At 53.5% G+C, this 115,343-nt stretch carries 102 protein-coding genes and 3 pseudogenes (1 of these 105 running past the window's edge); 69 read left to right on the plus strand and 36 right to left on the minus strand.

Going from position 1 to position 115,343, the window contains the following annotated elements; translation table 11 throughout:
• Positions 1-33 precede the first annotated feature (33 nt).
• From FDX11_RS19235 to FDX11_RS19250, 4 genes are all read left to right on the plus strand, one after another.
• On the plus strand, positions 34-1,200 hold the full coding sequence (locus FDX11_RS19235) for an iron-containing alcohol dehydrogenase (RefSeq protein WP_137398390.1): 1,167 nt from the start codon (positions 34-36) through the stop codon (positions 1,198-1,200).
• 352 nt (positions 1,201-1,552) lie between these two features.
• Complete coding sequence (locus FDX11_RS19240) at positions 1,553-2,620, plus strand: HlyD family secretion protein (RefSeq protein ID WP_137398391.1); 1,068 nt, start codon at positions 1,553-1,555, stop codon at positions 2,618-2,620.
• On the plus strand, positions 2,617-5,364 hold the full coding sequence (gene rbbA / locus FDX11_RS19245) for a ribosome-associated ATPase/putative transporter RbbA (RefSeq protein ID WP_137349082.1): 2,748 nt from the start codon (positions 2,617-2,619) through the stop codon (positions 5,362-5,364). The genes FDX11_RS19240 and rbbA overlap by 4 nt, the downstream gene beginning before the upstream one ends.
• Positions 5,364-6,488, plus strand: a complete 1,125-nt coding sequence (locus tag FDX11_RS19250; protein ID WP_137398392.1) for an ABC transporter permease — start codon at positions 5,364-5,366, stop codon at positions 6,486-6,488. Before rbbA ends, FDX11_RS19250 begins: the two co-directional genes overlap by 1 nt.
• A gap of 97 nt (positions 6,489-6,585) precedes the next feature.
• Here FDX11_RS19250 and nikR read toward each other — a convergent pair whose 3' ends face one another.
• Both nikR and FDX11_RS19260 read right to left on the minus strand, forming a co-directional pair.
• A complete protein-coding gene (gene nikR, locus FDX11_RS19255; RefSeq protein ID WP_006687486.1) occupies positions 6,586-6,987 on the minus strand; it encodes a nickel-responsive transcriptional regulator NikR in 402 nt (133 codons plus the stop codon).
• A 91-nt stretch (positions 6,988-7,078) separates the two neighbouring features.
• Positions 7,079-7,939 carry a LysR family transcriptional regulator gene (locus tag FDX11_RS19260; protein WP_137398393.1) on the minus strand — a complete coding sequence of 287 codons (861 nt, stop codon included), beginning with the start codon at positions 7,937-7,939 and terminating at the stop codon, positions 7,079-7,081.
• Positions 7,940-8,038: 99 nt separating this feature from the next.
• Here FDX11_RS19260 and FDX11_RS19265 point away from each other — a divergent pair, with 99 nt between their 5' ends.
• Entirely contained in the window at positions 8,039-8,545 is a 507-nt protein-coding gene (locus FDX11_RS19265; RefSeq protein WP_042311811.1) for a phenolic acid decarboxylase, read from the plus strand.
• Here the strand turns inward: FDX11_RS19265 and acpT are convergent.
• Positions 8,537-9,127 (minus strand): 4'-phosphopantetheinyl transferase AcpT, encoded by a 591-nt coding sequence (acpT, locus tag FDX11_RS19270; RefSeq protein ID WP_137398394.1) that lies wholly within the window; start codon positions 9,125-9,127, stop codon positions 8,537-8,539. The genes FDX11_RS19265 and acpT overlap by 9 nt on opposite strands.
• 62 nt (positions 9,128-9,189) lie before the next feature.
• On the minus strand, positions 9,190-10,239 hold the full coding sequence (locus FDX11_RS19275) for an AI-2E family transporter (RefSeq protein ID WP_032940622.1): 1,050 nt from the start codon (positions 10,237-10,239) through the stop codon (positions 9,190-9,192).
• A gap of 133 nt (positions 10,240-10,372) precedes the next feature.
• On the opposite strand from FDX11_RS19275, the gene FDX11_RS19280 reads away from it, so the two are divergent.
• On the plus strand, positions 10,373-11,590 hold the full coding sequence (locus FDX11_RS19280; protein ID WP_137398395.1) for an MFS transporter: 1,218 nt from the start codon (positions 10,373-10,375) through the stop codon (positions 11,588-11,590).
• 3 nt (positions 11,591-11,593) lie between these two features.
• On the opposite strand, the gene FDX11_RS19285 is transcribed toward FDX11_RS19280, so the two are convergent.
• Positions 11,594-12,151: a DcrB family lipoprotein gene (locus tag FDX11_RS19285; RefSeq protein ID WP_016154847.1), complete on the minus strand. Its 558-nt coding sequence runs from the start codon at positions 12,149-12,151 to the stop codon at positions 11,594-11,596.
• Between the two features lie 72 nt (positions 12,152-12,223).
• Complete coding sequence (locus FDX11_RS19290; RefSeq protein ID WP_061380975.1) at positions 12,224-12,889, minus strand: 7-cyano-7-deazaguanine/7-aminomethyl-7-deazaguanine transporter; 666 nt, start codon at positions 12,887-12,889, stop codon at positions 12,224-12,226.
• Positions 12,890-13,057: 168 nt separating this feature from the next.
• On the opposite strand from FDX11_RS19290, the gene tusA reads away from it, so the two are divergent.
• A complete protein-coding gene (gene tusA, locus FDX11_RS19295) occupies positions 13,058-13,303 on the plus strand; it encodes a sulfurtransferase TusA (RefSeq protein ID WP_003827551.1) in 246 nt (81 codons plus the stop codon).
• 43 nt (positions 13,304-13,346) lie between these two features.
• On the opposite strand, the gene zntA is transcribed toward tusA, so the two are convergent.
• Positions 13,347-15,545, minus strand: a complete 2,199-nt coding sequence (zntA, locus tag FDX11_RS19300) for a Zn(II)/Cd(II)/Pb(II) translocating P-type ATPase ZntA (protein ID WP_137398396.1) — start codon at positions 15,543-15,545, stop codon at positions 13,347-13,349.
• A 75-nt stretch (positions 15,546-15,620) separates the two neighbouring features.
• On the minus strand, positions 15,621-16,247 hold the full coding sequence (locus FDX11_RS19305; protein ID WP_038635015.1) for a lysoplasmalogenase: 627 nt from the start codon (positions 16,245-16,247) through the stop codon (positions 15,621-15,623).
• A gap of 141 nt (positions 16,248-16,388) precedes the next feature.
• Here FDX11_RS19305 and FDX11_RS19310 point away from each other — a divergent pair, with 141 nt between their 5' ends.
• The 4 genes and pseudogenes from FDX11_RS19310 (at position 16,389) to FDX11_RS19325 (ending at position 18,867) form a co-directional block, all read left to right on the plus strand.
• Positions 16,389-16,748 (plus strand): DUF2500 domain-containing protein, encoded by a 360-nt coding sequence (locus tag FDX11_RS19310; RefSeq protein ID WP_061380977.1) that lies wholly within the window; start codon positions 16,389-16,391, stop codon positions 16,746-16,748.
• A 240-nt stretch (positions 16,749-16,988) separates the two neighbouring features.
• Positions 16,989-17,468: pseudogene (locus tag FDX11_RS19315) on the plus strand (Hcp family type VI secretion system effector).
• Between the two features lie 9 nt (positions 17,469-17,477).
• Positions 17,478-18,356, plus strand: a complete 879-nt coding sequence (locus FDX11_RS19320) for a hypothetical protein (RefSeq protein ID WP_137398397.1) — start codon at positions 17,478-17,480, stop codon at positions 18,354-18,356.
• 1 nt (position 18,357) lies between these two features.
• Complete coding sequence (locus FDX11_RS19325; protein ID WP_137398398.1) at positions 18,358-18,867, plus strand: DUF1240 domain-containing protein; 510 nt, start codon at positions 18,358-18,360, stop codon at positions 18,865-18,867.
• A gap of 52 nt (positions 18,868-18,919) precedes the next feature.
• On the opposite strand, the gene FDX11_RS19330 is transcribed toward FDX11_RS19325, so the two are convergent.
• Together FDX11_RS19330 and rsmD are read right to left on the minus strand one after the other, a co-directional pair.
• Entirely contained in the window at positions 18,920-19,195 is a 276-nt protein-coding gene (locus FDX11_RS19330) for a DUF1145 family protein (RefSeq protein WP_042311836.1), read from the minus strand.
• Positions 19,185-19,781: a 16S rRNA (guanine(966)-N(2))-methyltransferase gene (gene rsmD / locus FDX11_RS19335; RefSeq protein WP_137398399.1), complete on the minus strand. Its 597-nt coding sequence runs from the start codon at positions 19,779-19,781 to the stop codon at positions 19,185-19,187. The genes FDX11_RS19330 and rsmD overlap by 11 nt, the downstream gene beginning before the upstream one ends.
• Positions 19,782-19,932: 151 nt before the next feature.
• Here rsmD and ftsY point away from each other — a divergent pair, with 151 nt between their 5' ends.
• The 5 genes from ftsY (at position 19,933) to livJ (ending at position 25,676) form a co-directional block, all read left to right on the plus strand.
• Positions 19,933-21,456: a signal recognition particle-docking protein FtsY gene (gene ftsY / locus FDX11_RS19340; RefSeq protein WP_137398400.1), complete on the plus strand. Its 1,524-nt coding sequence runs from the start codon at positions 19,933-19,935 to the stop codon at positions 21,454-21,456.
• A 2-nt stretch (positions 21,457-21,458) separates the two neighbouring features.
• Entirely contained in the window at positions 21,459-22,127 is a 669-nt protein-coding gene (gene ftsE / locus FDX11_RS19345; RefSeq protein WP_006687468.1) for a cell division ATP-binding protein FtsE, read from the plus strand.
• Positions 22,120-23,178, plus strand: a complete 1,059-nt coding sequence (ftsX, locus tag FDX11_RS19350) for a permease-like cell division protein FtsX (RefSeq protein WP_042311999.1) — start codon at positions 22,120-22,122, stop codon at positions 23,176-23,178. Before ftsE ends, ftsX begins: the two co-directional genes overlap by 8 nt.
• Before the next feature lie 269 nt (positions 23,179-23,447).
• Positions 23,448-24,302 (plus strand): RNA polymerase sigma factor RpoH, encoded by an 855-nt coding sequence (rpoH, locus tag FDX11_RS19355; RefSeq protein ID WP_038634997.1) that lies wholly within the window; start codon positions 23,448-23,450, stop codon positions 24,300-24,302.
• Positions 24,303-24,572: 270 nt separating this feature from the next.
• Positions 24,573-25,676 carry a branched chain amino acid ABC transporter substrate-binding protein LivJ gene (gene livJ, locus FDX11_RS19360; protein ID WP_170975619.1) on the plus strand — a complete coding sequence of 368 codons (1,104 nt, stop codon included), beginning with the start codon at positions 24,573-24,575 and terminating at the stop codon, positions 25,674-25,676.
• Between the two features lie 66 nt (positions 25,677-25,742).
• Here the strand turns inward: livJ and panM are convergent, their stop codons facing one another.
• Complete coding sequence (panM, locus tag FDX11_RS19365; protein ID WP_137398402.1) at positions 25,743-26,126, minus strand: aspartate 1-decarboxylase autocleavage activator PanM; 384 nt, start codon at positions 26,124-26,126, stop codon at positions 25,743-25,745.
• A gap of 423 nt (positions 26,127-26,549) precedes the next feature.
• Between panM and livK the strand changes: the two genes are divergently transcribed.
• The 12 genes from livK to ugpQ all read left to right on the plus strand — a co-directional run bounded on the left by livK (position 26,550) and on the right by ugpQ (position 37,541).
• Complete coding sequence (livK, locus tag FDX11_RS19370) at positions 26,550-27,659, plus strand: high-affinity branched-chain amino acid ABC transporter substrate-binding protein LivK (protein ID WP_038634989.1); 1,110 nt, start codon at positions 26,550-26,552, stop codon at positions 27,657-27,659.
• Positions 27,660-27,720: 61 nt separating this feature from the next.
• Complete coding sequence (gene livH, locus FDX11_RS19375) at positions 27,721-28,647, plus strand: high-affinity branched-chain amino acid ABC transporter permease LivH (RefSeq protein WP_003827575.1); 927 nt, start codon at positions 27,721-27,723, stop codon at positions 28,645-28,647.
• Positions 28,644-29,921 carry a branched chain amino acid ABC transporter permease LivM gene (gene livM / locus FDX11_RS19380; RefSeq protein ID WP_042311843.1) on the plus strand — a complete coding sequence of 426 codons (1,278 nt, stop codon included), beginning with the start codon at positions 28,644-28,646 and terminating at the stop codon, positions 29,919-29,921. Before livH ends, livM begins: the two co-directional genes overlap by 4 nt.
• Positions 29,918-30,685: a high-affinity branched-chain amino acid ABC transporter ATP-binding protein LivG gene (gene livG, locus FDX11_RS19385; RefSeq protein WP_003827578.1), complete on the plus strand. Its 768-nt coding sequence runs from the start codon at positions 29,918-29,920 to the stop codon at positions 30,683-30,685. The genes livM and livG overlap by 4 nt, the downstream gene beginning before the upstream one ends.
• Positions 30,686-30,702: 17 nt before the next feature.
• Positions 30,703-31,416 carry a high-affinity branched-chain amino acid ABC transporter ATP-binding protein LivF gene (gene livF, locus FDX11_RS19390; protein WP_087856271.1) on the plus strand — a complete coding sequence of 238 codons (714 nt, stop codon included), beginning with the start codon at positions 30,703-30,705 and terminating at the stop codon, positions 31,414-31,416.
• Positions 31,417-31,514: 98 nt separating this feature from the next.
• Positions 31,515-31,796 carry a hypothetical protein gene (locus FDX11_RS19395; RefSeq protein WP_042311846.1) on the plus strand — a complete coding sequence of 94 codons (282 nt, stop codon included), beginning with the start codon at positions 31,515-31,517 and terminating at the stop codon, positions 31,794-31,796.
• A 140-nt stretch (positions 31,797-31,936) separates the two neighbouring features.
• On the plus strand, positions 31,937-32,344 hold the full coding sequence (locus FDX11_RS19400) for a hypothetical protein (protein ID WP_042311848.1): 408 nt from the start codon (positions 31,937-31,939) through the stop codon (positions 32,342-32,344).
• A gap of 237 nt (positions 32,345-32,581) precedes the next feature.
• Complete coding sequence (gene ugpB / locus FDX11_RS19405) at positions 32,582-33,898, plus strand: sn-glycerol-3-phosphate ABC transporter substrate-binding protein UgpB (protein ID WP_016154831.1); 1,317 nt, start codon at positions 32,582-32,584, stop codon at positions 33,896-33,898.
• Positions 33,899-33,999: 101 nt separating this feature from the next.
• Complete coding sequence (gene ugpA / locus FDX11_RS19410; protein WP_038634974.1) at positions 34,000-34,887, plus strand: sn-glycerol-3-phosphate ABC transporter permease UgpA; 888 nt, start codon at positions 34,000-34,002, stop codon at positions 34,885-34,887.
• Entirely contained in the window at positions 34,884-35,729 is an 846-nt protein-coding gene (gene ugpE / locus FDX11_RS19415) for a sn-glycerol-3-phosphate ABC transporter permease UgpE (RefSeq protein ID WP_137398403.1), read from the plus strand. The genes ugpA and ugpE overlap by 4 nt, the downstream gene beginning before the upstream one ends.
• Before the next feature lies 1 nt (position 35,730).
• A complete protein-coding gene (locus tag FDX11_RS19420; protein WP_137398404.1) occupies positions 35,731-36,801 on the plus strand; it encodes a sn-glycerol-3-phosphate import ATP-binding protein UgpC in 1,071 nt (356 codons plus the stop codon).
• On the plus strand, positions 36,798-37,541 hold the full coding sequence (ugpQ, locus tag FDX11_RS19425; protein ID WP_137398405.1) for a glycerophosphodiester phosphodiesterase: 744 nt from the start codon (positions 36,798-36,800) through the stop codon (positions 37,539-37,541). Before FDX11_RS19420 ends, ugpQ begins: the two co-directional genes overlap by 4 nt.
• On the opposite strand, the gene FDX11_RS19430 is transcribed toward ugpQ, so the two are convergent.
• The gene (locus FDX11_RS19430) at positions 37,538-37,981 is read right to left on the minus strand and encodes a DUF2756 family protein (RefSeq protein ID WP_042311856.1); all 444 of its coding nucleotides are present in this window, start codon (positions 37,979-37,981) and stop codon (positions 37,538-37,540) included. The two genes, ugpQ and FDX11_RS19430, sit on opposite strands and share 4 nt — an antisense overlap.
• Positions 37,982-38,098: 117 nt before the next feature.
• Here FDX11_RS19430 and ggt point away from each other — a divergent pair, with 117 nt between their 5' ends.
• A complete protein-coding gene (gene ggt / locus FDX11_RS19435; protein WP_170975620.1) occupies positions 38,099-39,844 on the plus strand; it encodes a gamma-glutamyltransferase in 1,746 nt (581 codons plus the stop codon).
• A gap of 310 nt (positions 39,845-40,154) precedes the next feature.
• Here ggt and tssD read toward each other — a convergent pair.
• From tssD to yhhY, 3 genes and pseudogenes are all read right to left on the minus strand, one after another.
• Positions 40,155-41,293 (minus strand): annotated as a pseudogene (gene tssD / locus FDX11_RS19445) (type VI secretion system tube protein TssD).
• A 269-nt stretch (positions 41,294-41,562) separates the two neighbouring features.
• Positions 41,563-42,447: a hypothetical protein gene (locus FDX11_RS19450; RefSeq protein WP_042311863.1), complete on the minus strand. Its 885-nt coding sequence runs from the start codon at positions 42,445-42,447 to the stop codon at positions 41,563-41,565.
• A 46-nt stretch (positions 42,448-42,493) separates the two neighbouring features.
• Positions 42,494-42,982: an N-acetyltransferase gene (gene yhhY, locus FDX11_RS19455; RefSeq protein WP_006687445.1), complete on the minus strand. Its 489-nt coding sequence runs from the start codon at positions 42,980-42,982 to the stop codon at positions 42,494-42,496.
• A 468-nt stretch (positions 42,983-43,450) separates the two neighbouring features.
• Here yhhY and FDX11_RS19460 point away from each other — a divergent pair, with 468 nt between their 5' ends.
• The 5 genes from FDX11_RS19460 to gntU all read left to right on the plus strand — a co-directional run bounded on the left by FDX11_RS19460 (position 43,451) and on the right by gntU (position 48,444).
• Positions 43,451-44,488, plus strand: coding sequence for an oxidoreductase (locus FDX11_RS19460; protein ID WP_042311868.1), 1,038 nt, complete (start codon positions 43,451-43,453; stop codon positions 44,486-44,488).
• A 123-nt stretch (positions 44,489-44,611) separates the two neighbouring features.
• Positions 44,612-45,307, plus strand: a complete 696-nt coding sequence (gene yhhW, locus FDX11_RS19465; protein ID WP_005121602.1) for a quercetin 2,3-dioxygenase — start codon at positions 44,612-44,614, stop codon at positions 45,305-45,307.
• Between the two features lie 129 nt (positions 45,308-45,436).
• Entirely contained in the window at positions 45,437-46,432 is a 996-nt protein-coding gene (gene gntR, locus FDX11_RS19470) for a gluconate operon transcriptional repressor GntR (RefSeq protein WP_008786351.1), read from the plus strand.
• A gap of 141 nt (positions 46,433-46,573) precedes the next feature.
• Positions 46,574-47,104 carry a gluconokinase gene (gntK, locus tag FDX11_RS19475; RefSeq protein WP_003023475.1) on the plus strand — a complete coding sequence of 177 codons (531 nt, stop codon included), beginning with the start codon at positions 46,574-46,576 and terminating at the stop codon, positions 47,102-47,104.
• Positions 47,104-48,444, plus strand: coding sequence for a gluconate transporter (gntU, locus tag FDX11_RS19480; protein WP_032940610.1), 1,341 nt, complete (start codon positions 47,104-47,106; stop codon positions 48,442-48,444). Before gntK ends, gntU begins: the two co-directional genes overlap by 1 nt.
• Here the strand turns inward: gntU and FDX11_RS25780 are convergent.
• Positions 48,367-48,534 (minus strand): annotated as a pseudogene (locus tag FDX11_RS25780) (MarC family protein); the annotation flags it as partial. The gene gntU and the pseudogene FDX11_RS25780 overlap by 78 nt on opposite strands.
• Positions 48,535-48,542: 8 nt before the next feature.
• Positions 48,543-49,136 (minus strand): NAAT family transporter YhgN, encoded by a 594-nt coding sequence (yhgN, locus tag FDX11_RS19485; RefSeq protein ID WP_003023480.1) that lies wholly within the window; start codon positions 49,134-49,136, stop codon positions 48,543-48,545.
• A gap of 190 nt (positions 49,137-49,326) precedes the next feature.
• On the opposite strand from yhgN, the gene asd reads away from it, so the two are divergent.
• The 6 genes from asd (at position 49,327) to glgP (ending at position 60,076) form a co-directional block, all read left to right on the plus strand.
• The gene (gene asd / locus FDX11_RS19490; RefSeq protein WP_137398406.1) at positions 49,327-50,433 is read left to right on the plus strand and encodes an aspartate-semialdehyde dehydrogenase; all 1,107 of its coding nucleotides are present in this window, start codon (positions 49,327-49,329) and stop codon (positions 50,431-50,433) included.
• Between the two features lie 273 nt (positions 50,434-50,706).
• Positions 50,707-52,890, plus strand: coding sequence for a 1,4-alpha-glucan branching enzyme (gene glgB / locus FDX11_RS19495; protein ID WP_137398407.1), 2,184 nt, complete (start codon positions 50,707-50,709; stop codon positions 52,888-52,890).
• Positions 52,890-54,866, plus strand: coding sequence for a glycogen debranching protein GlgX (glgX, locus tag FDX11_RS19500; protein WP_042311875.1), 1,977 nt, complete (start codon positions 52,890-52,892; stop codon positions 54,864-54,866). Before glgB ends, glgX begins: the two co-directional genes overlap by 1 nt.
• Positions 54,867-54,880: 14 nt before the next feature.
• On the plus strand, positions 54,881-56,176 hold the full coding sequence (gene glgC / locus FDX11_RS19505; protein WP_042311877.1) for a glucose-1-phosphate adenylyltransferase: 1,296 nt from the start codon (positions 54,881-54,883) through the stop codon (positions 56,174-56,176).
• A complete protein-coding gene (gene glgA / locus FDX11_RS19510; protein WP_038634926.1) occupies positions 56,176-57,609 on the plus strand; it encodes a glycogen synthase GlgA in 1,434 nt (477 codons plus the stop codon). The genes glgC and glgA overlap by 1 nt, the downstream gene beginning before the upstream one ends.
• A 19-nt stretch (positions 57,610-57,628) precedes the next feature.
• Positions 57,629-60,076 (plus strand): glycogen phosphorylase, encoded by a 2,448-nt coding sequence (glgP, locus tag FDX11_RS19515; RefSeq protein ID WP_042311879.1) that lies wholly within the window; start codon positions 57,629-57,631, stop codon positions 60,074-60,076.
• 91 nt (positions 60,077-60,167) lie between these two features.
• Here glgP and glpD read toward each other — a convergent pair whose 3' ends face one another.
• Positions 60,168-61,676, minus strand: a complete 1,509-nt coding sequence (gene glpD, locus FDX11_RS19520; RefSeq protein WP_038634920.1) for a glycerol-3-phosphate dehydrogenase — start codon at positions 61,674-61,676, stop codon at positions 60,168-60,170.
• A 202-nt stretch (positions 61,677-61,878) separates the two neighbouring features.
• Between glpD and glpE the strand changes: the two genes are divergently transcribed.
• The 3 genes from glpE (at position 61,879) to FDX11_RS19535 (ending at position 63,918) form a co-directional block, all read left to right on the plus strand.
• Positions 61,879-62,205, plus strand: coding sequence for a thiosulfate sulfurtransferase GlpE (gene glpE, locus FDX11_RS19525; RefSeq protein WP_042311890.1), 327 nt, complete (start codon positions 61,879-61,881; stop codon positions 62,203-62,205).
• A 75-nt stretch (positions 62,206-62,280) separates the two neighbouring features.
• Complete coding sequence (glpG, locus tag FDX11_RS19530; RefSeq protein ID WP_042311892.1) at positions 62,281-63,114, plus strand: rhomboid family intramembrane serine protease GlpG; 834 nt, start codon at positions 62,281-62,283, stop codon at positions 63,112-63,114.
• A gap of 45 nt (positions 63,115-63,159) precedes the next feature.
• Positions 63,160-63,918: a DeoR/GlpR family transcriptional regulator gene (locus FDX11_RS19535; protein ID WP_003023499.1), complete on the plus strand. Its 759-nt coding sequence runs from the start codon at positions 63,160-63,162 to the stop codon at positions 63,916-63,918.
• Positions 63,919-63,955: 37 nt separating this feature from the next.
• Here FDX11_RS19535 and malT read toward each other — a convergent pair whose 3' ends face one another.
• Positions 63,956-66,661, minus strand: coding sequence for an HTH-type transcriptional regulator MalT (gene malT, locus FDX11_RS19540; protein WP_042311895.1), 2,706 nt, complete (start codon positions 66,659-66,661; stop codon positions 63,956-63,958).
• Positions 66,662-67,290: 629 nt separating this feature from the next.
• Here malT and malP point away from each other — a divergent pair.
• Together malP and malQ are read left to right on the plus strand one after the other, a co-directional pair.
• Entirely contained in the window at positions 67,291-69,684 is a 2,394-nt protein-coding gene (malP, locus tag FDX11_RS19545) for a maltodextrin phosphorylase (RefSeq protein ID WP_137350116.1), read from the plus strand.
• Positions 69,685-69,693: 9 nt separating this feature from the next.
• Complete coding sequence (gene malQ, locus FDX11_RS19550; protein ID WP_137365811.1) at positions 69,694-71,781, plus strand: 4-alpha-glucanotransferase; 2,088 nt, start codon at positions 69,694-69,696, stop codon at positions 71,779-71,781.
• A 46-nt stretch (positions 71,782-71,827) separates the two neighbouring features.
• Here the strand turns inward: malQ and gntT are convergent, their stop codons facing one another.
• The 3 genes from gntT to gntX all read right to left on the minus strand — a co-directional run bounded on the left by gntT (position 71,828) and on the right by gntX (position 74,830).
• Positions 71,828-73,144, minus strand: coding sequence for a gluconate transporter (gene gntT, locus FDX11_RS19555; protein ID WP_042311900.1), 1,317 nt, complete (start codon positions 73,142-73,144; stop codon positions 71,828-71,830).
• Between the two features lie 368 nt (positions 73,145-73,512).
• The gene (nfuA, locus tag FDX11_RS19560; RefSeq protein WP_003023509.1) at positions 73,513-74,088 is read right to left on the minus strand and encodes a Fe-S biogenesis protein NfuA; all 576 of its coding nucleotides are present in this window, start codon (positions 74,086-74,088) and stop codon (positions 73,513-73,515) included.
• A 58-nt stretch (positions 74,089-74,146) separates the two neighbouring features.
• Positions 74,147-74,830, minus strand: coding sequence for a DNA utilization protein GntX (gene gntX / locus FDX11_RS19565; RefSeq protein WP_042311904.1), 684 nt, complete (start codon positions 74,828-74,830; stop codon positions 74,147-74,149).
• 37 nt (positions 74,831-74,867) lie between these two features.
• On the opposite strand from gntX, the gene bioH reads away from it, so the two are divergent.
• Positions 74,868-75,638: a pimeloyl-ACP methyl ester esterase BioH gene (bioH, locus tag FDX11_RS19570; protein ID WP_042311907.1), complete on the plus strand. Its 771-nt coding sequence runs from the start codon at positions 74,868-74,870 to the stop codon at positions 75,636-75,638.
• 43 nt (positions 75,639-75,681) lie between these two features.
• Here the strand turns inward: bioH and FDX11_RS19575 are convergent, their stop codons facing one another.
• From FDX11_RS19575 to greB, 6 genes are all read right to left on the minus strand, one after another.
• Complete coding sequence (locus FDX11_RS19575; protein WP_042311910.1) at positions 75,682-76,620, minus strand: Rpn family recombination-promoting nuclease/putative transposase; 939 nt, start codon at positions 76,618-76,620, stop codon at positions 75,682-75,684.
• 194 nt (positions 76,621-76,814) lie between these two features.
• Entirely contained in the window at positions 76,815-77,051 is a 237-nt protein-coding gene (gene feoC / locus FDX11_RS19580; RefSeq protein ID WP_038634895.1) for a [Fe-S]-dependent transcriptional repressor FeoC, read from the minus strand.
• Positions 77,052-77,062: 11 nt separating this feature from the next.
• On the minus strand, positions 77,063-79,381 hold the full coding sequence (feoB, locus tag FDX11_RS19585; RefSeq protein WP_042311913.1) for a Fe(2+) transporter permease subunit FeoB: 2,319 nt from the start codon (positions 79,379-79,381) through the stop codon (positions 77,063-77,065).
• 18 nt (positions 79,382-79,399) lie between these two features.
• Positions 79,400-79,627, minus strand: coding sequence for a ferrous iron transporter A (gene feoA, locus FDX11_RS19590; protein ID WP_003023519.1), 228 nt, complete (start codon positions 79,625-79,627; stop codon positions 79,400-79,402).
• Between the two features lie 375 nt (positions 79,628-80,002).
• Positions 80,003-82,336, minus strand: coding sequence for a Tex family protein (locus FDX11_RS19595; protein WP_079225880.1), 2,334 nt, complete (start codon positions 82,334-82,336; stop codon positions 80,003-80,005).
• Between the two features lie 98 nt (positions 82,337-82,434).
• Positions 82,435-82,908, minus strand: coding sequence for a transcription elongation factor GreB (gene greB, locus FDX11_RS19600; protein ID WP_003023524.1), 474 nt, complete (start codon positions 82,906-82,908; stop codon positions 82,435-82,437).
• 225 nt (positions 82,909-83,133) lie between these two features.
• On the opposite strand from greB, the gene ompR reads away from it, so the two are divergent.
• Both ompR and envZ read left to right on the plus strand, forming a co-directional pair.
• Positions 83,134-83,853: a two-component system response regulator OmpR gene (ompR, locus tag FDX11_RS19605; protein ID WP_001157751.1), complete on the plus strand. Its 720-nt coding sequence runs from the start codon at positions 83,134-83,136 to the stop codon at positions 83,851-83,853.
• Complete coding sequence (gene envZ, locus FDX11_RS19610; protein ID WP_042311918.1) at positions 83,850-85,202, plus strand: two-component system sensor histidine kinase EnvZ; 1,353 nt, start codon at positions 83,850-83,852, stop codon at positions 85,200-85,202. Before ompR ends, envZ begins: the two co-directional genes overlap by 4 nt.
• Positions 85,203-85,277: 75 nt before the next feature.
• Here the strand turns inward: envZ and pckA are convergent, their stop codons facing one another.
• The 5 genes from pckA to igaA all read right to left on the minus strand — a co-directional run bounded on the left by pckA (position 85,278) and on the right by igaA (position 91,582).
• On the minus strand, positions 85,278-86,900 hold the full coding sequence (gene pckA / locus FDX11_RS19615) for a phosphoenolpyruvate carboxykinase (ATP) (protein WP_137350123.1): 1,623 nt from the start codon (positions 86,898-86,900) through the stop codon (positions 85,278-85,280).
• 500 nt (positions 86,901-87,400) lie between these two features.
• A complete protein-coding gene (hslO, locus tag FDX11_RS19620; RefSeq protein WP_016157640.1) occupies positions 87,401-88,279 on the minus strand; it encodes an Hsp33 family molecular chaperone HslO in 879 nt (292 codons plus the stop codon).
• Between the two features lie 24 nt (positions 88,280-88,303).
• Complete coding sequence (hslR, locus tag FDX11_RS19625) at positions 88,304-88,705, minus strand: ribosome-associated heat shock protein Hsp15 (RefSeq protein WP_003837900.1); 402 nt, start codon at positions 88,703-88,705, stop codon at positions 88,304-88,306.
• A gap of 10 nt (positions 88,706-88,715) precedes the next feature.
• Entirely contained in the window at positions 88,716-89,384 is a 669-nt protein-coding gene (yrfG, locus tag FDX11_RS19630) for a GMP/IMP nucleotidase (RefSeq protein ID WP_042311923.1), read from the minus strand.
• Between the two features lie 62 nt (positions 89,385-89,446).
• A complete protein-coding gene (gene igaA, locus FDX11_RS19635; protein WP_137398408.1) occupies positions 89,447-91,582 on the minus strand; it encodes an intracellular growth attenuator protein IgaA in 2,136 nt (711 codons plus the stop codon).
• Between the two features lie 322 nt (positions 91,583-91,904).
• On the opposite strand from igaA, the gene nudE reads away from it, so the two are divergent.
• Positions 91,905-92,465: an ADP compounds hydrolase NudE gene (gene nudE, locus FDX11_RS19640; RefSeq protein WP_038634868.1), complete on the plus strand. Its 561-nt coding sequence runs from the start codon at positions 91,905-91,907 to the stop codon at positions 92,463-92,465.
• Between the two features lie 56 nt (positions 92,466-92,521).
• Here nudE and mrcA read toward each other — a convergent pair whose 3' ends face one another.
• A complete protein-coding gene (gene mrcA / locus FDX11_RS19645) occupies positions 92,522-95,074 on the minus strand; it encodes a peptidoglycan glycosyltransferase/peptidoglycan DD-transpeptidase MrcA (RefSeq protein ID WP_042311928.1) in 2,553 nt (850 codons plus the stop codon).
• 120 nt (positions 95,075-95,194) lie between these two features.
• Between mrcA and FDX11_RS19650 the strand changes: the two genes are divergently transcribed.
• The 20 genes from FDX11_RS19650 (at position 95,195) to FDX11_RS19745 (ending at position 112,952) form a co-directional block, all read left to right on the plus strand.
• A complete protein-coding gene (locus tag FDX11_RS19650) occupies positions 95,195-95,974 on the plus strand; it encodes a type II secretion system protein GspL (protein WP_137398409.1) in 780 nt (259 codons plus the stop codon).
• Positions 95,974-96,513 carry a PilN domain-containing protein gene (locus FDX11_RS19655; RefSeq protein ID WP_137398410.1) on the plus strand — a complete coding sequence of 180 codons (540 nt, stop codon included), beginning with the start codon at positions 95,974-95,976 and terminating at the stop codon, positions 96,511-96,513. The genes FDX11_RS19650 and FDX11_RS19655 overlap by 1 nt, the downstream gene beginning before the upstream one ends.
• Positions 96,497-96,952, plus strand: coding sequence for a hypothetical protein (locus tag FDX11_RS19660; protein WP_137398411.1), 456 nt, complete (start codon positions 96,497-96,499; stop codon positions 96,950-96,952). Before FDX11_RS19655 ends, FDX11_RS19660 begins: the two co-directional genes overlap by 17 nt.
• Positions 96,942-97,355, plus strand: a complete 414-nt coding sequence (locus tag FDX11_RS19665; RefSeq protein ID WP_061381002.1) for a HofP DNA utilization family protein — start codon at positions 96,942-96,944, stop codon at positions 97,353-97,355. The genes FDX11_RS19660 and FDX11_RS19665 overlap by 11 nt, the downstream gene beginning before the upstream one ends.
• The gene (hofQ, locus tag FDX11_RS19670) at positions 97,270-98,505 is read left to right on the plus strand and encodes a DNA uptake porin HofQ (protein ID WP_170975621.1); all 1,236 of its coding nucleotides are present in this window, start codon (positions 97,270-97,272) and stop codon (positions 98,503-98,505) included. The genes FDX11_RS19665 and hofQ overlap by 86 nt, the downstream gene beginning before the upstream one ends.
• A 405-nt stretch (positions 98,506-98,910) precedes the next feature.
• Positions 98,911-99,432: a shikimate kinase AroK gene (gene aroK, locus FDX11_RS19675; protein ID WP_003023552.1), complete on the plus strand. Its 522-nt coding sequence runs from the start codon at positions 98,911-98,913 to the stop codon at positions 99,430-99,432.
• 57 nt (positions 99,433-99,489) lie between these two features.
• Positions 99,490-100,578: a 3-dehydroquinate synthase gene (aroB, locus tag FDX11_RS19680; RefSeq protein WP_061381003.1), complete on the plus strand. Its 1,089-nt coding sequence runs from the start codon at positions 99,490-99,492 to the stop codon at positions 100,576-100,578.
• 96 nt (positions 100,579-100,674) lie between these two features.
• Positions 100,675-101,970, plus strand: a complete 1,296-nt coding sequence (damX, locus tag FDX11_RS19685; RefSeq protein WP_042311943.1) for a cell division protein DamX — start codon at positions 100,675-100,677, stop codon at positions 101,968-101,970.
• 117 nt (positions 101,971-102,087) lie between these two features.
• Positions 102,088-102,924, plus strand: a complete 837-nt coding sequence (gene dam, locus FDX11_RS19690) for an adenine-specific DNA-methyltransferase (RefSeq protein WP_137361508.1) — start codon at positions 102,088-102,090, stop codon at positions 102,922-102,924.
• 17 nt (positions 102,925-102,941) lie between these two features.
• Positions 102,942-103,619 (plus strand): ribulose-phosphate 3-epimerase, encoded by a 678-nt coding sequence (rpe, locus tag FDX11_RS19695; RefSeq protein WP_003023561.1) that lies wholly within the window; start codon positions 102,942-102,944, stop codon positions 103,617-103,619.
• Positions 103,612-104,370, plus strand: coding sequence for a phosphoglycolate phosphatase (gene gph, locus FDX11_RS19700; protein WP_079225883.1), 759 nt, complete (start codon positions 103,612-103,614; stop codon positions 104,368-104,370). The genes rpe and gph overlap by 8 nt, the downstream gene beginning before the upstream one ends.
• Positions 104,363-105,367 (plus strand): tryptophan--tRNA ligase, encoded by a 1,005-nt coding sequence (gene trpS, locus FDX11_RS19705; RefSeq protein WP_042311949.1) that lies wholly within the window; start codon positions 104,363-104,365, stop codon positions 105,365-105,367. Before gph ends, trpS begins: the two co-directional genes overlap by 8 nt.
• A gap of 165 nt (positions 105,368-105,532) precedes the next feature.
• A complete protein-coding gene (yhfZ, locus tag FDX11_RS19710; protein ID WP_042311951.1) occupies positions 105,533-106,438 on the plus strand; it encodes a GntR family transcriptional regulator YhfZ in 906 nt (301 codons plus the stop codon).
• Positions 106,439-106,453: 15 nt separating this feature from the next.
• On the plus strand, positions 106,454-106,816 hold the full coding sequence (locus FDX11_RS19715; protein WP_061381007.1) for a hypothetical protein: 363 nt from the start codon (positions 106,454-106,456) through the stop codon (positions 106,814-106,816).
• An 83-nt stretch (positions 106,817-106,899) separates the two neighbouring features.
• Positions 106,900-108,063, plus strand: a complete 1,164-nt coding sequence (locus tag FDX11_RS19720) for a YhfX family PLP-dependent enzyme (RefSeq protein WP_137398413.1) — start codon at positions 106,900-106,902, stop codon at positions 108,061-108,063.
• The gene (locus FDX11_RS19725) at positions 108,063-109,289 is read left to right on the plus strand and encodes a phosphopentomutase (RefSeq protein WP_061381009.1); all 1,227 of its coding nucleotides are present in this window, start codon (positions 108,063-108,065) and stop codon (positions 109,287-109,289) included. Before FDX11_RS19720 ends, FDX11_RS19725 begins: the two co-directional genes overlap by 1 nt.
• A complete protein-coding gene (locus FDX11_RS19730; RefSeq protein WP_042311962.1) occupies positions 109,286-110,164 on the plus strand; it encodes a phosphotriesterase-related protein in 879 nt (292 codons plus the stop codon). The genes FDX11_RS19725 and FDX11_RS19730 overlap by 4 nt, the downstream gene beginning before the upstream one ends.
• A 10-nt stretch (positions 110,165-110,174) precedes the next feature.
• Positions 110,175-110,528 (plus strand): DUF2620 domain-containing protein, encoded by a 354-nt coding sequence (locus FDX11_RS19735; RefSeq protein ID WP_047408212.1) that lies wholly within the window; start codon positions 110,175-110,177, stop codon positions 110,526-110,528.
• 11 nt (positions 110,529-110,539) lie between these two features.
• The gene (locus tag FDX11_RS19740) at positions 110,540-111,844 is read left to right on the plus strand and encodes a YhfT family protein (protein ID WP_137398414.1); all 1,305 of its coding nucleotides are present in this window, start codon (positions 110,540-110,542) and stop codon (positions 111,842-111,844) included.
• A 13-nt stretch (positions 111,845-111,857) separates the two neighbouring features.
• Positions 111,858-112,952: an aminotransferase class I/II-fold pyridoxal phosphate-dependent enzyme gene (locus tag FDX11_RS19745; RefSeq protein ID WP_137398415.1), complete on the plus strand. Its 1,095-nt coding sequence runs from the start codon at positions 111,858-111,860 to the stop codon at positions 112,950-112,952.
• A gap of 68 nt (positions 112,953-113,020) precedes the next feature.
• Here the strand turns inward: FDX11_RS19745 and FDX11_RS19750 are convergent, their stop codons facing one another.
• Together FDX11_RS19750 and FDX11_RS19755 are read right to left on the minus strand one after the other, a co-directional pair.
• Positions 113,021-113,191, minus strand: coding sequence for a YhfL family protein (locus FDX11_RS19750; protein ID WP_042311973.1), 171 nt, complete (start codon positions 113,189-113,191; stop codon positions 113,021-113,023).
• Positions 113,192-113,389: 198 nt separating this feature from the next.
• Positions 113,390-115,343, minus strand: the final stretch of a protein-coding gene (locus FDX11_RS19755; RefSeq protein WP_137398416.1) for an autotransporter domain-containing protein. It continues 3,575 nt past the right edge of the window; only the last 1,954 of its 5,529 coding nucleotides appear in the window; its start codon lies off the right edge, out of view; its stop codon occupies positions 113,390-113,392.

A 115,343-nucleotide genomic window follows, 5' to 3' on the forward strand; every position in this document is an offset into this window, starting at 1 on the left:
AAGCTGTCCATTTTCACTGCAAGGAATACCTCAATGAACAAAGTCATGAAGGATTTTGCGTTTACCACGGTAGCGGAAATCATCGTCGAGTGGGCGGGGGCGTCACGGTTAGGAGAGATCCTTCAGCAACGGTTTAGCGCACGTCGTGTATTGCTGGTGACCGATCCCGGTCTGGTCAAGGCTGGGGTTTTGCCGCCGGTTCTGCACAGTCTGCGCAACGCAGGGTTTCAGGTGACGCTGTATGATCGGGTCCAACCCGATCCACACGAGCGCCTCGTTCGCGAAGCTTTACAGGTTGCACGCGATGGTAACTGCGAAATGGTTATTGGTCTGGGCGGCGGCTCCTCGCTCGATGTCGCAAAGCTGGTGGCTGTATTAATCAACTCTGAACAAGACCTGCCGGAGCTTTACGGCATCGACAAGGTCGCCGGGAAACGTCTACCGCTGGTTAACATTCCCACCACCGCCGGCACCGGGTCTGAAGTCACCAATATTGCAATTTTGACGACCAACGATGACAGCAAAATGGGCATTGTCTCCCCGCAACTGTATGGTGATTTGGTGCTGTTGGATGCACAACTGACCCTCGGACTTCCTCCTGTCCATACTGCCGCCGCCGGGATAGATGCGATGGTGCATGCGATTGAGGCCTATACCGGCAAGCATAAGAAAAACCCACTCTCGGACGCGCTGGCCCGCGAAGCGTTACGTTTAATCAGTCGCCATCTGGTGACCGCATGTCGTGACGGGCACAACCGTGAAGCGCGAGAAAATGTGCTGCTGGGCGCGATGCTGGCAGGACAGGCTTTCGCTAACTCTCCGGTGGCGGCGGTGCATGCGCTGGCTTATCCTTTGGGTGCCAGACACCATATCCCGCACGGCTTGTCGAATGCGCTAATGTTGGTTCCGGTGCTGCAGTTTAACGTGGCGGTAACGGCCCCACTTTATGCCGAGCTGGCTCCCGTCATTGGGGCGCAGGTGACAGGAAACGTGGATATCGATGCCCAGTCGTTTATTGCCGGGATGGTAAGCATTATTGCGGCAACCGGGGCGCCCAACAGGCTGCGTGACGTTGGTGTTCCCGCAGACGGTCTGGCGATATTGGCGCAGGATGCCATGCAGCAGACCCGCTTGCTGGGCAATAATCCCGTTACGCTTAATGAAGATGATGCGTTGCGGCTTTACCAGCAGGCTTATTAAACCCTGAACGTGTCCGGTGAGTGGATCACCAGACACGCTTTGTCGGCGGCGATATCCCCACTACAACCGAATAGACATATTGAATCCAGGTGTTAGTATTCAATAGACAGCAGTTATGAGTATGCGTGTTTCATTTCCGGCCAGGAACGCTGATGATGACAACATTACTACCCGATTTCACAGCATTTTCGTCATTCACTTCCTTCGCGGCGCGCGTTGCCTTAACGCCTGCTCGCTCAATGGCCATTGTTTTTCATTCCTTCTCATCCCGGATGGAATCTCCCGCTGAATAGCTGTTCAGTGGGCTTTGTGACACGCAACGTTTGATAACAGGGATTACGGCGGGTCGAATATGGATAAGTTTAAGCGTCATCTGATGTGGTGGGGAGCGGGTGTTCTTGTGGCGGTGGCCGCGATAGCCTGGTGGATGCTGCGCCCTGCGGGAATACCGGAGGGGTTTGCAGCCAGCAACGGCAGAATTGAAGCCACCGAAGTGGATATTGCCACTAAGATTGCCGGGCGTATTGATACCATCCTCGTTGCGGAAGGGCAGTTTGTCCGTCAGGGCGAGGTGCTGGCGAAAATGGATACCCGCGTGCTGCAGGAACAGCGGCTGGAGGCGATCGCGCAAATCAAAGAAGCCGAAAGTGCGGTGGCGGCGGCGCGAGCGTTGCTGGAACAGCGGCAAAGTGAAATGCGCGCCGCGCAGTCGGTGGTAAAACAGCGTGAGGCGGAACTGCAGTCGGTCTCTAAACGTCATGTGCGTTCCCGTTCGCTATCCCAGCGAGGGGCGGTGTCCGAGCAACAACTGGATGACGATCGGGCCGCGGCGGAAAGTGCACGTGCCGCGCTGGAGTCGGCAAAGGCGCAGGTCTCTGCGGCCAAAGCGGCAATTGAAGCCGCTCGTACCAGCATCATTCAGGCGCAGACCCGCGTAGAAGCCGCACAGGCTACCGAACGTCGCATTGCCGCTGATATTGATGACAGTGAGCTGAAAGCTCCGCGCGATGGTCGCGTACAGTATCGCGTAGCCGAACCGGGCGAAGTGCTTTCCGCGGGTGGGCGTGTGCTGAATATGGTCGATCTCAGCGATGTCTACATGACGTTCTTCTTACCTACCGAACAGGCTGGCTTACTGAAGATTGGCGGCGAAGCGCGACTGGTGCTGGACGCCGCGCCGGATCTGCGTATTCCGGCGACCATCAGCTTTGTGGCCAGCGTCGCGCAGTTCACGCCGAAAACGGTGGAAACCAGTGATGAACGGCTGAAGCTGATGTTCCGCGTCAAAGCGCGTATCCCGCCAGAGCTGTTGCAGCAGCACCTCGAGTACGTGAAAACCGGTCTGCCGGGCATGGCGTGGGTGCGTGTCGATGAAAATCGCGCCTGGCCTGAGGATCTGATGGTGAGGTTGCCGCAATGACGCATCTGGCGCTGGTTCCCGTTCCTCCCGTGGCGCACCTTGACGGCGTGAGTCAGCATTACGGGAAAACGGTCGCGCTGAACAATATCACGCTGGATATTCCCGCCCGTTGCATGGTGGGGTTGATTGGTCCGGATGGCGTTGGGAAATCGAGCTTGTTGTCGCTCATCTCCGGCGCGCGGGTCATTGAACACGGCAACGTGATGGTGCTGGGCGGCGATATGCACGACCCGCAGCACCGCCGGGATGTCTGCCCGCGCATTGCCTGGATGCCGCAGGGGCTGGGGAAAAACCTGTATCACACGCTATCGGTGTATGAGAACGTCGATTTCTTTGCCCGCCTGTTTGGTCATGATAAAGCGGAGCGCGAAGCGCGGATTACCGAGCTGCTGAATAGTACCGGCCTGGCGCCGTTTCGCGATCGTCCTGCCGGGAAACTCTCGGGGGGGATGAAACAAAAGCTGGGGTTGTGCTGCGCGTTGATCCACGACCCGGAGCTATTAATTCTCGATGAACCCACCACCGGGGTCGACCCCCTGTCCCGCGCTCAGTTCTGGGATCTGATTGACAGTATTCGCCAGCGCCAGACCAACATGAGCGTACTGGTTGCGACCGCCTACATGGAAGAAGCCGAGCGCTTCGACTGGCTGGTGGCGATGAACGCCGGGGAGGTGTTAGCCACTGGGAGCGCACAACAGCTACGTGAACAAACCGCCAGCGACACGCTGGAGCAGGCGTTTATCGCGCTGTTACCCGAAGCCCAGCGTCAGGCACACAAACCGGTGGTGATCCCGCCGTATCACGCTGAGCGGGAAGAGATTGCCATTGAGGCGAAAGATTTGACCATGCGCTTCGGCAAGTTCGTCGCCGTTGACCACGTTAACTTTCGCATTCCGCGCGGGGAAATCTTCGGTTTTCTCGGCTCCAATGGCTGCGGCAAATCTACCACCATGAAGATGCTCACCGGACTGCTGCCCGCAAGCGAAGGCGAGGCATGGCTGTTTGGGCAAGCGGTTGACCCGAAGAATATCGATACCCGCCGCCGGGTAGGCTATATGTCACAGGCGTTTTCGCTCTACAGCGAGCTGACCGTGCGGCAAAACCTCGAACTCCACGCGCGGCTGTTCCATATCCCCGAGGCAGAAATCCCTCAACGCGTACAAGAGATGAGCGAGCGCTTTAGCCTGGCCGATGTCGAAGACGCGTTGCCCGGCGCTCTGCCGTTGGGGATCCGTCAACGCCTGTCGCTGGCGGTGGCAGTGATTCATCGCCCGGAAATGCTCATCCTTGATGAGCCGACCTCCGGGGTCGATCCGGTGGCGAGGGACATGTTCTGGCAACTGATGGTTGATCTGTCGCGGCAGGATAAAGTGACCATTTTTATCTCCACCCACTTTATGAACGAAGCGGAGCGCTGCGATCGCATGTCGCTGATGCATGCCGGAAAAGTGCTGGCCAGCGGCACGCCGCAGGAACTGGTGAAGCAACGCGGTGCCGCCAGTCTGGAAGAGGCGTTTATCTCCTGGTTACAGGAAGCGGCTGGTCCGGCGCCGGAGACTACGCTTTCGCAAGCGGATACGCCGGTGGTGCATGAAAATAATCAGCCGCTACGCCAGGGCTTTAGCCTGCGGCGTTTGTTCAGCTACAGTCGGCGTGAAGCGTTGGAATTGCGGCGCGATCCGGTGCGCTCCACGCTGGCGCTGATGGGGACGGTGATCCTGATGCTGATTATGGGCTACGGCATCAGTATGGATGTGGAAAACCTGCGTTTTTCGGTGCTCGATCGTGACCAGACCGTCAGCAGCCAGGCGTGGACGTTGAATCTGGCAGGGTCGCGCTATTTTATCGAGCAGCCGCCGCTCACCAGTTATGACGAACTGGACAAACGGATGCGTTCGGGCGAGGTGGCAGTAGCCATTGAAATCCCGCCCAATTTTGGCCGCGATATCGCGCGTGGAACGCCGGTGAAGATTGGCGTCTGGGTTGATGGGGCGATGCCGAGCCGCGCAGAAACGGTCAGAGGCTATGTACAGGCGATGCACCAGACTTGGCTGCAGGATGTGATGGCCCGTCAGCCCAATGCCAGCGGGCAAAACGGGCTGATGACCATCGAGACGCGCTATCGTTACAACCCAGATGTGAAGAGCCTGCCGGCGATTGTTCCGGCGGTCATCCCGCTGCTGTTGATGATGATTCCTTCCATGCTCAGCGCACTCAGTGTGGTGCGCGAAAAAGAGCTGGGGTCGATTATCAACCTGTACGTTACGCCCACCACCCGCAGCGAGTTTTTGCTCGGCAAACAGCTGCCTTACATCGTGCTGGGAATGCTGAACTTCCTGCTGCTATGTGCGCTGTCGGTGTTTGTCTTCGGCGTCCCGCATAAGGGTAGCTTTTTAACACTGACGCTGGCCGCGCTGCTGTACGTCACCATTGCTACCGGACTGGGCTTGTTAATCTCTACGTTTATGAAAAGCCAGATCGCCGCCATTTTTGGTACGGCGATTATTACGCTGATCCCGGCGACACAGTTTTCCGGGATGATCGATCCGGTGGCCTCGTTGGAAGGGCCGGGACGCTGGATTGGTGAAATTTATCCGACCAGCCATTTTCTGACCATTGCGCGCGGGACGTTCTCTAAAGCGCTGGATCTGGCGGATCTTTGGCAGCTATTTATCCCGCTGGCAATCGCTATTCCGGTAGTGGTTGGTCTGAGCGTATTACTGCTGAAAAAACAGGAGGGGTGATGCGCCAATTACGCAATATTTATAACCTTGGCATCAAAGAGTTACGCAGTCTGCTGGGTGACAAAGCGATGCTGACGCTGATCGTTTTCGCCTTCACGATTTCGGTTTACTCCTCCGCAACTGTCCTGCCGGGGTCGCTACATCTGGCGCCGATTGCCATCGCGGATATGGACCAGTCGCAGTTGTCGAACCGGATTGTGAACAGCTTTTATCGCCCGTGGTTTTTGCCGCCGGAGATGATCACCGCCGATGAGATGGATGCCGGGCTGGATGCCGGTCGCTACACCTTCGCCGTGAACATTCCGCCTGATTTTCAGCGTGATGTGCTGGCCGGGCGACAGCCGGATATCCAGGTCAACGTCGATGCCACGCGGATGAGCCAGGCCTTCACCGGCAACAGCTATATCCAGAATATCATTAGTGGTGAAGTGAACAGTTTTGTGGCGCGTTACCGCGATAATAATGAGCCGCCGGTGGCGCTGGAAATGCGCATGCGCTTTAACCCCAATCTGGAGCCTGCCCGCTTTGGCGCGGTAATGGCAATTATCAATAACATTACCATGCTGGCGATTGTGCTTACCGGGTCGGCGCTGATCCGCGAGCGCGAACATGGGACCATTGAGCACCTGCTGGTGATGCCGGTGACACCGTTTGAGATAATGATGGCGAAAATCTGGTCGATGGGACTGGTGGTGCTGGTGGTTTCCGGTCTGTCGCTGATGCTGATGGTAAAAGGCGTACTCGGGGTGCCAATTGAAGGTTCCATTCCGCTGTTTATGCTGGGGGTGGCGCTGAGCCTGTTTGCCACCACCTCGATCGGCATTTTTATGGGTACGCTGGCGCGTTCCATGCCGCAACTGGGGCTGCTGATGATTCTGGTGCTGCTGCCGTTACAGATGCTCTCCGGCGGCTCCACACCGCGTGAAAGCATGCCGCAGGCGGTGCAGGACATTATGCTGACCATGCCGACCACCCACTTTGTCAGTCTCGCGCAGGCGATACTTTATCGCGGGGCCGGGTTTAACATCGTCTGGCCGCAGTTCCTGACGCTGCTGGCGATTGGCGGGGCGTTCTTCCTGATAGCGCTGCTGCGTTTTCGTAAGACGATCGGCACGATGGCGTAAACATTATTGCCGGATGGCGGCTGCGCCTTATCCGGCCTACAAACGAGAGCGGGTGTAGGCCGGGCAAGCGCAGCGCCCCCGGCAACGAAACAGGCAATCACTCTTCTTTCGGCAGGCACTGCAAATGACCGTGGCGTACGCCGCGCTGGGAAATGACGTCATCGGCAAAATGCTGCACATCGCCCATGTCGCCTTTCAGCACAGCGATTTCCAGGCAGTCGTCATGGTTGATATGCACATGTAATGTGGCGACCGATAAATCATGGTGGTGGTGCTGGGTGGAAACAATACGGCTCGCCAGGTCGCGTTTCTCATGCTCATAAACATATGAGAGTACTGCGAAGCCCTGGGTGCCGTGCTCCTGGGTGGTTTCTTGCGCCAGTGCGCCGCGCAGAATATCGCGGATCGCTTCGGAACGGTTGTTGTAGCCACGGCGCTGGCTCAGGCCGTCGAGCGTTTCCAGTAAATCGTCATCGAGGGTAATGGTGACTCGTTGCATCTGCAATTAACCTTTCATGTGGCGCGTTGGCGCACAGGGAATAAAGGGAATAGCGTATTTTGTAACATACGTCAGGCATCCGGGGAAAAGGTTAATGCTCCCGCAATAAACGCAGCAGGGTACTGACCTGTTCATCCAGCGGGGCGAGCGTATCTTTAACGATCAGATGCAGCGGCGTGGCGCGGCGAGCGCCATGGCTTAACGGCAGCGGACGTAAAAGCCCCTGGGCCAGTTGCGTCTGAATACGCTCCTCAGGCAGCCAGCCGTAACCGACCTGATACATGACAGCATCAATCGCGGCATCAATGGTAGAGAAGGTCCAGGCATCGCGCACCGGTTGCTGCGGGTTGTCGCGATCGGTAATGCGAATCAGTGGCCACGCGCGTAATGCGTCTTCATCCAGCGGTGCATCAAGAGTGCAGAGCGGGTGATCGCGATGGGCAACGGCCACGAAGTCAATGTTCATCAGCCATTCACCACGCCCGGTAACATCCTGACGCCGGGTCAGGACCATTACGTCCGCATCGGCATGCGCTGCCAGCCTGTCGTCTGCATTTTCCAGTACCTCGGTCAGCCGCACCTGCGTTTGCGGCCACGCCAGCTGAAACTGCTTGAGGATCGCGAACAGGCGTTTGCGTGGGAAGATACTATCCACCAGCAAATCCAGCCGTGTTCGCGTGCCGTTTTGCAACGTTGCTGCCCGGGTCTCCACCCATAAAAAGGCCTTCAGTAACGGTTTGACCTGAGCTAGCAACAACTCGCCCGCCGGGGTTAAAACCGCCCTGCGGCCTTCCGGCGTCAGCAGCGGCACGCCGAGTCGCTCCTGCAGTAGCGCCAGATTGTAGCTTACCGATGACTGGCTACGGTTGGTCTCTTCCGCGGCTTTCGCAAAGCTGCCCAGTTCCACCACTTTCTCCAGCAGGGCCCATTGTTCGAGGGTTGTTTTGTGCATAACTCATCTAAAAATTGAATGAATATGATGTAAACATAGCGTTATTCATCCAATTTTTGAAGCGTTAAGATCTTCGCATCAAGTAAGAGGAGAACGAATATGAGCGCTTTTGATAAACATGATTTGAGCGAATTTGTCGGCAAACATCTGGTCTATACCTACGATAATGGCTGGAATTACGAGATCTACGTAAAAAATGAGACCACGCTGGATTACCGCATTCACAGCGGTATTGTGGGTAATCGTTGGGTGAAAGATCAGCGGGCGTATATTGTGCGGGTAGGGGCGAGTGTTTATAAAATTTCCTGGACCGAACCGACCGGGACCGACGTCAGCCTGATCGTAAACCTGGGCGACAAACTCTTTCACGGCACCATCTTTTTCCCGCGCTGGGTGATTAACAATCCGGAAAAAACGGTGTGCTTCCAGAATGATCATATTCCGTTGATGATGTCGTATCGCGATGCGGGTCCGGCGTATCCAACCGAGGTGATTGATGAGTTCGCGACCATCACCTTCGTGCGTGACTGCGGGGCAAACAATGACGACGTGATTGCCTGCGCGGCGAGTGAGTTGCCGAAAAACTTCCCGGAAAATTTACGCTAAGGCTTCCAGACGCTGCACGGCGTCGGCGGTCAGGGTAAATGGCGTGGGGGTGCACACCGCCAGGCTCAGGGTATCGATCTGGCACTGGCTGACGGAGAGTGAGGAGGTCAGCGCGGTGCTATCGACGCTGACGATTTGCCAGGCGCTGCCGCCACGCTGTTTCACAATAGCTTCTTTACGCGTCCAGATACGCCAGAACGCCGCCAGCTGTTGCTCCGGGCGTTCGGCCTCTACTTCGGCATGTTCTCCGAGACTGAACACCGTGTTTGCCAGCGTCTGCCAGTTATCGCGCGGGCGCACGACTTCAATATCGCAGCCGACTTCCCCTTCGTCGCTGAGCAGCAGGACGATGTCATCGCCGCTATGGCTGAGATTGAACCACAGCGGCGTATCAGCGGGAAAAGCGGGTTTTCCTTGCTCGCCGTAGACAATGTCCGGCAATGGCGAAAGGGCATGGGAAAGCAGCACGCGGCCAGCCAGCCAGCGTGACCGGCGAGCACCTTGCGGCGCTTGCTCTTTCATCGCGGCAGGCAGTTCGCCAGCGCTTAAAACAGAAACTTTCCCAAGAACGATCTGATACATATCAGGACTAACCTTTAGTAATAATGGGGTTGTGTATCATTCTTCACGTGCCATTTGCAAGTTTATCCCGGTAATCGGCTTTTGGGTCTGCCTGGTCCCAGCAAAATTGCCAGTTTGCTGCCGCCTTTGGTGGTTTCCATCCAGATTTTACACACGCTGGTTAACGGCACGGAGAGTAACATGCCGACCGGGCCGAGCAGCCATCCCCATACCAACAGGGAGAGAAAGACGATCAGCGTCGATAATCCCAGGCGGTGCCCCATCATACGGGGTTCGAGAATATTACCAATCACCATATGCACGACCAGAAACAGCGCGCCAACCAGCACGCATTCGTAAATGCCGTTGAACAGCAGCGCCTGAATCATGGGTGGGACGGCGGAAATGACCGAGCCAATATTGGGCACGTAGTTTAGCAGGAATGCCAGCACGCCCCACATCAGAGCAAACTGAATCCCCATCAGCGCCAGCCCCAGCCAGACAATGGCGCCGGTCCATAAGCTGAGCAACGTTTTCAGCGCCAGATAGTGTGAAACGCCCTTCAGCGCCCGATGCAGTCCCGCAATATGAATCTGCGGATTGTTTAACGCGAAGCGCAGCTTATAGGGAACGTGGCGCACTTCAAACAGCATAAAGACGACCGTCATTACCAACAGGACGACGCTGGCCATGGCGCCGGAAAGACTCGTCATTAGCGTGGTCGTGAAGGTCATCAGTTTGTCGGAGTCCATCCGTTGCAGCATGCGCTCCGGGGACATATGCAGGTTCAGAAAGGGGACCATTTCTTGCAGATACAGAACTTTGCGCGTCAACTCCTTATTGTATTTTGGCAACATGGCCATGAACTCAGTGATCGACGATGCAAGCACGCCAACCAGCGCCGTAAGAACAATCAGCATTACTACTACCACTAACGTAATGGCTACCGGGCGACGCACCCCCCGGCGAATAAACCAGGTGACCAGCGGGTTCAATACGATGGCAAAAAAGAGCGCCAATAGCAGTTGCACAATGATATCCGCCGCGGCATGGATGCCCGCGAGGATCACCACCAAAGCGGCCAGTTTGAGCAAAATATGCATACCCGTTTTATCGGGCTGAGCGGTTGTCATGTTTTCTTCCTGTTTGCGTTTTTGCATTAAGTGTAGCGGTTGGCTTGCGTCTGTTATTCCTAAACTGGCTGCTGATTTATGGTCTGCAACATGGTAGAAATGAAACACTGTTGTGAAAATGTGGTGACCTTCCATGCCCGAACCCGTCGCTGAACCGACGCTAAGCGGTTTGCGCCTTAATCTGCGCATTGTCTCGGTGGTGATGTTTAACTTCGCCAGCTATCTGACCATCGGCCTGCCGCTCGCGGTATTGCCAGGCTATGTCCATGATGTGATGGGATTTAGCGCCTTCTGGGCAGGACTGGTCATCAGCCTGCAATATTTCGCCACGCTGCTGAGCCGCCCTCATGCCGGTCGCTATGCCGATCTGCTGGGGCCGAAAAAAATCGTGGTCTTCGGGCTGTGCGGCTGCTTTTTAAGTGGCCTGGGTTACCTGTTGGCAGGATCAACCCAAGGTTGGCCGCTGGTAAGTTTGTTGCTGTTATGCATCGGGCGGGTGATTCTGGGCATTGGGCAAAGCTTTGCCGGGACCGGCTCTACGCTATGGGGCGTGGGAGTGGTTGGCTCGATGCACATCGGACGGGTGATTTCGTGGAACGGCATCGTGACCTATGGCGCGATGGCGATAGGCGCTCCGCTGGGCGTTCTGTGTTATGCCTGGGGTGGCTTACAGGGGCTGGCGCTGACCGTGATGGGCGTGGCGCTGTTGGCAATACTGCTGGCGCTCCCCCGCCCGGCGGTGAAGGCCAGCAAAGGCAAACCGTTGCCGTTTCGCGCGGTACTTGGACGCGTCTGGTTGTACGGCATGGCGCTGGCGTTGGCCTCCGCCGGATTTGGCGTGATCGCCACCTTTATCACGCTGTTTTATGATGCAAAAGGTTGGGACGGCGCAGCTTTTTCGCTGACGCTTTTTAGCTGTACGTTTGTGGGTACTCGCTTGTTATTCCCAAATGGTATCAATCGGTTAGGTGGGCTCAATGTCGCGATGATCTGTTTTAGCGTCGAGATTGTTGGTCTGCTGCTGGTGGGCATGGCCTCCATGCCGTGGATGGCGAAAATCGGCGTTCTGCTGGCAGGTGCCGGGTTCTCGTTGGTCTTCCCGGCGCTGGGCGTGGTGGCGGTAAAAGCCGTCCCGCAGCAAAATCAGGGCGCCGCGCTGGCGACCTATACGGTGTTTATGGATTTATCGCTGGGCGTTACCGGGCCGCTGGCCGGGCTGGTAATGACGTGGGCGGGTGTACCGGTTATCTATCTGGCGGCAGCCGGGCTGGTGGCGGTGGCGTTACTGCTGACCTGGCGGCTAAAAAAACGGCCTCAGGTGGTGTCACCGGAGGCCGAGTCATCGTCTTAACCGTTACTGGATAACCAGCGTGTTAATGATGTTTTCTGCGGTCGTTTGCGCTTTTTGCTGATCGTCAGCAGGCAGCGTGATTTGCAGCGTCAGCAGTTGGTTGTCCACTTTACCCAGCACCACGGAAGAGTAAGCGGTCTGGCCTTTGGCCGAGATGATGCTGTCTAACTGTTGCAGCGTGTGGCCTTTCAGCTCAATAGATTTATTGGTGACGACCTGCAACTGCGGGTCGCGGCTACGCTGCTGATCTTCCAGGCGTTTTGCCAGCACCGCCAGATCTTCGTTGGTATTGTCGCCGACAATTACAATCACCGCTTTCTGGCCGGTTGCGTCAGAATACACGTGCATATTGTTCGCCTGGGTACCCAGCTTGCCGCTCTGATCGGTCATATCCGCTGGCAGGGAAAAACTGAGTTTGCCGTCCAGCAGGCTGACCGGTTGTCCGGTGGCGCTACTCTCTGCGGCAGCACCTTCTGCTGGCGCTTTTGTATCGCTATTATCACAGGCCGCAAGCCCCATAACCAGCAGGCCAATACCGACATATTTAACCAGATTGCGCATTGACTTCTTCCTTTCGATAAACGGCCATAACGGCTCATTCGACCATCTTATCACAACTCGGAAAATGAACCTTTAACTCGTCTGCAATGCAGATAATTCAGATTTATCTGCCAGCCTTTTCAGTAACATATTCAGCAGTACGCCGTACATCGGCAGGAAGAAAATAATGCTGATTAGTACTTTGAAGCAGTAGTCGACCAGCGCGATTTCCATCCAGTGCTCGGCCATAAAGGCATCCGGGCTACGCCAGAAAGCGATAAAGAAAAAGGCCAACGTATCGCTGATGTTGCCAAACAGCGTGGAAGCCGTCGGCGCCAGCCACCAGCGGCGGTTCTGACGCAGGCGGTTAAAGACATGCACATCCAGAATTTGTCCCAGCGCGTAAGCCATAAAGCTGGCTGCAGCGATACGGGCGACAAACAGGTTAAAGTGCAGCAGCGCGCTGAACCCCTGCCACGACCCCATATAGAACAGTGATGACACAACATAGGAGATCAGCAGCGCGGGGATCATCACCGCAAAGATGATACGTCGTGCCAACGGCGCGCCAAAAATACGCACGGTCAGGTCGGTCGCGAGGAAAATAAACGGAAAGCTAAAAGCGCCCCATGTGGTATGGAAACCAAAAATGGAGATCGGTAGCTGCACCAGATAGTTGCTGGAGGTGATCACCAGCAGATGAAATAGCGATAGCCAAAACAACGCTTTTACGCGCTGAGATTGTGTAAACGGAGTCATATTGTGACCTTTTTGTTGGATGGGGTGAGGGAACCCAATAAAAAACCGTCGCATGATACTGCTTTAAGAGCACATTGCAATGGTTGTTTTTCACGCAATCGTTAACCTGATTGGCTTACGCCACAACAGAGCGTAAAATAACGCCGTTTTTGCATGAATGAGACTACGATGAGCGATCTGTTTACCTCTCCCGACCATACGCTTGATGCCCAGGGACTACGCTGCCCGGAACCTGTAATGATGGTGCGTAAAACTGTGCGCGGTATGCAGGCGGGTGAAACGTTGCTGATTGTCGCCGACGATCCGGCGACAACCCGCGATATTCCCGGCTTCTGTACCTTTATGGAGCATGAACTGGTGGCCAAAGAGACCGACTCTCTGCCGTACCGCTATTTAGTGCGCAAAGGGCAGTAATCTTGTTATGCCGGATGGCGCTAACGCTTATCCGGCCTACAGGTTACCCTTTACGCAACAACCGCAGCGCGTTCGCGGTCACCAGCACCGTCGCCCCCGTATCAGCCAGCACCGCCAGCCACAGTCCGGTTATCCCGAGCAGCGTGGTGACGAGGAAAATCCCCTTCAAACCCAGCGCAATCGCAATGTTCTGGCGAATATTAGCGTGGGTGGCGCGCGCCAGTTGAATCATTTGCACCAGGCCACGCAGACGGTTGTGGGTCAGGGCGGCATCGGCGGTTTCCAGCGCGACGTCGGTCCCGCTACCCATGGCAATGCCGATGGTCGCCGCTTTCATTGCCGGAGCGTCGTTGATACCGTCGCCGACCATCGCCAGCGGCGACTGTTGGTTGAGATGGGTAACGGCCCGCACCTTATCTTCCGGCATTAATCCTGCTTTGAATTCCAGACCCAGCTCCCCGGCAATGGCTGCTGCCGCGCGTGGGTTATCGCCGGTCAGGATTACCCCTTTCACGCCGATCTGAGTGAGCTCGCTGATGGCCGTGCGGGCGTCATCGCGCAGCGTGTCCTGTAGAGCCAGTACGCCGAGAACGGTATCGTTACGCAGCACCAGCACCACCGTCTGGCCCGCGCTTTCCAGCTCGCTAATCTGTCCGGCAAAGGCATCGGCAGGCTGTTTGCCCGCAGCGCAAATCAGTACGCGCTCGCCGTTGACCAGCGCTTCAATTCCGGAGCCAACCAGCGCCCGTTGTTCTTTCGCTACAGGAATTGTCAGCTCACGCGTTTGCGCTTCCCGAACAATCGCCTGCGCCAGTGGGTGTGTTGCACCTTGCTCTACCGCCGCTGCCAGCGCCAGCAGTTCAGCCTCATCAATACCGCTTGCCGAATGAATCGCCGTCACGCGCGGTTTACCGATGGTCAGGGTGCCGGTTTTATCAAACGCCACCTGCGTGACTCTACCCAACTGTTCCAGTGCCGCACCGCCTTTAATGAGTGCTCCACGACGCGCCGCGGCGGCAAGACCAGAGGTAATCGCTGCGGGGGTTGAGATAACCAGCGCACACGGGCAGCCAATCAGCAACAGCGTCAGTCCTTTATAAATCCACTCCTGCCACGAGGCGGCAAACAGCAGCGGCGGGACGAGGGTAACCAGCAGCGCAACCGCCATAATAGCGGGGGTATAAATTCGGCTGAAACGGTCAATAAAGCGCTCAATGGGGGCGCGGCGTTCTTCCGCTTCTTCAATCAGCTTCAGAATGCGATCGATAGCGCTGGCGCCCGGCTCGGAAAGCACTTCCAGCGTAACCAGACGATCTACGCTGGTGGCGCCCGCCGGGACTTTCTCGCCGGTGGCGCGTTCAACCGGGATCGATTCGCCGGTCAGGGCGCTTTCATCAAAGCTGGCAAAGCCGGAGACCAACTTACCGTCGGCAGGTAAACGCCCACCGGCGGCAACTTCGATAATATCGCCAGGCTGGAGGGTATTGATAGCGACCTCTTCGCGCTCGCCGTTACGCAGGCGCGTGGCGGTTTCCGGCTTGAGTGCCATCAGTGCGCTGACCCCTTTACGGGCGCGGCTGGCGGCCCACCCTTCCAGACGCTCACCAATTAAAAACAGCAGTAGCACCATGGCGGCTTCCGCCGTCGCGCCGATAAACAGCGCGCCAATCGCGGCCACGCTCATCAACGTTTCAATGGCGAAGTAGCTGCCGGTTTTCATCAGACGTAGCGCCTGACGGGCAATGGGATACAGGCCCACCAGCGTGGTGGCGATAAACGCTATCTGACCGAAAGGATGATTGAACTGCTCAAGCCCCCAGCTAATCGCCATCATGATTATCAGCGAAATCAACGGCAGGTTCTCTCTAAAGCGTGATTCGGGGGCGGCTTCCGGTGCTTGTTCATCGCGCAGGGTATAACCTGCCTTTTGTACCGCGCTTTCAACTTGCTGACGGATATCAGAACCCGCATCGACGACCAGTTTTTCGGTGGCGAACAGCACCTGGACCTGGTTGACGCCGCTCACCTGGCGGACCGCATTTTCCACTTTCCGGGCGCAGGCGGCACAGTCCATTCCTGCCACTTTCCAGGAATAACGGGTGCCAATTACGCTTTCGGATACGGGTGATGGGGTTGAGCAACTTCCTTCACAGCAGCAGTCGTCCGTTTTTTGTGGGGCAGGTGCTGGCTTGAAAGAAGAGAATTGTGGGGCTTTTTTGCCAGGGGCATCGGGCGTCGACATGGCATCCTCCGGTTAATAATCATTTCGTATTAACCGAAGGATACACTCTGGAGTCGACTCCAGAGTCAAGCGATATTACAGATACAACGAACGAACAATCAGGAAATGTCCGGCGAAGTAGCAGGCGGCGGCAATGGCGTTATCGGCGCGGAAGCGGCGGCGATAATGGCTACCCAGCCAGACAAAATTGCCGATGAACAATAATGAGGCGCCGAGGAATGCCGACAGCGCGGGGCCAGTGGGGCGGAAGAACCACAGTTCGCCCGCCATCCAGACCATCATCAGCGTGATGCCGATAAAAGTACAGATGGCTAAACGCAGCTCTTCCAGTCGCGTCCAGATGATAGCGATCAGCAGCGCCCCCAACACCACCAATACCAATGGCAAAGGCCAGAAGAACGACAGCGTCATTTGGCTGGCGAAATAGATGGTATACAGCAGGTGTGAGAGGAAAAATGCCCCCACGGCGTAGAGCAGACGTTGGCGCGGCAACAGCGTCAGCGCATCGCCCAGCAGTGAGGCAAGCAGCCCTGCCAGCACCAGATAGCTGATGGCGTTAAACATTGGCGCCTGCCAGGCCAGCAGCGCCAGCAGGAGTAAAGTTAGGGGTTTAAAGACCCAGCGTTGCCAGGCGGGCCCACGATAGGAAGCATCCACGAACAACCATGCGGAAAGGCAGACAGCGATAAACGACCAAAGCATCTTAGTTCCTTGAATTCGTTATTTTTTCGTAAGCGGGGTGCTTACGGCTCTATTGTTCAGTGTAGAGGTCGACACTGCCAGATGACAACACCATAACAGGCAATGTATGCTTATTTCCGCATTTTCTGATGGGTTAATACTATGAGCAAGCCGCCACTTTTTTTCATTGTTATCATTGTCTTAATTGTTGTAGCTGCGTCGTTTCGCTTTGTCCAGCAGCGGCGTGAAAAAGCGGATAACGATGCAGCACCGCTGGTGCAAAAGCAGGTGGTAGTGAGTAATAAGCGGGAAAAACCACTTAACGATCGGCGATCACGTCAACAGGAAGTGAGCCCGGCAGGAACCAGCATGCGCTATGAAGCCAGCTTTAAGCCGCAAAGCGGTGGTCTGGAGCAGACGTTTCGCCTGGATGCCCAGCAGTACCATGCGCTAACTGTCGGAGACAAAGGCACGCTGAGTTATAAAGGTTCGCGTTTTGAGGATTTTAAGCCTGGGCAATAACGCCGAGCGGCACTGTGTTTATCTTGCCAGTGCCGATAATGAATTCAACTGAAATATATAACATCGTTAAAATATAGTTATTATTTATTCTTCTGTGCAAATATCGTTGGTATTATATTTTTTTTGTGTGTCTAAAATATCGATGGTATCACTATTCTGCTATCCGATTTTCACTACCCTATTATTTCAATGTTATCGCATACATATAAACATGTAATTTAAAATGGCTAAGGAATTTATATGGCGAATACAATGTGGTTGACCTTGCATGGGCAGGCGCAGGGATTGATTTCTGCTGGATGCGCATCGGTAAATTCGATTGGAAATAAATCACAAACTGCCCATCGCGATCAGATAATGGTAATGGCAGTTAATCATGGCATGAGCCGAGTATAAAATGTTAATCATCAATGTTTGACGTTTATAAAGCCAGTAGATAAATCCTCGCCATTATTAGGAAAAGCCATAACTGACAATGAAACATTAAACTGTGAATTTAGCTTCTATCGCACGAGTCCGGCGGGTTTAAATGAGTGTTATTACGCGATAAAACTTATTAATGCCAGAATATCCAGCATCCATTTACAGGTGCCTCATACCATTGATGACAGTGCGGGGCAGTCAGAGGAAATCATTGAGCTTTCGTATGAGTCAATTACCTGGGAGCACATTATGGCGGGAACCAGCGCATACAGCCTTTGGGATGAGCGAATTTATTAAGGGATAAGGATGGAAAGGTATTATGACTGGATAGGAAATCATCGTGAAGATATTCTTAGAGGAAATAACTGGCAACGTAATCAGCGCGTTGAGAACGAAATCAGAAAGCTGAAAAATAATCTGAATAGCAATACACAACACATTATGCTGCTCACGCCTGAAGAGGCGCAGGGCGTGATTGATGATTTGCTGAGTAATAAATCCGTCAGTTTTTCGACGAGTTATGCCGGTAATATCAAAGATACGGCTGATGCGACTAAAAAACTGTCGAAGCTTTTTTCTTATCAGCAGGCCGGAAAGATTGTCTTAACCTTAAAAGGCCTTGGGATTAAAGCCACGCAATATGCTTATCAGGGAAAGCTGTATGTGAAGATTACGGGCTACCCTTCTCTGCGGCGCATTCTTAACGGAACCCGTTACCGGATTAATCATCCTAAGGTACTTGAAGTGGGTATTGGCAGCGCCGGGTTTCGGGATGGCATTATGTCAGGCGCCAGGTTCTGCATCTGGTTTTCCGCATGCTGGCGGTTGATTGAGCTGGTGTTTAAATCCGAGCATGACGTCGCCGCACTACTGGGGAATGTGACGATGGATGTGGCGAAGGTGATTGTAAGTATTTTTGTCTCGCAATCAGTGGGTAGTGCTCTTGAGTTAGCTGTACCTCTATTGTTCTCTAGCGCCGCCGTTCCGGTTTGGGGAGAAATTGTCGGTGTCGTTGTATTAGGTTTTATTATTGCCCGGTCTCTGAATGAAGTGGACAAAAAATATGAGCTATCAGACAAACTGATAGCGTGTATTCGTGAGGGACTTAAAGAACGGCAAAGAATCGAAGAGTGGAACATCCAACGGCTGGGGTACAGAAGCTCCCTTTACGGCGGAAATTATTGACATGAAGCATAATATTAATCTGATGAATATTAAGAAGAGATGCAACTTATTTCTCTGTATATTTATTTTTGGGGGGGGGACTTGGGTGGAGTATATTGCCAGCGTACCGGATCTCACCGATCTAGTTGAATCCAGAAGCATCGTCTATTTTTTCTGGGGTTCATTTTGCATGTTTTTCATGATTCCGGTGACGGGCTGCTTTACTTTGGGCATTGCCTACTTGGCTTTTGCGAAAAGCATGAAGCCGCCAAAATTCTTCGACAGGACATTTACCATTGTTTTCCACGTCGCGGGGGTAGGATTTGTTATTGGTAATATCCTCTCTTTTATTGTCATTTTTTATCCGCTTGGAACTAACTATGTTTTATGCGAGCGTCCAGGCCCGACGTCTGGCACCTATTACACCCGGACCGAAGAGATTTGTGAGCAGGTGAAACACCTGCGGAAAACAAGAGCCAGTAAAGATATTCCAAAACTGAAAGATCAACTGGACAGTATATTACCACCGTGATGACGTTTTGCAGACCCGGCTCGCAACGCGCCGCCGGGAGAAAAGTTCACAGTTACTTCTTCAACTGGTCCTTAATCTTCTTCTGCCATACCAGCAGTTCAAAGACGCCGAACAGGAAAATGCGGATTTTCTCCCCGCTGGTCATCTGCGGGCCATCTTTTGGCATGGTGCTTTTCAGTAGCGCCAATTGCATGCCGTGCATCAGCACCATAAATATCAGTGCGACGTTAACGAAGATGTTAAGCGGGCGTGGAAAGGGTTGAAAAATATTCAGTAGTAAAAAGGCCCAGACGCACAGCATCAGCAGGCGTCCCAGATTAATTAGCATCGTGCTCTCCTTGTGCTTCACGTTGATACAGGCGATAGGCGACCTGTCCTGCCACTTTTTCACGGTATAGTGACCAGTTTACCGGAACCGGCGGCAGGCCGTTTTCGACTTCGCTTTCAACGTAAATATACGCTTCATCTGCCAGCCAGCCGTGGGTTTCCAGAAGAGTTAATGTTTCTTCCAGTAATCCTTTGCGAAACGGTGGGTCAACGAACACCACGTTATGCGGCGTACCGGGTTGGGCCAGAAAAGCCAGCGTATTGGTGTTGACGACACGGGCATGATTTGCCTTCAGCGTAGCAAGATTCTTTTGCAACTGCTGTGATACCGCGCGATCCATCTCCAGCAGCGTCGCATTTGCCGCATAGCGAGAGAGGGCTTCCAGCCCCAACGCGCCGCTACCGGCGAAGCAGTCCAGGCAATGTGAATCGACCATTACCGGGGCCAACCAGTTAAATAAGGTTTCGCGTACGCGGTCGGTGGTCGGGCGCAGGCCGGGACTGTCCGGAACCGGGAGTTTACGGCCACGCCATTGCCCGCCAATAATGCGGATCTGGCCGCTACCAGAGTGATTCGGTTTTTTCATTTCAATTATTGTTCAATCCGCTGCTGACGTGTCATTCCAGGCGGTGATGTGAGTTAAGTTAAGTGATAGACTATTTCATCATTTTTTTAGCTGCTATGTACATAGCGTTGACGCTGTGCCATGAAGCAACAGCGGGGGAGTGTAGTCGCAAATGGCGAAAGAGAAAAAACGTGGCTTTTTTTCCTGGCTGGGCTTTGGTCAAAAAGAGCAGGCACCGGAAAACGAGACAGAACTAAAAAACGAAGAACAACAACCGGTTGCTGAAGAAACTACCGTCGTTGACGAACAGCCGCGCGCCGAGGAAACCCGTAGCGAGGCACAAACACAAGCCTTTGCTGCTGAAGTTGTTGAAGTCACTGAACAGGTTGCGGAAATCGAAAAACTGCAGCCGGAAGAAGAACCTGTTGCTGAGCAACTGCAGCCGGAGGTTGAAGCGGTTGCTGAATCCACTGTTGAACCTGCAGTGGAAACCCCTGCGGCGGCGGTTATCGAACACGAAGAATTGCCGCTGCCGGAAGAGGTGAAAACCGCAGATGTTTCTGCCGAAGAGTGGCAGGCTGAAGCAGAAACTGTAGAAATCGTCGAGGCGGTTGAAGAAGAAGCCGAAAACGAACTGCAGCTGACCGATGAAGAGCTGGAAGCGCAGGCCCTGGCCGCTGAGGCGGCGGAAGAAGCCGTCATGGTGGTGCCGGTTGAAGAACCTGCCGTTGAAGAACCGGTAGAAGAGGCGGTCCAGGAGCAGGAAAAACCAACTAAAGAAGGTTTCTTTGCGCGTCTGAAACGCAGTCTGCTGAAAACAAAAGAAAACCTCGGTTCCGGATTTATCAGTCTGTTCCGCGGTAAAAAGATCGACGATGATCTGTTTGAAGAGCTGGAAGAGCAACTGCTGATCGCCGATGTGGGTGTAGAAACGACCCGCAAAATTATTGCGAATCTGACGGAAGGCGCCAGCCGCAAGCAGCTCAAAGATGCAGAAGCGCTGTATGGCCTGCTGAAAGATGAGATGGGCGAGATTCTGGCGAAGGTTGATGAGCCGCTAAACGTCGAGGGTAAAACGCCATTTGTTATCTTGATGGTTGGCGTCAACGGCGTGGGTAAAACAACTACCATTGGTAAGCTGGCGCGTCAGTTTGAGCAGCAGGGTAAAACGGTGATGCTGGCGGCGGGCGATACCTTCCGTGCGGCAGCGGTAGAGCAGTTGCAGGTCTGGGGTCAGCGTAACAATATCCCGGTGATTGCGCAGCATACCGGCGCGGATTCCGCCTCCGTTATCTTTGATGCTATTCAGGCCGCGAAGGCACGTAACGTAGACGTGCTGATCGCTGATACCGCAGGGCGTTTGCAGAACAAATCGCACCTGATGGAAGAACTGAAAAAAATCGTTCGCGTCATGAAGAAGCTCGACGAAGAGGCGCCGCACGAAGTTATGCTGACTATCGACGCCAGTACCGGGCAGAATGCGATAAGCCAGGCCAAACTGTTCCATGAAGCGGTGGGCTTAACCGGTATTACCCTGACCAAGCTGGACGGTACGGCGAAGGGGGGGGTCATCTTCTCGGTTGCCGATCAGTTTGGCATCCCTATCCGCTATATTGGTGTGGGCGAACGTATCGAGGATTTACGTCCGTTTAAAGCGGACGATTTTATTGAGGCACTTTTTGCCCGAGAGGATTAACAATGATTCGCTTTGAACATGTCAGCAAGGCCTATCTCGGTGGGAGACAAGCGCTGCAGGGAGTGACCTTCCATATGCAGCCTGGCGAGATGGCGTTTCTGACCGGCCACTCTGGTGCGGGTAAAAGTACCCTGCTGAAGCTGATCTGTGGAATTGAACGGCCCAGCGCCGGAAAAATCTATTTCAGCGGGCATGACATCAGCCGTTTGAAAAACCGTGAAGTGCCGTTTCTGCGTCGTCAGATTGGCATGATTTTTCAGGATCACCACCTGTTGATGGACAGAACCGTGTTTGACAACGTGGCAATTCCGCTGATCATCGCGGGCGCCAGCGGGGACGATATTCGTCGTCGCGTGTCAGCGGCACTGGATAAGGTCGGGCTGTTGGACAAAGCGAAAAACTTCCCGATTCAGCTCTCCGGCGGTGAACAACAGCGCGTGGGCATCGCCCGTGCGGTGGTGAATAAACCTGCGGTACTGCTGGCGGATGAACCGACGGGGAACCTGGATGACGCGCTGTCGGAAGGGATCCTTCGCCTGTTCGAAGAGTTTAACCGCGTCGGGGTCACGGTATTAATGGCCACGCACGATATTGGTCTGATCTCCCGTCGCTCCTACCGCCAGCTGGTCCTGAGTGATGGACACCTGCATGGAGGCCTGGCGCATGAATAGACGTGACGCTATCAATCAAATCAAACAGTTCGGTGGCCGACTGGATCGTTTTCGTAAATCAGGCGGCGCGCCGGGTGATGGCGGTCGTAATGCACCGAAGCGTGCGAAAGCCGCGCCAAAACCGAACTCACGTAAAACCAACGTTTTTAACGAGCAGGTGCGTTACGCGTTCCAGGGCGCGTTGCAGGACCTGAAAAGTAAGCCGCTGGCGACGTTCCTGACGGTGATGGTGATCGCCATCTCCCTGACGCTGCCAAGCGTGTGTTACATGGTTTATAAAAACGTAAACCAGGCGGCAAGCCAGTATTATCCCTCGCCACAAATCACCGTCTATCTGCAAAAAACGCTGGATGACGATGCCGCCGCGCGGGTGGTGGGTCAGTTGCAGGCCGAACAGGGCGTCGAGAAAGTAAATTATCTTTCCCGCGAAGATGCGTTGGGTGAATTCCGTAACTGGTCCGGTTTTGGCGGTGCGCTGGACATGCTGGAAGAGAACCCGCTTCCTGCCGTAGCGGTGGTGATCCCGAAACTGGACTTCCAGGGGACGGAGTCGCTGAACACCCTGCGCGACCGTATTGCACAAATCAACGGTATTGATGAAGTGCGGATGGACGACAGCTGGTTCGCTCGTCTGGCGGCGCTGACGGGACTCGTGGGGCGCGTATCCGCGATGATTGGCGTGCTGATGGTGGCGGCGGTCTTCCTCGTCATCGGTAACAGCGTGCGCCTGAGTATTTTTGCGCGTCGCGATACCATTAACGTGCAAAAGCTGATTGGCGCAACGGACGGATTTATCCTGCGTCCATTCCTTTACGGCGGCGCGCTGCTCGGTTTTTCCGGCGCATTTCTTTCACTGATTTTGTCAGAAATTTTGGTGATGCGTTTGTCGTCAGCGGTGACTGAAGTGGCGCAGGTTTTTGGAACAAAGTTTGATATCAATGGCTTATCATTCGACGAGTGCCTGTTATTGCTGCTGGTGTGCTCAATGATCGGCTGGGTGGCAGCCTGGCTTGCCACGGTTCAACATTTACGCCACTTTACCCCCGATTAAAAAATCTCTGGTATAATCTTTCCCTGCACTGAGTAGTTCGCTCTGCAGGGAAAGAGTCCCTGTTATCTCTTCCCGGCGTATTCATTGTGATGTCACATTTTGTGCGTAATTTATACACATTACGACATGGAACTTGTGGATAAAATCACTGTCTGATAAAAGATTGAATGATATTCTCGTTGCTCATAAGCTCTGGCATGGTTGTTGCTACTGGTTTTTGTTAATTAGTTTTTGCCAACGCGCCAGATGAAAAGATTGAGAGGATTTGAATGACCAAAGAAATGCAAAATTTAGCTTTAGCCCCTGTTGGTAACCTGGAATCTTACATCCGGGCTGCGAACGCGTGGCCGATGTTGTCGGCTGACGAGGAGCGGGCACTGGCTGAAAAGCTGCATTACCAGGGCGATCTGGAAGCAGCTAAAACGCTGATCCTGTCTCACCTGCGCTTTGTTGTTCATATTGCTCGTAACTACGCGGGCTATGGCCTGCCGCAGGCGGATCTGATTCAGGAAGGTAATATCGGCCTGATGAAAGCCGTGCGCCGTTTCAACCCGGAAGTGGGTGTGCGCCTGGTTTCTTTCGCTGTGCACTGGATCAAAGCTGAGATCCATGAATACGTTCTGCGTAACTGGCGTATCGTGAAAGTCGCGACCACTAAAGCACAGCGTAAGCTGTTCTTTAACCTGCGTAAAACCAAGCAGCGTCTGGGCTGGTTCAACCAGGACGAAGTTGAAATGGTGGCTCGTGAGTTGGGTGTTTCCAGCAAAGACGTGCGTGAAATGGAATCCCGTATGGCGGCGCAGGACATGACGTTTGACATGTCTTCGGACGACGAGTCTGACAGCCAGCCGATGGCGCCGGTTCTGTATCTGCAGGATAAATCCTCTAACTTTGCCGATGGCATTGAAGAAGATAACTGGGAAGATCAGGCCGCGAACAAACTGACTCACGCAATGGAAGGTCTGGACGAACGTAGCCAGGATATCATCCGCGCTCGTTGGCTGGACGAAGATAACAAGTCCACGTTGCAGGAACTGGCCGATCGCTACGGCGTTTCTGCTGAACGTGTTCGTCAGCTTGAAAAGAACGCCATGAAAAAACTGCGCGCCGCTATCGAAGCGTAAACTTCCAGTAAACCTGGAAATGCTGATAAACCCTGGATGAAAATCCGGGGTTTTTTGTTTTTATCTCTCCCTCTATCTCCTGACGTTTAGGCTTTTTGTCATCAAGTTGTTATCTGCATGTCAAATTTAGCTATTCCAAAATAATAAAAATCGGGTATGTTTTAGCAGAGTATGCTGCTAAAGCACGGGTGGCTATCCAATAATCGAAATAAAGTGCTGAACAACAACATCACAACATACGTAATAACCACAATAATGGGGATTGTCAGGATGAATATGAAGGGTAAAGCGTTATTGGCAGGATGTATCGCCCTGTCTTTGAGCAATATGGCGTTTGCTAAGGATATTAAAGTGGCCGTTGTCGGCGCAATGTCCGGTCCGGTAGCACAGTATGGCGATCAGGAGTTTACTGGCGCAGAGCAGGCGATTGCAGATATCAACGCCAAGGGCGGGGTGAAAGGTGACAAACTGGTCGTGGTGAAATACGACGATGCCTGTGACCCGAAACAAGCGGTAGCGGTCGCGAACAAAGTGGTCAACGACGGGATTAAATACGTTATCGGTCATCTGTGCTCATCTTCTACCCAGCCCGCGTCAGATATCTATGAAGATGAAGGCATTCTGATGATCACTCCGGCAGCAACGGCGCCGGAGCTGACCGCGCGTGGTTATAAGCTGGTGATGCGTACCACCGGCCTGGATTCCGATCAGGGGCCAACTGCCGCCAAATACATTCTGGAAAAAGTGAAGCCGCAGCGTATCGCCATCATTCACGATAAGCAGCAGTACGGTGAAGGTCTGGCGCGTGCGGTGCAGGACGGCCTGAAGAAAGGCAACGCCAACGTGGTGTTCTTTGACGGAATTACCGCCGGTGAAAAAGACTTCTCGACGCTGGTGGCGCGCCTGAAGAAAGAGAATATCGATTTCGTTTACTACGGTGGTTATCACCCGGAAATGGGGCAGATCCTGCGTCAGTCTCGTGCCGCAGGTCTGAAAACCCAGTTTATGGGACCGGAAGGGGTAGCGAACGTGTCGCTGTCTAACATCGCGGGTGAGTCTGCGGAAGGCTTACTGGTAACTAAGCCGAAGAACTACGATCAGGTGCCTGCAAACAAACCGATTGTGGATGCTATCAAGGCCAAGAAACAGGATCCAAGTGGCGCATTCGTGTGGACCACTTACGCCGCGCTGCAATCCTTGCAGGCCGGCCTGAACCAGTCTGACGAGCCGGCTGAAATTGCCAAATACCTGAAAGCAAACTCAGTAGAAACCGTAATGGGGCCGCTGTCCTGGGACGAGAAGGGCGATCTGAAAGGCTTCGAATTCGGTGTGTTTGACTGGCATGCTAATGGTACGGCGACCGACGCCAAGTAATTGAGTGCCGGGTGGCGGCTTCGCCTTACCCGGCCTACATACCTGGAAAATTGCGAGGTGGTTTTTTTATCTTTTCTCCCAGCCATCCGCCTGGGCTGTAAAGCCTAACGCCTGCATAAACGCGGCCATCACGCTGCGGTCTTCAACGCCTACATCTGCCATCCACCATGAACTCACAGATGGGTTTTCGCGGATCACCTCTTCGATCAAATACTGCCCGACGCCGCGACGACGGGTGATTTCACGTACGCGCAATGAATCCAGAGCGCCTTGGGTACCGCTCAGGGTGACACGTACAGCGCCTAACAGACGCTCGTTAAAACGCGCGGCGTAGATCCGGTGCGTTTCATCTACGCTTAACGATGAGGCGGAATATTCCGGCCAGATTTTGCCCAGATCAATCAGATTCTGGGCGCTAAAGTTGTTTAAACGAACGATGGTCAGCTTCATTAGCAGCATGTCCAAATCACAAAAGATGGAAGCAGTGTACCGAAATAATTCACCCGGATGCTTTCTCTTTTTTATGCGATTAACCAGGTTAATCGTTTTGCGACGACGGTAATGACAGTTTGAAACATTAGAGATTGAAAAACAGGCAGGATAATACCCTGGGATGCAGCATTTTATTCCGCTCTTTGTACCGTTATTTTATGCTGACAAACGTGCTTTTTTTTGTTTATCTATAGTGAAAAGCAGAATATTATCTTTTCTTAATCGACTGAAATATAGAGATTTTAGCCTGATTTTGCTTAAAAAACTGTGCTAAACCATTAATGAGATTGGTAAAAATAGTGCAGTTCAAAAAAAGCACAGTCTGCTTTTTAACCACATAAATACAAAATATTAATTACGTCACGAATGGGGATTCAGGTAATGAAACGGAATGCGAAAACAATCATCGCAGGGGTGATAGCACTGGCAATGTCGCATGCTGTCATGGCAGAAGATATTAAGGTTGCTGTTGTCGGGGCGATGTCGGGTCCGGTCGCACAGTGGGGTGATATGGAATTTAATGGCGCACGTCAGGCCATTAAAGATATCAATGCCAAAGGTGGGATCAAAGGCGACAAGCTGGTCGCCGTGGAATATGACGATGCTTGCGATCCAAAACAGGCTGTTGCCGTAGCAAACAAAATCGTCAACGACGGTATTCAGTATGTTATTGGCCACCTGTGCTCATCTTCGACTCAGCCAGCGTCAGACATCTATGAAGACGAAGGGATCCTGATGATTTCCCCGGGGGCAACCAACCCGGAACTGACTCAGCGCGGTTACGCACACATTATGCGTACTGCGGGTCTGGACTCCTCCCAAGGACCAACGGCCGCGAAATACATTCTGGAGAAGGTGAAGCCGCAGCGCATCGCCATCATCCATGATAAACAGCAATATGGTGAAGGTCTGGCGCGTTCGGTGCAGGACAGCCTGAAAGCGGGCAAAGCCAACATCGTCTTCTTTGATGGCATCACCGCCGGGGAAAAAGATTTCTCTGCGCTGATTGCCCGCCTGAAGAAAGAAAATATCGACTTCGTCTATTACGGCGGCTACTACCCGGAAATGGGGCAAATGCTGCGCCAGGCGCGCTCCGTTGGCCTGAAAACTCAGTTTATGGGGCCAGAGGGTGTGGGTAATGCCTCTCTGTCTAACATTGCTGGTGATGCCGCAGAAGGCATGCTGGTGACGATGCCAAAACGCTATGACCAGGATCCGGCGAATAAAGCGATTGTCGATGCGCTCAAAGCTGACAAGAAAGATCCAACCGGGCCGTACGTGTGGATCACTTATGCAGCCGTCCAGTCACTGGCGAGCGCAATGGATCGCAGCGGAAGCAAAGAGCCGCTGGATCTGGTGAAAGATCTGAAAGCACACGGGGCTGATACCGTGATTGGGCCGCTGAAATGGGACGAAAAAGGCGATTTGAAGGGATTTGAGTTTGGTGTCTTCCAGTGGCACGCCGACGGATCATCGACCGTCGCGAAGTAATACCTGAAGACGAGTTATCCCACCGCCCGTGCAAAACGGGCGGGTTAAGAAAGGTTACCTTATGTCCGAGCAGTTCCTCTATTTCTTGCAGCAGATGTTTAACGGCGTCACGCTGGGAAGCACCTACGCGCTGATCGCCATCGGTTATACGATGGTGTACGGCATTATTGGCATGATTAACTTCGCCCATGGCGAGGTGTATATGATCGGCAGCTATGTCTCCTTTATGATCATCGCTGCGCTAATGATGATGGGGATTGATTCCAGTTGGCTACTGGTCGCGGCGGGCTTCGTCGGCGCGATTGTGATTGCCAGCGCCTACGGCTGGAGTATTGAACGGGTGGCGTATCGGCCCGTGCGCAGCTCCAAGCGTTTGATCGCGCTAATTTCCGCTATCGGGATGTCCATCTTCCTGCAAAACTACGTCAGCCTGACGGAAGGTTCGCGCGACGTGGCGCTGCCCAGCCTGTTTAACGGCCAGTGGACTGTCGGCAGTAGTGATAACTTCTCTGCATCTATCACCACTATGCAGCTGGTTATCTGGATTGTAACCTTCCTCGCGATGCTGGCGCTGACGCTGTTTATCCGCTATTCGCGTATGGGACGCGCTTGCCGCGCCTGTGCGGAAGATCTGAAAATGGCCAGCCTGCTCGGCATTAACACCGACCGCGTGATTGCGCTGACCTTTGTGATCGGTGCGGCAATGGCGGCGGTTGCGGGCGTGCTGCTCGGTCAGTTCTATGGCGTAATTAACCCCTACATCGGCTTTATGGCCGGGATGAAAGCCTTTACCGCGGCGGTACTGGGCGGCATTGGCAGCATCCCTGGCGCGATGATCGGCGGCCTGATTCTGGGCGTTGCCGAAGCGCTTTCTTCTGCTTATCTGAGTACCGAATACAAAGACGTGGTGTCGTTCGCGCTGCTGATTCTGGTACTGCTGGTGATGCCGACCGGTATTCTGGGTCGTCCGGAGGTAGAGAAAGTATGAAACCGATGCATTTTGCAATGGCGCTGCTCTCTGCCGCCATGTTCTTCATTCTGGCGGGCGTCTTTATGGGCGTTCAGTTAGAACTGGATGGCACCAAACTGGTGGTGGATACCGCTGCGGATATCCGCTGGCAGTGGGTGTTCATCGGCACTGGCGTGGTGTTCCTTTTCCAGCTGTTGCGTCCGGCCTTCCAGAAGGGCCTGAAGAGTGTCTCCGGGCCGAAGTTTATTCTGCCGGCGATTGATGGCTCCACCGTTAAACAGAAGCTGTTCCTGGTGGCGCTGCTGGTGATTGCCGTGGTGTGGCCGTTTATGGTGTCGCGCGGAACGGTGGATATCGCCACGCTGACGATGATTTATATCATCCTCGGCCTCGGCTTAAACGTGGTGGTGGGGCTTTCCGGCCTGCTGGTGCTGGGCTACGGCGGCTTCTATGCCATCGGCGCTTACACCTTCGCACTGCTGAACCATTATTACGGCCTCGGCTTCTGGACCTGTCTGCCGCTGGCAGGGCTGGTTTCCGCTGCTGCGGGCTTCCTGCTGGGCTTCCCGGTACTGCGCCTGCGCGGTGATTATCTGGCGATTGTGACCTTAGGCTTCGGCGAAATCGTCCGTATCCTGCTGCTCAACAACACCGAAATCACCGGCGGCCCGAACGGTATTAGCCAGATCCCGAAACCCACCTTTTTCGGGCTTGAGTTCAGCCGCAGCGCGCGTGAAGGCGGCTGGGATACCTTCAGCAACTTCTTTAACGTGAAGTATGACCCGTCCGATCGCGTGATTTTCCTCTATCTGGTGGCGCTGCTGCTGGTGGTGTTCTCGCTGTTTGTCATCAACCGTCTGCTGCGCATGCCGCTGGGACGTGCGTGGGAAGCGCTGCGTGAAGATGAAATCGCCTGCCGTTCGCTGGGCTTAAATCCTACACGCATCAAGCTGACCGCCTTTACCATCAGCGCCGCGTTCGCGGGTTTTGCCGGCACGCTGTTTGCCGCGCGGCAGGGTTTTGTCAGCCCGGAATCGTTCACCTTTGCCGAGTCGGCCTTTGTGCTGGCGATTGTGGTACTGGGTGGGATGGGTTCGCAGTTTGCGGTCATCCTCGCAGCTATCCTGCTGGTCGTGTCACGCGAACTGATGCGTGATTTCAATGAATACAGCATGTTAATGCTGGGTGGTTTGATGGTACTGATGATGATCTGGCGTCCGCAGGGCTTGTTGCCGATGACCCGTCCGCAGTTGAAGCTGAAAAACGGGGAAGCAAAAGGAGAGCAGGCATGAGTCAGCCATTATTATCCGTTAACGGCCTGATGATGCGCTTCGGCGGTCTGCTGGCGGTGAACAACGTTGAGCTGGAACTGAGGCCGCAGGAAATCGTCTCGTTAATCGGGCCAAACGGCGCGGGTAAAACCACGGTCTTTAACTGCCTGACCGGTTTTTATAAACCGACGGGCGGGACGATTAAGCTGCGCGACCAGCATCTGGAAGGGCTGCCGGGTCAGCAAATCGCGCGTATGGGCGTGGTGCGTACTTTCCAGCATGTACGCCTGTTTCGTGAAATGACGGTGATTGAAAACCTGCTGGTGGCGCAACATCAGCAATTGAAAACCGGCGTCTTTTCCGGCCTGTTAAAAACGCCGTCGTTCCGTCGCGCGCAGAGTGAAGCCCTGGATCGCGCCGCCACCTGGCTTGCGCGTATTGGTTTGCTGGAGCATGCCAACCGTCAGGCCAGTAACCTCGCCTACGGTGACCAGCGTCGTTTGGAGATCGCCCGCTGCATGGTGACACAGCCGGAAATCCTGATGCTCGACGAACCGGCCGCTGGCCTCAACCCGAAAGAGACTAAAGAGCTGGACGAGCTGATTGCCGAGCTGCGCAACCATCACAACACCACCATTCTGTTGATTGAGCACGATATGAAACTGGTGATGGGAATTTCCGACCGTATTTACGTGGTGAACCAGGGCACGCCGCTGGCGAACGGGACGCCGGAACAGATTCGTAATAACCCGGACGTGATCCGCGCCTATTTAGGTGAAGCATAATGGGGGCGAGGCATAATATGGATAAGGCGATGTTATCGTTCGATAAAGTCAGCGCCCACTACGGCAAAATTCAGGCGCTGCACGAGGTTAGCCTGTATATCAATCAGGGTGAAATCGTAACGCTTATCGGCGCCAACGGCGCGGGGAAAACTACCCTGCTCGGTACGTTATGCGGCGACCCACGCGCGACCAGCGGGCGAATTGTCTTTGATGGTAAAGACATTACCGACTGGCAGACAGCGAAAATCATGCGCGAAGCGGTGGCGATCGTTCCGGAAGGGCGTCGTGTGTTTTCGCGTATGACGGTGGAAGAGAACCTGGCGATGGGCGGCTTCTTTGCCGAGAAGGACCAGTTTCAGGAACGTATCAAGTGGGTGTATGACCTGTTCCCGCGCCTGCATGAGCGTCGCATTCAGCGTGCGGGCACCATGTCCGGCGGTGAACAACAGATGCTGGCGATTGGCCGCGCGCTGATGAGCCAGCCGCGCCTGTTGCTGCTGGATGAACCTTCTCTGGGGTTGGCGCCGATTATCATCCAGCAGATCTTTAACACCATTGAGCAGTTGCGCGAGCAGGGGATGACCATCTTCCTCGTCGAGCAGAACGCCAACCAGGCGCTGAAACTCGCCGACCGCGGCTACGTGCTGGAAAACGGTCATGTGGTACTGGAAGACACCGGCGATGCGCTACTGGCGAATGAAGCGGTGCGTAGCGCTTATCTGGGCGGTTAAGATTTCTCTTAAGAGTTAAGGGGCCTGATGGCCCCTTTTTATCGCGTTATGTTATTATTGAGAATGGTTATCAATAATAATATGAACATGGAGAAAGGATGATACGTTCAGGTACCTGCATGATGATTGGAACTCTGTTATTGGCGTTTGCATCTGGCGCTCAGGCATTGGAACCGCAAACGTTCGACCCGCGCGATCCGTCTATCTGGGAAGAGAAACCAACCAACCCGTTGGCACAGTCCAGCTCGCCCTGCGAAGTCTTCACCAGCTCGGTATGCCCTGGCTGGGAAGATGAGAAATCAGATATCCAGCGTGAACGTGAGCGGCGGGAACAGCAGCGTTTACAGAATGAATTTGAACGACGCTGGCGTCGGGATTAACGTTACCGGAGTGAATGGGCAGCGTGTCAGGTCACGTCGCTAGCTAAATCTGCAGGTATTGCGAGCCTTGTCCCAGCAAGCATAGGTTATTTGCTGCATAATCAACGGCTTGATGTATATCTCGAGTCAATGGTAATTGAATGAATGATTTACCGCGTCAAACTGACGTGCTGCCCATGCCCGCAATAGAAGGTGTCACGGTCTCTTTTAATGGACTGCACTATCTGCGCCCCGAGCTGCTTCTGGATTTCGTGAGTATCAGTAGCGCGCCGTTGCTTGCCGTTACGCCTGTTGCATTGCTGTACTCTTCTGTTGGTGTGCTGCAGCAGGTCGAGTTACGCAAGCTGCCGGTTGAAGTCGTTGGCCGTGTGGTTTATCCCATCACTTCGCTGAAGCTTCCTGCGTTACGAGGAAAGCTCATCATTAACGCCCAGTCGCGACGGCTCAAGTTTCTGGAAAGTCTGGTGGCGATATCGCCGGAAGATAATATCCACGGTATGCAGGTTCTGGGCCTGGCGCTGGAGTTTACGTTCGCACAACCTGAGTGATCTCATCTGTACGGCAAATCTTTTTATGGGCCGGGTAAGGCACCTCCCCGGCTTTGTTGTGCTCCACCCCGCATTTTCCTGTCACTCCGCTTTCACCGCCTTGCCATCTGTTTGTCGCCTTACTATCTTTTTTTTGTAATAAAAAAGTTATTTTTCTGTCATTCGAGCATGTCATGTTACCCCCGCGAGCATAAAACGCGTGATATCGCGCATCCGGCACAACAAGAGAGATAACCGATGATATCGTTACGACATACAGCTTTAGGACTGGCACTTAGCCTGGCATTTGCAGGTCAGGCGCTGGCAGTTACCACCATCCCGTTCTGGCACTCAATGGAAGGCGAACTGGGTAAAGAAGTTGATTCACTGGCGCAACGTTTTAATGCCGCCAACCCCGACTACAAAATTGTTCCACAGTACAAAGGTAACTACGAGCAGAGCCTGAGCGCAGGTATTGCCGCCTTCCGTACCGGAAACGCCCCTGCGCTGTTGCAGGTTTATGAAGTGGGTACGGCAACGATGATGGCCTCAAAAGCCATTAAACCGGTCTATGAAGTATTCAAAGAGGCTGGCATCAACTTCGATGAATCTCAGTTCGTGCCGACGGTTTCCGGTTATTACACTGACTCGAAAAGCGGACATCTGCTCTCCCAGCCGTTTAACAGCTCCACGCCGGTGCTGTATTACAACAAAGACGCCTTCAAAAAAGCCGGTTTAGACCCTGAGCAACCGCCAAAAACCTGGCAGGATCTGGCGGAATACACCGCGAAGCTGAAAGCCGCAGGTATGAAGTGTGGCTACGCCAGCGGTTGGCAGGGCTGGATTCAGATCGAAAACTTCAGCGCCTGGAACGGTCTGCCGGTCGCCACCAAAAACAACGGTTTTGACGGTACTGACGCGGTGCTGGAGTTCAATAAACCGGAGCAGGTGAAACACATTGCACTACTGGAAGAACTGAATAAAAAAGGTGATTTCAGCTACTTCGGACGTAAAGATGAATCCACCGAGAAGTTCTACAATGGGGATTGCGCCATTACCACTGCTTCTTCTGGTTCTCTGGCCGACATCCGTCACTACGCCAAATTCAACTATGGCGTCGGCATGATGCCGTACGATGCCGACGTGAAGGGTGCGCCGCAGAATGCGATTATCGGTGGGGCCAGCCTGTGGGTGATGCAAGGCAAAGACAAAGCCACCTACGAAGGCGTAGCGCAGTTCCTTAACTTCCTCGCGAAGCCTGAGATTGCTGCCGAATGGCACCAGAAAACCGGCTATCTGCCGATCACCACCGCCGCGTACGATCTGACTCGGGAGCAGGGCTTCTATGATAAGAACCCCGGGGCCGATATCGCCACCCGTCAGATGCTGAACAAACCGCCGTTACCGTTCACTAAAGGGCTGCGTCTGGGCAACATGCCGCAGATCCGTACCATCGTGGATGAAGAGCTGGAAAGCGTGTGGACCGGAAAGAAAACCCCACAGCAGGCGTTGGATGCCGCGGTTGAGCGTGGCAATCAGTTACTGCGCCGCTTTGAGCAATCGACCAAATCTTAATATGAAATGCCGGGTGGCGGCTTCGCCTTACCCGGCCTACAAAGTACGCGTAGGCCGGATAAGCGTAGCGCCATCCGGCACCTTCCAGGAAAAGAACCTTCATGTCCTCATCCCGTCCGGTGTTCCGCTCGCGCTGGCTTCCCTATTTACTGGTGGCCCCGCAGTTGGTTATCACCGTTATTTTCTTTATCTGGCCCGCCGGTGAAGCGCTGTGGTACTCGCTACAAAGCGTTGATCCTTTTGGCCTTTCCAGCCAGTTTGTCGGACTGGAAAACTTTGTCGCGCTGTTTCATGACCCGTACTACCTTGATTCGTTCTGGACGACGATAAAGTTCAGTACGTTGGTTACGGTAAGCGGCCTGCTGGTGTCGCTGTTTTTTGCTGCGCTGGTGAATTACGTGGTGCGCGGTAGCCGTTTTTACCAGACGTTAATGCTACTCCCCTACGCCGTTGCGCCTGCCGTCGCCGCCGTACTGTGGATCTTCCTGTTCAACCCGGGTCGCGGGCTGATTACCCATTTTCTCGGTGAGTTTGGCTATGACTGGAACCACGCGCAAAACAGCGGTCAGGCAATGTTTCTGGTGGTGTTCGCGTCGGTCTGGAAGCAGATTAGTTACAACTTCCTGTTCTTCTTTGCCGCACTGCAATCTATTCCCCGGTCGCTGATCGAAGCCGCCGCAATTGATGGCGCGGGGCCGATTCGCCGCTTCTTTAAACTGGCGCTACCGCTGATTGCGCCGGTCAGTTTCTTCCTGCTGGTGGTGAATCTGGTGTATGCCTTCTTTGACACCTTCCCGGTGATCGACGCTGCCACGGCAGGTGGGCCGGTACAGGCGACCACGACGTTGATTTATAAGATCTATCGTGAAGGCTTTGTCGGCCTGGATCTCTCTGCGTCAGCCGCGCAGTCGGTGGTGCTGATGTTCCTGGTCATTATTTTGACGGTGGTGCAGTTCCGCTATGTGGAAAGTAAGGTGCGTTATCAATGATTGAGAACCGTCGTGGGCTGACAATATTCAGCCATACCATGCTGATGCTGGGGATCATGGTGATCCTGTTCCCGTTGTATGTCGCGTTTGTCGCGGCGACGCTGGACAACAAAGCGGTATTTGAAACGCCGATGACACTGGTTCCCGGCACGCAGTTGCTGGAAAACATGAAATATATCTGGGTCAACGGCGTAGGCGTCAACAGCGCGCCATTCTGGTTGATGATGCTCAACAGTTTCATCATGGCGTTCAGTATTACGGTGGGGAAAATCACCGTCTCTATGCTCTCTGCGTTCGCTATCGTCTGGTTTCGCTTTCCGCTGCGCAACCTGTTCTTCTGGATGATTTTTATCACCCTGATGCTGCCGGTTGAGGTGCGTATTTTCCCAACGGTGGAAGTGATCGCCAACCTGAAAATGCTCGACAGCTACGCGGGTCTGACGCTGCCGCTGATGGCATCGGCTACTGCGACCTTCCTGTTCCGTCAGTTTTTTATGACGCTACCGGATGAGCTGGTTGAAGCGGCGCGTATTGACGGCGCGTCACCGATGCGTTTTTTCCGCGATATCGTGCTACCGCTGTCAAAAACCAATCTGGCGGCGCTGTTCGTGATCACCTTTATTTACGGCTGGAACCAGTATTTGTGGCCGTTGTTAATTATTACCGATGTCAACTTGGGCACTGCGGTAGCGGGCATCAAAGGCATGATCGCCACCGGCGAAGGTACCACCCAATGGAATCAGGTGATGGCAGCCATGCTGCTGACGCTCATCCCTCCGGTAATCATCGTGTTAGCCATGCAGCGTGCCTTCGTGCGTGGTTTAGTGGACAGTGAGAAATAAAATGGCTGGTTTAAAACTACAGGCAGTAACCAAAAGCTGGGATGGCAAAACCCAGGTGATTAAACCGCTGACGCTGGACGTTGCGGACGGTGAGTTTATCGTGATGGTCGGGCCATCCGGCTGCGGCAAGTCTACGCTGCTGCGGATGGTAGCTGGGCTGGAGCGGGTCAGCGGCGGCGATATCTGGATCGATAATAAGCGCGTCACCGAGATGGAGCCGAAAGATCGCGGCATTGCAATGGTGTTCCAGAACTATGCCCTCTACCCGCATATGAGCGTGGAAGAAAACATGGCCTGGGGATTGAAGATTCGTGGAATGGGCAAGGAGCATATTGCCGAACGGGTGAAAGAGGCGGCACGTATTCTCGAACTGGGTGAATTGCTTAAACGTCGCCCGCGCGAACTTTCAGGCGGCCAGCGTCAGCGCGTGGCGATGGGACGGGCGATTGTTCGCGATCCGGCGGTATTCCTGTTCGATGAGCCGCTTTCTAACCTCGATGCCAAGCTGCGCGTCCAGATGCGTCTGGAGTTACAACATCTGCATCGCCGACTGAAAACCACCTCGCTGTATGTGACGCACGATCAGGTTGAAGCGATGACCCTTGCCCAGCGGGTGATGGTGATGAACAAAGGCATTGCCGAGCAGATCGGTACGCCGGTTGAGGTGTACGAGAAACCTGCCAGCCGTTTTGTGGCGAGCTTTATCGGCAGCCCGGCGATGAACCTGCTGGACGGGCGCATCAGCGCTTCAGGTACGCATTTTGAACTGGATGACGGCATGGCCTTGCCCATCGCCAGGAATGTCCGGGAGTATATTGGGCGTAACATGACGCAGGGTATCCGCCCGGAGCATATTGCGTTAAGCTCGCAGGCCGATGGCGGTGTGCCGTTGGTTGTCGACACCCTGGAAATGCTGGGCGCGGATAACCTTGCGCACGGACGTTGGGGTGAGCAAAAACTGGTGGTGCGACTGGCGCATCAGCATCGCCCGACGGCAGGCAGCACGCTATGGCTGCATCTGCCAGAAAATCATTTGCATCTCTTTGATGGCGAAACAGGACAACGCGTATGAGTAACTGGCCTTATCCCCACATTGCCGCCCATCGCGGCGGCGGTAAGCTGGCACCGGAAAACACCCTGGCGGCGATCGACGTGGGTGCGCGATACGGGCATACCATGATTGAATTTGACGCTAAATTGTCGAAAGACGGCGAGATCTTTTTGCTGCACGACGACAATCTCGAGCGGACCAGTAACGGCTGGGGCGTGGCGGGTGAGCTGAACTGGCAGGATCTATTACGTGTGGACGCAGGCGGCTGGTTTAGCGGCGAGTTTAAAGGCGAACCGCTGCCGCTGCTCTCGCAAGTGGCTGAGCGCTGCCGTCAGCACGGCATGATGGCGAATATTGAAGTTAAACCCACGACCGGCACCGGAACGTTAACCGGCAAAGTCGTGGCGCTGGCTGCGCGTGAACTGTGGGTGGGAATGACGCCGCCGCTGTTGTCGTCTTTTGAAATTGACGCGCTTGAAGCAGCGCAGCAGGCGGCTCCGGAACTGCCGCGCGGATTACTGCTTGATGAATGGCGTGACGACTGGCGCGAACTCACTACCCGGCTCGGCTGCGTCTCGATTCATCTTAATCATAAGCTGCTGGATGAAGCGCGCGTGGATGCGCTGCGCGACGCGGGGCTACGTATTTTGGTTTATACCGTCAACCGACCCCAGCGCGCGGCAGAGCTGCTGCGCTGGGGAGTGGACTGCATCTGTACCGATGCCATTGATACAATAGGGCCGGATTTCCAGCCCTATTAAGGCCCGATCGTTTTTAACGGAACGTTAGGCTGCGGCGTGCTGGAGGGCTTCAGCATGTCGCCGTTCTTTTTCTCCGACAGCATATGTTGCTGTTTATTCAGCGAACTGTCCGGGTTACGAGTTCCGTTCAACATGCCACCGTTGCTGTTGGGCAGCATCTGTTGTTGACCCGTATTCAACTCTCCCGGCTGAGACTGAAGGACTCGCTGGGAATTAGTGTTGATTTGGTTTTCCATATGCTGTTGCTGCATGCGGGTTTGCGTTTGCAACTGCTGGTTGAGCATCCCTTTTTGCTGAATTTGCTGCGTTTGCATTTGGGTTTGCATACGCTGCTGGCTCGGGATCTGGTAACCCGGTTGATTCGGGTTATTCATGGTGTTGATGGGCTGTGCAAAGCCTGCAAACGGCAATAGCATGGCTAAAAGTAAGAGTCGTTTCATCGCTTTTCTCCTCTCGGGGATCGTTTAAGTTTACTCCTTTCTCGCCGTTACGATGATTATTTCAGAGTTATGCACCAGGCTTAGTGGGGGCTGACCCCATACATCTGGAGAATAACGATGATAAAACCGACGTTTTTACGCCGGGTAGCCATTGCTGCTCTGCTCTCAGGAAGTTGTTTTAGCGTTGCTGCTGCGCCGGCAGCGCCACCACCGGTATCCTACGGTGTCGAGGAAGATGTGTTCCGTCCCGTGCGTGCGCAGCAGGGAATGGTGGCCTCGGTGGATGCATTAGCCACCCAGGTTGGGGTGGATATCCTCAAACAGGGGGGCAATGCCGTCGATGCCGCCGTGGCCGTTGGCTATGCGCTGGCGGTGACGCATCCGCAGGCGGGTAATCTGGGCGGTGGTGGTTTTATGCTGCTGCGTACCAAAGACGGTAATACGACGGCGATTGATTTTCGTGAAATGGCGCCTGCTGCCGCGACCCGTGATATGTTCCTCGACGATCAGGGTAACGCCGATGCGAAAAAGTCGCTGACGTCGCATCTGGCATCCGGTACGCCGGGTACCGTGGCGGGTTTCTCGCTGGCGCTGGAGAAATACGGCACGATGCCGCTGAACAAAGTGGTGCGCCCGGCGATGAAGCTGGCGGAAGAGGGTTTTGTGGTTAACGATGCGCTGGCCGATGACTTAAAAACTTACGGCAGCGAAGTGATCCCTAATCATGAGAACAGCAAAGCCATTTTCTGGAAAGACGGTGAGCCGCTGAAAAAAGGCGATAAGCTGGTCCAGAAGAATCTGGCGAAAAGCCTGGAAATGATTGCCGAAAATGGCCCGGATGCGTTTTATAAAGGGGCGATTGCCGACCAGATTGCCGGGGAAATGCAGAAGAACGGCGGTCTGATGACCAAAGAGGATTTAGCCAGCTATAAAGCCGTTGAGCGTACGCCAATCAGTGGTGACTATCGCGGGTATCAGGTCTTCTCCATGCCGCCGCCATCCTCGGGCGGTATTCACATCGTGCAGATCCTTAATATTCTTGAAAACTTCGATATGAAGAAGTACGGCTTTGGCAGTGCCGATGCCATGCAAATCATGGCGGAAGCGGAAAAATACGCCTATGCCGACCGTTCAGAGTATCTGGGTGACCCGGACTTTGTGAAAGTGCCGTGGCAGGCGCTGACCAACAAAGCCTATGCGAAAACGCTGGCCGATCAAATTGATATCAACAAGGCCAAACCTTCCAGCCAGATAAAACCGGGCAAGCTCGCCCCGTATGAAAGCAACCAGACCACCCACTTCTCGGTGGTGGATAAAGACGGCAATGCCGTGGCGGTGACCTATACCCTGAATACTACCTTCGGCACCGGGATTGTGGCGGGTAATACCGGTATTCTGCTCAATAATGAAATGGACGATTTCTCTGCCAAGCCAGGCGTGCCGAACGTATACGGACTGGTGGGCGGCGACGCCAACGCGGTTGGTCCGAAGAAGCGTCCGCTGTCGTCTATGTCGCCGACTATCGTGGTAAAAGACGGAAAAACCTGGCTGGTGACCGGCAGCCCTGGCGGGAGTCGAATCATCACTACCGTGCTGCAAATGGTAGTGAACAGCATTGATTTCGGAATGAACGTCGCCGAAGCGACCAACGCGCCGCGCTTCCATCATCAGTGGTTGCCGGATGAGCTTCGCGTTGAGAAGGGCTTCAGCCCGGATACAATCAAACTGCTGGAGCAAAAAGGACAGAAAGTGGCGCTGAAAGAGGCGATGGGCAGCACACAAAGTATTATGGTTGGGCCGGATGGCGCACTGTATGGCGCGTCCGACCCGCGTTCCGTAGATGACTTAACGGCGGGATACTAAGCATAACGGCCCTCTTCGATGGGAGAGGGCTTGTCGGGTAGTTTTCACTATAGTGAATGGTCTTGGTGATGCTGGTCAATTTCGATTAGCAACTTATGGCCTTGGGCAGATACGCGATAATAATCCATTCCTGAGGGGGTCCTTGCTACTATATCGACTAAACCCGCTTTAGATAGGTTATTTATGAGCCTGACTACGTTACCAACTCCATCCATTTTCCTACTGGTCATTGCGCGATCAAGATTATACCAGGTCCAATTTACGTCATCTCTGGAAGCTAATAATTTCAAGATGTTAAGTTCAGTATTGTTTACCATGATGGTGCATCCGGGTGATAAAGGTCATTACCAGTTATTCTATAATCTTCGAGTGTTGATGTATGCGTGTTATTCCATAGATCATAAGCCTCTTGGTTATCGCTTGGCCTGCCAGTTTCCCAACCTAAATTGCAATAACGTTGATACTCTCGACATTCATGAGTGTAGTAGTTTAAATCCACTTGTTCTGGTAACAACTCACCGTTCGCTATCTTTTTTAACGGCTTACCATAAATTCATTACCAGGATCTGGATCGAAGCGAGATATGTGTTTTTCTACAATTGCAATTCCTTCATGGGTAATATTTACGCCTTCAGTTGTAAGATGTTCAACAGGGCCTCCCGCTTTATCTGGATCAAATGGCCTTGATGTATAAGTTCCTTTCGCTCCAAACTGCTCCAGTTCTTCTAATTCAGGAAATTTCATCCTTCCCATAGTTAAGCCTGCAGCTACTGAAGCACCAAGAATCAGCAATCCTTTGTTATCCATAACCTGCTCGTAACCCGCAGGAGCATCGCCACCCAGCTTTTCCGCCGTTTCCCTGAAACCGTCGATATTGCCGTTGTAGATCCCTCCGGCGGCAAGCAGTCTGCCAACCCCTTTGCTGTTTAACGTTTTGAGGCCGTTGTCTGCGGGGGTTTTTGGTCGGGGGATAAACAGGCGGTTGTAGTTTTCGGGCAATGCCAGGTAGCTGAACTCAGTGTTGGCAATAAGATGTTTGCAAAGGATATATTCATAGCTGATGGTTATTGTTTCTGTATCTAAATTATTTTCACTGAATTGGTGTTGAATACCTGATAAGAATGCTCCCCGCAGTTGAATATAATAATACTTCTCCCATCTACCGAATCTATTGATACGGTAGAAATAAAACTCCATATACAACTGTTCGTTGTTATTAATCGTATTAACAAACAACGGTGTACTTTTATCGATAAGTTTACAAAATCGCAGTCCGTGCAAATGTGAACCTCTGCCAGTACTGGTTATACTATTAGAGAGCGAAAAGGCAAAAATCTCGTCTTCGTGCCCTGATTGCCAGCGGTTACCCACAGATGCAACGGTTCCACATCCGTCAGAAATAGCGCCCTGCTGTTGTCCAGAAACCATCAGATAGACGATATCACTCATGACATCCTTATCCTTTTATTACGTGTTGTCGTGAAAAGGGTAATTCTTTCTTTGTTGTAATTACGCTTTCTGATGGCGTTCGTATATAGCAGAAATAAAACGTTTCACTTTAAGTGAGTTTTTTTGAGGGGAATCTGAATATAAATAATGTGTAAGATGAGAATTTATATATTCAATAATTTGGAGTTATAGATGGAGTATTGGTCGATATTGTTTTATCCATATCGATAGCCTACAGCATTCTGAACGATGTAGGCCTGACTGGTAGGTTATGGCGCATATTGCTGCAGTGATTCGGACCAGCGGAATATTTGGCTGCTTTTATCCTGTAGATTAACGCGCTCTAAGTCATAAAACCCGTGCGTCTTTGCCGAGCGCATTTTGAGAATGTACTTACTTTCGCTGATGTCGTGCTGCCTTGTGCCGTCTTTATTCCAGTCTCCGGCGATGTCTGAATAGTAATAAACAAGGTCAGAAAACACGTTGATTATTTTGCTGTCTTTGATGGTGTAGAGTTCCAGCACTTCATAAAATGCGCCACCGCCGGAGTAGGCATCGGAGTATCCACCCCGTACCCCGAATGCCAGGGTATCGGGTGCTATCCGGTACGGTGCCAGATCCAGCTTTGTATAATAAGCCAGCGGTCTGACGGACTCATCATCGCTCTCTTTTTCAGCGGCTTTATTCCACTCTGAGAGCTGGTTTAACGGTTTTTCCGAGCGTGCAATCGGCGTTAGCTGTGGATTCTGCCAGGAAAAAACGCCGAGATATAATTTATTAGCGCGCCCGTTGCTGTAGTTTTCCGGGCAGGTGTTATCCGCGTATTTTTTTGCTTGCTCGGCGTCAGCCGTATTATCGGCAAAACAGGCAATGCCAATATATTTACCGTCTTTTCCCCAAGATTTAGCACCAGTCAGGATCAGGTTGTCAGGATCTTCATTCGGTGCAACCCAGGCAATCCACTGCTTTTCAGATAAGCCCTGAGGAAGCTCACCAAATCCTTTTGCAGGGGTTGCTCCCGCCATTTGTTCAGCGAAAATCTGTTTACCTTCCGGATGTTGGATGGCACTGGGTACGGAATCGAGATTTTGTACAGTAGTGGCAAAAGCAGGGGAGAGCGAGGCCAGCAAAACCAGGGGAAGAAACTTTTTCACTATTGCGTCCTTTCAATAATCAGGGCGATATGACTCGCCCTTAAATTTATTTCACGCGCGCCATAAAGTACGCATCAACGTATTCACCGTTGCGCAGGCCGTATTTTTTACCGGTGCCTTCGATTTCAAAACCGTACTTCTTATAGACCGCTACGGCGGGCTCGTTATCAACAAATACCGTTAGCTCAATGCGGTCAACGCGCAGCCAGTTGTCGCACATATCGATCATGGTGCGGATCAGCGCGCTGGCGACGCCGCGGTTTTGCCAACGAGCGTCAACGCAAATACCGAAATCAGCGACGTGGCTGCGGCGCGGGCGCTGGGCAACTGCAATGGAAAGATGTCCCACGACGATATCATCGATGCAGGCAACCAGCTGTTTGATCCCCGGCTGATCGGCGAGTCGCGTTTGCCACATCTCCATGGAAGGATGAGGAACCTGTAGCGTGTTGTGGTACACCTCCGGCTGGGCGTGGATCTGACGAATGGCATCGTAATCTTTCGGTTCAGCGTGGCGTATCACTATCTCACTCATTCCTTATCTCCTGCAGGGTTAATTGAGCATTTACACTCGCTGAGAAAGAAAATTCCGTCAACTGCATTTTTTTGCAAAAAGAAGTAGACAAGTGCGAATGAGAATGATTATTATTGCTCTGCGTTCAGGGGAACCCCTACGGAGAACCTGAAAGCACGACATTGCTCACATTGCTTCCAGTATTACTTTAGCCAGCTTTTGCTGGCTTTTTTTTGGGGTTTTGTTTCAGCCTGGCTTACTTGTCATTTTGTCCCCGGGAAGTGCTCGTGCTCCTCACGTACATTTAGTACGCTCCGGGCCCTGCGCGCTTGCCGTGAACAAACTGACCGCGACGCCGACGGCCGATTTTGAGGCATCTGCTTTTGTAGGCCGAATAAGGCAATGCCACCATCCGGCAAAGAATCCAACATTCAGTCTCCAGCCGCTTTGCGCTATGGTGTAGACAATCACCTTCAAAAGGATCGTCTCATGACCTTACACTGCGCATTTATTGGATTCGGTAAAAGCACCACCCGTTACCATCTCCCTTACGTTCTGAATCGTAAAGATACCTGGCATGTCGCGCATATTTTCCGTCGTCACGCTAAACCGGAAGAGCAGGCACCGATCTATTCCCATATTCACTTCACCAGCGATCTGGATGAGGTGTTGGGCGATCCGCAGGTAAAACTGGTGATCGTCTGTACGCATGCTGATAGCCATTTTGAATACGCCAAACGCGCGCTGGAAGCGGGTAAAAGCGTGCTGGTTGAGAAACCGTTCACGCCGACGCTGGCGGAAGCAAAAGTGTTGTTCGAACTGGCGAAAAGCAAAGGACTGACCGTCACACCGTATCAGAATCGGCGTTTTGACTCCTGTTTTCTCACTGCTAAAAAAGCGATTGAGAGCGGCAAACTGGGTGAAATAGTGGAAGTTGAAAGCCATTTTGACTACTACCGACCCGTGGCGGAAACCAAACCGGGCTTGCCACAGGACGGCGCATTCTATGGTCTGGGCGTACACACCATGGATCAGATTATTTCCCTTTTCGGGCGTCCCGACCATGTAGCCTATGACATTCGCAGTCTGCGCAACAAAGCGAACCCGGATGATACCTTTGAAGCGCAATTGTTCTATGGCGACCTGAAAGCCATTGTGAAAACCAGCCATCTGGTGAAAATCGACTATCCGAAGTTTATCGTTCATGGCACCAAAGGCTCGTTTGTGAAGTACGGCATCGACCAGCAGGAAACCAGCCTGAAGGCCAATATCATGCCCGGTGAACCCGGTTTCGCCGCTGACGATTCTGTTGGTGTGCTGGAGTATGTCAATGATGACGGTGTTACGGTGAAAGAAGAGGTGAAACCGGAAGTGGGGGACTACGGTCGCGTCTATGATGCGCTGTACCAGACGCTGACCGTCGGTACGCCTAATTACGTCAAGGAATCTGAAGTTCTTACCAACCTGGAAATCCTCGAGCGTGCTTTCGAACAGGCAACGCCTGCCACGATAACCCTCGCTAAATAGCCTGCGCAGACTCCTCTGGGCTTGTTCATATTTTTTGAACAGAGGAGTCAATTTTCACCCTCTATGATCCCAGGCGGATTGAGTCCACACTTACTCCATCGAAAACATCTGGGGGTGAACATAATGATCTATTTACGCAAAGCTAACGACCGTGGCCATGCTAATCATGGTTGGCTCGATTCCTGGCATACCTTTTCTTTTGCCAACTACTATGACCCGAATTTTATGGGATTCTCGGCACTGCGCGTGATTAATGATGACGTGATAGACGCAGGCCAGGGCTTTGGTACTCACCCCCATAAAGACATGGAAATCCTGACTTATGTGCTGGAAGGCGCGGTGGAGCATCAGGACAGTATGGGCAATAAGGAGCAGGTTCCGGCCGGTGAATTCCAGATTATGAGCGCCGGTACGGGGATCCGTCATTCGGAGTACAACCCGAGCAATACTGAGAAACTGCATCTGTATCAAATCTGGATCATGCCGCAGGAAAACGGGATTACGCCGCGCTATGAACAGCGCCGTTTCGATGCGGTGCAGGGCAAACAGCTGGTGCTGTCGCCGGATGCCCGTGATGGTTCGCTGAAAGTGTACCAGGATATGGAGCTGTATCGCTGGGCACTGCTCAAAGATGAGCAGTCGGTGCATCAGATTGCCGCCGAGCGCCGCGTCTGGATCCAGGTGGTAAAAGGCAATGTCACCATTAACGGCACCAAAGCCACCACCAGCGATGGTCTGGCAATCTGGGATGAGCAGGCAATTTCGATTCATGCCGATAGCGACAGCGAAGTGTTACTGTTTGACCTGCCGCCAGTATAACGTGCTGTAGCCCTTTGTAGGCCGGATAAGACGCGAAAGCGTCGACATCCGGCTTTTCATCGTTTGTCATTAATTCCGCACGTCCGTGGTAAACTGGGCAAATCTATCCCTTTTTAACGCTTCAGGACGATGAAAAAGAAAAGACCCGTACTTCAGGATGTAGCCGACCGCGTGGGCGTGACCAAAATGACGGTCAGCCGCTTTTTGCGTAACCCGGAGCAGGTCTCCGTGGCGCTGCGGGGCAAAATTGCCGCTGCACTTGATGAGCTGGGTTATATTCCCAATCGCGCACCTGATATCCTTTCTAACGCCACCAGTCGCGCTATCGGCGTGCTGTTACCGTCTCTCACCAACCAGGTTTTTGCTGAAGTGTTACGCGGCATTGAGGCCGTCACCGACGCGCATGGTTATCAAACCATGCTGGCGCACTACGGCTATAAGCCCGAAATGGAGCAAGAGCGTCTGGAGTCGATGCTGTCGTGGAATATCGATGGTCTGATCCTCACTGAACGTAGCCATACACCCCGTACGCTGAAAATGATCGAAGTCGCGGGAATCCCGGTCGTCGAGCTGATGGACAGTCAGTCCCCGTGTCTGGATATCGCCGTCGGTTTTGATAACTTCGAGGCCGCACGTCAGATGACCGCCGCTATCATCGCCCGTGGACACCGTCATGTTGCTTATCTCGGCGCGCGTCTTGATGAACGTACTATCATCAAACAGAGGGGCTACGAACAGGCTATGCGCGATGCCAATCTGGTGCCGTACAGCGTGATGGTGGAGCAGTCTTCATCTTACTCATCCGGTATTGAACTTATCCGCCAGGCGCGGCGTGAATATCCGCAACTGGACGGTGTGTTCTGTACCAACGATGACCTGGCGGTAGGGGCGGCATTTGAATGTCAGCGTTTAGGGCTGAAAATCCCGGATGATATGGCGATTGCCGGTTTCCACGGCCATGATATCGGCCAGGTAATGGAGCCGCGTCTGGCGAGTGTGCTCACGCCGCGTGAACGGATGGGCAGCATTGGCGCAGAACGCCTGCTGGCGCGTATCCGAGGTGAAGCAGTCACACCTAAAATGTTAGATTTAGGTTTCACCTTGTCACCGGGTGGATCTATTTAAGCCAACAACTTTGAAGTAGCTCACACTTATACACTTCGAGCACGAATGGATATTGCTTCTCTATTTATCCGGCTGGACAATGTTACCGATAACAGTTACCCGTAACAATTTCCTGATTCTTGTACCAGTGGGGGCAACGCTTTGAGCACGACTAATCATGATCACCACGTTTACGTTCTGATGGGCGTATCGGGCAGCGGTAAATCTGCTGTCGCCAGCGAAGTGGCGCATCAACTGCAGGCCGCGTTTCTTGATGGCGATTTTCTCCATCCGCGCAGCAACATCATGAAAATGGCTTCCGGTGAGCCACTCAACGATGACGACCGTAAACCGTGGTTACAGGCGCTGAATGACGCCGCCTTTGCGATGCAGCGTACCAATAAGGTGTCGCTGATCGTCTGTTCCGCGCTGAAAAAAGTCTATCGCGATCAGCTGCGCGACGGTAACCCGAACCTTTCATTCATTTACCTGAAGGGCGATTTTGACGTAATCGAAAGCCGCCTGAAGGCACGTAAAGGCCACTTCTTCAAAACGCAAATGCTGGTAACCCAGTTCGAAGCGCTGGAAGAACCGGGTGCGAATGAAAATGATGTTCTGGTGGTTGATATCGATCAGCCGCTGGACGGTGTGGTAGCTAGCACCATTGAAGTGATTAACCAGGGCAGTAAGTAGTGACTACATTAACGCTTGTTTTAACAGCAGTAGGGTCTGTTTTATTACTGCTGTTTTTGGTGATGAAGGCGCGTATGCATGCCTTTGTTGCTTTGATGGTGGTGTCCATTGGTGCAGGTCTCTTTTCCGGTATGCCGCTTGATAAAATCGCGGCGACCATGGAAAAAGGGATGGGAGGCACGCTCGGCTTTCTGGCGATTGTGGTGGCGCTGGGAGCGATGTTTGGCAAGATTCTGCATGAGACCGGCGCGGTCGATCAGATTGCCGTCAAGATGCTGAAATCTTTCGGTCACAGCCGCGCGCATTATGCGATTGGCCTGGCCGGCCTGATTTGCGCGCTACCGCTGTTCTTTGAAGTGGCGATTGTGCTGCTGATAAGCGTGGCGTTCTCAATGGCGCGTCACACCGGAACGAACCTGGTGAAGCTGGTTATTCCGCTGTTTGCGGGGGTGGCAGCAGCTGCGGCGTTCCTGCTGCCGGGACCTGCGCCGATGCTGCTGGCATCCCAAATGCACGCTGACTTTGGCTGGATGATCCTGATTGGCCTGTGCGCAGCCATTCCGGGCATGATTATTGCCGGGCCGTTGTGGGGCAATTTCATCAGCCGTTACGTTGAACTGCATGTGCCAGAAGACATTACCGAGCCGCATCTGGGCGAAGGCAAAATGCCCTCCTTTGGCTTCAGTCTGGCGCTGATCCTGCTGCCGTTAGTACTGGTTGGCCTGAAAACCATCGCCGCGCGCTTTGTACCAGTTGGTTCTTCAACCTACGAATGGTTCGAGTTTATCGGTCACCCGTTTACCGCGATTCTGGTTGCCTGTCTGGTGGCGATTTACGGCCTAGCAGTGCGCCAGGGCATGGCAAAAGATCGGGTGATGGAGATATGCGGTCACGCGCTGCAACCGGCGGGTATTATTCTGCTGGTGATTGGTGCGGGCGGCGTGTTCAAGCAGGTGCTGGTTGATTCCGGCGTTGGCCCGGCATTGGGTGAAGCGTTAACCGGTATGGGGCTGCCCATTGCCATTACCTGCTTCGTGCTGGCGGCGGCGGTACGTATCATTCAGGGTTCCGCGACCGTGGCCTGCTTAACGGCGGTCGGTCTGGTCATGCCGGTGATTGAGCAACTGAACTACTCCGGTGCGCAGATGGCGGCGCTGTCTATCTGTATCGCAGGCGGCTCAATCGTCGTCAGCCACGTTAACGACGCTGGTTTCTGGCTGTTCGGGAAATTCACCGGCGCGACCGAAGCGCAAACGCTGAAGACCTGGACGATGATGGAAACTATCCTCGGCACGGTCGGCGCGATTGTCGGTATGATTGCTTTCCAGCTGCTGAGCTGAGTCTTGTTGCCCGGTGGCGCTGTGCTTACCGGGCCTGAAAACGGGCACATATCGACACCATAGGCCGGGTAAGGCGAGGCCGCCACCCGGCGAGCATATCACCCCTTCATCCACATCCGTACGCCATCGAGGAACATTTGGGTCGCCATCATCACCAGAATCAATCCCATCAGACGTTCCAGCGCGTTCACCCCTTTCTCGCCCAGCAGGCGTAAAAACAGCGACGACTGCAGCAGAATCACAAATGTCCCGCCCCAGGCGATCAGCAGCGCAATCACCAGATGCCCCATCTGATTTGGGTACTGATGTGATAACAGCATCAACGAGGCCAGGATTGTCGGCCCGGCCACCAGCGGGATTGCCAGCGGTACGATAAATGGCTCTTCGCCTGCCGGAAGGCCGGTGCTGTTCCCGGTGGCGCTGGGGAAAATCATCTTAATGGCGATCAGGAATAAAATGATGCCCCCGGAAATCGAGACGGTTTCTGCGCGCAGGTTAAGAAATGCCAGAATTTTCTCGCCCGCAAACAGGAATATCAGCATCACCAACAACGCAATGAACAGCTCGCGAATCATAATCGCGCGGCGGCGTTTTGGTTCGGTATGTTTCAATACGGACATGAAAATGGGCAGATTTCCGAGCGGATCCATAATCAGGATCAATAAAACTGCCGCTGAAATGATTTCATTCATAACTCAAATTCCCTGATAATTACCGCGGACTTTCTGCTTGCTTGCGCAGCGGGATAAGTCGCATTACTGATGGCTTCGCTATCATTGATTAATTTCACTTGCGACTTTGGCTGCATTTTGTATGGTGAAGGATATGCCACCAGGACGCTGGCATACATACACAGCACACATCTTCGCAGGAAAAAACGCTATGAAAAATGTTGGTTTTATCGGCTGGCGCGGTATGGTCGGCTCTGTTCTCATGCAACGCATGGTTGAGGAGCGTGACTTCGACGCCATTCGCCCTGTTTTCTTTTCTACTTCCCAGCTCGGGCAGGCGGCACCGACGTTTGGTGGAACCGCGACCGGCACGCTTCAGGACGCTTTTGATCTGGACGCGCTGAAGGCGCTCGATATCATCGTGACCTGTCAGGGCGGCGATTATACCAACGAAATCTATCCAAAGCTTCGTGAAAGCGGTTGGCAGGGTTACTGGATTGACGCGGCCTCTTCGCTGCGCATGAAAGACGATGCCATCATCATTCTCGATCCGGTTAACCAGGATGTGATTACCGACGGTCTGAACAAAGGTATTAAGACTTTTGTCGGCGGTAACTGTACCGTTAGCCTGATGCTGATGTCTCTCGGTGGCCTGTTTGCCAATGACCTGGTCGACTGGGTTTCCGTGGCGACCTATCAGGCGGCTTCCGGCGGCGGCGCACGTCATATGCGTGAACTGCTATCCCAGATGGGCCATTTGTATGGCCATGTGGCCGATGAACTGGCGACCCCTTCTTCTGCTATTCTCGATATCGAACGTAAAGTGACGACCCTGTCCCGCAGCGGTGAACTGCCGGTTGATAACTTTGGCGTACCGCTTGCCGGGAGCCTGATTCCGTGGATCGACAAACAGCTCGATAACGGTCAGAGCCGTGAAGAGTGGAAGGGACAGGCGGAAACCAACAAAATTCTCAACACCTCTGCTGTGATCCCGGTAGATGGCCTGTGTGTGCGCGTCGGCGCGCTGCGCTGCCACAGCCAGGCGTTCACCATTAAACTGAAAAAAGATGTGTCTATTCCGACCGTGGAAGAGCTGCTGGCGGCACACAATCCGTGGGCCAAAGTGGTGCCAAACGATCGGGATATCACCATGCGTGAGTTAACCCCGGCGGCCGTTACCGGTACGCTGACCACGCCAGTAGGCCGTCTGCGTAAGCTGAATATGGGACCGGAGTTCCTGTCAGCCTTTACCGTGGGCGATCAGTTGCTGTGGGGAGCTGCGGAGCCATTGCGCCGTATGCTGCGCCAGTTGGCGTAATAATTTGTTAACGATCAAGGGGTGAGGAATCACCCCTTTTTTTGCGTAATACAGGAGTAAGCGCAGATGTTTCATTTTTTACCAGGAGTAAGATAAAGCATTGGCTATTCTTTAAGGGTGACTTAGTACCGGAGGTATTAAGTTGTTGCCTGAAGGTGGGACGACGCAGAGAGGATGCACAATTGTGCTGCGCCGTTCAGGTCAAAAAAAGTGTCACTACCTGATGTCGAAAATCAGTTGGAAGGCGTGACACCATAAAACAGGATGACAACCATGTCCGTTCGTATCGATAGAGACGTGATTAATGCGCTAATTGCAGGCCATTTTGCGGATCCTTTTTCCGTACTCGGTATGCATCAAACTGACGCGGGACTTGAAGTCCGCGCCTTACTTCCAGACGCCACAGAAGTGTGGGTGATCGAACCCAAAACCGGACGTAAAGTCGGCAAGCTGGACTGCCTCGACTCTCGCGGTTTTTTCTGTGCTGTACTTCCCCGCCGTAAAAATTTCTTTCGTTATCAGTTAGCCGTTGTCTGGCATGGCCAGCAGAATCTGATTGATGACCCTTATCGTTTCGGTCCGCTAATCCAGGATATGGATGCCTGGCTGTTATCTGAAGGTACGCACCTGCGTCCTTACGAAACGCTGGGCGCGCATGCGGATACCATGGATGGCGTAACCGGTACGCGTTTCTCAGTCTGGGCGCCCAACGCTCAACGTGTTTCAGTGGTCGGGCAGTTCAACTACTGGGATGGCCGTCGTCATCCGATGCGTCTGCGTAAAGAGAGCGGTATCTGGGAGCTGTTTATCCCCGGCGCACAGCATGGTCAGCTGTATAAGTACGAGATGATCGATGCTAACGGTAAGTTGCGCATTAAAGCTGACCCTTACGCCTTCGAAGCGCAGATGCGCCCGGAAACCGCGTCGCTTATCTGCGGCCTGCCCGAAAAAGTGGTGCAAAGCGAGGAGAGCAAAAAAGCCAACCAGTTTGATGCGCCGATCTCTATCTACGAGGTGCACCTGGGTTCATGGCGTCGTCATACTGATAACAACTTCTGGCTGAGCTACCGCGAACTGGCGGATCAACTGATTCCTTACGCCAAGTGGATGGGCTTTACTCATCTCGAGCTGTTGCCGATTAACGAGCATCCGTTCGACGGCAGTTGGGGCTACCAGCCTACCGGCATGTATGCGCCGACCCGTCGTTTCGGGACGCGTGATGATTTCCGCTATTTTGTGAATGCCGCGCATCAGGCGGGGCTGAACGTCATTCTGGACTGGGTTCCGGGCCATTTCCCGTCAGATGATTTTGGTCTGGCAGAGTTTGATGGCACCAGGTTGTATGAGCACAGTGACCCGCGTGAAGGGTATCACCAGGACTGGAATACGCTGATCTACAACTACGGCCGCCGTGAGGTCAGCAACTATCTGGTGGGTAACGCCCTGTACTGGATAGAACGTTTTGGTATTGACGCGCTGCGCGTGGATGCCGTGGCATCGATGATTTATCGCGACTACAGCCGTAAAGAAGGGGAATGGGTCCCGAACGAATTTGGTGGTCGTGAGAACCTCGAAGCGATTGAATTTTTACGCAATACCAACCGTATTCTTGGCGAGCAGGTGCCTGGCGCCGTGAGCATGGCGGAAGAGTCAACCGACTTTGCCGGCGTATCAAGACCGCAGGACATGGGCGGTTTAGGGTTCTGGTATAAGTGGAACCTCGGCTGGATGCACGACACGCTGGACTACATGAAACTGGATCCGGTCTATCGTCAGTATCATCACGACAAGCTGACCTTCGGCATGCTGTACAACTACACCGAAAACTTTGTTCTGCCGCTGTCGCACGATGAAGTGGTGCACGGTAAAAAATCCATTCTCGACCGCATGCCGGGAGACGCATGGCAGAAGTTTGCCAACCTGCGCGCTTACTACGGCTGGATGTGGGCTTTCCCGGGTAAGAAACTGCTGTTTATGGGCAACGAGTTTGCTCAGGGACGTGAATGGAATCACGACGTCAGTCTGGACTGGCACTTACTGGAAGGCGGCGATAACTGGCACCACGGGGTGCAACGTCTGGTGCGTGACCTGAACCATACCTACCGCCATCACAAGGCGCTGCATGAACTCGACTTTGACACCTATGGTTTTGAATGGCTGGTGGTTGACGATAAAGAACGTTCGGTGCTGATTTTTGTTCGTCGTGACAAAGCCGGAAACGAAATTATCGTTATCAGCAATTTTACGCCAGTACCTCGCCACGGCTATCGCTTCGGTATCAATCAGCCGGGCAAATGGCGTGAAATCCTCAATACCGATTCGATGCATTACCACGGTAGCAATACCGGCAACGGCGGCGCGGTACATAGCGATGAAATCGCCAGTCATGGCCGCCAGCACTCACTGAGCCTGACGTTGCCGCCGTTGGCGACGATCTGGTTGGTTCGGGAGGGGTAATGACGCATCTGGCAACCGGCAACGCCACCCCACATGGTGCAACGTATGACGGCCATGGCGTTAATTTCACGCTTTTCTCGGCCCACGCCGAGCGCGTTGAATTATGTGTATTCGATGAGCAAGGCTGTGAACTCCGCTACGACCTGCCGGGACGTAGCGGCGATGTCTGGCACGGTTATCTGGCCAACGCCCGTCCGGGCCTGCGCTATGGCTATCGCGTACATGGTCCGTGGCAACCAGAGCAGGGCCACCGGTTTAACCCGGCGAAACTGCTGCTCGATCCTTATGCGCGCCGGGTGGATGGCGAGTTAAAAGATAACCCGCTGCTGCACGGCGGGCTAAATGAACCTGATCATCATGATAATGCCGCCATCGCGCTGAAGGGCGTGGTGGTGTCTGACCATTATGACTGGGAAGACGATGCCGCGCCGCGCACGCCGTGGGGCAATACCGTGATTTACGAAGCGCATGTGAAAGGACTGACGTATCTGCATCCTGAGCTGCCGGAAGAACTTCGCGGGACCTATAAAGCGCTGGGTCATCCGGTAATGATCGACTATTTCAAGCGCCTTGGTATTACTGCGCTTGAGCTGCTACCGGTGGCGCATTTCGCCAGCGAACCGCGTCTTCAGCGGCTGGGTTTGTCGAACTACTGGGGCTACAACCCGGTCGCTATGTTCGCGTTGCATCCGGCTTACGCCTGCTCGCCGGAGAGCGCGTTGGATGAGTTCCGTGATGCGGTGAAAGCGTTACACAAAGCGGGGATTGAGGTCATTCTCGACATCGTTTTGAACCACAGCGCCGAGCTGGATCTCGAAGGCCCCGTCTTCTCGCTGCGCGGAATTGATAACCGTAGCTATTATTGGATCAGGGATGATGGCGATTACTACAACTGGACCGGTTGTGGGAACACCCTCAATCTGAGCCATCCCGGCGTTGTGGAGTACGCGTGTGAATGCCTGCGTTACTGGGTTGAAACTTGCCACGTGGATGGTTTTCGTTTTGATTTAGCGTCCGTTATGGGGCGTACGCCTACGTTTCGTCAGGATGCGCCGTTGTTTACTGCAATTAAAAACTGTCCGCTGCTCTCACGCGTCAAACTGATTGCGGAACCGTGGGATATCGGTGAAGGCGGGTATCAGGTGGGGAATTTTCCACCGCCGTTTGCCGAGTGGAATGACCATTTTCGCGATGCGACGCGACGTTTCTGGCTCCAGCGTAATCTCTCTTTGGGAGAATTTGCCGGGCGTTTTGCCGCATCCAGCGACGTGTTTAAACGCAATGGCCGCAAACCCAGCGCCACGGTCAATCTGGTGACAGCGCATGACGGTTTTACCCTACGTGACTGTGTGTGCTTCACAAATAAGCACAATGAAGCGAATGGTGAGGAAAATCGCGACGGCACTAGCAATAACTACAGTGATAATCATGGTAAAGAAGGGTTAGGCGGCACGCTGGACCTGATTGAACGGCGGCGCGACAGCATTCATGCGCTGTTGACCACGCTGTTGCTCTCACAGGGAACGCCGATGCTGCTGGCCGGTGACGAGCATGGTCATAGCCAGCACGGCAACAATAACGCTTACTGTCAGGATAACGCCCTGACCTGGCTGGACTGGCAGCAGGCAAACGGTGGGCTAACCACATTTACCGCCGCGTTGATTCATCTTCGTCAGCAAATTCCGGCATTAACAGGCGATTGCTGGTGGGAAGAAGGCGATGGCAATGTTCATTGGCTGAATAAGTACGCACAACCCTTAAGTGCGGATGAGTGGCAAAACGGCCCGAGGCAGATGCAAATCCTGCTTTCTGGCCGTTTCCTGATTGCAATTAACGCCACGCTTGAGGTGACAGATATCGTTTTACCTGAAGGGGAATGGCGAGCTATTCCCCCATTTGCCGGAGAGGACAATCCGGTGCTTACGGCTGTCTGGCAGGGACCTGCGCACGGACTGTGTGTGTTCCATAGAGGATAAAAAAGGAGTTAGTCATGGTGAGTTTAGAGAAGAACGATCGTGTTATGTTGGCGCGCCAGCTGCCATTAAAATCTGTTGCCCTGATCCTGGCCGGTGGCCGCGGTACCCGCCTGAAAGATTTGACCAACAAACGTGCCAAGCCGGCCGTGCACTTTGGCGGTAAATTCCGCATTATCGATTTTGCTTTATCCAACTGTATTAACTCCGGCATCCGCCGTATCGGCGTGATCACGCAATACCAGTCGCACACGCTGGTACAGCATATTCAGCGCGGCTGGTCGTTCTTTAGCGAAGAGATGAACGAGTTTGTCGACCTGCTGCCTGCCCAGCAGAGAATGCAGGGTGAAAACTGGTATCGCGGCACGGCGGATGCGGTAACTCAAAACCTGGACATCATTCGCCGTTACAAAGCGGAATATGTGGTGATCCTCGCAGGCGATCATATTTATAAGCAGGACTACTCGCGTATGCTGATCGACCACGTCGAGAAGGGCGCGCGTTGCACCGTGGCTTGTATGCCGGTGCCTATCGAAGAGGCCAGCGCGTTTGGCGTAATGGACGTGGACGACAGCGACAAAATTATCGAGTTTGTTGAAAAACCCGCTAACCCGCCAGCCATGCCAGGCGATCCGACCAAATCTCTTGCCAGTATGGGGATCTACGTTTTTAACGCCGACTACCTGTATGAATTGCTGGCGGAAGATGATCTCGATGAAAGCTCCAGTCACGATTTTGGTAAAGACATCATTCCAAAAATCACTGAAGCTGGCATGGCGTATGCCCATCCCTTCCCGTTGTCCTGCGTACAGTCTGACCCGGAATCCGAGCCGTACTGGCGCGATGTGGGAACGCTGGAAGCTTACTGGAAGGCCAACCTCGATCTGGCCTCGGTGACGCCTGAACTGGATATGTACGACCAGGACTGGCCAATCCGTACGCATATGGAATCTCTGCCGCCGGCGAAATTTGTGCAGGATCGTTCCGGTAGCCACGGAATGACGCTGAACTCGCTGGTTTCCGGCGGCTGTATCATTTCTGGTTCGGTGGTAGTGCAGTCCGTTCTGTTCCCGCGAGTGCGGGTGAATTCATTCTGTAACATTGATTCGGCAGTGTTGTTGCCTGAAGTATGGGTAGGACGTTCATGCCGTTTACGTCGTTGTATCATTGACCGCGCCTGCGTTATCCCTGAAGGCATGGTGATTGGTGAAAATGCGGAAGAGGATGCACGTCGCTTCTACCGCTCAGAAGAAGGCATTGTGCTGGTCACGCGTGAAATGCTGCGCAAACTGCAAATCAAACAGGAGCGATAATGCAGGTTTTACACGTATGTTCAGAGATGTTCCCCCTGCTAAAAACCGGGGGACTGGCGGATGTGCTTGGGGCGTTACCGGCCGCGCAAATTGCCGACGGTGTAGATGCCCGCGTGCTGCTCCCGGCGTTTCCGGATATCCGTCGCGGCATTCCTGATGCTCAGGTAGTGACGCGTCGCGATACCTTTGCAGGCAGAATCACGCTGCTGTTCGGGCATTACAACGGTGTCGGCATTTACCTCGTTGACGCGCCGCATCTCTACGACCGTCCTGGTAGCCCGTATCACGACACCAACCTGTTCGCTTATACCGATAACGTCCTGCGTTTTGCGTTACTCGGCTGGGCCGGATGTGAAATGGCCTGCGGCCTTGACCCATTCTGGCGCCCGGATGTGGTGCATGCGCACGACTGGCATGCCGGTCTGGCCCCGGCGTATCTGGCGGCGCGCGGCCATCCGGCGAAATCGGTGTTCACCGTACACAATCTGGCGTATCAAGGCATGTTTTATGCAAAGCATATGGATGACATCCAATTGCCATGGTCGTTCTTTAATGTGCACGGGCTGGAGTTTAATGGGCAGATTTCGTTCCTGAAGGCCGGGTTGTACTACGCAGACCACATTACGGCGGTGAGTCCGACTTACGCTCGGGAGATTACCGAACCGCAGTTTGCCTACGGCATGGAAGGTCTGTTGCAGCAGCGTCATCGGGAAGGACGGCTTTCCGGCGTGCTGAACGGCGTTGATGAAAAAATCTGGAGCCCGGAAACCGATCTGCTACTGGCCTCGCGCTATACGCGCGACACGCTGGACGAGAAGGCGGAGAACAAACGTCAGCTACAAATTGCGATGGGACTTAAGGTTAACGATAAAGTGCCGCTGTTTGCTGTCGTGAGCCGTCTGACCAGTCAGAAAGGGTTAGATCTGGTGTTGGAGGCTCTGCCGGGTCTGTTAGAGCAGGGTGGTCAACTGGCGCTGCTTGGCGCGGGCGACCCAGTATTACAGGAAGGCTTCCTGGCCGCTGCGGCGGAACATCCAGGACAGGTAGGGGTACAAATTGGTTATCACGAAGCCTTTTCGCACCGCATCATGGGCGGGGCAGACGTTATTCTGGTGCCCAGCCGCTTTGAACCGTGCGGCTTAACGCAGTTGTATGGACTGAAGTATGGCACGCTGCCGCTGGTGCGGCGTACCGGTGGGCTGGCGGATACGGTCTCTGACAGTTCGCTGGAAAACCTGGCGGACGGTATCGCCAGTGGGTTTGTCTTTGAAGACAGTAATGCCTGGTCGCTGCTACGCGCGATCCGGCGTGCTTTCGTATTGTGGTCCCGGCCTTCGCTTTGGCGGTTTGTACAACGCCAGGCCATGACCATGGATTTTAGCTGGCAAGTCGCGGCGAAGTCTTACCGCGAGCTTTACTACCGCTTGAAATAGATATCCAGGAATCACCTATATGAACGCTCCATTTACTTATGCATCGCCCACACTCAGCGTCGAGGCACTTAAGCATTCTATTGCCTACAAACTGATGTTCACGATTGGTAAGGACCCGGTCATTGCCAACAAACATGAGTGGCTGAACGCCACGTTATTCGCGGTGCGCGATCGTCTCGTGGAGCGCTGGCTGCGTTCTAACCGTGCGCAATTATCCCAGGAAACCCGTCAAGTTTATTATCTGTCAATGGAGTTTCTGATTGGGCGCACGCTTTCCAATGCGCTGTTATCGTTGGGGATTTACGACGATGTTAAAAGTGCGCTGGAAGGTATGGGATTAGATCTGGAAGATCTGATCGACGAAGAGAATGACCCCGGTCTCGGTAACGGTGGCCTCGGACGCCTGGCAGCCTGCTTCCTCGACTCACTGGCAACGCTGGGTCTGCCGGGACGTGGCTACGGTATCCGTTATGACTATGGCATGTTTAAACAGAACATTGTCGATGGTCGACAAAAAGAGTCCCCGGACTATTGGCTGGAATACGGTAACCCGTGGGAATTCAAACGCCACAACACGCGCTACAAAGTGCGCTTTGGCGGCCGCGTGCAGATGGAAGGCAAGAAAACGCGTTGGATTGAGACCGAAGAGATCCTCGCAGTGGCCTACGACCAGATTATCCCCGGTTATGACACTGATGCCACCAACACGCTGCGCCTGTGGAATGCCCAGGCTAGTAGCGAAATCAACCTCGGTAAATTTAACCAGGGCGACTACTTTGCGGCGGTGGAAGATAAAAACCACTCCGAGAACGTCTCCCGTGTACTGTATCCGGATGACTCTACCTATTCGGGACGCGAGCTGCGGTTGCGCCAGGAGTATTTCCTCGTCTCGTCAACGGTGCAGGACATCCTGAACCGTCATTATCAACTGCATAAAACCTACGACAACCTGGCCGATAAAATCGCCATTCACCTTAACGACACCCACCCGGTGCTGTCGATCCCAGAGCTGATGCGTCTGCTGATCGATGAACACAAATTCAGTTGGGACGATGCGTTTGAGGTGTGCTGTCAGGTCTTCTCATATACCAACCACACTTTGATGAGCGAAGCGCTGGAGACCTGGCCGGTGGATATGCTGGGCAAAATCCTGCCGCGCCATCTGCAAATCATTTTTGAGATTAACGATTACTTCCTGAAGACGCTGCAGGAGCAGTATCCGAACGATACCGGTCTGCTGGGACGGACGTCGATTATCGATGAATCTAACGGTCGTCGTGTGCGTATGGCATGGCTGGCGGTCGTGGTGAGCCATAAGGTTAATGGTGTGTCTGAACTGCACTCCAACCTGATGGTGCAGTCGCTGTTTGCTGACTTTGCGAAGATTTTCCCGACGCGTTTTTGTAACGTGACCAACGGCGTGACGCCGCGTCGCTGGCTGGCGTTGGCGAACCCATCGCTTTCTGACGTACTGGATGAGAACATTGGCCGCACCTGGCGAACCGATCTCAGCCAGCTCAGCGAGCTTGAGCAGCACTGTGATTTCCCGTTAGTGAATCAGGCTGTGCGTCGTGCGAAGCTCGAGAACAAAAAGCGACTGGCAACGCTCATTGCCCAGCAGCTGAACGTGGTAGTGAACCCGAAATCGCTGTTTGATGTGCAGATTAAGCGTATTCACGAGTACAAACGTCAGCTAATGAATGTGCTGCATGTGATCACTCGCTACAACCGTATTAAGGCCGATCCGGACGCCGAGTGGGTGCCGCGCGTAAATATATTCGCGGGGAAAGCGGCTTCAGCCTATTACATGGCGAAGCACATCATTCATTTGATCAACGATGTCGCGAAAGTGATCAACAACGATCCGCAGATTGGCGATAAATTGAAGGTGGTGTTTATCCCCAACTACAGCGTCAGTCTGGCGCAGGTGATTATTCCTGCCGCCGACCTGTCTGAGCAGATTTCGCTGGCCGGGACCGAAGCCTCCGGAACCAGTAATATGAAATTTGCGCTCAACGGCGCGCTGACCATCGGGACGCTGGATGGTGCCAACGTTGAGATGCTGGAGCATGTGGGAGCGGAGAATATCTTTATCTTTGGTAATACGGCGGAAGAGGTCGAGGCTTTACGTAGCCAGGGCTACAAGCCGCGTGAGTATTACGAGAAAGACGAAGAGCTGCATCAGGTATTGACGCAGATCGGCAGCGGCGTGTTCAGCCCTGAGGAGCCGGGACGCTACCGTGATTTGGTCGATTCATTGATCAACTTTGGCGACCACTATCAGGTGCTGGCGGATTATCGCAGCTATGTCGATTGCCAGGATAAGGTTGATGAGCTGTATCGCCATCCGGAAGAGTGGACCACGAAGTCGATGATAAACATCGCCAATATGGGGTACTTCTCATCGGACAGGACGATCAAAGAGTATGCCGAAAACATCTGGCATATTGATTCGGTGCGGTTGTAAAACACGAGGCCGGGGGCGCTGCGCTTGCCCGGCCTACGTTTATACACTTTTGAAGGCCGGATAAGGCGTTAGCCGCCATCCGGCATTTTTATCAGGAGGCCAGCGACAGCTGGTGCTTCTCGACATACTCCGTCAGCCACTGGGTCATGCGGGACTGCTGTTCAGCATTCAGCCACATACCTTCTTTCGTACGACGCCACAGCGCATCTTCCGCGCGACGCACCCACTCGTGCTCAACCAGATACTTCAGCTCGGCCTCATAGAACTCATGGCCGAAGTCTTCGCCTAACTCGGCAATTGACGTGGCGTCGCCGATAATCCATTCAGTATTGCTGCCGTAGGTACGTGAATAATGGCGCGCCAGCGATTCGGTCAGGAACGGATAGCGACGGCGCAGTTTTGCCGCGTAATCTTCGCGATCGCCGCCAATATCGCCGCCAGGCAGGATGCACTCTTTGGTCCATGCCGGACCAATGCCCTGATAGTACGACGACAGTTTTTCCATCGCGTGCTCGGCCAGCTTACGATAGGTTGTCAGCTTACCGCCAAAGACCGACAACAGCGGCGCTTTGCCGTTTTCGTCGTGGATATCCAGCGTGTAATCACGGGTGATAGCCTGCGGCGAGTCGGACTCGTCATCGCACAGCGGACGCACGCCCGAGTAGGTCCAGACGATATCGTCTCGGCCAAGCTGTTTCTTAAAGTGCGCGTTATAGACCTTCAGCAGGTAATTGATTTCGCTCTCATCAATTTTCACCGCTTTCGGGTCGCCTTTGTATTCGACGTCAGTCGTCCCGATGATCGAGAATTCGTCCATCCATGGGATAACAAACACAATACGTTTATCTTCGTTTTGCAGAATATAAGCTTGTTTCTGGGTATGTACGCGCGGCACCACGATGTGGCTACCTTTAATCAGGCGAATACCGTACGGTGACGGTAGATGCATGCCATCGTCGAAGAACTCTTTCACCCACGGTCCGGTGGCGTTGACCAGACCACGCGCCTGCCAGGTGTGCTTTTTACCGGTATCGATATCTTCGGCTTCAACAATCCACAAGCCGTTTTCACGGCGAGCGGAGGTGGCACGGGTGCGGGTTAATACTTCACCGCCTTTGCGTACGACCATTTGGGCGTTTGCCAAAACCAGACGCGCATCGTCTACCCAGCAGTCAGAATATTCGAAACCGCGCACAATCTCAGGTTTCATTACGGAATCCGCGCCAAAACGCAAACCGGTAGAACCCGGCAAACTGGTGCGTTTGCCCAGATGATCGTACATAAACAAACCAATACGAATCATCCATGCCGGACGCAGGTGCGGGCGATGGGGTAGACGGAAGCGCATCGGGAAGGCGATATGCGGTGCCATTTTCAACAGCACTTCACGTTCTGCCAGCGCCTCACTCACCAGGCGGAATTCGTAGTGTTCCAGGTAGCGCAGGCCACCGTGGATGAGTTTGGAGCTGGCGGAGGAGGTGGCGCAGGCTAAATCCTGAGCTTCCAGCATCAGCACGGATAAACCGCGTCCAGCGGCATCTGCCGCGATACCGGCACCGTTAATGCCTCCACCTATCACAATCAGATCTTTGGTTTCCATGCTGGCCTCTCGCACTTTCGTTATAGCTCATTAATGTTCGTTATCGAACATAATAGCAAAGAATCGCGCCATTGGTAACATCGGATAAACAATTTACAGTGATACATATAACATTATGGCGTTTACCTGCTCAGGCAACGTACACTGGAGGGTAATATTGGTTACCTGCCAGAATATAAGTAGAACTTAACAAGAGAACGCCATGGATCAGTTTGAGTGTATTAATGTCGAAGAAGCCCATCAGAAACTACTGCACGGAATGGCAGTGCTGGTGGACATCCGCGATCCGCAAAGCTATGCGATGGGCCACGCGCCGCAGGCCTTTCATCTGACGAACGACACGTTGGGGACGTTTATGCGTGACCATGATTTTGATACTGCCGTAATGGTGATGTGTTACCACGGCAACAGCAGTAAAGGCGCGGCGCAGTATCTCCTCCAGCAGGGCTATGACGCGGTTTACAGCGTTGACGGCGGCTTCGACGCCTGGCATCGACATTTTCCTGCAGAAGTGACATACGGTTCGTAAGCTAACAAAGATGCAGCCTGAAACGGACAGGATATATATACTGTCCTCTTTTGTGTGGAATAAGCGACAGCAATAATGTTGATGATTACCTCTTTTGCTAACCCCCGCGTGGCGCAGGCATTTGTTGATTATATGGCGACACAGGGCGTTATCCTGACGATTCAACAACATCAGCAAACGGATGTCTGGCTGGCGGATGAGTCCCAGGCTGAACGCGTGCGTGCTGAACTGGCGCGATTTCTCGATAACCCGGGCGATCCGCGTTACCTCGCGGCCAGTTGGCAGTCAGGTCATACCGACAGCGGTCTGCGCTATCAACGTTATCCGTTTCTGGCCACATTGCGCGAACGTGCCGGCCCGGTGACCTGGGCGGTAATGGCGGCGTGTGTGTTGGTGTTTATCGCGATGAATGTGCTGGGCGACCAGGCGGTAATGCTCTGGCTGGCCTGGCCGTTCGATCCTTCGCTGAAATTTGAGTTTTGGCGTTATTTCACCCACGCTTTTATGCACTTCTCGCTGATGCACATTTTGTTCAACCTGCTGTGGTGGTGGTATCTCGGCGGTGCGGTTGAAAAGCGCCTGGGCAGCGGAAAGCTGATTGTCATTACTGTGATCAGCGCCTTGCTGAGCGGTTATGTTCAGCAGAAATTTAGCGGCCCGTGGTTTGGCGGGCTGTCTGGCGTGGTATATGCGCTGATGGGCTACGTGTGGTTGCGCGGCGAGCGCGATCCGCAAAGCGGTATTTTCCTGCAGCGTGGTTTGATTATCTTTGCCTTGATCTGGATTGTTGCCGGCTGGTTTGATCTGTTCGGCATGTCGATGGCGAACGGCGCACATATCGCCGGGCTGGCCGTGGGTCTGGCAATGGCGTTTGCCGATACGATGAATGTGCGGAAACGAACTTTGTAGGCCGGATAAGCGTCAGCGCATCCGGAAAAATTCCAGGGAACAATAATGAAGCAAACACAACGACATGACGCGATCATTGAGCTGGTAAAAAAACAGGGATACGTCAGTACCGAGGAGCTGGTGGAGCATTTCTCCGTCAGTCCGCAGACGATTCGCCGGGATCTGAATGACCTGGCCGATCAAAACATGATTTTGCGTCACCACGGTGGCGCGGCGTTGCCATCCAGCTCGGTCAATACCCCATGGCATGATCGTAAAGCGACGCAGACGGCGGAAAAAGAGCGCATTGCGCGCAAAGTTGCCACGCAGATCCCTAACGGTTCAACGCTGTTTATTGATATTGGCACCACACCGGAAGCGGTGGCGCATGCGCTGCTTAATCACAGCAACTTACGCATCGTGACCAATAACCTCAATGTGGCAAACACGCTGATGGCGAAAGAGGATTTCCGCATTATTCTGGCCGGGGGCGAACTGCGTAGCCGTGACGGCGGCATTATGGGCGAAGCGACTCTCGACTTTATTTCCCAGTTCCGTCTGGACTTCGGCATCCTGGGGATCAGCGGCATCGACAGCGATGGCTCTCTGCTGGAGTTTGATTATCACGAAGTGCGCACCAAACGCGCGATCATTGAGAATTCACGTCACGTCATGCTGGTGGTGGATCACTCGAAGTTCGGACGTAACGCGATGGTGAATATGGGCAGTATCAGCATGGTGGATGCGGTGTATACCGACACGCTACCGCCAGCCGGTGTGATGCAGGTTATTGCCGACCACCATATTCAGTTAGAGCTGTGCTGAGATAATTGCCTGATAAGCGTAGCGCATCAGGCATTAACTATACCCCATAGCCCATCATCTTCAGCAGTTTCTGCGCATGTTGCACCGCATCCTGGCGGTGGGCGACGCCGAGCTTTTGGTACAAATTGCGGATGTGCGTCTTAATGGTCGTGGCTGCAACGGCCAGCTCACCGGCGATCTGCTCGTTGCTGTAACCTGAATAAATCAGTCCCAGAACCTGCCATTCGCGCTGGGTCAGCGGGCTGGTGCGGATAAGCTCCGGCACTTCCGGATGGGTAAGCAGACGCTCAACGAATCCTTCATCAAAGTGGGCGAATTTATGGCGGTGGTGCTGGTTAATCTCCCGCAAAACGCGCTGGGCGCGGTGCTGGTCGAGTTCTGGCAGCGTATTGAGCTGAATCAGTTGGCGCAACTGCTGCGCCATCGCCTCACCTTCGATAACAAAGTGGCTGATAAATCCGGTACGGTTCGCCAGTTGCAGTGCTTCCAGTAAGACGCGCTGCGCGTCATTTTTGCGTCCGGCCTGCCAGTACAGCTGATTAAGCAGCAACAGGTTACGGTTCAGATCGCTCATCAGGCGCAGGTTACGCGCATTTTCATTTAACTCTTCCAGCACGATTTCCGCCGGTTCAAACTCACCCAGCAGGATCTGCGCGCGGGCGATGTTGCGCCACTGACTTTGCAGGAAGTGGTTATTAGCGAACTCAGGCTTTGGCGTGTGGCGCAGCCAGTTGGCGGCTGATTTTTTATCGCCTACCATTTGCCAGTAAATCACCCGTACCTTATCGGCGTTCGAGATCCAGTCGCTATGATAGCGACCATTGCCCAATAAGTTTTCCAAACGGTTGAGCAGGCTACGCGCGTTGTCTAAATCGCCCCGGGCCAGCGAACACTGAATCAGCAGCGCCAGGCACTGTAGCTGTTGCTGTGGCTGGAATGTGGAAAGTAACTCAATGCCCGCGCGGGCAGACGCTTCGGCTTCGTCCAGACGTGCCCATGCCCACAGGAGTTGAGCGCGAATGCGCACCAGGAACTCGTGCATCGGCAACTGTTCCAGGTGCTGCTCTTTGATCAGCTGGAACGCCTTTTCCTGCGTCTCCCAGGCCGCCTGTAAAAAGCCCTGGGCAAATAAAATTTCGCTTTGCTGGATCAGACTCCACAGCGCGTAATGCCAGACATCATGATGGCGCGCCATTTGCTCGGTTTGCTGCATCAACGCCAGTGAACGTGTGAGATCGCCCTTACAATGCAGGACTTCACCATGCACCGAGGTGGCAACGATACGGCTATAGAACCAGGCGATGGGTAATTCATCCAGCGCCAGTTTTGCCAGACGTTCTGCTTCGTCAGGGTTTCCGTCGTTAATCGCTACCTGTGCCCGCAGCGCGTTAAATTCAGCGTACAGCGTCGGCTCCATGTCGCCTTTCATCTCTTGTTCTGCACGGGCCAGCAGGGTATTAACCTCGCTGTAGCGGTGCTGGCTTTGCATCAGCCAGGCTTGCAGCAGAACCAGACGCGGATTTTCCAGTAGGCTTTCCCACGGCAGGGCTTTCAGCGACTCTTCCAATAGCGCCAGTTCGCTGTGGTTAAACAGGCCCCACGCATGGTTAAGCAGGATATCGCGTAGCATGTGGGCATCGCCTGCCGCCAACGCGTGGTGGATAGCTTCGCTAGGGAAACCCTGCGCCATCCAGCTCTCTGCGGCGGCGCGGTGTATTTCAGGCAGCTCGCTCGCCAGTTCCCACTGGCAACGCTGGCGTAAAAAGCTGCCAAACAGTGGGTGATAACTGAACCACTCGCCGACGTCATCCATCCGCTGCAGAAATAACCCCTGACGCTCAATTTCCTCAAGTCGCATTTGCCCGTTTTCTTCGCCGGTGACCCGAACGATCAGCGCATCGTTCATCGAACGCAGGATGGCGCTTTTTAGCAGAAAGTGACGGGTGCCGAGGTCAACGCTGTCCAGCACTTCATCCACCAGGTAGTCGGATAAATGGCTGGCGTTGATTCCGGCGAGGCGTCGTGCCGACTGGTGCGCAGAGTTATTGTTCTGGCGAGCGGAAAGAGCAATCAGTTGTAACGCAGTAGCCCAGCCAGCAACGTCATCGCACATCCGGCTGCTTTCAGCTGCTTCAATAGGGGAGGATAAACGACGATCGAAAAATTGTTTCGCTTCCTGATGGTTAAAGGCCAGCTGTTGGCTGCCTATTTCCAGCAACTGATCGCGCACCCGCAGGTTGGCAATGCCCAACTGCGGCAGATTACGCGACAGAACGACCAGTGTGAGATTTTCAGGCTGGTGACGCAGGAAAAAGCGCATTGCCTCGTGAATGGCCGGATTGGAGATCAGGTGATAATCATCCACCACCAGATAAAGTGGACGATGCCACTCGGCCAGTTCAATAAATAGCTGCGCAAACAGTGACGTCAGGCTGGCATACTGGCGTTTTTGCACCATCGCTTCGCTGGTGGTGCAATGTCCACCGGTCGCCTGCTGGATCGCGGCAATCAGATAGCTGGCAAAGCGCTCCTGCTGGTTATCGCCTTCATCCAGAGAGTACCAACCTAACTCGGTCTTCCCCGCCGCCCATTGTGAAACAAGCGTTGTTTTTCCATAACCAGCAGGACTTGTGATCAGGGCGAGCCTGAAATTGTTCGCGCCGGAAAGTTTAGCCAACAGGCGCTCACGAACCACCGTATGGTCGAGACGAACCGGACGACTTAATTTAGACGGAATCAACATAAGTTAGTCACTTCACTGTGTGAAAATGGGGAAGAATGATTTTTTTGCGCTTCGTAATTAATAGATATAAGGTCGGCCAGATTGGTATTTTATGCAAGCTAAGCGGGCTTTTTGTGTGTCTGATTTTGCACTATGTCACAAATCTATACATCTATTGCAATAATTTCTTTAAAGAGTCGCAACAGGCGTGGTGACTGGATCCAGCGTGACTTTCACCCAGCGGAAAGATTCCACTTTTTTATGTTGTTACTGTATCGTTTAATAAAAAGACGATGAATTTTGTGCTCGACTTAAAACTTTCATGTGAAATAACTCAAGCAGAATGCGTATTTCAGGTGAGAAACTATTTCTCTGTTTACATATTTTTTCTAAATATCATCTTACTGTTTGATATTGTCTGGCTAATCTCTTTAGGTTAATGCGAAAACCGTGATGCATTTCAGGGGGATGCGGGGGAAACCTACGTATTGACCGGCAATGCCTCTCTTCTTTAAGTGGCGGCGATCACACTTTTATGCTCATCCCCGCCCCTCCTCCCTCCCTAATCCGTGCCAGGATGAGGAAGGTCAACAACGAGCCTGGCAAACTAGCGATAACGTTGTTTTATTACCTAAGGACCTGGAATCCCTATGTCACAGCCAACCTTCAACAAAGATCAATTTCAGGCAGCCCTGACGCGTCAGTGGCAGCATTTCGGTTTACTGTCGGCTCACGAAATGACGTCGCGCCAGTGGTGGCAGGCAGTGAGTGGGGCGTTGGCTGAGTTACTCAGCGCCCAGACAGCGGTGAAACCGGCAAAAAATCAGCGCCATGTTAACTACATCTCGATGGAGTTTTTGATTGGTCGTCTGACCGGCAACAACTTACTCAATCTGGGCTGGTATCAGGGGGTGAGCGATGAGCTGAAAGCGCACGACATCAACCTGACCGATCTGCTGGAAGAAGAGATCGATCCGGCGTTAGGTAACGGTGGGTTGGGGCGCCTGGCGGCCTGCTTCCTTGATTCGATGGCGACGGTCGGCCAGTCGGCGACGGGCTATGGTCTCAACTACCAGTACGGCCTGTTCCGCCAGTCTTTTGCCGACGGTCAGCAGATGGAAGCCCCGGATGACTGGCATCGCGGTAGCTACCCGTGGTTCCGTCACAACGAGGCGTTGGACGTGCAGGTCGGCATTGGCGGTAAAGTCACCAAAGAGGGACGTTGGGAGCCTGGGTTTACCATCACCGGCCAGGCCTGGGATCTGCCGGTTCTCGGCTACCGTAACGGCGTGGCGCAACCGCTGCGTCTGTGGCAGGCCAGCCACGCGCATCCGTTTAACCTGACCAAATTTAATGACGGCGATTTCCTGCGTGCTGAGCAGCAGGGCATCGACGCCGAAAAACTGACCAAAGTGCTGTACCCGAACGATAACCACACCGCGGGTAAAAAGCTGCGCCTGATGCAGCAGTACTTCCAGTGCGCCTGCTCCGTAGCCGACATTTTGCGTCGTCATCATCTGGCCGGGCGTAAGCTGCACGAACTGGCTGATTACGAAGTGATTCAGCTTAATGATACTCACCCGACTATCGCGATCCCTGAGCTGTTGCGTGTGCTGATTGATGAGCACCAGATGAGCTGGGACGATGCGTGGGCCATTACCAGCAAAACCTTCGCTTACACTAACCATACCCTGATGCCGGAAGCGTTAGAGTGCTGGGATGAGAAGTTGGTGAAAGCGCTACTGCCGCGCCACATGCAAATCATCAAAGAGATTAATGACCGCTTTAAGAAACTGGTCGATAAAACCTGGCCGGGTAATGCTGAAGTGTGGGCGAAACTGGCGGTGGTGCATAATAAACAGGTACGTATGGCCAATATGTGTGTGGTCAGCGGTTTTGCGGTTAACGGCGTGGCGGCGCTGCACTCTGATCTGGTGGTGAAAGATCTATTCCCGGAATATCACCAGCTCTGGCCGAACAAATTTCATAACGTCACCAACGGGATTACTCCGCGTCGCTGGATTAAGCAGTGCAACCCGGCGCTTGCCGCACTGCTGGATAAATCGCTGAAAAAAGAGTGGGCCAACGATCTCGACCAGTTGATTAACCTGGAAAAATACGCCGACGACGCGAAGTTCCGTCAGACTTATCGTGACATTAAGCTGGCGAATAAAAAGCGCCTGGCAGAGTTTGTGAAGGTACGGACTGGTATCGAAATCAATCCGCAGGCAATCTTTGATATTCAGATCAAACGCCTGCATGAGTACAAGCGTCAGCATCTGAACTTGCTGCATATTCTGGCGCTGTATAAAGAAATTCGTGAAAACCCGCAGGCGGAACGCGTGCCGCGCGTATTCCTGTTTGGCGCAAAAGCCGCTCCGGGTTACTACCTGGCGAAAAATATTATCTTCGCTATCAACAAGGTGGCGGAAACCATCAATAACGACCCGAAAGTTGGCGACAAGCTGAAAGTTGTCTTCCTGCCGGATTATTGTGTCTCGGCGGCGGAAATGCTGATTCCGGCGGCGGATATCTCTGAGCAGATCTCAACCGCCGGGAAAGAAGCTTCCGGCACCGGTAATATGAAACTGGCGCTGAACGGCGCGTTAACTGTTGGTACGCTGGATGGTGCCAACGTCGAAATCGCCGAGAAGGTGGGTGACGAGAATATCTTTATCTTTGGTCATACCGTGGAAGAGGTGAAAGCGCTGAAAGCGAAAGGCTATGACCCGGTGAAATGGCGTAAGAAAGATAAGGTGCTGGATGCTGTTCTGAAAGAGTTGGAAAGCGGGAAATACAGCGACGGCGATAAACATGCCTTTGACCAGATGCTGCACAGTATTGGCAAGCAAGGCGGTGATCCGTATCTGGTCATGGCGGACTTCGCGGCCTACGTTGAAGCCCAGAAGCAGGTTGACGTGTTGTACCGTGACCAGGAAGCCTGGACCCGTGCGGCGATTCTGAATACCGCGCGTTGCGGCATGTTCAGTTCAGATCGCTCTATTCGCGATTATCAGGCTCGTATCTGGCAGGCGAAACGTTAAGGAATCGCGATGGAAAGCAAACGTCTGGATAATGCCGCGCTGGCGGCGGGGATCAGCCCTAATTACATTAATGCCCACGGTAAACCGCAGTCTATTGGCGCCGAAACCAAGCGGCGTTTGCTTGACGCCATGCATCGCACCACCGCCGCCACGAAGGTGGCGGTGACCCCGGTGCCGAACGTCATGGTTTATACCGCGGGTAAAAAAATGCCGTTGGCGGTTGAGGGAAGTGGAGAGTTTAACTGGCTGCTAACTACCGAAGAGGGTGTGCAGCACAAAGGGCATGCCGTCGGCGGTAAATCTTTCAACCTTCCGGCGAAGCTGCCGGAGGGGTATCACACGTTTACCCTGACTCAGGGGGAGTTGCGTGCCCATTGCCGCATCATCGTGGCGCCGAAACGCTGTTATGAACCGCAGGCGTTGTTGGCCGGGCAGAAGCTGTGGGGGGCATGCGTTCAGCTTTACACCCTACGTTCAGAAAAAAACTGGGGGATTGGCGACTTTGGCGATCTCCGTGCCATGTTGGTGGATGTGGCAAAGCGTGGCGGCGCGTTTATTGGTTTGAATCCGATTCATGCGCTGTATCCGGCGAACCCGGAAAGCGCCAGCCCGTACAGTCCGTCCTCACGTCGCTGGCTGAATATAATTTATATTGATGTCAACGCAGTAGACGATTTCCACCACAGTAAAGAGGCGCAGGCCTGGTGGCAGAAGCCAGCGACTCAGCAAGCTCTGCAACGCGCGCGTGACGCCGTATGGGTTGATTACTCCACCGTTACCGCACTAAAGATGACCGCGCTACGTATGGCGTGGAAAAGCTTCTCTGCGCGCGATGATGAGCAGATGGCGGCATTTCGCCAGTTTGTGGCTCAGGAAGGCGATAGCCTGTACTGGCAGGCGGCCTTTGACGCCCTGCATGCGCATCAGGTGAAAGAAGACGCCTTGCGCTGGGGCTGGCCGGTGTGGCCAGAGGCTTTCCAGTCGGTGGACTCGCCAGAGGTCAAACAGTTCTGCGAAGCGCATCGTGATGACGTGGACTTCTACCTGTGGCTTCAGTGGCTGGCGTATACCCAGTTCGCTGACTGCTGGAAAACCAGCCAGGGCTTTGCGATGCCTGTCGGGCTGTATCGCGACCTGGCGGTTGGTGTGGCTGAAGGCGGGGCGGAAACCTGGTGCGACCGCGAGCTGTACTGCCTGAATGCCTCGGTTGGCGCGCCGCCGGATATTCTCGGTCCGCTGGGGCAAAACTGGGGGCTGCCGCCGATGGATCCGCACATCATCACGGCACGTGCTTACGAACCGTTTATCGAACTGCTGCGCGCTAACATGCAGAACTGCGGTGCGCTGCGTATCGACCATGTTATGTCGATGCTGCGTCTGTGGTGGATCCCTTACGGTGAAACGGCCGATCACGGTGCCTACGTGCATTATCCGGTCGACGACCTGCTTTCAATTCTGGCGCTGGAAAGTAAACGTCATCACTGCATGGTGATTGGTGAAGATTTGGGTACGGTGCCGGTAGAGATCGTCAGCAAGCTGCGCGATAGCGGCGTGTACTCCTACAAAGTGCTTTATTTTGAGAATGACCATGAGAAAAACTTCCGTGCGCCGAAAGCGTACCCGGAACAATCAATGGCAGTCGCGGCGACGCATGACCTTCCTACGCTTAAAGGTTATTGGGATAGCGGCGATCTGACGCTGGGTAAAGCGTTGGGGCTCTATCCGGACGAAGTCGTACTGCGTGGCTTGTATCAGGACAGAGAACTGGCCAAACAGGGGCTGCTGGACGCGCTGCACAAATATGGTTGTCTGCCAAAACGTGCGGGCCACAAGGCCTCATTGATGTCGATGACGCCGATTCTTAATCGTGGCATGCAACGCTACATCGCTGACAGCAATAGTGCGCTGCTGGGCCTGCAACCGGAGGACTGGTTAGGAATGGCGGATCCGGTCAACATCCCGGGGACCAGCGACCAGTACAAAAACTGGCGGCGTAAGCTCACCGTCACGTTGGAGCAGATGTTTGCCGATGACGGGGTGAACAAGCTGATTAAGGATTTGGATAAGCGCCGCAAAGCCGCTGCGAAGAAGAAGTAAAAAAGCCGGGGATTTCCCCGGCTTTTTTGTCTGGGATATGTAGGGGTTAAACCACCATACCCAATAGCAGACAACCCACCAGACCGCAGACTGAGATAATGGTTTCCAGCATTGACCATGACTTGATGGTCTCACCGATGGTCAGGTTGAAATACTCCTTGAACAGCCAGAAGCCTGGATCGTTCACGTGGGAGAAAATGACGGAACCGGAACCGACTGCAATAACCATCAGCTCAGGGCTTACGCCAGTCGTCGCAATCAGCGGCGCCACGATCCCACCTGCAGTAATCGCAGCAACGGTCGCGGAACCCAGCGCGATACGCAGTACCGCAGCGATAGACCATGCCATCAGCAGCGGGGAAACACTTGAACCGTGCATCATTGAAGCGATGTATTTGTCCACGCCGCTATCAACCAGAACCTGTTTGAAGGCACCGCCACCACCGATGATCAACAGCATCATCGCGATGATTTTGATTGAGGACACCAGCGTGTCGTTAATCTGATCCATCGAACGTCCACGGTTCAGACCAAAAGTGAACATCGCAATCAGCACCGCGATAAGCGTAGCCATGACCGGGTCGCCAAGGAATTCTGCAACAGTCAGGAAAGCATGACCTTTTGGCAGAATCATCTCCGCGACGGCGCGCATCGCCATCAGGATAACCGGAACCAGAGAGGTCCAGACGCTGACGCCAAAGCCAGGCATCTCTTCTTCAGTAAAGGTTTTCGCGCTGTACAGACCTTCCGGGATTGGCTTATCGATGCCTTTCAGGAAACGTGCGTACACCGGACCGGCGAGAATCACGGTCGGGATGGCCAGAATCGTACCAAACAGCAGGGTTTTACCCATATCTGCGTGGAAAATGGTGGCAATAGCGGTTGGACCCGGGTGCGGCGGCAGGAATCCGTGTGTGACGGACAGCGCAGCAGCCATTGGTACACCAACGTACAGCAGAGGGATATTTGCCGCCGCGGCAATTGTGAACACCAGCGGCAGCATCAGAACGAAGCCGACTTCATAGAACAGGGCGAAACCGACGGTGAAACCGGTTAATACCACCGCCCACTGAATGTGTTTTTTACCGAATTTAGCAATCAGCGTGGTGGCAATGCGCTGTGCGCCGCCACAGTCCGCCAACATTTTGCCCAGCATGGCGCCAAAACCCATAATCAGGGCGAGGCTGCCAAGAGTTCCGCCGACGCCGGCTTTAATAGAACCGATGACTTTATCCAGTGGCATCCCTTGCATCAATCCGACAGCAAGCGCCACCAGGACGAGAGCGATGAAGCCGTTCATTTTGAAACGGATCATCAGGAGGAGTAACAAGATTACACCGATAGCAACGATGACTAATGGCATGATTTACCTGGCCTTTACTTTGTTATGGGTAACGTCAGTGTTTAGATGACAAATTCCGATTGTCCCGACCGGGAACAGAGTATTTACAGCACCAATGCTGATTACCTTCAAAACTAATCAGTTTAGCTGGCTATTATGTGTGTGTTAGGTGCTGATACGAATGATACGGGTAACATGCAGCGCTTGAAAATCACCTGGGCAGGCAAAATTTAAATTATGAGAGGCTGGTCAAATTATGCAGGGGATTGTTGCAGGGCACAGGCAGAGAAATGCAGGGTTGTAGGCCGTTACGCTGCCATTCGGCAGCAATGCCCGATAGCGACGCGGATGCGTCTTATCGGGCCTACGGCAACTCTACAGCTTAGGACTTAGTAGTAAGAGTGCTCACCGCGCTGGTGTTCGGTTAAATCGCGAACGCCTTTCAGTTCAGGGAATTCAGCCAGCAGCTGTTTCTCGATACCTTCTTTCAGCGTTACATCTACCATTGAACAGCCGTTACAGCCGCCGCCAAATTGCAGAATGGCGTAGCCTTCATCGGTGATCTCCATCAGAGAGACGCGGCCGCCATGGCCTGCCAGCTGTGGGTTGATCTGCGATTGCAGCATGTACTCTACGCGTTCCATCAGCGGCGCATCATCGGCAACTTTACGCATTTTGGCGTTTGGCGCTTTCAGCGTCAGCTGGGAGCCTAACTGGTCGGTAACGAAATCGATTTCTGCATCTTCCAGATACGGTGCGCTCAGTTCATCAACATATGCGGTCAGCAGGTCAAATTTAATGGCGGTGTCGGTTGCTTCCACGGCGTCTGGCGGACAATAAGAAACGCCGCATTCAGCGTTAGGCGTGCCGGGATTAATCACAAATACGCGAATTTGTGTCCCTTCTTCCTGATTTGCCAGCAGTTTGGCAAAGTGCGCTTGTGCAGCATCGGAAATATGGATCATAGTAATGGCCTAATAGTTGACTATTTTACTTGGTTATAATACGCCCATCATCGAGGCTCTACAAGGTTCGACACAGGCACCATACCTGGACAGTCGCCGCGCCGTTGCGCAAAAGCAGCTGCGCGATTTCCGCGACGGTACTTCCGGTAGTGACGACATCATCCACAATAACCATATGGAGTCCCTGCACTGGCAATTCAAGGCGAAAGGCATTTTTCAGGTTACGTTTGCGTAATCTGGCGCTGAGATGGTGTTGTGTAGCGGTGGCCCGAACCCGTGTGATGGCCTGCCTGTCCCAGTCGCAGCCAAGCCAGTGCGCCAAAGGGCGACATAGTAAGTCGCTCTGATTAAATCCTCTGCGCCAGTGTCGGCGTTGCCAGAGTGGGACGCTAACGATCCTGTCCGGCAGAGGAAGACCGCTGACGCGCCGGGCCTGTAATACCTCCAGCAACAGTAAACGTGAAAGGGCAATGGCCATTTCGCTGCGGCGTGAAAACTTAAACTGGTGGATAAGTCCGCTCAGCGGAGGAATATAGTCGCTGACGGCGATCAGACGCTGCCACGGCGGGGATTTTTGCAGGCAACGGCCGCAGGGAAGCGAAGGATGTGCGGCAGGTAGTCCGCATTGAGGACATCGGCTGAGAGGTTGACGCGTTGCCCGCGAGCAAACCGAACAGATCCCCCAGTGCCCCAACGTCAACGGCATTCGGCATAGCCAGCACAATCCTGGTACTGTTAGCATAGATGCATCCTTTCAGGCTAAAAGAGAACAATAACTGATGAATGACATTTGGTGGCAGACCCAGGGTTCGGGAAATTGCCATCTTGTGCTGCTGCACGGATGGGGACTGAATGCGGAAGTATGGCATTGCATAAGTGAGGAACTGAGCTCGCATTTTACGCTGCACCTTGTCGACTTGCCGGGATTTGGTCGCAGTCAGGGTTTCGGCGCAATGTCGCTGGAAGAGATGGCTGAACGGGTATTAAGACAGGCGCCGGAGAACGCTATCTGGCTCGGCTGGAGTCTTGGCGGGCTGGTCGCAAGTCAGGTGGCGTTAACGCACCCTGAGCGTGTTCAGGCGTTGGTGACCGTCGCGTCTTCACCTTGCTTTAGCGCGCGCGATGAATGGCCGGGCATTAAGCCGGAAGTGCTGGCAGGTTTCCAGCAGCAACTGAGCGAAGATTTTCAGCGTACAGTGGAGCGTTTTCTGGCATTGCAAACGATGGGCACGGAAACCGCGCGTCAGGATGCGCGGGCGCTGAAGAAAACGGTGCTGGCTTTACCCATGCCGAAAGTCGAGGTGCTTAATGGCGGACTGGAGATCCTGAAAACAGTCGATCTGCGTGAGCCGTTATGCTCGGTGGATAAGCCTTTCCTGCGGATGTACGGTTATCTTGATGGTTTGGTTCCGCGCAAAGTCGTCCCGATGCTGGATACCCTGTGGCCACTGAGCGAGTCGTTGGTGTTTGCCAAAGCCGCGCATGCGCCGTTTATCTCACATCCAACGGAGTTCTGCTCAGCGCTGGTGGCGTTAAAACAGCGGCTATAAATCCGCTGTTTTGCCCGGTAGAATCATGCTGCCGGGCTGGGAATTAATGGCTGAACGTAGCCAGATCCTCAGCAGTCAGGCCGGTGATTCTGCAGATAGTCAGCGGGTCTATGCCATCAGCCTGCATGGTTGTTGCAATGCGCAGAGCTTCCTCACGTTTGCCTTGTTGCAAACCCTCTCGTAACCCTTTCCTGTGACCTTCCTGAAGACCATTAAGGTGCCCTTCCTGACGTAATCTTTCGGCAATTGTCATCAACTTTTCCTTGTGTTGAGGTAAACGTTCGGCGACCTGGTGAATAAATTCGCTAAAACGCGCGGTGTCCCCGGCCTGCATCAGGTAATTAAACAGGGCTTTCAACTGGTTGTCATTAGCGTGTCCTTTAACAAGCAGGATGGCGAGTTTTTCTACTAACCCCATCAAATCTCGTTTACGAATATGTTTTTGGATGAGCTCCAGCAGCGCCATCCGGCGGTGCTGCATGATCTCGTCATCTGGCACAACGGTGATATCGACCAATGGAAATGCTGTGGCATAAAGTGGTCTGGCTGCCTCCGGGTTGTCAAATTCGTCCAGCCAGCAGAGTGAATATGGATATGGGCTGACGGTACCATGATAAAAAAGTATGGGGATCACCAACAGTAGTTTCTTATGGCCCGCGTCCAGATGCCTCTGCATTACGGCAATGGCATAGCGCATGAGGCGAAATGCCATATGAGCATCCGCGGTACTCTGATGTTCAATGATGGTGTAAATGTAGCCATCGCCTTCACGAGTTTTCAGCGACCACAACACGTCTGAATAGTACGCGCGCAAATCATCTTCAATAAAGCTGCCCGATTCCAGTTGTAGTGTGTTCAGATCGCAAAGTGCACGTAAAGAGTCGGGTAGATGAAGTTGCAGAAAATCGCGGGCGGTCGCTGGGTGGTTCAAAAACGTTTTGAAAATCGCGTCATGCGGCGTAGCTGTCGTGTCAGTATTCATGGCGAACCGTCACCTGGGAAATAAGATGACGAGACTCTACTTGCCCGATCGACAGTAATCATCCACGAGTTGATAGTTCTGCGCGGAAGGCAGAGGGATAGATCTGTTTTGCTGAAACAGTGAAATCGTTGTGGGAGCCGTTACGCAAAAAGCCGGATATCAGCATAAACGCTGAATCCGGCAGGAGCGGCACACTAGCGCAAAGCCCACCACTCGCGCAGGCAGGCTTTACCTTCCGGGCAACTCTTGCAGCTTCCGGACAGACACCCATCGGCATCTTCCTGAATCCGCACCGCTTTGCCCATCTTTTCTAACTGATTCAGCATGGCGTCAATCATTGGCTGCGGGGTATGCAGCGTGTGGCTAATTTGCTTTGCCTCCATACGCCCCCGCAGCGCCAGTAAATCACGAACCTGAATAAGCGATGCCATTGTTGACGACCTTAGTGGCAATCGCCAGTGGTACTGGAACAGCAGGAGCTAGCCGTTCTGTTGGTTGACAGCAGTGAGAGATCCACCCGGCTGCGGGCACGGCGCAGCAGACCCAGCAATACGATGTTAAACAGGATGACGGCTAAGATGCACACCAGACTGTAAGTCGGATGCTCTTTGTAACTGACGGTCTGATAAAACAGCGTCGACAGTGAATAGGCGATGTTCAGGCCCCACAGGATCGAGAAGCCCATCCAACCACGGCTTGATTCACGTGCGATAGCACCCATCACTGAAATGCACGGGACATACAGCAGCACGAAAATCAGGTAGCTGTACGCGGCGGCGGCGCTGCCAAATTTCTCGCCCATCACGCCCATTGCGCCTGTAGCCATCTCGCCGTCGCCTTTGCTGGCTTCGATAGGGTTGGCCAGAACGCTCAGGCTAAAGGTATCTTTCAGGCTTTGCCAGGTTTCATCCACCGCACTGAACAGCTCTTCACCGAGGTGGAAATCTGCCGGATTGAACTCTTCTTCCTGAATGTTTTCTGCGGTATAGAGCGTGTTCAGCGTACCGACAACCACTTCTTTCGCCATCGCGCCGGTAAACAGACCTACGGTTGCCTGCCAGTTATCTTCGTGAACGCCAATCGGCTTAAAGACTGGGGTAATAACGCGGCTAACGGAGGCCAGAGCAGAGTCGTTGATGTTGTCGACGATTTTTCCGCTCAGCGAGAAGCTGTTAAACGCGCTGAGGAAAATGCTGACGATGATGATGACTTTACCGGCACGCAGCACGAAGCCTTTCAGGCGTTGCCAGGTCTGAATAATCAGGCTCTTGATGTGCGGCACATGGTACACCGGAAGCTCCATCACGAACGGTGTTGCTTCGCCACGCATGATGGTGTGTTTGAGCATCAGACCGGTCAGTACCGCCATGATGATACCCAGTACATACAATGAGAAGACCGCTAGCGCGCCGTTCTGACCAAAGAAAGCCGCGGCAAAGACGGCGAAAATCGCCAGGCGTGCGCCGCAGGACATAAACGGCGCCATCATGATGGTCATCAGACGTTCACGTGGGGCATCCAGGGTACGGGCCCCCATCACCGACGGTACGTTGCAGCCAAAACCGACTATCAGCGGGACAAACGATTTACCCGGCAGTCCCAGCGCCTGCATCAGGCGGTCCATCACAAACGCAGCGCGCGCCATGTAACCGGAGTCTTCAAGGAAGGAGAGGAACAGGTACATCATGCCGATTTGCGGTACCAACGGTAGCACGGTGTTAATCCCGCCGCCAAGACCTTGCGCCAGGAAGATGGTCAGCCAGTCCGGGAAGTGCAGCGTATAGCCAATCCATTGAATACCATGAATAAATAGCGCCACGGAACCCACATCGAATAACGGCTGCAGCGCGCCGCCAATGTTAATGGCGAGCAGGAACATCAGGTACATCACGAACAGGAAAATTGGCAGCCCAAGGAAACGGTTGAGGACAATTTTATCCACCGCGGTAGTGAAACGGCTCGGCTCTGCCGTCAGGGTATTACTGACGGTATCGCAGATTGCGGCGATGCATTGGTAACGCGCATCGGCGATATGCAGCGCCGGATCGTCCATTGTTTCGCTCAGACGCGCAATGGCGGCATCGAGGTTTTGCGCGGCGTCACCGGCGTAGGCACGGCTGTAGATATCGCCTTCCAGCATTTGCAGGCCCAGCCAGCGGCGCTGTTTTAGCGGCATATCTTTGGCCATCGCGTCAGCGAGGGAATCGGCTTCCTGCAGCAGCGGCTGGGCATAATGCACCAGTTCGACGGTGTCGTTTTCCTTGTAGCGATCGATCGCCAGCTTCAGCGCTTCAATGCCGCGGGCGCGGGTGGAGACCAGCGGAACCACCGGGCAGCCAAGACGGGCGGAGAGGGCGTCGATATCAATACGGATTTGCTGTTTCTCAGCAATATCCAGCATGTTCAGGGCGACGATACAGGGAATACCCAGCTCAAGCAGTTGCAACGTCAGGTAGAGGTTGCGCTCAAGGTTTGAGGCATCGACCACGTTGATCAACAGATCCGCGTCGCCGCTTAAAATGTAGTGACAGGCGATTTGCTCATCGAGAGAGGTCTGTGATGAGATTGTCGTCAGTGAATAGGTGCCGGGTAAGTCGACCAGCGTGACCTGATGGTCCGTCGTGGCGAAATGACCTTCTTTACGTTCAACGGTAACGCCAGCCCAGTTGCCTACACGCTGACGCGCGCCGGTGAGCTGGTTGAATAAGGTTGTCTTGCCGGAATTAGGATTACCAATTAAACCAATGGTTAGTTTTTTCATTTTTATAGACTCACTGTATTAACAGGATACCGCTTCCACTTCTAATAACGCCAAATCCTTTTTACGCAATACCAGACTTACGCGACGCGTTTCAATATGGATGGGATCGCCGAGCGGGGCGACGCGAACCACGTTGAAGGATGAGCCGGGTAGCATGCCAAGTGACAACAGTTTCTGACGATAAGCCGGGCTGATTTCACGGGCAAAACCGGTAATTTTCCACGCACTGTCAGGAGTGAATTGCATAGGGACCTACTTATATCTCGCTAACTGGGTGATTACCTCATGGGGCGACAGGGCGGCATGAGACCAGATGATTAGCCAACGTAAGGAAAGAGTAAATAATCAACAAAACAATGATAATGAGAATGGTTTCTATCATCAATAGAATAAGTGTGACGGAATGTACAATTAGATAATAATTTGAGCCAATTTTGATATTCCTCAATATTTATTCTGGTTGGGGACGAATGATTCGCGCTAGCAATTATTGAAATCCTTAATGTTTAATTAAGGTTTCATCTGTTAATGAAGTGATAAATATAATGAGGAAGAGAGAAGATAATATAGCAAATATGCCGGATACGGTATTTACACCGCTATCCGGCACATGATCCAAACTTAGCGCTTTTTACCCATTGCCGCTGCCAGCGCATCCATCATCGCGCTGTTGCCCGCAGGCTGAGCGTCACGGCCACGAGGTTTCGCGGCTTTTGGTGCCGGACGATTGCCCTGAGTACGATCGCTATTTCCGCCGCTGCGGCGCGCGTTGGTTTCACCTGGCTGCTCATCCAGACGCATAGTCAGCGCGATACGCTTACGCTGCAGGTCTACTTCCAGCACTTTTACCTTCACAATATCACCCGCTTTCACCACGGTGTGTGGATCTTCGACGAACTTATTTGACAGTGAAGAAATGTGCACCAAACCGTCCTGGTGTACGCCGATATCGACAAACGCGCCGAAGTTGGTGACGTTGGTGACAGCCCCTTCCAGAATCATTCCCGGTTGCAGATCGTTCATGGTTTCTACGCCGTCAGCAAACTGTGCGGTTTTGAATTCAGGACGCGGGTCGCGGCCCGGTTTTTCCAGCTCTCTGATAATGTCGGTGACGGTTGGTACCCCGAAACGTTCGTCGGTAAAGTCGGACGCTTTCAGATTACGCAGTTCTGTGCTGTTGCCCATCAGATCACGCAGCGATTGCTCGGTGGCAGCCAGAATGCGTTCCACAATCGGATACGCTTCCGGGTGAACGGTGGAAGCATCCAGCGGATTATCGCCGTGATTGATACGCAGGAAGCCCGCGCACTGCTCAAAGGCTTTAGGTCCCAGGCGGCTGACTTTGAGCAGTTGTTGGCGGTTCTGGAACTGGCCGTTCTCATCGCGCCAGGCGACGATGTTTTGCGCCATCATGCGCGTCAGGCCCGCCACGCGGGTCAGCAGCGGTACGGAGGCGGTGTTCAGATCAACGCCGACGGCGTTTACGCAGTCTTCCACGACCGCATCCAGCTTACGCGCCAGCTGCGTCTGGCTGACGTCGTGTTGATACTGGCCCACACCGATAGATTTCGGATCGATTTTCACCAGCTCAGCCAGCGGATCCTGCAGACGACGGGCGATAGACACCGCCCCACGCAGCGAAACATCGAGGTCCGGGAACTCCAGGGCCGCCAGCTCGGAAGCGGAGTACACTGATGCGCCGGCTTCGCTGACGATTACTTTCTGCGCGGTGACTTGCGGGAACTGTTTCTGTACATCGAGGAAGAAACGCTCGGTTTCGCGCGACGCCGTACCGTTACCAATCGCCACCAGCTCAACGTTGTATTTTTCACATAACGCCGCAACGGCGACGGCGGCTTTGGCGGCCTGACCGGTATGCGGATAAATGGTATCGGTAGCGACCAGTTTGCCGGTACCGTCAACCACAGCCACTTTTACCCCGGTACGCAGACCCGGATCGAGGCCCATTGTGGCGCGCAGTCCGGCTGGGGCGGCCATCAGCAGGTCATGCAGGTTGCGGGCAAAGACGTTAATCGCTTCATCTTCCGCACGTTCGCGCACGGTACCCATCAGCTCGGTTTCAAGGTGCATCAGCACTTTGATGCGCCACGTCCAGCTCACAACGCCTTTACGCCAGCTGTCGGCAGGTGCGTTATTCAGGCGCAGTCCCAGATGATCCTGGATAATCTGCTCGCCGTGGCTCTCTTTTGGCGGCTCATCGAATTGCGGGTCGGCATTCAGAGAAAGCTGTAACACGCCTTCGTTACGACCACGAAACATGGCCAGCGCACGGTGGGATGGCACGGTAGAAATCGGTTCATGGTGGTCGAAATAGTCACGGAACTTCGCCCCTTCCTCTTCTTTACCGCTGACCACGGTAGAAACCAAATGCGCGTTTTTCCACAGGTAATCACGAACTTTTGCCAGCAGCGCGGCGTCTTCTGCGAAACGCTCCATCAGAATGTAGCGCGCGCCGTCGAGAGCGGCTTTGGTGTCCGCCACGCCGTTTTCGGCGTTGAGGTATTTTGCGGCTTCCGTTTCCGGGTCGTGGGAGGGGTCGTTCCACAGCAGATCAGCCAGCGGCTCCAGCCCGGCTTCAATGGCGATTTGCCCACGGGTGCGGCGCTTGGGTTTGTACGGCAGATAGAGATCTTCGAGTTCGGTCTTACTTAACGTACCGTTGATCGCATTCGCCAGATCATCGGTCAGTTTGCCTTGCTCGCCGATAGATTTCAGGATCGCCTGACGGCGGTCTTCCAGTTCACGCAGATATCCCAGACGGGTCTCCAGATTACGCAATTGCGTATCGTCCAGACCGCCGGTGATTTCCTTACGATAACGTGCGATAAACGGCACGGTGTTCCCTTCATCAAGCAGGCGAACGGCAGCTTCTACCTGTTCAGCACGAGCCTGAATTTCACCTGCGATAATGCGGCAGAAAGAATCATTCATCATGGATAGCTTCGTCTATAGGATAAAAAATCAGGGGATAGTTATACGGATTGACTGGCAAAAATGCCAGTCATCTACGGGGGCTTCGGATTGTTCCGGTCTCACTTCACGTATTCGATCTCATTTACATACCAACTGGCTTCGCCGCCAGGGGTGTTGACTACCGCGAGATCGCCGACCTCTTTTTTCAGCAGCGCCCGCGCCATTGGCGAATCGATAGAGATGTAATCTTTACGACCGAAGATCTCATCGTAGCCGACAATGCGGAATTTGCGGATGTCGCCATCGTCATTTTCAATCTCGACCCATGCGCCGAAGAAGACTTTGCCTTCCTGTTGCGGGGAGTAATCGACGATTTTCAGATTTTCCATGCACTTGGTCAAATAACGAACGCGGCGGTCAATCTCGCGCAGGCGCTTTTTATTATACTGGTAGTCGGCATTTTCGCTGCGGTCGCCCAGACTTGCGGCCCAGGTGACCTTTTTGGTGACTTCCGGGCGCTCTTCACGCCAGAGATAATTCAGCTCTTGTTTGAGTTTTTCATACCCTTCACGGGTTATCAGGGGCGTTTTCATCTTATTGTTTTACCTTCGACTCTGTGATGATGCGCACAATTAGTATTACGTGAGCATATCAACAGAATAAATAATGTATTGCGAGAAACATTGTATACTTAAGCTGCTGTTTAATATGCTTTGTAACAATTTAGCCTGGAATTCATACCAGAATTCGCTGGTGACTCACGTGAGCTTTCTTAAGAATATACACTTAATTGTTGCGAACCTTTGGGAGTAATAACAATGCAAGAGAACTATAAGATTCTGGTGGTCGATGACGACATGCGCTTACGTGCGCTTCTGGAACGTTATCTGACCGAGCAGGGCTTCCAGGTTCGAAGCGTCGCAAACGCTGAGCAGATGGATCGTCTGCTGACCCGTGAGTCCTTCCACCTGATGGTGCTGGATTTAATGCTGCCGGGTGAAGACGGCCTATCTATTTGCCGTCGCCTGCGCAGCCAAAGCAACCCGATGCCGATCATTATGGTGACCGCGAAGGGTGAAGAAGTTGATCGTATCGTAGGGCTGGAAATCGGCGCTGACGATTACATTCCGAAACCGTTTAACCCGCGTGAACTGCTGGCGCGTATTCGTGCCGTACTGCGTCGTCAGGCGAACGAACTGCCGGGCGCACCTTCTCAGGAAGAAGCGGTTATTGCCTTTGGTAAGTTCAAACTGAACCTCGGTACGCGTGAAATGTTCCGCGAAGATGAGCCGATGCCGCTCACCAGCGGGGAGTTTGCGGTACTGAAAGCGCTGGTAAGCCACCCGCGTGAGCCGCTGTCTCGCGACAAGCTGATGAACCTGGCCCGTGGTCGTGAATACTCGGCGATGGAACGTTCTATCGACGTACAGATTTCTCGTCTGCGCCGTATGGTGGAAGAAGATCCGGCGCATCCGCGTTATATTCAGACCGTATGGGGCCTGGGCTACGTTTTTGTTCCGGACGGTTCTAAAGCATGAGGCGAATGCGCTTCTCGCCACGAAGTTCGTTTGCCCGCACATTATTGCTCATCGTCACCTTGCTGTTTGCCAGCCTGGTGACGACTTATCTGGTCGTGCTGAACTTCGCGATTTTGCCGAGCCTCCAGCAGTTTAATAAGGTCCTGGCCTACGAAGTTCGTATGCTGATGACCGATAAACTGCAGCTGGAGGACGGTACACAACTGGTGGTGCCTCCCGCGTTTCGTCGGGAAATTTATCGTGAGTTGGGTATTTCCCTCTATTCCAACGAGGCCGCTGAAGAGGCCGGACTGCGTTGGGCGCAACACTATGAATTCTTAAGTCATCAGATGGCGCAGCAGTTGGGTGGCCCGACAGAAGTCCGCGTTGAGGTCAACAAAAGCTCGCCGGTCGTGTGGCTGAAAACCTGGCTGTCGCCCAATATCTGGGTACGTGTGCCGCTCACTGAAATCCATCAGGGTGATTTCTCGCCGCTGTTCCGCTATACGTTGGCGATCATGCTGCTGGCCATTGGCGGCGCATGGCTATTTATTCGTATTCAGAACCGACCGCTGGTGGATCTTGAACATGCGGCGTTGCAGGTAGGGAAAGGTATTATTCCGCCGCCGTTGCGTGAGTATGGCGCTTCTGAGGTGCGTTCTGTTACCCGTGCCTTTAACCATATGGCGGCAGGCGTGAAGCAACTGGCCGATGACCGTACATTGCTGATGGCAGGGGTGAGCCACGATCTACGTACTCCACTGACGCGTATCCGTCTGGCGACGGAAATGATGGGCGAGGAAGACGGTTATCTCGCAGAATCCATCAATAAGGACATCGAAGAGTGTAACGCTATTATCGAGCAGTTTATCGATTATCTGCGTACCGGTCAGGAGATGCCGATGGAGATGGCAGATCTGAACTCGGTGTTAGGCGAAGTGGTCGCGGCGGAAAGCGGCTATGAGCGTGAAATTGAGACTGCGCTGCTGCCGGGCAACATTCAGGTGAAGATGCATCCACTGTCGATCAAGCGTGCGGTTGCCAATATGGTGGTTAATGCCGCCCGCTATGGTAACGGCTGGATTAAGGTCAGTAGCGGTATGGAGCCGCATCGCGCCTGGTTCCAGGTGGAAGATGATGGTCCGGGTATCAAGCCGGAGCAGCGTAAACATCTGTTCCAGCCGTTTGTCCGCGGGGACAGCGCGCGTAGTACCAGCGGTACGGGTCTGGGGCTGGCGATTGTGCAGCGTATTATCGATAACCATAACGGTATGTTGGAAATTGGCACCAGCGAGCGGGGTGGGTTGTCGATTCGCGCCTGGCTTCCGGTGCCCTTCACTCGTGCGCAGGGCACCACGAAAGACGCATAAAAAAAGGGAGGCGAAATGCCTCCCTTTTTGTTGTTGTAGGCCGGATAAGGCGAAACCGCCATCCGGCAACGTCAATTACAGCTTCGGCCCGGCGCTAACCAGCGCTTCACCTGCTGGGGTGTCGGTGTACTTCTCGAAATTCTCGATAAACAGTTTCGCCAGTGCGTTGGCTTTTTCCTGCCACTGCTCCGGTGACGCGTAGGTGTTACGCGGATCGAGAATGCGAGTATCCACGCCCGGCAGTTCGGTTGGGATAGCCAGGTCAAACATCGGCAGACGGAATGTTTCTGCGTCGTCCAGTGAACCGTTCAGAATGGCGTCGATAATCGCGCGAGTATCTTTGATGGAGATACGCTTACCGGTACCGTTCCAGCCGGTGTTAACCAGATACGCCTGCGCACCTGCCGCCTGCATACGTTTCACCAGCACCTCTGCGTACTGCGTTGGGTGCAGCGTCAAAAATGCTGCGCCAAAGCAAGCAGAGAAGGTTGGGGTCGGTTCAGTGACGCCACGCTCGGTACCGGCCAGTTTAGCGGTAAAGCCAGACAGGAAGTGGTACTGCGTTTGATCGGCGGTCAGGCGAGAAACCGGCGGCAGCACGCCAAACGCGTCGGCGGTCAGGAAGATAACCTTAGTGGCATGACCCGCTTTTGACACCGGCTTAACAATATTCTCGATGTGATAAATCGGGTAGGAAACACGGGTGTTCTCGGTTTTGGAACCGTCGTCGAAATCGATGGAACCATCTCCGCGCACGGTAACGTTTTCCAACAGCGCGTCACGACGGATCGCGTTGTAGATTTCCGGCTCGGCCTCTTTAGACAGTTTGATGGTCTTGGCGTAGCAACCGCCTTCGAAGTTAAACACGCCATCGTCATCCCAACCGTGTTCATCATCGCCGATCAGGCGGCGTTTGGGGTCGGTGGACAGCGTGGTTTTACCGGTGCCGGACAGGCCAAAGAAGACCGCCACATCACCTTTTTCCCCGACGTTTGCCGAGCAGTGCATAGAGGCGATGCCCTTCAGCGGCAGCAGGTAGTTCATGACGGAGAACATCCCTTTTTTCATCTCGCCGCCGTACCAGGTACCACCAATCAACTGAATGCGTTCAGTCAGGTTGAATGCCACGAAGTTTTCTGAGTTCAGACCCTGCTCTTTCCATTGCGGGTTGGTGCATTTAGCTCCGTTCATTACGATAAAATCAGGTTTAAAATCAATCAGTTCTTCGTCGCTTGGGCGGATGAACATATTTTTGACAAAATGCGCCTGCCAGGCCACTTCGGTAATAAAGCGCACGGAAAGACGGGTATCGGCGTTAGCGCCGCAGAACGCGTCAACGATAAACAGGCGTTTGCCAGAGAGTTGCTGGGTGACTAACCCTTTCAGATGTTGCCAGGTTTCCGGGGAGAGCGGTTTGTTGTCGTTCTTGCCTTTACCTTTGTCTGACCACCACAGCGTATCTCGCGTGGTGTCGTCGCGGACAATGTACTTATCCTTCGGCGAACGCCCGGTAAAGATACCGGTATCAACAGCAACGGCGCCCAGATCCGTTAACACGCCACGCTCATAACCTTCCAGATTTGGATCAAGTTCTTCCTGATACAACAGGTCGTAGCTGGGATTGTAAACGATATCCTGAACGTCATTGATACCATAAGCCTTGAGATCTTGCGGGGTTAAACTGTTGTTCACACGCATTTCACTGCTCCTTAGCCAATATGTATTACCTGGAATAGTAAGGTTTTTTTGGGATTGCTAACCGCGACAAGGCTCATAGATTTACGCATCCGGAAAAACCACAGGCGACCGAATGCGCTGCGACTCCTGTCACAAAGAGGCAGATATTATGGCAGGAAACCCTTTTTTGTTGTGGAAAATGTTCTTAAAACGTTAATAGAGAGTGTTTTTGACGGGAATCTTGTGAGTGTAATCGCATTCACGTAAGAAAAATACGTAACTCATACATAAACAATATCGATTCACTTCCCGTCGTCATGGTTCGAAAAAGGTCAGTCAATACTCAAAATTGTGAAGTTGATGCGATTATGGGGCTTTCTCGTGATGCTGGATGACGACATGGATAGCGTTGAACTTTCACAAACGACTAGCGGGAGTATGAGATCTATTGGTATGCGGCAGGTGGGGGCTAATGAGTAAGCAGGAGCTAGCCCGGCAGAGCAAACTACCGGGCTAATAACTTAATGGACCTGTGGGTCTGCTGGAGAAGCGTTGCTGCGGATCTCAGCAATATCCATAGCGTTAAACAGATAGTGGCTACCGCAGTAATCGCAGTGCATATCGATCTCGCCTTCTTCCGCCAGAATGCTGTCCACTTCTTCGTCCGGCAGCGTTTTCAGTGCGCCTGCGCAGCGTTCGCGTGAACAGGTGCATTTGAACTCAACGTCCTGCGGATCGTAGAGAGTGACTTCCTCTTCGTGGTACAAACGCCACAGCACTTCGTTGGCTGGCAGCGTCAACAGCTCTTCGGTTTTGATGGTTTCGGTCAAAGCGGTGAGGTGATCGAAATCATCTGCCTGCGCGTTTTGCGCCGGCATCACCTGCAGCAGCATCCCACCAGCGGCGGGTTTGCCATCGACGTCGCCAGTTCGGATAAACAGACGAGTCGGTAGCTGTTCAGAACGCATGAAGTAATCTTCCAGACAGGCGGCCAGCGTATCGCCTTCCAGACCGACCACCCCCTGATAACGCTCGCCTTCTTCCGGCGTAATGGTGATCACCAGGTAGCCGTTGCCTACCAGCGTTTTCAGATCCGCGCCTTCAGGAATATCACCCTGCATGCGGGCCACGCCACGCATCTGCTGGTTGTTATTGCCGTTGATGACGGCCAGGCTCAGCGGACCATCGCCCTGCAACTGAACGGTGATATCGCCAGCAAACTTCAGCGTAGCGGTGAGCAGACTGGTGGCAACCAGCAGTTCAGCCAGCACGTTTTTGACCGGCTGCGGGTAAGTATGGTTTTCGAGGATCTGTTGCAGGGTTTCCGAAACGGTCACCAGCTCGCCGCGCACGGCAAAGTTTTCAAACAGATAACGATGTAATTGGTCATGTTGCGGCATAATCATCTCTCTTGCAGGTGACAGTCACTCGCTGTCGCCGTGTTTAAATCGTAACAGGTCGCGGCGTTCTTTCTTGTCCGGTCGTCTGTCCGGGTGCGGCATGGTTAACGCGTTAAGTTTACGCGCCAGCGCCATTTTTTCGCGTTTTTCCACGCTTTCCGCGGTTTCTTCATACAGCGTAACGGCTTCCGTGGCCGGGCGACGCTGCTCGGTAATGGCCTTGATAATGACCGTTCGCTCGTCATTTCCCTGGCGCAGGGTGAGGGTGGCGTTCAGCTCGACAATCTTGCTCGGCTTACTGCGCTGGCCGTTGTAATGCACCTTACCGCCTTCAACCATTTCGCGGGCCAGCGCACGCGTTTTATAAAAGCGCGCAGCCCATAGCCATTTATCCAGCCTGACTTCAGCAGAGGGCTTTTCTTTCATGGCGTCTCCTTCACATCAGTGAGGGGATCAGTCGGCGGTAGTCATTCAATGACGGATGGCGTGCGTACTGTTTTTCCGCAATACCTGAGTCGGGATTGGTTACGCCGAGGCAGTAACGAATGCCGAACAGAGCAGCGGCGTCGAGAATGGGTTCGCTATCGTCAATAAACAGCGTCTTCTCTGCACTCATTCCCGTTTCTTCAGCCACAGCGTGCCATAACCGCTGATCCTCTTTGGGATAACCAAATGTGTGGGTGGAAAGTAATAAATCAAGGTGCGAGGCCAGACCGGTATGCTCTAGTTTTACCGCGAGATTATGCGGATGTGCGTTGGTGAGCAAAATACGGCGTTTGCCGCTGGCTTTCAAAGCATCAAGAAACGGTACGGTATCTTCACGCAAAACGGCGCGTGGTCCCTGTTCCGTTGTCATGGCGCAAATATCCAGATCCAGGCACTCGCTCCAGTAATCCAGGCAGTACCAGTTTAGCGTATGCTGCACGGCATGATACTGCTGGCGAATATAGTCCTGGGCTTCCTGGGGAGAGATGCCCTGCTTCGCGCCGTAGGTTTCCGGCACCAGTTTTTGCCAGAAATAATTGTCGAATGCCAGATCGAGTAGCGTGCCGTCCATATCCAGCAACACAGTGTCGACATCCTGCCAGGCAATATTGATATGCATGGAAACTCCCCAGAAGAAAACATGATGCGCGACAGGGTAGCATATCCTGGCGCGCGAGCGTGTTATCGAATCAGGCTTTCCGGGTCGTCAATCAGCGTTGGGTTGAGGCAACTTTCGTAGTAGCTCTGAATTTCCGCGATGCGCGAACGATGGCGCTGGTAGCGTCTGAATGCCTGAACGCTGTTATAGATAGTGCATCCGAGCATGGAGAGCATCAGCAGCGTCGTGCCAAGGTAGCGCCATAATCCTGAACGATCCGGGATTCGGTGCAGGCCAATGTGCTGAGTACCGTTGGCGTCGGTAGAGATATTGGTGACAATCCCCTCCGCGCGAAATGGTGTTTGCATTAGCATCTGAGCCAGACGCTGGAAGGCGTTCCACTGTTCTTGCGGCGGGTAGTCATACAGAGAGGTCGACGGCCAGGGCTGATCCACCAGATCGCTGCCTTCGTCGCTGATAATCAAAAAACCGCCAGGGGCAGGGCTATTCAGCGCCTGGGCCGCACGCGCTGTCTCGCGTGCAATAAACGGCGCCGTAGAGGTATTCACCAGATTATCCAGCGACTCTGCGCTTACTGGACGCAACAATACGTTTACGCCATCCAGTTTTCCGGCGTTAGCGCGTTTCACCAGCGCAGCCCAGTCTTTACTGTTACCGAGGTTAACCAGCGCATTTTTTAAGCGTACGCATTCATCTTTGGCTGCGCACAAATCGGCTGTTTTCAGGACAATTTCACCAAAATCGTCCAGTAACACCATGCCGGACTTTTGGATTGCCGAACGTAACGACGCGCTGACGCGGGAATCATCATCCGGTTTGGGGTGCAACTGGCGGTTTACGGCCTGCGTGAGCGCGGTGGCTTTATTCACCAGATCGGATTCAGGAAGCGGTAGCGCGCGCGCGTCATTCCAGATAATTTGCGTGCAATCAAAAGGCATGAACGGCGTGGCGGGCTGTGTATTCCAGCTCCCTTGGGTATGAATGTTACACATACCTGTGCCGCTCAGGTGTAGCGTGTCCCCCACGCGGACGCCCGCGTTCTCAAGCTGTTTCACGCTGGTGGCTTCGATAGTCTGTGCACCTTTCATCCACGAAAGCGTGAATTTTATCGGCATATCTAACGGGATCCAGAACAGTAGCATCAGCAGCACCAGCAGCGAACCGCCTGCGATAACGGCATTGCGTAGCCAGTGTTGCAACGGGAAATTTTTAACTTCGTCGTGCAGGGATAAAAAACGCCCCTGGCGAACAACGTGGCGATCGAGATAAATATCGATATCCGTTTGCTGACCGAGATCCTGCGCAATGTATGGCTGCCAGTGAGGGGGGTAGATCAGATCAATAATACCCAGAGAGATATTGTTAATTTGCTCCTGGTCGTTCTCGCCAAACAATCCCCAGCGACGCGGTGTCCCGCGCAGACAATGAATTTCTCGCAGGGCGGTTTTAGATGGCGGAGCGAACAGCCCCCACAGACCTGCACCCAGCAACAGCACCGCGCCACCGACTGCCCACGGCACAAACGTATCCGGGATGATTAAACATAAAAAGAACAGCAGGAATGATGCGGCAATCAGTAACGCTTCGCGTAATCCAGAAGGGCGGCTGAGCGCATATTCTTCATGGGTTTCCTGACGAATATTCAGTAGTTCGATTTGTTCGCTTTCTTCACCGCGAATGGACGCCTGGGTAGAGGCGGTATGCTGTAACGCATAGCCACGCGCTTCCTGCATATATTCCTGCAGCGTGTGGCCGTTTAGCGAAATAACCAGCGGCAACGTATTGGTGTGGATCAGCTCAACGCTGTTTTCGTCATTGATGTATTGTTCCCAAAAAGGCGGCAAATGCACCTCAACGGAATCAAGATAATAGCGCCATTTGTTAGGATCGTCGGTGGTAATGCCGTAACGTGTAATCGCGTGCGTAAGCACAATGACGCTGTTACTTTGGGCATTCAGCGTTAACGATACCGGCGCAGAGCTGGCACCCGTTGGACCCGGTACTTGCTGAATTTGACTAAGGCTTTCGAGATAGTTTTCGACAGCGCTGCGTTCTTCAGGCGTAAGTTTACGCTTCGCGGCGTCTGAAAAGACGTTGCTCAAGGGTAAATTTTTCCGTCTGGATTTCGTTCTGAGTCGCCACCCTGCGAGCAATGAGCAGGCCAGCAAAGCAGCTAAAAAAATCAGAATGGTGCTCATGCTTTCCCCATCTTACTTAGTCTGTCAGGCGTGGTCAGTCGCACCCTGTTCAATATTCGTGATTCTTTAGTTGGCTATCGGCAAGTGTGGAGTTGAACTTGAGCATCTTAAAGCGCAGTCCAGTAAATGCGAATCATAGCAAAATCACTAAAAATGGAATATCAGCAAATTCCTAGAGTTATTTCAACCTATTGACTTTTAATTTGAAATAGGGATTAACTTTTAGTACGTTACATAAATGTAAATAAACGGCAATTCACGTTGCCGAAACCGTGCGGTATATCGCACAATGACCCCAGATTTCACAGCAAAGATCCTCACAATGAGCAAATCATTACAAAAACCCACGATTTTGAAAGTGGAAACCGTCGCCCAATCCCGGCTGTTTAAGGTCGAAAGCGTGGACCTTGAGTTCAGCAATGGCGTACGCCGCGTTTATGAACGTATGCGGCCCTCCACGCGTGAAGCGGTAATGATTGTGCCGATTGTGGATGACCACCTGATCCTTATCCGCGAATACGCGGTCGGGACCGAGTCCTACGAACTGGGTTTTTCCAAAGGATTAATTGATCCCGGTGAAAGCGTATTTGAGGCGGCGAATCGGGAACTGAAAGAAGAGGTGGGATTTGGCGCGAAAGATCTGACTTTTTTGAAGAAACTCAGCATGGCGCCATCTTATTTCTCCAGCAAGATGAACATTGTGGTGGCAGAGGATCTTTATCCTGAATCGCTGGAAGGGGATGAACCTGAGCCATTACCGCAGGTACGCTGGCCACTCGCGCATATGATGGATTTGCTGGAGGATCCTGATTTCCACGAAGCGCGCAATGTGAGCGCGTTGTTCCTCGTACGCGAATGGCTGAAAGGGCAGGGCCGGCTTTAATATCTATCCCGCTAAATACACAAACAATAAAAAAGGCGCCGAAGCGCCTTTTTTGATCAGAACAGTTCGTGTGTCTCACCATTATCGATAATGGTTGTCCCTACCTCGTGTACCGCCTGCTGCGTTGGCTGAGTACCTTCAATGAAATACTCTGCACGGCTGTTACCGCCGCTCGCCAGTTGACCGGTACTGCGATCGATATTGACTGTCACAATACCCGGCGGCGGCGTCAACGGCTGCTCAGGCACGCCTTCCAGCACGGATTTCATGTAAGCATCCCACGCAGGCTGTGCGCTCTTCGCGCCGCCTTCATAGCCGGAGATTTGATCTTTGATCGCCCCGGAAGCTGTCGTGTGACCCAGATTGCGGCGATGATCATCAAAGCCGATCCATACTGACGTCACTACGCCTGGCCCGTAACCGGAGAACCATGCATCTTTCGAACTGTTGGTGGTCCCGGTTTTCCCGCCGATATCATGACGCTGTAAATCGCGACCGGCACGCCAACCAGTTCCCATCCAGCCGGGTTCACCAAAGATATTGGTGTTCAGCGCGCTTTTAATCAGGAAGGCCAGCGGCGTGTTGATCACGTGCGGAGCGTACTCCTGCGTTCCACTTTGCGCGACCAACGCCTGATTCGCCTGCTCAAGCTGCGGCATAGGCACGGCAGCATTCTGCTGTTCCTGCGAGACAGCGACATCTTCTACATTGCTGTTTTCCAGCACGTTAGATTTCTGGGTATCGCCATAAATCACCGGGATATCACAATCCGGGCAGGCAATTTTTGGCTTCGCTTCGAAGATAACGCCGCCCATATCGCTTTCGATCTTACTGATGAAATACGGATCGACCAGGAAACCTCCGTTCGCCATCACCGCGTAACCGCGCGCCACCTGCATTGGCGTGAACGAGGCGGAACCCAGCGCCAGCGACTCGGTGTGCACAATGTTCTGTGCCGGGAAGCCGAAACGTTGCAGATACTCTGCCGCGTAATCCACGCCCATGGCGCGCATGGCACGGACCATCACTACGTTTTTCGACTGGCCCAGACCCTGACGTAAACGGATAGGACCAGCATACTGCGGCGGTGAGTTCTTCGGCTGCCAGTCGGAACCGGCACCGGCATCCCATCGGGAGATCGGCACGTCGTTGAGCATACTCGCCAGCGTCAGACCTTTATCCATCGCGGCGGTATAGAGGAATGGTTTGATGTTGGAACCCACCTGGCGTAGCGCCTGGGTTGCACGGTTAAACTTGCTCTGGTTGAAGTCAAAACCACCCACCAACGCCAGCACCGCGCCGTTTTGCGGATTAATAGAAACCAGGGCGGAGTTAACGTCCGGCACTTGCGCCAGCCACCAGGCATCGCCAACCTGGCGTACCCAGATTTGCTGACCGGCCTGTACCACATCTGTCACTTTACGCGGTGTCGGACCTTGCTGGGTATCCGAGCGGTAAGGACGCGCCCAGCGCATGCCATCCATCCGTAATGACACTGACGTACCATCCGCCAGCGCGGCAATGGCTTCCTGCGGATTGGCGCTGGTGACAACCGCCGGCAACAGTGGCCCATATGTTGGCAGCGCTTTCAGCGTATCGGTAATTTTTTTGCTGTCCCAACTGCCTTCGCCCACTTTCCACAGCACGTTTGACGGGCCGCGGTAGCCGTGGCGCATGTCGTAATCCATCACGTTGTTACGTACTGCCTGCTGAGCCGCCTGCTGCACTTTGCGCGTAATGGTGGTGGTGATGCGATACCCGTCTTCATAGGCTTTCTCGCCATAGCGGTTATACATCTCCTGGCGCACCATCTCAGACAGATACGGCGCAGAGAAGGCGATTTCCGGCGCGTGGTAGTTGGCGTCAATGGCTTCATTACGCGCCTGATCGTACTGGGCCTGCGTAATGTAGTTTTCACTCAGCATACGCGACAGCACGACGTTACGTCGCGCGGTGGCACGGTCCATCGAATAGAGAGGGTTGAAGGTTGACGGCGCTTTTGGCAGACCGGCAATCACTGCAATCTCACTTAAGCTGAGCTGATCGACCGTCTTACCGAAATAGACCTGTGCGGCAGCACCCACGCCATAGGCGCGATACCCCAGGTAGATCTTGTTCAGATACAGCTCGAGGATCTCATCTTTACTCAACAATTGTTCAATGCGGATCGCCAGAAACACTTCTTTGATCTTACGCATCAGCGTACGTTCCGGGCTCAGGAAGAAGTTTCTCGCCAACTGCTGGGTAATAGTACTCGCCCCTTGTGAAGCGTGACCGGAGAACAATGCGACGCTGGCAGCACGGAAGATCCCCACCGGGTCTACCCCGTGGTGCTCATAAAAGCGGCTGTCTTCTGTGGCGATAAAAGCTTTGACCATCACTGGCGGCATCTGATCCAGCGTGACCGGGATTCGACGTTTCTCGCCATATTGCGCGATCAGCTCGCCGTCAGCGCTGTAAACCTGCATCGGGATCTGTAAACGCACATCTTTGAGCGTCGCGACGTCAGGTAATTGCGGCTCAATATAGCGATAGAGGCCATAAATCGAGCCTGCTCCCAGCAGGATGCAACATACTGCAAGGATTAATAAATACTTTACGAACTTCACTGGAGATTTCCCATTTAGTGGCATTTGGGCAGTTTATAAACAAACGCGCGGTAGTATAAAGGCAAGCCAGACGCATTGATATACCCGTTAAAGCAACGGGTGATAAGGAGATCATCAGCAATGGCTTTCAATATCTGGAAAATTGGTCTGCATATTCAGCAACATGAAGCGCTGGCTGCCGCTGTCGTTCGCGACGCGACCGGTTGGTTTCTACAGCGCTGGTGGCGTATGCCGCTGGCACCTCAGGTTATCGTTGATGGCCACATTCGCGAGCCTGAACAGCTTGTCGCAACGCTACTGCCGTGGAGCCGTGAGCTTCCTCGCCGACATCATATTCATCTCTCCTTTCCCGCCAATAGGACGTTACAAAAAAAGTTTCCTCGCCCGGCAATATCCTTGCGCGAGCCAGAGCAAACCGCATGGTTGTCCGGTTCGATGGCGCGTGAACTGGATATGTCGCCGGATGCGCTGCATTTTGATTATAGCGAAGACACGTTGAACCCGGCGTTTAACGTCACCGCCGCGCAAAGCAAAGAGATTTCAACGCTGCTGACGTTAATACAAACGCTGAAAGTACAGGTTAAAGCGATTACGCCGGACGCCAGCGCCTTACAACGATTTATTCCTTATTTACCCGAAGATCAACAGTGTCTGGTATGGCGTGATGATACCCAGTGGCTATGGGCGACCCGCTCGTCATGGGGGCGAAAATTGACGAGCGATATTAGCCGTCTCGACGAACTCGCCGCGACGTTATCTCTTTCCCCGGCAGCCATTGCGCTATGCGACCCCAGCGGATTCGATCCGTTAAACGTCGTGTCCGTTCGCCAGCCGCCAATTCCACCGCAAAGTCACCGCTTTGCCATTGCATTGGGACTGGCCATGGGAGGAACGTATTGATGATAGCGACCATCAATCTTCTGCCCTGGCGTCAGACACGACGGTATGCCTGTTTGAGCTACTGGGGGGTTTTCTTTGGCGCTTCGCTGCTGCTGAGCATTGGCGTGACGTTAATTTATTCCAGTGTTTTTAGCATGGAAAACCGGGTCGAACTCCTGCTGGTAGAGGCTGAAAATGAACGCATAGCGGCGCTGACGGCGCTAAAGCCTCGTTTGCAGCAGCGTCTGCAACAATGGCAACAGGTACAAGCGCGAAACAAACAGCGTGACCAGACCCAAAGCTGGCAACAGATTCTGCAACAGCTGGCGGAATTACTCCCGGAACAGGCGTGGTTAACCAAAATGACCTGGCAGCAAGGGACGCTGGAGCTGACCGGAAATACGTTGAGCTTTGCCGCCCTTAAGTCACTGGAAACTCAATTACGCCAGCAGCCGTGGTTTGCGTTAAATCGCCCCGGCGAAACGCAGCAGGATGCCCAAGGGCGCTGGCAATTCCACTATCGTCTGACGCGGAGTGACACGCATGATAACGCTCTGTGATGCCTGGCTGGCGCAGTCGCCGCGCTTTCGATTTATGTGCGCATGCGGCTGGATTTTAGGGCTGCTTATGATGGTAGCGCTATGTCTTCACCCCGCCACCAGGCAGCGGGGTATGCGACAACAGGCGCTGAACCAGCAACGTACTGCCATTGAGACGCAATGGCGAAACCTATATCTGCTGGCGTCATCGCCAGCAGAGTCTGAAGAAACGTTTACTCCGTTTTCCCCGCTGCTGTTTCAGACCCCCCTTGCACGTCTTGTTCACTGGCAACCCACCATTAAGGGCGGGGAGATGACGCTGAGGCCAGCGTGGGATGCTATCCCGCCGATGTTTGCCCAACTGGCGGAACAAGGGATGAACGTCAGCCGGTTTTCTCTCAGTGTAGAAGGCGCTGAACTGCTGTTAACGCTACAGCTGGAACATCTGAATGACGGTTGAACGCTGGCTGTTGGCGTGCATTAGCGTGCTGATCCTGACCGGTATGCGCAATCCCTTCTTACCGCCGGAAGATCCTTGCCAGATAGCCGAGCTGTCGACGTGGCGCTATCAGGGCATGGTGAGCGTGGGTGAGCGACCGATCGGCATCGTGCAGGATGGGCAGCACAAATGGCGGCGAGTTGAGCGAAACGACGTCCTGAAAAACGGCTGGACGATTTCGCAGATAACGGCTGAAAGCTTAACTCTCAACACAGAGAAAAGCTGCGAGCCTGCTCAATGGCAGTGGCAACGACAGGGAGCGATAAATGAATCGATGGATGAGATGGATAGCCATGATGCTGCTGGTCGTGGTGCCCGGCGAGCTGGCGGGAAAACCGCAAAACGTAACGCTGGTGGTGGATGATGTGCCTGTTGTGCAGGTTTTGCAGGCCCTGGCGGAACAAGAAAAGAAAAACCTGGTGGTTTCACCGGATGTTGGCGGGGTGCTGTCACTTCATCTGACCGATGTGCCCTGGAAGCAGGCATTGCAAACGGTCGTGAAAAGCGCCGGATTGGTGCTACGTCAGGAGGGCAACATTCTGCATGTGCATTCTGTGCAATGGCAGAGTGAAAATGCGGCCCGCCAGGAAAATGAACAGGCGCGGATTCAGGCCAGCCTGCCTTTGGAACAACGCAACATCATTTTGCAATACGCTGACGCCGCCGAGTTGGCAAAAGCTGGAGAGAAGCTGCTGAGCGCCAAAGGCAGCATGACGGTTGATAAACGAACCAACCGCTTACTGCTGCGTGATAATAGCGTGGTGCTTAACGCGCTGGAAAAATGGGTGGCGCAAATGGATCTACCCGTTGAACAGGTCGAACTGGCGGCGCATATCGTCACGATTAATGAAAAAAGTTTGCGCGAGCTGGGGGTTAAATGGTCGCTGGCTGAAGCGCAACAACCGGGGGCGGTGGGGAATGTCACCACGCTTGCCAGCGATCTTTCGGTGCCCGCGGCGACATCCGGTGTGGGATTTAATATTGGTCGTATTAACGGTCGGTTACTGGAACTGGAGTTGTCGGCACTGGAGCAAAAACAGCAGCTTGATATCATCGCCAGCCCGCGATTACTGGCTTCTCATCTGCAACCTGCCAGTATTAAGCAGGGCAGCGAGATCCCGTATCAGGTCTCCAGCGGAGAAAGCGGGGCGACATCCGTCGAGTTTAAAGAAGCGGTCCTGGGGATGGAGGTTACGCCCACTGTTTTGCAGAAAGGTCGAATCAGGTTGAAACTGCATATTAGCCAGAATGTTCCCGGGCAGGTGCTACAACAAGCTGATGGTGAAGTTCTGGCTATCGATAAGCAGGAAATTGAAACACAGGTTGAGGTAAAAAGCGGAGAGACGATCGCGTTGGGCGGCATTTTTTCACATAAAAATAAATCTGCGGCTGACAGCGTACCGTTGTTAGGCGACATCCCCTGGCTTGGCTCTCTTTTTCGTCACGATGGAAAAGAAGATGAACGTCGGGAGTTAGTGGTCTTTATTACGCCCAGACTGGTGTCAACGGAATAACTTATGCATGAAAAACCGTTGTTTTTGCACTGAACACGTTTCAGGGATTTGACGTGGGGGTGTATTTAGCATACAAGGAGTACCGATTTGAGCGTCGGTACTTTTCTTTACTTGTGCGGCAATGAATACGCTTTGCCTTTCTGGTGGTGTGTCATAGGCTTATTTAGCCGTCATTTGACTGCGCGATACGTCGCCAGGTCTGATGTTTGCAGGGCTGCATGCCTGTCACGACCAGAAATGCGTAGGGTTTGGTGATTTATTCAGTTGCCAAACCCGCTTGAGTATTGAGATAATTTTCAGTCTGACTCTCGCAATATCTTATGAGGTTTCAGTTCATGTCCTGCTGCGCTGGGTGTCTGCGAAGCGGGTTTACCATTAACGAATAGTCTTAGTAGTACCGAAAAAATGGCAGAGAAACGCAATATCTTTCTGGTTGGGCCTATGGGTGCCGGAAAAAGCACTATTGGGCGGCAGTTAGCTCAACAACTCAATATGGAATTTTACGATTCTGATCAAGAGATTGAGAAACGAACCGGAGCTGATGTGGGCTGGGTCTTCGATGTAGAAGGTGAAGACGGCTTCCGTGATCGCGAAGAAAAAGTCATCAACGAGTTGACGGAAAAACAGGGTATTGTGCTGGCAACTGGCGGTGGCTCTGTAAAATCACGTGAAACACGTAACCGTCTCTCCGCGCGTGGCGTCGTGGTCTATCTTGAAACGACAATTGAAAAACAACTTGCGCGTACTCAACGTGACAAGAAACGCCCGCTGCTGCAGGTAGAATCACCGCCTCGTGAAGTTCTGGAAGCGTTGGCTGACGAACGCAATCCTCTGTACGAAGAGATTGCAGACGTGACCATTCGCACTGACGATCAGAGCGCAAAAGTCGTAGCAAACCAGATTATTCACATGTTGGAAAGCAACTAATTCTGGCCGAATACACACTCGTCTGCGGGTACAAGTAACTAAGGTGGATGTCGCGTAATGGAGAGGATCACAGTCACTCTCGGGGAACGTAGTTACCCTATCACCATCGCGGCTGGTTTGTTCAATGAGCCAGCTTCATTCTTACCGCTGAAATCGGGCGATCAGGTTATGTTGGTGACCAACGAAACCCTGGCTCCCCTGTATCTCGATAAGGTTCGCGGCGTACTTGAACAGGCGGGTGTTAACGTTGATAGCGTTATCCTTCCCGATGGCGAACAGTATAAAAGCCTGACGGTTCTGGACACGGTCTTCACCGCGTTACTGCAAAAACCGCACGGTCGTGATACCACGTTAGTCGCACTTGGCGGCGGCGTGATTGGCGATCTGACCGGTTTTGCGGCAGCCAGTTATCAGCGCGGTGTTCGTTTCATTCAAGTCCCGACAACCCTCTTGTCGCAGGTCGACTCCTCCGTTGGCGGCAAAACTGCCGTAAACCATCCCCTCGGTAAAAACATGATTGGCGCGTTTTACCAACCAGCCTCCGTGGTGGTGGATCTCGATTGCCTGAAAACGCTTCCTGCGCGTGAGCTGGCATCGGGGCTGGCGGAAGTCATCAAATACGGCATCATTCTTGACGGTGAGTTTTTCAACTGGCTGGAAGACAATCTGGACGCGTTATTGCGTCTGGACGGTCCGGCAATGGCGTACTGTATTCGCCGTTGTTGTGAGCTGAAAGCAGAAGTTGTCGCAGCAGACGAGCGCGAAATGGGCTTACGTGCTTTACTGAATCTGGGACACACGTTCGGCCATGCAATCGAAGCTGAAATGGGTTATGGCAATTGGTTACATGGTGAAGCCGTCGCAGCAGGTATGGTAATGGCTGCTCGTACGTCAGAACGTTTGGGTCAGTTTACCTCCGCGGATACGCAGCGCATTATTACGCTGCTACAGCGAGCAGGCTTACCGGTTAATGGGCCGCGTGAAATGTCTACCGAGGCTTATTTGCCGCACATGCTGCGAGATAAAAAAGTGTTAGCGGGAGAGATTCGTTTAGTGCTTCCGCGGGCAATAGGGAAGAGTGAAGTGCGCGGCGGAGTGTCGCACGAGGTGGTTCTTAACGCTATTGCTGATTGCCAGCAGGCGTAACAACAAGAAAGGTCCGACGTACGTTGCAAAACGTAGGTCTTTTAGCTTCAGGTTACGTGCAAAGTTGTAAGCATTAACCTTTGAGTGGGGTGTTAAATGGATGAATTCAAACCAGAAGACGAGCTGAAACCCGATCCCAGCGATCGTCGTACTGGTCGTTCTCGTCAATCGTCTGAACGCGATAATGAGCCGCAAATCAATTTTGATGATGTTGATCTGGATGCTGACGATCGCCGTCCTGCGCGCGCACGTAAAGAGCGTGAAGAAGAGCGGGACATCGAGGAAGACTATGAATCTGATGACGATGCGGTGGATGAAGAGCGTGTAGAACGTCGTCCGCGCAAGCGTAAGAAAGCGGTCAGTAAACCTGCCTCTCGTCAGTATATGATGATGGGTGTCGGTGTTCTGGTGCTGCTGCTTCTGATCATCGGTATTGGTTCTGCGCTGAAAGCCCCCTCATCTTCTTCCAGTGAACAGACTGCGTCTGGCGAGAAGAGCATCGATCTTTCTGGCAGCAATGCGACGGATCAGGCGAACACGAATACGCCTGCAACGGGCGCAGAGCAGACTGCGGGCAATACCCAGCAGGATGTTTCCTTGCCGCCGATTTCCTCTACCCCAACTCAAGGGCAGACGCCTGCGGCAACTGAAGGCCAGCAGCGTGTTGAAGTGCAGGGCGATCTGAACAATGCGCTGACGCAACCGCAAGGTCAGGAGCAGGTTAACAACGTCGTGGTGAACTCTACGTTGCCGACCGAACCTGCGACCGTCGCACCAGTTCGTAATGGTACTGCTGCGCGCCAGACTGCGAAAACGGAAACGGTTGAACGTCCTGCTGCTACGCACCAGGAACGTAAACAGGCCGTCATTGAGCCGAAGAGCAAACCGCAGACCACGGTGAAAGCGACGACGACAGAGCCAAAACCTGTTGCTCAGGCAAAACCAACCGCGACTGCGCCGACGACCACAACCAAAGCGCCTGTGGTAACCGCTGCGCCAAAAGCGACAGCAGAACCGAAAGCAACCGCGACGACGACACCTGCACAGACCGCAACTCCTGCGCCAACCGCGACGGCAACGCCTGTTGCTGGCGGAGCGAAAAGCACAGGGAATGTTGGTGCGTTAAAATCTGCGCCGTCCAGTCATTATACGCTGCAGCTCAGCAGTTCTTCTAACTACGACAACCTGAACGGTTGGGCGAAGAAAGAAAACCTGAAGAACTACGTGGTGTATCAGACGACGCGCAACGGTCAACCGTGGTATGTTCTGGTGACGGGTGTGTATGCGTCTAAAGAAGATGCAAAACGTGCAGTGTCTACGTTACCCGCCGACATTCAGGCGAAAAATCCGTGGGCAAAACCGCTGCACCAGGTTCAGGCCGATTTGAAGTAAGATAGGATATGTTCTGCAATGGTTTGCTGTTTCGCCCAATTGCGGGACAAAGACTAAAGCGCAGGATGCTGTCGGAGCTTTCTCCACAGCCGGAGAAGGTGTAATTAGTTAGTCAGCATGAAAAAAAATCGCGCTTTTTTGAAATGGGCAGGGGGAAAATACCCCCTGCTTGATGATATCAAACGGCATTTACCCCAGGGTGAGTGCCTGATTGAACCCTTCGTAGGGGCCGGGTCGGTGTTTCTCAACACCGACTTTTCTCGTTATATTCTTGCCGATATCAACAGCGACCTCATCAGTCTCTATAACATCGTGAAGACCCGCACCGATGAGTACGTGCAGGCTTCGCGCGAGCTGTTTATGCCAGAAACTAATCAGGCTGAGGTGTACTACCAGTTTCGGGAAGAATTTAATGCCTGCCAGGATCCATTCCGCCGCGCAGTGCTATTCCTGTATCTGAACCGCTTTGGTTACAACGGGTTGTGCCGTTATAACCTGCGCGGTGAGTTTAACGTACCGTTTGGTCGTTATAAAAAACCTTACTTCCCGGAAGCCGAGTTGTACCATTTTGCTGAAAAAGCGCAGAATGCGGAGTTCCATTGCCTCTCCTATGAAGAGTGCATGGACCGTGCGGATACCAACTCCGTAGTCTATTGTGACCCGCCTTATGCACCGCTTTCGGCGACGGCAAATTTCACCGCGTATCATACCAACAGCTTTAGTCCGAAAGAGCAGGCGCATTTGGCCGAGATGGCAGAAAAGCTGGTCAGTAAGCAGATCCCGGTGTTAATTTCGAACCATGACACGCCCGATACCCGTGAGTGGTACCGGGCAGCGAAACATTTTCAGGTCAAAGTGCGGCGCAGCATCAGCAGCAATGGCGGCACGCGTAAAAAGGTGAACGAACTGCTGGCGCTGTATAAACCAGGAGTCGCAACGCCTGCGAAAAAATAATTCTCAAGGAGAAGCGGATGAAACAGTATTTGATCGCCCCCTCAATTCTGTCGGCTGATTTTGCCCGCCTGGGTGAAGACACCGCGAGAGCGCTGACTGCCGGTGCCGATGTAGTACACTTCGACGTTATGGACAATCACTACGTACCGAACCTGACCATCGGCCCGATGGTGCTGAAATCGCTGCGTAAATATGGCATCACCGCCCCGATTGATGTTCACCTGATGGTGAAACCGGTCGATCGTATTGTCCCGGACTTCGCCGCCGCTGGCGCCAGCATCATTACTTTTCATCCGGAAGCCTCCGAGCACGTTGATCGTACCTTGCAACTGATCAAAGAGCATGGCTGTAAAGCGGGCCTGGTGTTTAACCCGGCAACACCTTTGAGCTACCTGGACTACGTCATGGATAAGCTGGATGTGATCCTGCTGATGTCCGTTAACCCAGGCTTTGGTGGACAGTCTTTCATCCCGCAAACGCTGGATAAGCTGCGTGAAGTGCGTCGTCGTATTGATGAATCTGGCTATGACATCCGCCTGGAAGTTGATGGTGGCGTCAAGGTGAACAATATTGGTGAAATCGCAGCGGCGGGTGCAGATATGTTTGTTGCAGGTTCCGCTATTTTCGACCAACCAGACTACAAAAAAGTCATTGATGAAATGCGCAATGAACTGGCGAAGGTAAGTCATGGATAAGTTTCAGGATATTCGGGGCGTTGCCTTTGACCTCGACGGCACGTTGGTTGACAGCGCGCCGGGATTAGCCGCCGCGGTGGATATGGCGCTGTATGCGCTGGAACTGCCGGTTGCTGGTGAAGAGCGTGTTATCACCTGGATTGGTAATGGTGCAGATGTACTGATGGAGCGCGCGCTGGCGTGGTCTCGTCAGGAGCGCGCGACATTACGTAAAACGATGGGTAAGCCCCCCGTTGATGATGATATTCCCGCCGAGGAACAGGTACGTATTTTGCGTAAGCTGTTCGACAGGTACTACGGCGATGTCGCAGAAGAGGGGACATTCCTGTTCCCTGATGTTGCCGACACGCTGGGCGCGTTGCATGCTAAAGGTTTGCCGCTGGGTCTGGTGACCAACAAACCAACCCCGTTTGTCGCGCCATTGCTCGAGGCGTTAGATATCGCCAAATACTTCAGCGTGGTCATCGGTGGTGACGACGTGCAGAATAAAAAACCACACCCGGATCCACTACTGCTGGTGGCAAGCAAGCTTGGCATTAAGCCCGAGCAAATGCTCTTCGTAGGGGATTCTCGTAATGATATTCAGGCGGCTAAGGCTGCTGGTTGTCCGTCCGTTGGTCTGACGTATGGTTACAACTATGGTGAGTCTATCGCCTTGAGCGAGCCCGATGTCATGTCCGACCGCATTAATGAACTACTGCCCGCTCTCGGGCTTCCGCATAGCGAAAATCAGGAATCGAAAAATGACTAAGCCCATCGTTTTTAGTGGCGCACAGCCCTCAGGTGAATTGACCATTGGCAACTATATGGGTGCGCTGCGTCAGTGGGTGAACATGCAGGATGACTACCATTGCATCTACTGCATCGTTGACCAACATGCCATTACCGTTCGTCAGGATGCTCAGCAACTGCGTAAAGCAACGCTGGATACGCTGGCGCTGTACCTGGCATGCGGGATCGATCCTGAAAAAAGCACCATTTTCGTTCAGTCTCACGTACCGGAACACGCACAGTTAGGCTGGGCGCTGAACTGCTACACCTATTTCGGCGAGCTGAGCCGTATGACTCAGTTCAAAGATAAATCCGCGCGTTATGCAGAGAACATCAACGCCGGTCTGTTTGATTATCCGGTACTGATGGCGGCGGACATTCTGCTGTATCAGACCAACCAGGTACCGGTTGGCGAAGATCAGAAACAGCATCTGGAACTGAGCCGCGATATCGCCCAGCGCTTCAACGCGCTGTATGGCGACATCTTCAAAGTACCGGAACCGTTCATTCCTAAATCCGGCGCACGCGTGATGTCGCTGCTGGAGCCGACGAAGAAAATGTCCAAGTCGGATGACAACCGCAACAACGTGATCGGCCTGCTGGAAGATCCGAAATCTGTGGTTAAGAAAATCAAACGCGCGATGACCGACTCGGAAGAGCCGCCTGTTGTGCGTTACGACGTGAAAGAAAAAGCGGGCGTTTCTAACCTGCTGGATATCCTCTCTGCCGTCACTGGCCAGAGTATTCCGGAGCTGGAACAGCACTTCGAAGGCAAAATGTATGGTCATCTGAAAGGCGAAGTCGCAGAGGCCGTTTCCGGTATGCTGACCGAGCTTCAGGAACGTTATCACCGTTTCCGTAACGATGAAGCATTCCTGCAGAAAGTGATGAAAGAAGGTGCGGAAAAAGCCAGTGCACGCGCGTCTGTTACGCTGAAAGCCGTTTACGAAGCGATTGGTTTTGTCGCCAGGCCGTAATGTTCTCTGCGTTGTTGAAGAAACCGGGTTTCGCCCGGTTTTTTTTCGCCTGCTTGTTGGTAAATCTCAAAAAATGTGAACCGTCTCGCCGTTTGCATATTTCCCCATTGCGCTATATCTTCATTTTAATGAAGATATAAATATTCAATTTACTGAAAATATAAAATGCGTCGGACATTTATTAAGAAAGAGGGGGTTGTGCTGACAACCCTGGCCCGTTACCTGCTCGGTGAGAAGTGCGGTAACCGACTGAAAACGATAGATGAATTGGCTGCTGAGTGTCACTCATCGGTAGGATTAACCCAAGCTGCGTTGAAAACGTTGGAATCCTCGGGGGCGATCCGTATCGAGCGTCGTGGGCGGAACGGTAGCTATCTGGTGGAGATGGATAATCGTGCGCTGCTCAAGCATGTGGATATTAATAACGTCGTCTGCGCAATGCCGCTGCCCTATACCCGTTTATATGAAGGGCTGGCGAGTGGGCTAAAGGCGCAGTTCGAGGGGATCCCGTTTTATTACGCGCATATGCGCGGGGCTGATATTCGTGTGGAATGCCTGTTGAACGGCGTCTACGACATGGCGGTGGTTTCCCGGCTGGCTGCGGAAAGTTATCTCGCTCAGGATGGATTGCGCATCACGTTGGCGCTGGGACCGCATACCTACGTTGGCGAGCACCAACTGATTTGCCGCAAGGGTGAATCCGCAGCGGTAAAACGAGTCGGACTCGATAACCGCTCGGCGGATCAGAAAATCATGACCGAGGCCTGTTTTGGCGACCGTAATGTTGAATTGATCGATATGCCCTATCACGAGAGCTTGCAGCGCATTGCGAAAGGCGATGTCGATGCGGTTATCTGGAACGTGGTTGCGGAGGCTGAGCTGGCTGTACTGGGGTTAGAAGCCACGCCGCTCACCAACGATGCGCGGTTTCTTCGGGCCACAGAGGCCGTGATACTAACCCGGGCGGAGGATTATCCGATGCAGCAGCTTCTGCGAGCCGTTGTGAATAAAGAAGCACTGCTTGCCCACCAACAACGTGTGGCGAACGGTGAACAGGAACCCAGCTATTAAGTAAAGGCGAACGACATGGAAAACAGGCTTAACCTGCTGTGTGAAGCGGGCGTTATCGACAAGGATATTTGTAGCGGCATGCTGCAGGTGATCAGACGGCTGGATGAAGAGTGGCGTTTGCCGGTTCATAGCGAGCAAGGGATTATGGCGATGACCCATATGGCGAGCGCGTTGATGCGCAGCCGCCAGGGCGAAGTGATTGAAGCGCTGGACGGTGAGATTTTGGCGGAGATGGCGCAATCGCCTCTCTGGCCAACTATTTTGCTGGTTCATCAGGCGCTGCTGAAAGAGTTTACGGTGACGCCGCACGCTAATGAGGAAGGTTACATGCTGGCGAACCTGTATGGATTGTGGATGGCGGCGAACGAAGGCGTCTGAAATCAATGAAGAATTAGCTTAGCGCACCCTAAATATTCAAAAAAATGAATATTTAACTGAAGGATTAGAAACGAGGCAGAGAAATGTTTATAGAGGCATTGAAACGCCAGAACCCCGCGCTGATCTCGGCCGCTATCGCGTTATGGCAGCAGGGAAAAATCGCACCTGACAGTTGGGTCATTGATGTTGACCAGGTTATTGAGAATGGCAAACGCCTGCTGGATGTCGCCAGGCAACATGGCATTTCGCTGTATCTGATGACCAAACAGGTTGGACGCAACCCCTGGCTGGCGGACAAGCTGTTGCAGCTAGGCTATGAAGGCATTGTGGTTGTGGATTACAAAGAGAGTCGCGTCATGCGCCGTGCCGGGTTACCGGTTGCGCATCAGGGTCATCTGGTGCAGATCCCGTCGCGACTGGTCAATGAGGCTGTGGCGCAGGGGACCGAGGTTATCACGCTGTTCTCGTTAGAAAAAGCGCGCGAAGTCTCGGCTGCCGCGGTGAAAGCCGGCTGTGAACAGAACGTGATGTTGAAGGTGTATGACAAGGATGATTTTCTCTATCCGGGGCAGGAAAGTGGTTTTCCGTTGGCGTATCTGACGGATGTGGTCAATGAAATCCGCAGACTGCCGGGTCTGCGCCTGAGCGGGTTAACCCATTTTCCCTGCCTGCTATGGGATGAAAAAACAGCGCAGACGGTGCCGACACCTAACCTGCATACCCTGGTGAGTGCCCGACACCAGCTGGAGGAAGCCGGAATTGCCATTGAGCAACTTAATGCGCCGTCAGCCAGTAGTTGCACGTCGTTACCCCTGTTGGCGGAATATGGCGTCACCCACGCCGAGCCGGGCCATGCGTTGACCGGCACTATCCCTTCCAACCAAAAAGGCGACCAGCCTGAACGCATCGCGATGCTGTGGTTGAGCGAGGTTTCGCACAATTTTCGTGGAGACAGTTATTGCTACGGCGGGGGGTATTACCGTCGCGGCCATGCGCAAAACGCGCTGGTCTTTACGCCAGAAAGCGGTGCGCCGATCGCCGCAACGCTGAAACCCGTGGATGACAGCAGCATTGACTACTACCTGCCTGTGGCCGGTGAGTTTCCGGTGAGCAGCGCGGTGATCTTCTGTTTTCGCACACAGATCTTCGTGACGCGTAGCGACGTCGTGCTGGTGTCCGGTATTCAGCGTAACGCGGCTGAAATCGTCGCCCGCTACGACAGTCTTGGCAATATCCTGGAGGACTAATGGCCCGATTCGTGGTGTTGGTTATTGATAGCTTTGGCGTTGGCGCAATGAAAGACGTCACGCTGGTCAGGCCGCAGGATGCCGGAGCGAATACCTGTGGCCATATCCTGAGCGAGTTCCCGCAGCTACAGCTGCCAACGCTGGAAAAGTTGGGACTGATTAACGCCCTGGGCTTTGCGCCGGGGGTGATGAAACCTTCAGCATCGGCAGTCTGGGGCGTTGCACAGTTGCAGCATGAAGGCGGCGATACCTTTATGGGTCATCAGGAGATCCTGGGTACACGTCCTCAGGCGCCGTTGCGGATGCCGTTTAACGACGTCATCGATGGTGTTGAGCAAGCGTTGAAAGCCGCAGGCTGGCAGGTGGAAAGGCGTGGTAGCGACCTGTCGTTTCTGTGGATTAACGACGCGGTGGCGGTAGGGGATAACCTCGAAGCGGATTTAGGACAGGTCTATAACGTTACCGCCAATCTTGCTGTTATGCCGTTTGATGAGGTGTTGAAAATTGGCCGCGTGGTACGTGAGCAGGTACAGGTTGGGCGCGTGATCGCGTTTGGTGGGCTGCTTACGGACAGTCAGCGCATTCTGGATGCCGCTGAGACCAAAGAAGGACGCTTTATCGGTATAAGCGCCCCACGCTCCGGCGCTTATGACAACGGTTTTCAGGTCCGGCATATGGGTTACGGCGTAGATGAGCAGGTGCAGGTTCCGCAAAAACTTCATGAAGCCGGAATCCCTACCGTGCTGGTCGGTAAGGTGGCGGATATCGTTGGCAATCCGCACGGGCGCAGCTGGCAAAACCTGGTGGATAGCCAGCAGATCATGGATATCACCCTTAACGAATTTAACGCGGAGCCGACGGTATTTATCTGTACCAACATTCAGGAAACCGATCTTGCCGGACACGCTGAAGACACGGCGCGTTATGCCGAACGGTTGCAGGTTGTTGACCTTAATCTTTCGCGCCTTCTGGCCGCTATGGATCCAAATGATTGTCTGGTGGTCATGGCCGATCACGGCAACGATCCGACCATTGGGCACAGTCATCATACCCGAGAGGTTGTACCGGTTCTGGTGTATCGGCAGGGGCTGGAGCCAGCACAATTAGGTATTAGGGCGACGTTATCCGATGTTGGCGCTACGGTGTGCGAATTTTTCGGCGCGTCGTTACCACAAAACGGCAGCTCTTTTCTTTCGGCATTACGGCTTAAAGAGGACATCTTATGAGTTTTGATCCGACGGGTTACACCTGGGTTCACGAACATCTGCATATCGATCTCTCCGGGTTCAAGAATAACCTTGATTGCCGGTTAGATCAGTACGACCTCATTTGCCAGGAGATGAAGGATCTCCGGGCGTTAGGTGTCAGCAACATTATTGAGATGACCAACCGCTATATGGGGCGTAATCCGCAATTCATGCTCGACCTGATGCGCGATACCGGCATCAACGTGATGGCCTGCACAGGCTATTATCAGGATGCTTTTTTTCCCGAGCATGTTGCGACCCGTAGCGTGGAACAGCTCGCGCAAGAGATGATCGATGAGATTATCATCGGTATCGATGGCACTGAGTTGCAGGCTGGAATTATCGCGGAAATCGGCTCCAGTGAAGGAGTGATTACGCCGCTTGAAGAGAAGGTGTTTATCGCCGCAGCGCGCGCGCATAACGAAACCGGACGCCCCATTTCGACCCATACCTCTTTTAGCACCATGGGATTAGAACAACTGACCCTGCTGAGGACGTACGGCGTTGACCTTTCTCGCGTAACCGTTGGTCACTGCGATTTGAAAGATAACCTCGACAATATTTTACGCATGATCGATCTCGGCGCGTATGTGCAGTTCGATACCATCGGTAAAAACAACTATTACCCGGACGAGAAACGCATTGGCATGCTGCACGCGCTACGCAATCGTGGGCTGCTAAATCGCGTGATGCTCTCTATGGACATTACCCGCCGCTCGCATTTAAAAGCCAATGGCGGCAATGGCTATGACTATCTGTTAACCACTTTTATCCCACAGTTGCGCCAGTCAGGATTCAGCCAGGCCGATGTGGACACGATGTTACGTGATAACCCCTCACAATTTTTCCAATAAGGACAGAATCATGAAAAAGATTGGCGTTGCTGGCTTACAACGTGAGCAGATTAAAAAGACCATCGAAACCGCCGCTCCTGGCTGCTTTGAGGTGTCCATTCATAACGATATGGAAGCGGCGATGAAGGTGAAATCCGGACAACTGGATTACTACATTGGCGCTTGTAACACCGGCGCGGGCGCAGCACTGTCGATTGCCATTGCGGTGATTGGCTACAACAAAAGCTGCACTATCGCCAGGCCGGGTATTAAGGCGAAAGACGAACATATCGCAAAAATGGTTGCGGAAGGGAAAGTGGCTTTTGGCCTCTCCGTCGAACATGTTGAACATGCGATACCGATGCTGGTTAACCATCTGAAATAAAAGGCATGACTATGGATCTGTACATTCAGATTGTGCTGGTGGCCTGCCTGACCGGCATGACGTCACTTCTGGCGCATCGCTCGGCGGCTGTCTTTCATGACGGAATCCGTCCGATTCTGCCGCAGCTGATCGAGGGATACATGAACCGCCGCGAGGCGGGAAGTATCGCGTTTGGTCTGAGTATCGGTTTTGTGGCGTCGGTGGGGATCTCTTTTACCCTAAAAACAGGTTTGCTTAACGCCTGGCTGCTGTTCCTGCCAACGGACATTCTCGGTGTGCTGGCGATGAACAGCCTGCTGGCGTTCGGTCTGGGCGCTATCTGGGGCGTATTGATTCTGACCTGCCTGCTGCCGGTAAACCATCTGCTCACGGCGTTGCCGGTTGATGTGCTGGGTAGCCTCGGCGAGCTGAGTTCTCCGGTGGTTTCTGCATTCGCACTCTTCCCGCTGGTGGCGATTTTTTACCAGTTTGGCTGGAAGCACAGCATTGTCGCCGCGGTGGTGGTACTGATGACCCGTGTGGGGGTCGTGCATTACTTCCCGCATCTGAACCCGGAATCCATTGAGATCTTCGTCGGGATGATGATGCTGTTGGCCATCGCCATTACGCATGATATTCGCCATCGTGGTGATGACGAGATAGATGCCAGCGGGTTATCGGTCTTTGAAGAGAGAACTTCGCGGATTATTAAAAACCTGCCGTACATCGCCATTGTCGGCGCGTTGATTGCCGCCGTCGCCAGTATGAAGATTTTCGCCGGCAGTGAAGTTTCGATTTTTACGCTGGAAAAAGCTTACTCGGCGGGAATTACGCCGGAGCAATCGCAGACACTGGTTAACCAGGCGGCATTGGCGGAATTTATGCGCGGGCTGGGTTTTGTGCCAATGATTGCGACAACCGCGCTGGCGACGGGTGTTTATGCGGTAGCTGGCTTCACGTTCGTCTATTCCGTTGGCTACCTGGCGCCGAACCCGTGGATTGCGGCAATCCTTGGCGCTATCGTGATTTCAGCGGAAGTGCTGCTGCTGCGTTCGATTGGCAAATGGCTGGGACGGTATCCGTCAGTGCGTAACGCGTCGGACAATATTCGTAATGCCATGAATATGCTGATGGAAATGGCGCTGTTGGTCGGCTCGATTTTTGCCGCTATCAAGATGGCGGGCTACACCGGCTTCTCGATTGCGGTGGCGATTTACTTCCTCAACGAATCGATAGGGCGTCCGGTTCAGAAGATGGCGGCCCCGGTCGTGGCGGTGATGATCACCGGTATTGTGCTGAATATTCTCTACTGGTTTGGTCTGTTTGTTCCGGCTTGAGGAGGCGTAAAAAATGAAAACATTCCCTCTGCAAAGCCTGACGCTCGCAGAAGCGCAGCAGAAGCAGTTTGCGCTGGTGGATACGCTGTGCCGTCACTTTCCCGGCGCTGATTTTCTGACCGGAGGTGACTTGGGACTGGTGCCGGGGCTGAATCAGCCTCGGGTGACGCAGCGTGTGGAAAAAGTGCTGGCCGAGGCATTTCATGCTGAGGCCGGCGTGTTGGTTCAGGGGGCTGGTACCGGTGCGATACGCGCCGGACTGGCGGCGCTGCTCAAACCCGGCCTGCGACTGCTGGTTCATGATGCGCCCGTTTACCCCACAACACAGGTACTCATCGAGCAGATGGGCATTACTCTGGTCAGGGCAGATTTCAACTGCCTCCGGGAAATCACGCGGGTTATTACGCAGCATCGCCCGGATGCCGCGCTGGTGCAACATACGCGTCAGCAGCCGCAGGATCGTTACATTTTAACCGAGGTACTGGCGGAGATTGCGCGCTGCGGCGTACCGACGTTAACCGATGATAACTACGCCGTCATGAAGGTAGACGGTATCGGCTGTGAACATGGGGCGACGCTGTCTACATTTTCCTGCTTCAAGCTCTTTGGCCCGGAGGGAGTTGGGGCGGTTATCGGCAAGGCGGAGGTTATCGCCAGAATCCGTGCGACTCTCTATTCCGGCGGCAGCCAAATTCAGGGGGCGCAGGCCCTGGAGGTGCTTCGTGGTTTGGTTTTTGCTCCGGTGATGCATGCGGTACAGGCTGGCGTTTCTGAACGATTGCTGACGCTACTCAATAGCGGCGTGATACCTGAGGTGAAAAAGGCGGTTATTGCCAATGCCCAGTCGAAGGTGCTAATTGTTGAGTTTCATCAGCCGATTGCCGCCCGCGTACTGGAAGCGGCGCAAGAGAAAGGCGCATTACCGTATCCGGTGGGGGCAGAGTCGAAATATGAGATCCCTCCTCTGTTTTATCGTCTTTCCGGGACGTTTCGCGAAGCAAATCCGTCGCTGGGCGATTATGCGATTCGTATTAATCCAAACCGGAGTGGAGAAGAGACCGTACTACGTATTTTGCGTGAGAGCGTGAATGCGATAGCATATGAATGAGCATAGAATCTGAAAATGCAAAAAACCGGGAAATACCCGGTTTTTTTGTATCTGCGCAATAACGTCTATTACTGATCTGCAGCCGGGCCACAGCCACCAATAATTTTAGAAATTGAAATTGCCGGATGCAGGAAATAATCGTAGCTGCAGTTATTTTTTTTGTTTTCGATATGACCAGTACATGCGGTCAGTGTAGCCAGAACCCCAGCGACAATGGTGATTTTTGCAAATTTAAACATGTTAAAAATCCTTGTTAGATATCTATTTTAAAATGGATGAAATCCATTTCTCGGCGGTTAGGATATCAACTAACATAAAACTTAAGTAGTCCAGAAAAGGACTTGGTAATTTTTATATAAAACATATGGTTAGTGAATTGTTTTTAAATTAAAACAGCCTGGTATTAATAAGTAATACCAGGCTGCCGATTTAATTTATTAGCGGAATGTTTTTCTGAAATTTAACATAAAGCCTTTATCGCTGATGTTGTCCTCTTTCCACTGGTAAGCATCCAGATTCAGGCTGGCGTCTTTGGTGCTGTATTTCACGCCGATGGTTGCCAGACCATTAACGCCGCCGCCTTTTTGACCGTCATCCACGCCGAACGATTGACCCGCCGCACCCTGTAATGACGCTGTACGCTGGCTCTTGCTGTAGCTCAGGTTCGGGCCGCCTTCCAGCGTGGCGGTGGCACCCCAGCCGTTTTTCCCAACGTAATCCAGCTTCAGGCCGACAATGGAATCTACAGCGGTTTCGCTGCCAGCGTTCATCGACAGGTTAAAATCTCCTGCACTGCGCTCTTTGTAACCATCTTCCATGGTGTGACGGAATTTCACCCCGGCATACGGCGTGACTTTCAGCGCATCGCCCATCATGGTGAAAGTTTTCGCTCCTTCGCTGCGAAGCTCAAGATACTGCTGACGTGCGTCGGAATCCGCCACCTTGTTGGTGTCGCCATAAGAGACAGAACGGCTGCTGTCGAGGTTGTGCACGTCATAACGCAGGCTGTTGTTCCACGCCAGACCTTCATCAAACGCCATGCTGTGCTTCAGACCAAAGAACTGACTGTAGCCGCCGGTCAGGCCGTTATCGCCCGCGGTTTTCGAACCGTCGCCATCCAGACGCGCAATACCGTACTCCAGCGTCAGATTCTGGCTGGCGGTGAGATCCAACGTCTGGCGTAATGCCAGCATGTCGTACTGGGTATCGTTGCCCAGCTCAGCGCGTGGGTCGCCTTTCGCTACGACGTTGAACGCTAAACCATCTTTGATCTGCGGCGCAGCGTCGGCCAGCATGGTAAAGCGGTTGCTGAGTACACGCGCTTCACGGAATACCGTGGTGGCCTGACTGCCGCTTACCTGTTTCAGCGCGCTGTTCAGCTCAGCAGTGGTGCTTACGTTAAGGCTGGTGTACAGCTCGTTGTTGGTGTAACCAGCGTCCAGCGCACTCGCTACGCCAGAAACGCTGGCGTCGGTGGCCACGTCGGCATAGGCGTTTTTGGTCATGGTGACGTCAACGTTGCCGTCGCTGTCCTGGCTACCCTGGGCGTTCCACACCACGCTGGTGGATGTGATGTTGTCCGCACCCTGGATATTGCTGCCGGTGAAGGCGTTATCCACCACCACGGTGGTCTCCGCCGTGCCGCTGGTAAAACCGGTATCCACCTTCACGTTGTCGCCAATCACCAGATTATTGGCTTTCAGCGTACCGGAACTGCCATCGGCGTTGGTGCCGACAATATAGTTGGAGAGCTGCTGCGGCGCGTTTGGATCCGCTGGCGGCGTGGGGATGCTGCCCTCGGTTGGGGCGGTAGCCGCATCTGGGATAACGATGTCTGCCGTACCGTTGTGGTCATCCAGCGTACCGGTGGTGCCCGGTGCGTAGATGTCGCAGCCGCTGTCGCACAGCAGGTTGATTTCACCGTTGTTAATGATGGCTTTGGTCTGGCCGCCAAACGCATACGAGTCATCGGCGTAAACGTTGATCACTCCGTCTGCGGCGTTGTTAATAGTGGTGGCTTTACCGTTGCCTTTGATACCGATAAGCCCGGTGCCGTTGGTGCCGTCCTCCTTGCCCTGCTCAGTACCGACGTTGATGGTGCCGCTGTTGACCAGGTTGATTACATAGCTGCTGGTGCCGCCGCTAATCGCCACGGCGTTATCGCCCTGCACGTTGATAGTGCCCTGGTTGCCAAAGTTATAGCCTCGGCCCAAGTTAATCAGCGGCGCATCCGGGTTAATACCGTTGATCACGCCGGTTTCGGTGTTCCAGATCCATTTGGGGTCATTGCTGCCGTTGACCGTGGTGATGGCGCTGTAACCGTTAGTGGCGGTGATGGTGCCGCTGTTTACCTGGGTCAGCGAATCATTGGCGCGTGTCAGGTTGATAATG

Origin of the sequence: Citrobacter sp. wls714 (assembly GCF_005281025.1) — a bacterium.
GTDB classification, from domain to species: domain Bacteria; phylum Pseudomonadota; class Gammaproteobacteria; order Enterobacterales; family Enterobacteriaceae; genus Citrobacter; species Citrobacter werkmanii.

What these genes read in the sequence shown, in the direction of transcription:
- FDX11_RS19235 (WP_137398390.1), top strand. Translation starts at nt 34, where the DNA reads ATGAACAAAGTCATGAAGGATTTTGCGTTTACCACGGTAGCGGAAATC.
- FDX11_RS19240 (WP_137398391.1), top strand. Translation starts at nt 1,553, where the DNA reads ATGGATAAGTTTAAGCGTCATCTGATGTGGTGGGGAGCGGGTGTTCTT.
- rbbA (WP_137349082.1), top strand. Translation starts at nt 2,617, where the DNA reads ATGACGCATCTGGCGCTGGTTCCCGTTCCTCCCGTGGCGCACCTTGAC.
- FDX11_RS19250 (WP_137398392.1), top strand. Translation starts at nt 5,364, where the DNA reads ATGCGCCAATTACGCAATATTTATAACCTTGGCATCAAAGAGTTACGC.
- nikR (WP_006687486.1), bottom strand. Translation starts at nt 6,987, where the DNA reads ATGCAACGAGTCACCATTACCCTCGATGACGATTTACTGGAAACGCTC.
- FDX11_RS19260 (WP_137398393.1), bottom strand. Translation starts at nt 7,939, where the DNA reads ATGCACAAAACAACCCTCGAACAATGGGCCCTGCTGGAGAAAGTGGTG.
- FDX11_RS19265 (WP_042311811.1), top strand. Translation starts at nt 8,039, where the DNA reads ATGAGCGCTTTTGATAAACATGATTTGAGCGAATTTGTCGGCAAACAT.
- acpT (WP_137398394.1), bottom strand. Translation starts at nt 9,127, where the DNA reads ATGTATCAGATCGTTCTTGGGAAAGTTTCTGTTTTAAGCGCTGGCGAA.
- FDX11_RS19275 (WP_032940622.1), bottom strand. Translation starts at nt 10,239, where the DNA reads ATGACAACCGCTCAGCCCGATAAAACGGGTATGCATATTTTGCTCAAA.
- FDX11_RS19280 (WP_137398395.1), top strand. Translation starts at nt 10,373, where the DNA reads ATGCCCGAACCCGTCGCTGAACCGACGCTAAGCGGTTTGCGCCTTAAT.
- FDX11_RS19285 (WP_016154847.1), bottom strand. Translation starts at nt 12,151, where the DNA reads ATGCGCAATCTGGTTAAATATGTCGGTATTGGCCTGCTGGTTATGGGG.
- FDX11_RS19290 (WP_061380975.1), bottom strand. Translation starts at nt 12,889, where the DNA reads ATGACTCCGTTTACACAATCTCAGCGCGTAAAAGCGTTGTTTTGGCTA.
- tusA (WP_003827551.1), top strand. Translation starts at nt 13,058, where the DNA reads ATGAGCGATCTGTTTACCTCTCCCGACCATACGCTTGATGCCCAGGGA.
- zntA (WP_137398396.1), bottom strand. Translation starts at nt 15,545, where the DNA reads ATGTCGACGCCCGATGCCCCTGGCAAAAAAGCCCCACAATTCTCTTCT.
- FDX11_RS19305 (WP_038635015.1), bottom strand. Translation starts at nt 16,247, where the DNA reads ATGCTTTGGTCGTTTATCGCTGTCTGCCTTTCCGCATGGTTGTTCGTG.
- FDX11_RS19310 (WP_061380977.1), top strand. Translation starts at nt 16,389, where the DNA reads ATGAGCAAGCCGCCACTTTTTTTCATTGTTATCATTGTCTTAATTGTT.
- FDX11_RS19320 (WP_137398397.1), top strand. Translation starts at nt 17,478, where the DNA reads ATGGAAAGGTATTATGACTGGATAGGAAATCATCGTGAAGATATTCTT.
- FDX11_RS19325 (WP_137398398.1), top strand. Translation starts at nt 18,358, where the DNA reads ATGAAGCATAATATTAATCTGATGAATATTAAGAAGAGATGCAACTTA.
- FDX11_RS19330 (WP_042311836.1), bottom strand. Translation starts at nt 19,195, where the DNA reads ATGCTAATTAATCTGGGACGCCTGCTGATGCTGTGCGTCTGGGCCTTT.
- rsmD (WP_137398399.1), bottom strand. Translation starts at nt 19,781, where the DNA reads ATGAAAAAACCGAATCACTCTGGTAGCGGCCAGATCCGCATTATTGGC.
- ftsY (WP_137398400.1), top strand. Translation starts at nt 19,933, where the DNA reads ATGGCGAAAGAGAAAAAACGTGGCTTTTTTTCCTGGCTGGGCTTTGGT.
- ftsE (WP_006687468.1), top strand. Translation starts at nt 21,459, where the DNA reads ATGATTCGCTTTGAACATGTCAGCAAGGCCTATCTCGGTGGGAGACAA.
- ftsX (WP_042311999.1), top strand. Translation starts at nt 22,120, where the DNA reads ATGAATAGACGTGACGCTATCAATCAAATCAAACAGTTCGGTGGCCGA.
- rpoH (WP_038634997.1), top strand. Translation starts at nt 23,448, where the DNA reads ATGACCAAAGAAATGCAAAATTTAGCTTTAGCCCCTGTTGGTAACCTG.
- livJ (WP_170975619.1), top strand. Translation starts at nt 24,573, where the DNA reads ATGAATATGAAGGGTAAAGCGTTATTGGCAGGATGTATCGCCCTGTCT.
- panM (WP_137398402.1), bottom strand. Translation starts at nt 26,126, where the DNA reads ATGAAGCTGACCATCGTTCGTTTAAACAACTTTAGCGCCCAGAATCTG.
- livK (WP_038634989.1), top strand. Translation starts at nt 26,550, where the DNA reads ATGAAACGGAATGCGAAAACAATCATCGCAGGGGTGATAGCACTGGCA.
- livH (WP_003827575.1), top strand. Translation starts at nt 27,721, where the DNA reads ATGTCCGAGCAGTTCCTCTATTTCTTGCAGCAGATGTTTAACGGCGTC.
- livM (WP_042311843.1), top strand. Translation starts at nt 28,644, where the DNA reads ATGAAACCGATGCATTTTGCAATGGCGCTGCTCTCTGCCGCCATGTTC.
- livG (WP_003827578.1), top strand. Translation starts at nt 29,918, where the DNA reads ATGAGTCAGCCATTATTATCCGTTAACGGCCTGATGATGCGCTTCGGC.
- livF (WP_087856271.1), top strand. Translation starts at nt 30,703, where the DNA reads ATGGATAAGGCGATGTTATCGTTCGATAAAGTCAGCGCCCACTACGGC.
- FDX11_RS19395 (WP_042311846.1), top strand. Translation starts at nt 31,515, where the DNA reads ATGATACGTTCAGGTACCTGCATGATGATTGGAACTCTGTTATTGGCG.
- FDX11_RS19400 (WP_042311848.1), top strand. Translation starts at nt 31,937, where the DNA reads ATGAATGATTTACCGCGTCAAACTGACGTGCTGCCCATGCCCGCAATA.
- ugpB (WP_016154831.1), top strand. Translation starts at nt 32,582, where the DNA reads ATGATATCGTTACGACATACAGCTTTAGGACTGGCACTTAGCCTGGCA.
- ugpA (WP_038634974.1), top strand. Translation starts at nt 34,000, where the DNA reads ATGTCCTCATCCCGTCCGGTGTTCCGCTCGCGCTGGCTTCCCTATTTA.
- ugpE (WP_137398403.1), top strand. Translation starts at nt 34,884, where the DNA reads ATGATTGAGAACCGTCGTGGGCTGACAATATTCAGCCATACCATGCTG.
- FDX11_RS19420 (WP_137398404.1), top strand. Translation starts at nt 35,731, where the DNA reads ATGGCTGGTTTAAAACTACAGGCAGTAACCAAAAGCTGGGATGGCAAA.
- ugpQ (WP_137398405.1), top strand. Translation starts at nt 36,798, where the DNA reads ATGAGTAACTGGCCTTATCCCCACATTGCCGCCCATCGCGGCGGCGGT.
- FDX11_RS19430 (WP_042311856.1), bottom strand. Translation starts at nt 37,981, where the DNA reads ATGAAACGACTCTTACTTTTAGCCATGCTATTGCCGTTTGCAGGCTTT.
- ggt (WP_170975620.1), top strand. Translation starts at nt 38,099, where the DNA reads ATGATAAAACCGACGTTTTTACGCCGGGTAGCCATTGCTGCTCTGCTC.
- yhhY (WP_006687445.1), bottom strand. Translation starts at nt 42,982, where the DNA reads ATGAGTGAGATAGTGATACGCCACGCTGAACCGAAAGATTACGATGCC.
- FDX11_RS19460 (WP_042311868.1), top strand. Translation starts at nt 43,451, where the DNA reads ATGACCTTACACTGCGCATTTATTGGATTCGGTAAAAGCACCACCCGT.
- yhhW (WP_005121602.1), top strand. Translation starts at nt 44,612, where the DNA reads ATGATCTATTTACGCAAAGCTAACGACCGTGGCCATGCTAATCATGGT.
- gntR (WP_008786351.1), top strand. Translation starts at nt 45,437, where the DNA reads ATGAAAAAGAAAAGACCCGTACTTCAGGATGTAGCCGACCGCGTGGGC.
- yhgN (WP_003023480.1), bottom strand. Translation starts at nt 49,136, where the DNA reads ATGAATGAAATCATTTCAGCGGCAGTTTTATTGATCCTGATTATGGAT.
- asd (WP_137398406.1), top strand. Translation starts at nt 49,327, where the DNA reads ATGAAAAATGTTGGTTTTATCGGCTGGCGCGGTATGGTCGGCTCTGTT.
- glgB (WP_137398407.1), top strand. Translation starts at nt 50,707, where the DNA reads ATGTCCGTTCGTATCGATAGAGACGTGATTAATGCGCTAATTGCAGGC.
- glgX (WP_042311875.1), top strand. Translation starts at nt 52,890, where the DNA reads ATGACGCATCTGGCAACCGGCAACGCCACCCCACATGGTGCAACGTAT.
- glgC (WP_042311877.1), top strand. Translation starts at nt 54,881, where the DNA reads ATGGTGAGTTTAGAGAAGAACGATCGTGTTATGTTGGCGCGCCAGCTG.
- glgA (WP_038634926.1), top strand. Translation starts at nt 56,176, where the DNA reads ATGCAGGTTTTACACGTATGTTCAGAGATGTTCCCCCTGCTAAAAACC.
- glgP (WP_042311879.1), top strand. Translation starts at nt 57,629, where the DNA reads ATGAACGCTCCATTTACTTATGCATCGCCCACACTCAGCGTCGAGGCA.
- glpD (WP_038634920.1), bottom strand. Translation starts at nt 61,676, where the DNA reads ATGGAAACCAAAGATCTGATTGTGATAGGTGGAGGCATTAACGGTGCC.
- glpE (WP_042311890.1), top strand. Translation starts at nt 61,879, where the DNA reads ATGGATCAGTTTGAGTGTATTAATGTCGAAGAAGCCCATCAGAAACTA.
- glpG (WP_042311892.1), top strand. Translation starts at nt 62,281, where the DNA reads ATGTTGATGATTACCTCTTTTGCTAACCCCCGCGTGGCGCAGGCATTT.
- FDX11_RS19535 (WP_003023499.1), top strand. Translation starts at nt 63,160, where the DNA reads ATGAAGCAAACACAACGACATGACGCGATCATTGAGCTGGTAAAAAAA.
- malT (WP_042311895.1), bottom strand. Translation starts at nt 66,661, where the DNA reads ATGTTGATTCCGTCTAAATTAAGTCGTCCGGTTCGTCTCGACCATACG.
- malP (WP_137350116.1), top strand. Translation starts at nt 67,291, where the DNA reads ATGTCACAGCCAACCTTCAACAAAGATCAATTTCAGGCAGCCCTGACG.
- malQ (WP_137365811.1), top strand. Translation starts at nt 69,694, where the DNA reads ATGGAAAGCAAACGTCTGGATAATGCCGCGCTGGCGGCGGGGATCAGC.
- gntT (WP_042311900.1), bottom strand. Translation starts at nt 73,144, where the DNA reads ATGCCATTAGTCATCGTTGCTATCGGTGTAATCTTGTTACTCCTCCTG.
- nfuA (WP_003023509.1), bottom strand. Translation starts at nt 74,088, where the DNA reads ATGATCCATATTTCCGATGCTGCACAAGCGCACTTTGCCAAACTGCTG.
- gntX (WP_042311904.1), bottom strand. Translation starts at nt 74,830, where the DNA reads ATGCTAACAGTACCAGGATTGTGCTGGCTATGCCGAATGCCGTTGACG.
- bioH (WP_042311907.1), top strand. Translation starts at nt 74,868, where the DNA reads ATGAATGACATTTGGTGGCAGACCCAGGGTTCGGGAAATTGCCATCTT.
- FDX11_RS19575 (WP_042311910.1), bottom strand. Translation starts at nt 76,620, where the DNA reads ATGAATACTGACACGACAGCTACGCCGCATGACGCGATTTTCAAAACG.
- feoC (WP_038634895.1), bottom strand. Translation starts at nt 77,051, where the DNA reads ATGGCATCGCTTATTCAGGTTCGTGATTTACTGGCGCTGCGGGGGCGT.
- feoB (WP_042311913.1), bottom strand. Translation starts at nt 79,381, where the DNA reads ATGAAAAAACTAACCATTGGTTTAATTGGTAATCCTAATTCCGGCAAG.
- feoA (WP_003023519.1), bottom strand. Translation starts at nt 79,627, where the DNA reads ATGCAATTCACTCCTGACAGTGCGTGGAAAATTACCGGTTTTGCCCGT.
- FDX11_RS19595 (WP_079225880.1), bottom strand. Translation starts at nt 82,336, where the DNA reads ATGATGAATGATTCTTTCTGCCGCATTATCGCAGGTGAAATTCAGGCT.
- greB (WP_003023524.1), bottom strand. Translation starts at nt 82,908, where the DNA reads ATGAAAACGCCCCTGATAACCCGTGAAGGGTATGAAAAACTCAAACAA.
- ompR (WP_001157751.1), top strand. Translation starts at nt 83,134, where the DNA reads ATGCAAGAGAACTATAAGATTCTGGTGGTCGATGACGACATGCGCTTA.
- envZ (WP_042311918.1), top strand. Translation starts at nt 83,850, where the DNA reads ATGAGGCGAATGCGCTTCTCGCCACGAAGTTCGTTTGCCCGCACATTA.
- pckA (WP_137350123.1), bottom strand. Translation starts at nt 86,900, where the DNA reads ATGCGTGTGAACAACAGTTTAACCCCGCAAGATCTCAAGGCTTATGGT.
- hslO (WP_016157640.1), bottom strand. Translation starts at nt 88,279, where the DNA reads ATGCCGCAACATGACCAATTACATCGTTATCTGTTTGAAAACTTTGCC.
- hslR (WP_003837900.1), bottom strand. Translation starts at nt 88,705, where the DNA reads ATGAAAGAAAAGCCCTCTGCTGAAGTCAGGCTGGATAAATGGCTATGG.
- yrfG (WP_042311923.1), bottom strand. Translation starts at nt 89,384, where the DNA reads ATGCATATCAATATTGCCTGGCAGGATGTCGACACTGTGTTGCTGGAT.
- igaA (WP_137398408.1), bottom strand. Translation starts at nt 91,582, where the DNA reads ATGAGCACCATTCTGATTTTTTTAGCTGCTTTGCTGGCCTGCTCATTG.
- nudE (WP_038634868.1), top strand. Translation starts at nt 91,905, where the DNA reads ATGAGCAAATCATTACAAAAACCCACGATTTTGAAAGTGGAAACCGTC.
- FDX11_RS19650 (WP_137398409.1), top strand. Translation starts at nt 95,195, where the DNA reads ATGGCTTTCAATATCTGGAAAATTGGTCTGCATATTCAGCAACATGAA.
- FDX11_RS19655 (WP_137398410.1), top strand. Translation starts at nt 95,974, where the DNA reads ATGATAGCGACCATCAATCTTCTGCCCTGGCGTCAGACACGACGGTAT.
- FDX11_RS19660 (WP_137398411.1), top strand. Translation starts at nt 96,497, where the DNA reads ATGATAACGCTCTGTGATGCCTGGCTGGCGCAGTCGCCGCGCTTTCGA.
- FDX11_RS19665 (WP_061381002.1), top strand. Translation starts at nt 96,942, where the DNA reads ATGACGGTTGAACGCTGGCTGTTGGCGTGCATTAGCGTGCTGATCCTG.
- hofQ (WP_170975621.1), top strand. Translation starts at nt 97,270, where the DNA reads ATGAGATGGATAGCCATGATGCTGCTGGTCGTGGTGCCCGGCGAGCTG.
- aroK (WP_003023552.1), top strand. Translation starts at nt 98,911, where the DNA reads ATGGCAGAGAAACGCAATATCTTTCTGGTTGGGCCTATGGGTGCCGGA.
- aroB (WP_061381003.1), top strand. Translation starts at nt 99,490, where the DNA reads ATGGAGAGGATCACAGTCACTCTCGGGGAACGTAGTTACCCTATCACC.
- damX (WP_042311943.1), top strand. Translation starts at nt 100,675, where the DNA reads ATGGATGAATTCAAACCAGAAGACGAGCTGAAACCCGATCCCAGCGAT.
- dam (WP_137361508.1), top strand. Translation starts at nt 102,088, where the DNA reads ATGAAAAAAAATCGCGCTTTTTTGAAATGGGCAGGGGGAAAATACCCC.
- rpe (WP_003023561.1), top strand. Translation starts at nt 102,942, where the DNA reads ATGAAACAGTATTTGATCGCCCCCTCAATTCTGTCGGCTGATTTTGCC.
- gph (WP_079225883.1), top strand. Translation starts at nt 103,612, where the DNA reads ATGGATAAGTTTCAGGATATTCGGGGCGTTGCCTTTGACCTCGACGGC.
- trpS (WP_042311949.1), top strand. Translation starts at nt 104,363, where the DNA reads ATGACTAAGCCCATCGTTTTTAGTGGCGCACAGCCCTCAGGTGAATTG.
- yhfZ (WP_042311951.1), top strand. Translation starts at nt 105,533, where the DNA reads ATGCGTCGGACATTTATTAAGAAAGAGGGGGTTGTGCTGACAACCCTG.
- FDX11_RS19715 (WP_061381007.1), top strand. Translation starts at nt 106,454, where the DNA reads ATGGAAAACAGGCTTAACCTGCTGTGTGAAGCGGGCGTTATCGACAAG.
- FDX11_RS19720 (WP_137398413.1), top strand. Translation starts at nt 106,900, where the DNA reads ATGTTTATAGAGGCATTGAAACGCCAGAACCCCGCGCTGATCTCGGCC.
- FDX11_RS19725 (WP_061381009.1), top strand. Translation starts at nt 108,063, where the DNA reads ATGGCCCGATTCGTGGTGTTGGTTATTGATAGCTTTGGCGTTGGCGCA.
- FDX11_RS19730 (WP_042311962.1), top strand. Translation starts at nt 109,286, where the DNA reads ATGAGTTTTGATCCGACGGGTTACACCTGGGTTCACGAACATCTGCAT.
- FDX11_RS19735 (WP_047408212.1), top strand. Translation starts at nt 110,175, where the DNA reads ATGAAAAAGATTGGCGTTGCTGGCTTACAACGTGAGCAGATTAAAAAG.
- FDX11_RS19740 (WP_137398414.1), top strand. Translation starts at nt 110,540, where the DNA reads ATGGATCTGTACATTCAGATTGTGCTGGTGGCCTGCCTGACCGGCATG.
- FDX11_RS19745 (WP_137398415.1), top strand. Translation starts at nt 111,858, where the DNA reads ATGAAAACATTCCCTCTGCAAAGCCTGACGCTCGCAGAAGCGCAGCAG.
- FDX11_RS19750 (WP_042311973.1), bottom strand. Translation starts at nt 113,191, where the DNA reads ATGTTTAAATTTGCAAAAATCACCATTGTCGCTGGGGTTCTGGCTACA.